The organism is Streptomyces flavochromogenes (assembly GCF_000717595.1).
GTDB lineage: Bacteria > Actinomycetota > Actinomycetes > Streptomycetales > Streptomycetaceae > Streptomyces > Streptomyces flavochromogenes.
Genome location: NZ_JNZO01000032.1, coordinates 1 through 81585, shown reverse-complemented (window position 1 = coordinate 81585; position 81585 = coordinate 1). Strand labels below are relative to the sequence as shown.

Below are 81585 nucleotides of genomic sequence, written 5' to 3'. Positions count from 1 at the left end.
GGCGGGGGGCGGGGCCTGGGTGTGGCTGGGGTCTCGGGACGGCAAGGACGACGGCAAGGCGGGTCCCACCGCGGGCCCCACCGCCATCCCCGCCAGCACCGCCTCGGACGGCGCACCCGCCGCGCTGTGGCGGGGGGACGCCCTGGACCGCGAGGAGAGCGTCATGCCGCTGATCGCCGGGGGTGTCGTGGGGCTCGCGGAGACGGCGTCGTTCCGTGCGCTGGACCCGCAGACCGGGTCGGTGCTGTGGGAGGAGACGATGGCGTCGGATCCGAAGCAGGTCACCACGGACGGGACGAGCTTCTACACGTCCTCCTACCCCGTCGCCGGGAAGTCCGCCCTGCAGATCCGCACGCTCGCCGCGCGCACCGGCAAGGAAGCCGCCCGGATGATCGTGCTCAACGGTTTCGAAGGCTCCCAGTTCGGAACGGAACTCCTCACCGCCGCGGACGGTGTCCTCTACGCCTCGTCCCGTCGGGGCAGCCGGGACGACGAGAACGACGACACCGGCTGGCACCTGATCGCCGTCAACCTGCGTACGGGCATGGAGATGTGGCGGCATCCGCACACGGACACCAACGCCCGCCGCTGGCTGTCCCGGATCGTCGGCGACCGGCTGGTGCTCGGCAAGAACAGCAGTGACCTGGAGTCCTTCATCGTGCAGGCGCGAGACCGCCGCACCGGCCGTCAGCTGTGGCGGCGCAGCATCCCGCTCAAGGAGTCCCAGTCCTACCTCCCGGGCCAACTGGCGACCGACGACCGGCACCTCTACCTCGGTGGTGACCGTCTCCGGGCGCTGCGCCTCACCGACGGCGGTGTCGCCTGGGAGTACGGCAAGGGATCCTTCTTCGGGGTCCCCACCGTCTCGGGGGGCCTCGTCCACGCGAACGAGGCAGGCCGCGGGCTCATCGTCGTGAGCGCCGACACGGGCGCCAAGCGCTGGGCCGAGGAGCTCTCGGGCCGCAGCCTGACCCCGGATCCTTACTCGGTCCCGGTGATCGGGAAGACGTACGTGTACGCACCCGTCCGGGGTGGTCTGAGCGCGATCGACCGGGTGACCCGTCGCTCGGCGTGGGTGTTCCCGACGGAAGCCACCCGGTACGTCGTCGACCCGCAGCGGAAGCGGATCGTCGGAGCGGGAGCGTCGTCCGTCGTGGCTCTTCCCTTCGCCTGAGCCTCGGAACGGACCCGCGTTCCCCGCCGCCCGCTTTCGTTCCCGCCGCCCGCCCCCTGTCCCGACCGACGTCGCTCCCACCGCCCCGGAGACCACCCGTGACCACGCTGCCCCTCGCCGCCGGCGACCCGCTCCGGCTCGGCCCGTACCGTCTCCTCGGCGTCCTCGGCGAGGGCGGCATGGGCAAGGTGTACGTCGGCCGGGACGGCGACGGTGCCCCCGCGGCCGTCAAGGTCCTGCGGCCCGAACTCGCCCACGACCGGCACCTCGCCCAGCGCTTCGTCCGCGAGGCCGACATGGCGCGGGCCGTCACCAGCACGGGCGTGGCCCGGGTCCTCGGGGCGCAGACCGAGGGCGGACGGCCGTGGATCGCCGCCGAGTTCCTCGCCGGTCCGACGCTCGACGAGGCGGTCCGGGCGTACGGACCGATGGAGGTGCCGGCGGTCCGCGCACTCGCGGCCCGGCTCGCTCGGACGCTGCACGACATTCACACGGCCGGTCTGATCCACCGCGACCTCAAACCCGCGAACATCGTGCTCACCTCCACCGGCCCCCGGATCATCGACTTCGGCATCGCCCGCCCCGAGCACGGCCTCACCCTGACGACGACGGGCCAGATCCCGGTCACCCCGGGATACGGGGCTCCCGAGCAGGTCCTCGGGCAGCGGGTCGGCCCGGCGTCGGACGTCTTCTCGCTCGGCGCGGTCCTCGCGTACGCGGCGAGCGGGCGGCGCGCCTTCGACGGCGCGCACGTGCCGGCCGTCCAGTACGAGGTCGTGCACGGGACACCGGACCTGAGCCTGGTCCCGCCGGAGCTGCGGGAGTTGATCGGGCCGTGCCTGGCGAAGGACCCGGCGTACCGTCCGCGGCCTCCGCAGGTCGCGGAGGCCTTCGCCCCGCCGAAGGGCGCGGAGCGGGCGTGGCGCAAGGGCCCGCTCGCCGACGACATCAAGCGGCGTGAGACGGCCACGAAGCGCCTGACCGCGCCCGCGGAGACCGCCGTTCCGTCCGGCTCGCCGTCCCGGCGTCGTTTCCTCACGACGGCGGCGGTGGGCGTCGCCGTCCTGGGCGCGGGCGGCGGGGCGGGGGCCTGGTGGCTGAGCCGGGAGGGTGAGAAGTCCCCGACGGCCGACGTGCCGGCTGCGGTGGCGGCCCCGGAGGCCGCCTACCTGTCTGTCATCGACAGCCAGGTGGGTGAGCCTCCGAAGCCGCTGTGGGGGCCCCTTGACGTCTGCGCCCCCGAGGGACTAGCGCCGCTCCCCGTAAGGGACGTGGTGCTGGCGCAGGCGAAGTCGGGCGAACTCCTCGCCCTGTCCGTCACGGACGGCAAGGAGCGGTGGCGGGGCAAGGAAGTCGAGGCCTCGGCCGGTTTCGTCTCCGTCGCCGACCGTCTCGTCGTCGGCGCCGACAAGGACGGCGCACTGCACGCCTACGTCGCTGCCACCGGCCGTCATGTCTGGCGGACGGAGGCCGGCGCCGAAACGGTCCTGGCCGCCGACGACACGAACGTCTACCTCGCGACGCCCGACAACATGCTGCGCGCCGTCAACGCCTGGACCCTCGCCACCCTGTGGACGCGCCCGATGATCTCCCCGCGCTCCGCGGAGGGGCCCGCACGTGCGGCGGCGGCCAGGAACCGTCTCGTGGTTCACGGCAGGGACGGGCAGGTCGTCGTCGTCGACGCCACGAACGGCGAGATCGTATGGAAGATCAAGGGGCAGGGCACCCGCGGCCAGGACCCTTCGATCGGCGGCACGACCGTGTACCTCGGCGGCCTCAGCCTGATGGCCCGGCGCCTCGAACAGGGGGACTTCCTCTGGGAGGAGGAGACGCTCGCATCCGGCGACAGCACGGTGGGGTGGGGCAGCCCGGCCGCCGACGGCGACTCCGTCGTCGCCGTCGACGGCTACGAGGCCCACCGGTTCAGCACCCTGGCCAAGTCCCGTCACCCGAGCACGGAGTGGATGGAGCCTCTGGACAACCGGGGCACCGGCATCTCCGCTCCTGCCGTCGCAGGCTCCACGGTCTGGGTTCCGGAAAGCGACAACGGCCTCATCCGGGTGGTACACAAGGCCACCGGCAGGCGGCTGTTCCCCGTGAAGATGCAGCGCGAGGGCACCTATCGGCTGGCGAGCAACGCCCATCGCGTCTTCGTCACTCGCGGCGGCCGGATCATGGCGATGCCGGTGTTCGGGGAGTAGCGCGGGTTCGCAGCCCCCCTCGCTCACTCGGAACGGTGCCCCGTTCGGGACAAACCTTCGTTCAGGACCGTGCTTCGGCGGGCGCGCCGTCGACGAGCCCCGTGTCCGCGCAGCCGAGCTCGCCCGCGACGCTCCGGGCGGCGGCGTTGGCCACGGTGATGAGCCTGGTCCGCTGCCTCAGGTCCGCGTCCGGAACGCCCCCGGGACCCGATACGGCCACTTCGACGACGAAGCCGTGGGCGGGTTCCTCGAGACCGCAGGAGAAGTAGAGCCTGCCGAGACCGGCGGAGGCGTAGGCCAGCCGGCCGGAGGTGTAGAGAGTCGCCTTCGAGAGCAGCCCCGGATGCATCCCCGGCGCCTTCCCGATCGGGTTCACGTTCACGGTGAGGCTGTCGCCGCCGCCCGATACGGGCAGAAGCGTGCAGTACGACTTCGGCTGCGGCCGGTAGGTGTCGGCGAGCGGTGCGGCCGTCGCGTCGCGCAGCAGGGCGAGGGCCTTCTCCGGCTCGGAGAGGCCGTCGGTGAAACGGTCGCTTCCCATGGCGGCCACGAGCGCGGCACCGGCGGGGGTGCCCTTCGCGAAGCCGCCGCAGACCTCGGCCGGCGGCAGGCCCTCCGGTCGCTTGGGGGCGTCGGCACCGGAACAGCCCGTGAGGACCGCGACGGCGGCGGCCGCTCCAAGTCTCGTCAGCGCAAACCGCATTCCCGTCCTCAGCTCCGGCGGGAGCGCAGGACGGACACGGCGACGGCGGCACCGATCAGTGCGGCGGCACCGATGCCGAGCCCGATCCACAGGCCCGTGTCGCCGCCCTCGTCGCTCTTCTCCTGCGCGGCTGGAGCCGGCGCGGGAGCCGCGGAGGAGGGCGCGGCCGAGGTGGCACCCGCCGACGGGGCTGCCGAGGGGGACGCGGACACGGTCTCGTCGAGGTCCTCGATGGGCCGGACGTCGGCGGGGCCGGGGTCGCCGGGCGTCTTCAACGCGCGAAGAGGGCGGATGGCGCCGAAGCCGATGTAGTCGTTGCGCTTGTCGCCCTCGGTGGGCGCGGCGATGGTGTTGAGCATGACCTTCAGGACCTGGTTGTTGGTCCAGTCGGGGTGCTTCGACCAGATGAGCGCGGCGGCCGCGGAGGCGAGGGCGGTGGCGTTACTGGTACCGCTGGAGGTGCAGACCTGGCCACCGCTGCAGGCGGCGACCGTGTCCTTGCCGGGGGCGACGATGTCGACCTGCGGACCGTACTGGGAGAGGGGAAGACGCGTCAGCTTCTGGTCGATGGCACCGACGCCGACGACACCGGGGGTCGCTCCCGGGTACTCCAGTCTGTTGGCCTTGTCGCCGCTGTTGCCGACGGAGGCGAAGACCAGGGCTCCCTTGTCCAGGGCGTACTTCACAGCGTCCGTGAGCTGCGTCGACCCGGCCGTGGAGCCCTGCGAGATGTTCAGGACCTTGGCACCGGAGTCGACCGCGAAGCGGATGGCTTCGGGCATGAACCTGTTGAACTCACGGTCCGCCGCGGCCTGGCTCCCCTTGCCGCCTTCCGATCCGGGCACGCGCACGGGAAGGATCTTGGCACCGGGGGCGAGGCCGAAGGCACCCTGGCCTCCGTTGGCCTTGCCCGTGCCCGCGATGAGACCGGCCATGTTCGTGCCGTGTCCGGTGTAGTCGGTGAACTCGTCGCCGGCCTCTCCCGGGGCGAGGTTCTTGCCCTTGAGCACCTGGCCCGGAAGGTCCGGGTTTCCCTTCTCCACACCGGAGTCGATGACCGCGACGGTGACACCCTTGCCGGTGCTGAGCTGCCAGATCTTCTCAGCGCCCATGGTGTCGAGGTGCCACTGCCGGTCTCGGACACCCGCTGCCTGGGCAGGGACGGAAGCGATGCCCACCAGCAGCATCCCCAAGGCGGCCGAGGCGGTGACTCGGGCACGGCTCCGACGAATACTGCTGGTACGCATCTGCTTCCTCGCGCTGATCAGTCGATGACGGGCGGCGCCACGCGGCGCCCCTGCTGCCAGGTCTCCTCGTCCTCGACCAGGTAGTCGGGACGCTCTCCGTTCGTCTCCTCGCGGTCACCGGGCCGCTGCGTGGAGCCTCCGCGCACGAGGCCGGAGCCGCCGGGCGTGAAGGGACGCGCGCCGCCGCCGGTGGCGCTGGCGCGCTGCGCCTTGCCGCCGACGATTCCGCCGGTCTCGCCGGCGAGACGGCGCCCGCCGGTGATGCCGTTCTGGCCGGCGCCCGCGCCGCCCATCGGGCCTCCCATGCCGCCGCCCATGGGCGCGCGTCCCATGCCCGTGCCGTTACGGGCGCCGGGCTCGGTGCCGATGACGGTGCTGCGCGGGAGGCCGGTCTGGGGGCGCCCCTGCGCGTTGGGCACGGCCTTGCCGCCGCTGATGCCCTCGCGGGTACCGCCGAGAGGGCCGGGTCCGGTCGGCAGGCCGCGCGGGCCGGTGGTGTTCATCGGGTTGCGCGTGCCGCCGGTGACGGGACCGGTGGGAGGCAGTGTGCCCGGGCCGCCCTTCGCGGGGAGCGGGGGCAGGCCGGTCGTCGTCACGAACGGAGGCGCGCTGCCGTCCGGCTTGGTGATCGGCGGAGGGGTGCCCGGGGTCTGCGTCGTGGGTCCGGGCGGCGTGGTCGGCGGCGTCTTGGTGTCGACGCTGTCGATGCCGAGGTCCACGGGCACGTCGGGTCGGACGTCCGGGCGGACGACGTGGGTCGGTCCCGTCGTGTCCTTGCTCGACGGCGGGAGGGGGATCGACGTGTCGGGCGTCGTCCGGCTGTCCGGCTGGGAGCGGGGGGTGGGCGTCACCGTAGTCCGCTCGGTACCCACCGCCGACCTCTCACCCTGCGAGGTGTAGCCGCCGGAGGTGGAGCCCGATCCGCGCTCGCCCGCGCTCGCCGGCACGAAGTCCCCCGGCGGCGGCGGAAACGTCGGCGGCTTGAGGCTCGTCATGTTGAAGCTCGACCACTGGTACGAGGAGGAGAGCTTCTCCATCTCGGCCGCCGCGGCCTGCTGGTTCGCCTTCTCCTTGGCCTCGATGGCCTGGAGCTCCTCGCTGGCGGCCATCTGGCTCTTGGCGTTGCGCGCGATGGTCTGCGAGTCGGGGTCGTTGCGGTACTTCTGCGCGGCCGCCAGGTTCGCCTTGGCCGACTCGTGGGAGGTGTAGCGAGGAATGGCGCTCTGCGCGGTGGCGATGGCCTCGGCGGCGTTGTCCATCCAGGTGGACGCGCCCGTGCTGTAGTCGCCGAGCGCGTGGGTCGAGCTCACGACGCTGTCGGCCCACTCGTTGAACGCCTTCTCCGCCTCGCCCTCCCATTCCACGCGGCCGGAGCGGTTCTTGAGCTGCGCGGCGATGCGGTGCATCTCCTCCGCAGCCGACTTCAACCGCCCCGCCGCGTTGCTGACGTAGAACGAACTGGCTTCGTCCAGCCATTGCAGCATCTGCTGGTGGGACATCGAGCGGAAGTCCGTTCCGCCGCCTCCGCCGCCCTCTGCTGGCCTCATCCTTCGCCTCTTCCCCGTGTCCCCGACATCTCGTCCGCACTCGCCTACTGGAGGGAGCTGTCGCCCCCGGCCGTCTGACCGGCCCCGTCGTCCGGGGCGACGCGGCCCGCTTCGCGGTCCGCCTTCGCCTTCGCTTCATCAGTCCGCTGATGAATGTTGATCATCTTCTGCTTGACGTCGTCGTCCATCTGCTCGAAGCCGTCCTTGGACGCCACGACCGCGATGCCGAGGCCCTCCAGGCAGTCCCGCAGCAGGCCGGAGAGATCCGTCAGCTGGCTGAGGACGGTGTTGTACGAGTCATAGACGCCGGACGCCTCGGCCCAGGCTCCGCCACCGCCGCCGAACTGGCCGCGTACGACCGGGTCCGACTTCATCTTGCCCTTGTCGGCCTCGGAAGAGGTGAGCATCTCGATCAGACCGTCGATGCTCGTCTTGAACTCCGACATGGACTCCGTGTTGTAGCGCACCGCCTCGGCGCTCATCGGCCGCATTCCGTACCCGCCCCCGTCCACGTAGGCTTCCATGCCCGCGCTCCTCCCCCGTCGAACAACCGTCCGCCGTACTGCCAAGTCCAGAAGTCCACTGTAGTCAGGAACGACGACAGTGCGCACCTCCGGGTTGCACAAGCAACGGACATCACAGGGTTACGAATTGGGCACGGCCACCGCTGCCTGGGGGCGGATCGGGAGGCGGTTGACCGGGCGGCCCGTCGCCGCGCGTACCGCTGAGGCCACTGCGGCGGGTGAGGTGACGACCGGGATCGCGCTCGCCGCCTTCGCGCCGAACGGCGCGACGACGTCCCGCTCTTCGACGAGTTTCACGATGCGAATGTCCGGGGCGTCCAGGGATGTCGGGAGTGCGTAGCCGGTGAAGTCAGGGTGCCGGACCAGCCCTCGGGCCGTGCGGAGGTTCTCGGTGAGGGCCGCGCCGACGCCCTGGGTGACGCCCGCCTCGATGCGGGTGGCGAGCTGGGCCGGGTTGAGGACGCGGCCGACGTCCTGGGCGACGGCCATCTCCACGACGCGTACGGCGCCGAGTTCGATGTCCACGTCGACCACCGCGCGGATCGCGCAGAACGCGAGGCCGACGAATGCGTCGCCCTGTCCCGCCTCGTCCAGCGGCTCCGTCGGGTGCGGGCGGCACTGGGCGGTGGCCCAGAGTTCCTTGCCGTCCATCGCCTCCGTGACGGTCGTCGACAGCACCCCGTCGTACGAGGTGATCTTGCCGTCGGTGATCTGGAGGAGCTCCGTCGACATGCCGAACTGGTGGGCCAGCGGCTGGAGAAGCTGCGTACGGACCATCTTCGCGGCCCGCTCCACCGCCCCGCCGGAGACCCAGGTGTGGCGGCCGTGCGCCGCGGGTCCCGCCGGCGGCTGGTCCGTGTCGACCGGAGCCACGTGGACCTCGTCGATGCCGAGCGTGTCCTGCACGATCTGGCGGGCGAGCGTCGAGAAGCCCGAACCGGTGTCCACGGCCGAGCAGATGACGGTCGCCACGCCGTCCTGGACCCGCACCGTCGCCGTCGAGACCTCGTCCGTGCCCTCGGCGCCCAGCATGTGCACCATGCCCAGCGCGTAGCCCACACCCCGTCGCACCGCGCCCGGTTCGCCCGCGCCCTCGGGGCCGCCGGGCAGCAGCCACTCACCCTCGGGGGTGTCCTTGGGCAGGGCGGGGAGCGGGAAGTCGCGTACGGCGGCCAGGAGTTCGGCCACCGGGGCCGGGCAGGTCACCGTCTGGCCCGTCGGCAGGATGTCGCCGGTCGACATCACGTTCCGCATGCGCAGCTCCGCCGGGTCCACGCCCAGCTTCGCCGCCAGCTTGTCCATCTGCGCCTCGTACGCCGCGCACACCTGCATCGCGCCCTCGCCCCGCACATGGCCGGACGGCGGGTTGTTCGTACGGACCGCCCAGCCCTCGACGAAGGCGTGCGGGACGACGTACGGGCCGCAGGCGAAGGCCACGGCCGCCGCGAGCGACTCGGACGAGGAGTCGGCGTACGCACCCGCGTCGAGCAGGATCTGCGCCTCCACCTTCACCAGGCGTCCCTCCGCGTCCGCGTGGTGCCGGTAACGCAGCAGGGTGGGGTGCCGGTGGGCGTGGCCGAGGAAGGACTCCTCGCGCGTGGCGGTGAGCTTGACCGGGCAGCCGGTACGCAGCGCCAGCAGGCCCAGCGGGATCTGGAAGCCGGGGTCCTCGCGGTCGCCGGTGGCGCCGGGCACGCCGGTCACCACCAGCTTGACCTGCTCCGGCGGAAGGCCGAAGCAGGCGGCGGCCAGGTCCCGGTCGGTGTGCGGGTCGGTCGAGGCGGTGTAGAGCTCCACCCCGCCGTCCGGGCGCGGTACGGCCAGGCCCGCCTCGGCGCCGATCGGCGCCGGGTCCTGGCGCCCGATCCGGTACAGGCCCTCGACGACGATCTCGCCCGTCACGTCCGGGTCGCCGAAGCGCAGCGGGATGTGCCGGATCAGGTTCCCGTCGGGGTGCAGCGCCTCGGCCGCGAACGCCTTCTCCGGGTCCGTCACCGGGTCGAGCACCTCGTACTCGACGGCGATCGCGGCGGCCGCGAGCCGGGCCGTGTCGGGGTGGTCGGCGGCGACGGCGGCGATCGCCTCGCCGTGGTGCCGGACGAGGTCGGCGGCGAACACCGGCCGGTCGGCGACCCGCCGGCCGTACGTCGCCGCGCCCGGCACGTCCGCGGCCGTCACAACGGCGCGTACGCCCGCCATGGCGGTGGCGGCGCTCGTGTCGACGGAGACGATGCGCGCGTGCGGGTGCGGGGAGCGCAGGATCGCGGCCCAGAGCAGCCCTTCGGCCCACAGGTCGGAGGCGTACGGGAAGGTGCCCTCGGTCTTCGCCCTCGCCTCGGCCTGCGGAAGCGAGGTGCCGAGGCCGTGGGCGGCCGGCTCCTGGCCCGGGGTCCCGGGGGTGTCGAGGACCGGGATCGTGGGAACGGCGGTGATCGCGTCGCTCACGCCATGCCTCCGTCGTGCGGGTGGGAAATCTGGTGCGGGACCCGGGGCTCTTCGGCGGCCTCGGACGCGGTGGCCGCGGCGCTCGCCTCGCGCTCGGACACGACGTCCCGTACGGCTTCGAGGACTCCCCGGTAGCCGGAACAGCGGCACAGGTTGCCCGCGAGCGCCTGGCGGGTCTCGAGTTCGGTGGGGGCGTGGTTGCCCTCCAGGAGGTCGTGCACGGTCATGCACATGCCGGGGATGCAGAAGCCGCACTGGACGGTTCCGCACGTGGCCATGGCCCGCTGCACGTCCGACGGCTCCCCGTCGACCGCGAGGCCCTCGACCGTCCGCACCTCGCTCCCGGCGGCGGTCGCCGCGGGGACCAGGCAGGAGGCGACGAGCCGGCCGTCGACCTGCACGTTGCACGCGCCGCACTCGCCCTGCGAGCAGCCGTCCTTCGCCCCTGCGAGGCCGAGGCGCTCGCGCAGGACGTAGAGCAGCGACTCGCCGATCCAGGAGCCGGTGACGGGCCGGTCGGCGCCGTTGACCCGGAGGGTGTACGAGGTGTGGGGGTGCTCGTCGCTGTCGGTGGAGGCGGCGAGGCTCGCGCCGGGCGTCGCAGGTGCGGCGGGGATCGCCGCAGCGGGCTCGGGTGCGGTGTCCGTCTCCGGCGCCCGGTCGGACGGGTCGGACGCGTTCGTCGGGTCGGCCGGGTCCGGCTCGCCGTCCGGGTCCCGCGGCTCCGTCTCGGACACCTCGACCCGCGCGGCCGTCCCGCTGTCCGGGCTCGCGCCCGGCTCCTCGGCTTCCGCGGCGGCGTCGGCGTCCGCCGCGGCCTCCATGACCGGTTCGGCGACCGGTTCGGCCGCCGGTTCCTCCTGCAGCGCCCACGGGGCCGGGGCGCCGCCCGGCAGGGTCGCCGGGGCCTCCGCGTACGGCCGGACGGCCGAGGCGGCGAAGTCGCCCGACTCCTCGGCGGAGCCCGCTTCTTCGGTCGCCTCGGGCATGCCCGGTACGACCGGAATCTCCCACTGGCCCGTGGTGCCGGACGCGGCGGGCGCCGACGCCTCCGTCGCCTCCGTGAAACGCCACTCGGACGTGGCGTGCGGGTCCTGCTCGAAGTGCTCGGCGTACTCCGTGTGACCGGCGTTCCCCGCCTGGCCGCCGGCGTACCCGGCCGGCCCCTCGGCGTACTCCGTGTGACCGGCGTGCCCGGCCTGGCCGCCGGCGTACCCGGCCGGTCCCTCGGCGTACCCGCCCTGCCCCGCCTGTTCGCCGTACCCGCCCTGCTCCGCGTACTCGGTCCCGTCGAAGTACTGCGTCTGCTCCGCCTGCGTGGGCAGGTGGACGTTCCACGTGCCCGTCGCCGACGGGTCCGTCACGGCCGGGGTGAGCGGCTGCAGCGGGGTGATCATCGGCGGTACGTAGCCGTGGCCGGGTGCTTCCAGGGGGACGCCGTCCAGCATGAAGTCGGGCGGCAGCTGGACGAACGCCGTGGCGTCCCCGTCGTACCCCTCGCTCTGCGGAATCGGCTCCCAGCCGCCGGAATCCTGCTGCTGACGCTGCTGGTCGTTGCTCACGACAGTGCCCTCCCCAGTGCCCGTCGGGCGAGTGCGGCGACGGTGCGCCGCAGGTGCAGTACGGCCGGGGGCAACACTTCGTCGCCCGGCGGGTCCGGGATGCATGCGGCGGCGACGTACTCGCCGAACGCCGCGAGCGCCTCGGGGGCGAGCCCCCGGTCGTTGTCCCAGTCGACCAGCGAGGCGATCCAGCGCTCGGCCTCCAGCGGGCGCAGCGGCATCGGCGCGACGGCGCCGACCGCGCAGCGCACCCCGCGGCGGGCCGGGTCGAGGACGACGGCGACGGATGCCGTGGCACGGGCCGGGCCGGTCCGGCCGGTGGCCTTGACGAAGACCTGGGGAGCGTGGAGCAGGGGGACGCGGACGAAGGCGACGAGTTCGCCGGGGGCCAGCAGGTCGCGGCCGGCGAGCAGGTGGGACACGGGGATCTCGCGGCTGCCGAGCGGCCCGAGGACGACCAGGTCGGCTTCGAGGGCGGCGAGGACGGGCAGCGAGTCACCGGTCGGCGCGGCGGTGACGACGTTGCCGCCGAGGGTGCCCGCGTTGCGGATCTGGGGCGGTCCGGCGGCGCGGGAGGCGGCGGCGAGGGCGGGGATGAGGGCGGCGAAGTCGGGGCGGCCCATGCGCGCGTGGGTGAGGCCCGCTCCGAGCAGTGCGTGGCCGTCCTGGTACTGCCAGCCGCGGATCTCGTTGATGCGGCTCAGGCCGACCAGTCCGGCGGGGCGGAGCTGCCCCTTGTTGACGGCTGCCATCAGGTCGGTGCCACCGGCCACGGGGACGGCTGCCGGCATGGCCGTGAGCGCTGCCACGGCCTCGTCGAGCGAGGCGGGCAGCGTCACGGACTGCGCCGTCTGTGGTGCGTGCGTGGTCAACCCGCTGCCCCTTCCCGGTGTCCCGGTGGTCCCCGAATGCGCCCGGCGGTCGCGCCTGCGTGTGGGCGTACCGTACGTGCTCACAGGCCGGACGTGGCAACTCTGGCACATCTTCCGAGCGGTCCGACGCGAGGGCCCGCGAAGGACTGTTCCGTCCGGGACGCCCCGACGAGTGACGGTAACTTCCGTTTCGCCGCTCTTGGGTGAAGGGGGATGTCGGGTCCCTCACACGATCGGGGGCGTGCCCTCCAGGGGGCGTCCCAGGACCCCGGGCCGCTGCTGCCGGGGGTGAGGTCCGGCGGGCGGGCGGTAGTCCACGCCGAGGGCGTCCAGGCGCGCGTAGTGGGTGTGCATCCGGCGCGCGAAGGCCGGGTAGTCGCGCGCCTCCGGCGCGGGAAGCGCGGACCAGGCGACCTCGGCGAAGGCGGCGAGGCGCGGGAAGACCTGGTAGTCGACGCGGGACCGGTTCTCCATCACCTCGGTCCAGACGTTGGCCTGGGTTCCCAGGATGCGGGCGGCGGCCTCCGGCGAGAGGCCCGGCGGAACGGGCTCGAAGCGGTAGACGTCCTCCAGGGTGCGGACGTACCCGATGGGCATCGGTTCGTCCTCGCCCGGCGCCTGACGGTGGTCCAGGTACACCTGCTGCTCGGGGCACATGACGACGTCGTGGCCGGCCTCGGCGGCGGCGATCCCGCCCCCGTATCCCCGCCAGGACGACACGGCCGCGCCTTCGGCGAGGCCGCCCTCCAGGATCTCGTCCCAGCCGATGAGCCGCCGGCCGCGGGCGGCGAGCCAGCGGTCGAAGTGGCGGATGAACCAGGACTGGAGCTCGTCCTCGTCCGCGAGCCCGAGTTCCTTGATGCGGGCCTGGGCGGCCGGGGAGGCCTTCCACTGGTCCTTGGGGCACTCGTCGCCGCCGACGTGGACGAAGGGTGAGGTGGCCGCCGGGAAGAGGTCGAGGACCTCCTCGAAGACGCCCTCGTAGAAGCGCAGGACGGTCTCGGTGGGTGCGAGGACGTTGGGATTGACGCCCCAGGTGTCCCAGACGGTGAGGGCGGCGGTGTCGACGACGTCGGTGTTGCCGAGCTCGGGGTAGGCGGAGATGGCGGCCTGCGAGTGTCCGGGGAGGTCGATCTCGGGGACGACGGTGATGTGCCGGTCGGCGGCGTAGGCGACGATCTCGCGGATGTCGTCCTGGGTGTAGAAACCGCCGTGCGGAGTGTCGTCCCAGAGTGGCGAGGCGCGGTGGCCCCACTTGCTGCGGGCGCGCCAGGAGCCGACCTCGGTGAGCCGGGGGTGGCGCTTGATCTCGATGCGCCAGCCCTGGTCGTCGGTGAGGTGGAAGTGGAAGACGTTGAGCTTGTGGGCGGCGAGCAGGTCGAGGTAGCGCAGGACGTCGTCCTTGGGCAGGAAGTGCCGGGAGACGTCGAGCATGAGGCCGCGCCAGCCGAAGCGGGGCCGGTCCTCGACGGTGATGTACGGGAGGTCCCGGTCGCCGCCGCTCACGGGCGCCCTGCGGTACGCCTCGGGGCCGAGCAGCTGACGGAGGCTCTGGGCGCCCCAGAACACCCCGGCCGGGCCGCCGCCCTCGATGACGACGGCGGCGTCGGGGTCCTCCGTGGTGAGGCGGTAGCCCTCGGGGCCGTACGTCCGCTCCACGTCCGCGCTGACGCGCAGCCGGATCGCGTGCGGGCCGGTGCCGTCGGCGAACGGCATGCCGGTGGCGGCGCCGAGGACGGTGCGGAGCCAGCGGGCGGTGGACTCGGTGCCGGGTCCGGCGTCGAGGGTGGTCCGCTCGTCGAGCGGGAAGTGGCCCGGGGAGTCTCCGCGTACCTCCTGGAGGAGCGGTGCAGGGATCAGGTCCGTGCCGGGGTACGGGTCGGTGGTCATCGCGTCAGTCCTTCACCGCCCCGCCCAGTCCCGAGACCAGGCGGCGCTGTACGAGTACGAAGAAGACGAGCACCGGGACGGTCATCACGGTCGAGCCGGCCATGATGCCTCCCCAGTCGTTCTCGTCGGGCTTGAAGAAGACGAGCAGGGCCATGGGGAGGGTCGACTGCGAGGTGTCGCTGATGATGAACGACTTCGCGAAGAGGAAGTCGTTCCAGGTGGAGATGAACGAGAAGACGCTGGTGGCGACGAGGCCGGGGAAGACCAGCGGAAAGAGGATCTGCCACAGGAACCGGGTCCTGCTCGCCCCGTCGATCTGGGCCTGCTCCTCCAGGGCCTCCGGGACCGCCTTGACGAAGCCGCGCAGCATCCAGATCGCGAACGGCAGCGAGAAGGCGATGTGCGGCAGGATCAGCGAGCCGAGGGTGTTGAGCTGGCCGGCGTCCCGCATGAGGAAGAACAGCGGGATGGTGAGGGCCTCGACCGGCACCATCTGGGCGACCAGGAACATGATGAGGAGGGTCGTCCGGAACCTGAAGCGGAACCGGGTGACGGCCGTCGCCGCGAGGAAGGCGATGAGCGCGGAGGCGAGGACGACCGTACCCGCCACGATCAGCGAGTTCAGGAAGTAGCGGCCGAACTCCTGCTGTTCGAAGACGCGCCGGAACGAGTCGAGGGACGGGGAGAGCGTCCACGGCCGCGGCTCGGTGGACTGGATCTCGCCGGCCGGTTTGAAGGCCGAGAGGACCATCCAGTAGAGCGGGAAGGCGACGGCGGCCGCGACGAGCAGGGTGACGGTCTCGGCGGCGAGGCGTCCGGGGCGGCGGATGCGGAAGGCGGTCGGGGCGCTCACAGTTCTTCTCCCTGACGTCGCAGCAGGCGCAGGTAGACGAGCGTCACGGCCAGCAGGATCAGCAGCATGACGACGCCGATCGCCGAGCCCAGGCTGTACTGGGACGAGGCGAAGGCCTTCTGGTAGGCGTACACGTTGAGGACGAGGTTCTGGCCGGCGATGCCGCCGCCGTTCGTCATCACGTAGATCTGGGTGAAGACCTTGAAGTCCCAGATGATCGACTGGATGGTGACGACGACCAGGATCGGCCGGAGCACCGGCGCCATGACCGAGCGCCAGATCCGCCACTGCGAGGCACCGTCGAGGGCGGCGGCCTCCAGGACCTCGGACGGGATGGCCTTGATGCCCGCGTAGACGGTGACCATCACGAAGGGGAAGGAGCACCAGACCACTTCGAGGAGGACGAGGGCGAAGGCGCTGTACCGCCCGTACGTCCAGGAGAAGTCGCCGAGCCCGAGCAGCTTGTTGACGGGGCCGAAGTCGGGGTCGAAGAGGAAGACCCAGACCGTGGAGCCGGTGATCGCGGGCGTGGCCCAGGCGCCGAGCGCGGCCATCATCAGGACGAACCGCGGCAGGGCACGCACGCGCGTGAGGAGTACGGCGAGGGCGCAGCCGACGGCGAGGGTGGTGACGACGCAGGCGGCGGCGAAGAGGACGGTGGCGAGGAGGACCTGCCAGAACTGGGGGTCGGCGAAGAGGGTCGTGTAGTTGCCGAAGCCCTTGAAGGAGGTGGGTTCGCCGCCACTGACCTGGGCCTGGGTGTACTCCAGGAAGGAGATCAGGCCGAGCTGGTAGACGGGGTAGACGAGGAGTCCGCCGAGGACGGCGAGGGCGGGCAGCAGGTACAGCCAGGGGGCCCAGGGGCGGTGGCCCCTGGGGCCGCCGCGCCGGGCCGGCCGGGGGGCCGGGGGCGTGGTCGCGGCCGGCCGCTTCCCGGTGACGGTGAGCTGGGTCGTCATGCGGCTCAGCCCGCCGGCGCGAAGGCCGCGTCCATCTTCTCCGCGGCGTCGTCGGCCGCCGCCTTGACGTCCTTACGGCCGCTGACGACCTCCTGGAACATCGTGGGCAGCACGAGGGAGGCGTCGATCCGGCCCCAGCCGGGGGACGCCGGAACGAACCGGGTGCCGGCGGCGAGGGTGTCGATGAAGGGCTTCACGAAGGGCTGCCGCTGGGCGGCGGCGGTCCGGACGTCGGTGTACGTGGGGAGGAATCCCATCGCGTCGAAGAGCTTGCCCTGGGTCTCCTTGCCGGTGAGGGACTTGAGGAGGTCGACGGCGAGGCTGCGGTGGGAGGTGCTCTTGAGGACGCCGATGTTGTTGCCGCCGGCGAACGCCGGGGCGATGGAGCCGGGGGTGGTGCCGGGCAGCGGGACGACGGCGTACTTGCCCTTCACGGTGCCCGCCTCGACGGCGGCGTGGCTGAAGTCGCCGCCGATGGCCATGGCGGCCTTGCCGGAGGCGAAGGCGGTGACGGTGGCGTTGCCGCCCATCTGGGCGCACTTGGCGGCGGGGCAGTTGTCGTCGCCGAAGAGCGAGGTGTAGGTGCCGATGCCCTTGAGGGCGGCCTCGCTGTTGACGGCGGCCTTGTACGCGTCGCCGTTCGCGGTGGCGAGTTCGCCGCCGGCCGCCCAGACGAAGGGCATGGCCCCGTAGGTGTACGCGCCGCCGACGGCGATGCCGTACAGCTCGGGCCTGGCCTTGCGGATCTTCTTGGCGGTGGAGACGAGTTCGGCCTGGCTCTTGGGGGCGGTGAGGCCGAGTTCCCCGAAGACGTCGGTGCGGTAGTAGAGGGCTCGGACGCCGACGAACAGCGGGGCGCCGTAGACCTTTCCGCCGACGGTGACGGACTGCTTGGCGGTGGGGTCGGTGTCCTTGGCCTCGTCCCAGGCGCCGAACTCGGTGCTGATGTCGGCGAGTCCGCCGTCCTTGACGTATCCGGCGGTGTCGGTGTTGCCGTACTCGATGAGGTCGGGGGCCGACCTGGGGTCGTTGAAGGCGGCCTTGACGCGCTGGGCGCGGGTCTCGACGGGTATGTACTCGACCTCGACCTTCGCGCCCTGGTGCTGCTTCTCGAAGGCGGCGACGGCCTGTGCGACGACCTGCTCCTTGGGCTTGTTGCTCACCTCCTGGAAGAGCCAGACCCGCAGGGTGCCGGTCTTCTCGTCCGTCGTGGCCTTGCCGTCGGACGTCTGGGGGGCGCAGGCCGTGGCGGTCAGGCCGGCCAGCAGCAGTGCGGCCGCGGTGGCGGTGATGGGGGTCCCCCCTGCTCGAGCGAAGCCGAGAGCTCGGGGGAGGGCAGGAAGCTTCATGACGGATCCCCTCCGGATGCGTGCGTTGCAACATACGCAATGCGCGTTTCGTTCTGCACAACACGCGTGAGGTTAGGCGCGCCTCCGGTGGCCCGACAAGAGGTCTCGACCACCTCAACCACTCCGTGACCGTCGGATGCACCCTGCGCAACGGCTCCGCGTGCCGGAAAACGAAACGGCCCCCGTCACACGTACCGAAGTACGCGTGACGGGGGCCGCCCCCGACAGTCCCGGACGTCAGGACACGACTACTTGTCCTTGCCGCCCTTGTCCTTGTCGCCACCGCCGGCGCCCATGGAGTCGTAGATCTCCTTGCACATCGGACAGACCGGGTACTTCTTGGGGTCGCGCCCCGGCACCCAGACCTTTCCGCACAGCGCCACGACGGGCGTGCCGTCGAGGGCGCTCGCCATGATCTTGTCCTTCTGGACGTAATGGGCGTAGCGCTCGTGGTCGCCGTCACCGTGGGACACCTGCGGCGTCGGCTCGACGAGGGTTCCCGTACCTGCCCCGCGCTCGGGCTCGAGAGTGCTCATGGGACCCAAGGGTACCCACGCCCGCGGCGGGACAGAGCCCTCCCCGACGGCCTTCACCGGGCGTCCGGGGCCACCGGAGCGGTGCGCCGCCAGCGGGCGGGGATCCGGCGCACGAGCCAGCGGTTGGCCGGCTCCTCGACGAAGCGGTAGAGAGCCCAGGACATCGCGAGGATGACGAGGCCCATGCCGAGCATGGTGAAGAGCGCCGAGTCCCGGTCGGGGATCCGGCCCCACTCGTAGGTGGCGAAGCGGCTGACCGAGTGGTGCAGCAGGTAGAAGCTGTACGACCAGACGCCGAGCAGGATGAGCGGCTTCTTGTTGAGGACGCCCTTGTGGCCCGCGAGCTCACGCTGCACGAACGCGATGATGATCAGCGCGGCGAGCACGGCCAGGGTGGGCCGCAGCGTGTACTCCAGCTGCGCGTCGTAGGCCGGGGACAGACGCTCCCGCAGCTCGAAGTAGGCGTAGACGTACACGCCGAGCAGGGCCAGCGGCACGATCGGGCGCAACGGCACCCGCAGGCCCCGGCGGATCAGCAGGGCGACCGTCATGCCGAGGAGGAACTGCGGCAGGTAGACGGCGGGGTGCCGCATGACCCAGCGGGCCGTCTCGGGGGTGAGGTTGTCGAAGGACCACCAGGCGACGGCCCACATCGCCAGGAGACCGGCGATGGTCACTCCGACGAGGAGCGGGGTGCGCATCCGGACGACGAAGCGGGCGAGCAGCGGGAAGAGCGCGTAGAAGAGGATCTCGACGCTGAGCGTCCAGGTGACCGGGTTGCCGGGCAGCGTCGGCGTGGCGTCCGGCAGCCAGTTCTGGACGAGGAAGAGGGAGGCGATGAACGACTTCCACTCGACGGCCTCGTGGGCACGCACGTAGAAGACGTAGTAGGCCAGCACCGCGGCGACCAGGGTCGCCGGCCAGATGCGCGCGACCCTGCGGATGTAGAAGGCGATCGGGTGCTCGTACGGCTTGTACACCCAGGTCAGCAGGAAGCCCGAGAGGACGAAGAAGAAGGTGACGCCGTGGGCGCCCATCTCCGAGAACGGGAAGATGGACGGCGCCCGCCCATAGCCCGTCTTGCCGCCGACTCCGGTGAAGTGGTGCGCGAACACCGCGAACGCCGCGAAGAACCTCAGACTCGTGAGCGAGTCGAGGCGGGCGGGAAGCGCGGATCCGACCGACTCGGCGGCCTGCTTCGGGACCCGGCCGACCCGGGCAGCGGTTATGACAGGCACTTGTCATCTCTTGATCGTCTGGGCGCGGCTGATGCGCACAATGGCTCAGGAAAGTCGGCTCATCGTACGCATCGTGTCCGCCGTCGGACACATGTGCGTCCCCGGGAGTTCACTCCCCGGCGCGCCGGACGGGACCCGCCGGGGCGGTCGCCTCAGTTCAGAGAGGGATCGTCCGGGTACGTCGCGATCATCGCGAGCTCGCCGCGCTGCCGCCTGAGCACCTGCCGCCAGAGCGTCTCGGGCTGTGGCGAGGAGACGTCACCGGGCTCCGACTCGACCACGTACCAGGCTCCGTCGCCGAGCTCGGTCTCCAGCTGGCCGGGACCCCAGCCCGCGTACCCGGCGAAGATCCGCAGCGAGCCGAGGGCCGGTCCGAGCAGCTCGGGCGGGGTCTCCAGGTCGACCAGGCCGATCGCCCCGTACACCCGCCGCCAGCCGAGCGGTCCCTCGTCGCCGGGGATCACGGCGACGCCGAGCGCGGCGTCGAGGGAGACGGGGCCGCCCTGGAAGACCACTCCGGGTTCGCCGGCGAGACCGGCCCAGGGGGCGAGGATGTCGCCGACGGTCACCGGCGTCGGCCGGTTGAGGACCACGCCGAGCGAGCCCTCGTCGTCGTGGTCGAGCAACAGCACCACCGCGCGGTCGAAATTCGGGTCCGCGAGGGCGGGGGTGGCGACGAGCAGCCGTCCTGTGAGCGAGGACACCTCGGTCATGCGACACATGATCCCGCATCTTCGGCCTTCGCGGGGGGTCTCGGACGGTACGGAGGGACCCGATGTCCGGAACTCGCCGACCGTCGCAGTTCAGAGAGGACGGGGCGGGCCCGCGACGGCTCCCGGGCGACACAAGCGGACGGTAACGCTCCGCAAGATCACGGGAACAGAGGGTGTTGTGCCGAATTCATTACATCTGACAGGCCCCCCGAGGCACCCAAGAGAGGTCTCATGGACCTTTACCCTTTTCACTGGCCACCCGACCGACCCTCCCCCTAGCTGCGCAGGGGGGACCCCCACCGGAACGCGAGATCCATGACCGGCACAGACAGCCATGATGTACTGCTCGTCCATGGCGGAACCCCGCTGGAGGGCGAGATCCGCGTCCGCGGCGCGAAGAACCTCGTGCCCAAGGCGATGGTCGCCGCCCTGCTCGGCAGCGGCCCCAGCCGCCTGCGCAATGTTCCCGACATCCGTGACGTCCGGGTGGTCCGCGGGCTGCTCCAGCTGCACGGCGTGACGGTCCGTCCGGGCGAGGAGCCCGGCGAGCTCGTCCTCGACCCGACGCACGTCGAGTCGGCGAACGTCGCAGACATCGATGCCCACGCCGGCTCGTCCCGTATCCCGATCCTCTTCTGCGGCCCGCTGCTGCACCGCCTCGGGCACGCCTTCATCCCGGGCCTGGGCGGCTGCGACATCGGCGGCCGGCCCATCGACTTCCACTTCGACGTGCTGCGCCAGTTCGGTGCCACCATCGAGAAGCGGGCGGACGGGCAGTACCTGGAGGCCCCGCAGCGTCTTCGCGGTTGCAAGATCCGGCTGCCGTACCCCTCGGTCGGTTCGACCGAGCAGGTGCTGCTGACGGCGGTGCTCGCCGAGGGCGTCACCGAGCTGTCCAACGCCGCCGTGGAGCCCGAGATCGAGGACCTCATCTGCGTGCTGCAGAAGATGGGCGCGATCATCTCCATGGACACCGACCGGACCATCCGGATCACCGGTGTCGACCGCCTCGACGGCTACACCCACCGGGCGCTCCCGGACCGCCTGGAGGCGGCCTCCTGGGCGTCGGCGGCGCTCGCGACCGAGGGCAACATCTACGTGCGCGGCGCCCAGCAGCGCTCGATGATGACCTTCCTCAACACCTACCGGAAGGTGGGTGGCGCCTTCGAGATCGACGACGAGGGCATCCGCTTCTGGCACCCGGGCGGCTCGCTCAACGCGATCCACCTGGAGACGGACGTGCACCCCGGCTTCCAGACGGACTGGCAGCAGCCGCTGGTCGTGGCCCTGACGCAGGCCTCCGGCCTCTCCATCGTCCACGAGACGGTGTACGAGTCCCGGCTCGGCTTCACCTCCGCGCTCAACCAGATGGGCGCTCACATCCAGCTGTACCGCGAGTGCCTCGGCGGCTCCGACTGCCGCTTCGGCCAGCGCAACTTCCTGCACTCGGCGGTCGTGTCCGGCCCGACGAGGCTCCAGGGCGCCGATCTGGTCATCCCCGACCTGCGCGGCGGCTTCTCGTACCTGATCGCGGCGCTCGCGGCGCAGGGCACCTCCCGGGTGCACGGCATCGAGCTGATCAACCGCGGCTACGAGAACTTCATGGAGAAGCTCGTCGAGCTCGGCGCCAAGGTCGAGCTCCCGGGCAGCGCGCTGGTCTGACCGGCCGTGCGCGCGCGGGGACCGGGTCCCCGCGCGCGCACCCGGCGTCCGACCGCGTCAACGGGCCTCTGACGGACAAACGAAAGGGCGGCCACCCTGACAGGGTGGCCGCCCTTTCTGTGCCTCCAGGCTGCCTTACGCGGCCTTGTCGGCCTTACTTGCCCTTGGCGGCTTCCTTGAGCTTCGAGCCCGCGGAGACCTTCACGCTGTAGCCGGCCGGGATGTTGATCGGGTCGCCGGTCTGCGGGTTACGAGCGGTGCGAGCGGCACGGTGGGTGCGCTCGAAGGTCAGGAAGCCGGGGATGGTGACCTTCTCGTCGCCCTTGGCGACGACCTCACCGACGGTCTCGGCGAGAGCGGCCAGCACGGCGTCGGCGTCCTTGCGGGTCACCTCGGCGCGGTCGGCCAGGGCGGCCACCAGCTCACTGCGGTTCATGTTGTTACTCCCGTGTTCTTCTTGCCTGTGAGGCGTGCCACGCGGCGGAAGCCGCGTGATTGGGTACAGCGAAGCCGATGCTGCCAGGGCCTTCGGACAGTCCCCGGACCCGGGTCTAATGACAGACCCTCGCGCCCAAACACGCATCCTGCCCCCACCAGCGGCGGGAACGCCAATCCGGCACCCCCTGGGGTCACACGAAAAGCGCCAGAGCCCCGTGGTGGTGACGTTCTGTCGACTCCGTGAAAACCATGCGGAGCCGAAAAGCCACCCTAAAGGCGGGTTTACGCCTCCGCGAATCGCGACGCGCCGTCAGCGCCCGGTCGCCGCAGGGCCGCCGGCCGCCGCCTTGGCCGCGTTGCGCACGGCTCCCGCGACCGCACCCGCGACCTTGTCGTTGAAGACCGACGGGATGATGTAGTTCGGGTTCAGCTCGTCCTCGGTGACGACATCGGCCAGGGCCGTGGCGGCCGCCAGCATCATCTCCGTGTTGACGGTACGGGACTGGGCGTCGAGGAGACCGCGGAAGACACCCGGGAACACCAGCACGTTGTTGATCTGGTTCGGGAAGTCCGAGCGGCCGGTGGCGACGACGGCGGCCGTCTGGCGCGCGGCGGCCGGGTCGACCTCCGGGTCGGGGTTCGCGAGCGCGAAGACGATCGCGCCCTCGGCCATCGCGGCGACGTCGTCCGCGCCCAGCAGGTTCGGGGCCGAGACGCCGATGAAGACGTCCGCGCCGACCACGGCCTGCTTGAGGGTGCCGGTGACGCCCTCGGGGTTGGTGTTGTCGGCGATCCAGCGCAGCGGAGTGCCGGGCGCGGCGTCGACGAGGTCCTCGCGGCCCGCGTGCACGACACCGTGGATGTCGGCGACGACGGCGTGCTTGACGCCCGCGGCGATGAGCAGTTTGAGGATGGCCGTACCGGCCGCGCCGGCACCGGACATGACGACCCGTACGTCGCCGATGCCCTTGTTGACCACGCGCAGTGCGTTGGTGAGGGCGGCGAGGACGACGATGGCGGTGCCGTGCTGGTCGTCGTGGAAGACGGGGATGTCGAGGGCCTCGCGCAGCCGGGCCTCGATCTCGAAGCAGCGGGGCGCGGAGATGTCCTCGAGGTTGATGCCCGCGAAGCCGGGGGCGATGGCCTTGACGATGGCCACGATCTCGTCGGTGTCCTGCGTGTCGAGGCAGATCGGCCAGGCGTCGATGCCGGCGAAGCGCTTGAAGAGGGCTGCCTTGCCCTCCATGACGGGCAGGGAGGCCATCGGGCCGATGTTGCCGAGGCCGAGGACGGCCGAGCCGTCGGTGACGACCGCGACGGAGTTGCGCTTGATGGTGAGGCGGCGGGCGTCCTCGGGGTTCTCGGCGATCGCCATGCACACGCGGGCCACGCCCGGGGTGTAGATCATGGAGAGATCGTCACGGTTGCGGATGGGGTGCTTGGACGCCATCTCGATCTTGCCGCCGAGGTGCATCAGGAACGTACGGTCGGAGACCTTGCCCAGGACGACGCCCTCGATGGTGCGCAGCTGCTCGACGATCTCGTCGGCGTGCGCCGTGGAGGTCGCGGCGATGGTGACGTCGATACGGAGCTTCTCGTGGCCGGAGGCGGTCACGTCGAGGCCGGTGACGGATCCGCCGTGGGACTCCACCGCCGTGGTGAGCTGGGAGACCGCGGTTCCGCTCGCGGGAACCTCCAGCCGGACCGTCATCGAGTACGAGACGCTGGGCGCCGTTGCCATGGCCGAGTTCCTCTGCTTTCCCTGAGCTTCGTTGCTACGCCGCCCCGGCTGGTTGCCCGGCGGCGCCCTCCGATGGTCGCACCTACCTGCCGGTAGCAGGTAATGCGGTCATTTTGTTTTCGGAAAGTAGTTTCCACCATACGAGAAGTTCTGGGGAAACAGAAGAGGCCCCCATCACCAGGGGTGACGAGGGCCTCGACTTCGTACGTACGTCTAAGTGGCACCGACCCGCCATGCTCGCCTCGCGGCAAGTGGTCCCTCTGAGGGACGAAGGTTGGGCCCGGGGGCTTGGATCGAGCCGGTGCCACGACAAGGCTAACAAACCACCCTGGTTGGTGATTCCAGCGCCACAGGTTGACCTGAAATCGGCGTCACCCGCTCCGTGGGATCAGTCCCTGAGCAGGTCCGGGACCCCCGCCTCGTCCGGCATGTCCGCCGCCGCCGCGACCACCGTGAGCTGCTGCGTCGCCCGGGTCAGGGCCACGTAGAGGACCCGCAGGCCGGCCGGTGACTCGTCCGCGATCTCCGCGGGCGAGACGACGACCGTGGCGTCGTACTCCAGTCCCTTCGCCTCCAGGGAGCCGAGTGCCACCACCCGGTCGCCCAGCTCGGCCAGCCAGCGGGCCGCCTCCTGGCGCCGGTTCATGGCGACGACGACACCGACGGTGCCCTCGACCCGCTCCAGGAGCAGCCGCGCCTCGGACCGAACAGTTTCAGCCAGATCGGGCTTCCCTGCCGTCTCCGCGACCCGTACGAAACGGGGCTCGACGCCCGTCGAGCGGACCGCGCGCGGCGACTCCTTGCCGGGCATGGCGAGGGCGAGCACCTTGGCCGCGAGCTCGGCGATCTCGGCCGGGTTCCGGTAGTTCACGGTCAACTCGAAACGGCGCCGCGGACGGGACCCGAGAGCCTCGTCGCGGGCCGCCGCGGCCTCGTCCGGGTCCGACCAGGAGGACTGCGCCGGGTCGCCGACGACCGTCCAGGTGGCGTGCCGGCCGCGCCGCCCGACCATCCGCCACTGCATGGGCGTGAGGTCCTGCGCCTCGTCGACGATCACGTGCGCGTACTCGGTGCGCTCCGCGGCGAGCCGCTCGGCCCGCTCGCGCTGGGTCTCCTCCCGGACGGGCATGAGCTCCTCCAGGCCCGTGAGCTGGTCGAGCGGGTCGTACTCGCGCTTCTTCCGGGGCCTGGCCGGGGCCCCGACCAGGGTGTGCAGCTCGTCGAGGAGCGCCACGTCGTGGACGGACAGCTCCGTGCGGCGCAGCGAGCGGGCGAGCCGCCGCACCTCGCCCGGGTTGAGGATGCGGCGGGCCCAGCGGCCGAGCCGGCGCTCGTCGGCCATCGCGTCGAGGACCCGGCGCGGGGTGAGTTCGGGCCACCAGGCGTCGAGGAACCCGAGGAAGGAGTCCTCCGTCGACACGTCCTCGTCGAAGGAGGAACGCAGTTCGGCGGCGAGCTCGGGGTCGCTGTGCCGGCCGACCGCGCCCGACTTGGCGTACAGCGCGTCCAGGAGCAGCCGGCGGGCGCGCGGGCGCAGCAGGTTGACGGGGGCGGTGCCGCCGAGGACGTTGTGCCGGATGCGCCGCAGCTCGTCGGCCTCCAGCTCCAGACGGCGGCCGAAGGCGACGACACGCAGCCGCGTCGGCGTGCCCGCCGGGACGGGGACGTCCTCCTCGCCCAGCTCGGGCTGGTTCCGGGGCGGCGGAGTCTCCAGGGCGCCGCGGGCGGCCTTGCGGAGCACGTGGAGCATCCGGGAGGAGCCCTTGATCCGGGCGACGGCCGGGTCGTCGTAGGCGGTGGCCTCGGCGCCGTCGACGAGACTGCCGACCGCGCGGATGGCGACCTGCCCCTCCTCGCCCAGGGAGGGCAGAACGCCCTCGGTGTAGGAGACGAGGAGCGGGGTCGGCGAGACGATCAGGATGCCGCCCGCGTACCGCCGCCGGTCCTGGTAGAGCAGGTACGCGGCCCGGTGCAGGGCCACGGCGGTCTTGCCGGTCCCCGGCCCGCCCTCGACGTACGTGACGGAGGCGGCGGGCGCGCGGATGACGAGGTCCTGCTCGGCCTGGATGGAGGACACGATGTCCCGCATGGTGTGACTGCGGGCCTGTCCGAGGGCGGCCATCAGGGCGCCGTCGCCGATGACGGGCAGCTCGCGCCCGTCCAGGGTGGCCCGGAGCTCGGGACGCATGAGGTCGTCCTCGACCCCGAGGACCTGGCGGCCCTTGGAGCGGATGACCCGGCGCCGTACGACCCGGCCCGGATCGACCGGCGTGGACCGGTAGAAGGGCGCGGCGGCCGGTGCGCGCCAGTCGATGACCAGCGGCGCGTAGTCGGAGTCGAGGACGCCGATCCGGCCGATGTGGAGGGTCTCGCCGATCTCGGCGGTGTTGTCGGGCCGTACGGCGTCCTCGGCGGGCTCGACGGAGGTGTAGGCCCCGTCCGGGCCCTTCTTCCCGTCCTTGCCGTACAGCAGATCGATCCGGCCGAAGAGGAAGTCCTCGAACTCGTTGTTGAGCCGGTTGAGGTGGATGCCGGCCCGGAAGACCTGGGCGTCGCGCTCGGCGAGCGCGCCGGGCGTGCCGACCTGGCCCCGCTGGGCGGCGTCGTTCATCAGGAACTCCGCCTCGTGGATCTTCTCCTCCAGTCGGCGGTAGACGTGATCCAGATGTTCCTGCTCGACACCGATCTCACGGTCTCTGACCGTGTCCACGGCTTCCTGCGCGGCCACCTAAGGCCCCCTTCTGACGTGCACTGGGCAGCCGTCGAGCGTACGCCACCGGAAGGCACTGTGTCAGGCGAGATCACCGTACGCCCCCGCACCCCGTGCCCGCCGGGCCACGAGTGCGGGCGCCCCCCCGGGGGCGGAGGCGCCGCCGAGGGCGCCGTCCCGTGTGCCGGCGCGGCGGGGGTGGCGGGCCGAGCCCGGCGCGGCGCGGCCCGCGCGGGAGCGAGGGCGGCACCCCCTAGTCGTCGTACTTCGCGTCCGCCGCCGCGTCCAGCGCCAGCCGATACCCCCGCTTCACCACCGTCTGGATCAGCTTCGGAGCGCCGAGGGACGTGCGGAGGCGGGCCATCGCGGTCTCGACGGCGTGTTCGTCACGCCCCGCGCCGGGCAGCGCCCGCAGCAGGTCGGCGCGGGAGACCACCCAGCCGGGACGGCGGGCGAGGAGCCCGAGGAGGGCCATCCCGGCGGGCGGTACGGGCCGCAGGGCGCCGTCGACGAGGACGGCGTGCCCTCGGACCTCCAGGCGGCGGCCCGCGACCGGCAGGACCTGTGAACGGGCGGGCAGTTCCCTGCAGAGCAGCTGGACGAGCGGGCCGAGCCGGAAGCGCTCGGGCTGGTACGTGTCGATGCCCTCCGCCTGGAGCGGGAGCGCCGTCACGGGGCCGACGCAGACCGCGAGCACCTCGTGCCGCAGCGCCTCGACGAGCCGGTCCCGTACGCCCCTCTCCCCGGCCCGGGAGAAGAGGGAGGCGGCGGCGGGGGCACTGGTGAAGGTGACGGCGTCCACGGTGCCGGCGAGGGTCGCGTCGAGGAGCCGGTCGAGCGGCCCGATGTCCTCCGGAGGCATCCACCGGTAGACGGGGACGCCGACGACCTCCGCGCCGGCGGCCGTGAGCGCCTCCACGAAGCCGGGCAGCGGTTCCCCGTGCAGCTGGAGGGCGATCCGCCGGCCCGCCACGCCCTCGGCGAGAAGCCGGTCGAGGACCTCGGCCATGGACTCCGAGCCGGGCGACCAGGACTCGGTGAGTCCGGCGGCCCGTACGGCTCCCTTGACCTTGGGTCCACGGGCGAGGAGCTCGACGTCCCGCAGGACCGCGAGGAGCTCCTCCCCGCATCCCCAGCCCTCCGCCGCCTCGACCCAGCCCCGGAAGCCGATCGCCGTCGTGGCGACGACGACGTCCGGGGCGTGGCCGATGAGTTCCTTGGTGGCGGCGAGGAGTTCGGTGTCGTCCGCGAGGGGCACGATCCGCAGGGCGGGCCCGTGGACGACGGCGGCACCGCGCCGGCGCAGCAGCGCGATGAGTTCGTCCGCGCGCCGCGCCGCGGTGACGCCGACCGTGAAGCCGGCGAGGGGGCCGGCGGGGCCGTGTTCTTGCTGCTCGTCCATGGGGTCAGAGCCTGACGGGGACGCGTGACGGTCTCGGTTCGCCCGTATTTCCTGATCGTTACGGTCCGCGCCGGGCACCGGACATCACACCTTCGCGTAGCCGGACCGGGACTCCGGCTCGGTGACGTCCCCGGCGTCCTCCGGGACCGTCGAGGGAACCGCGACCGGAGCGCGAAGGTATACCGCCCAGGTGACGACCATGCAGGCCGCGTAGAAGGCCAGGAAGGCGACGAAGGCCGCCGTGCCGGTGCCGGAGGTCTGGAAGGACTGGCGGAAGGCGAGGTTGATGCCGAGACCGCCGAGCGCGCCGACCGCTCCGATGAGGCCCATCGCGGCGCCGGAGAGCCGCCGCCCGTAGGCCTCGGCGGCCTCCCCGGCGAGGCCCTTGCGGTGCCCCTGGGCGAGGAAGATCGCCGGGATCATCTTGTACGTGGAGCCGTTGCCGAGGCCGCTGAGGACGAAGAGCCCGATGAAGCCGACGAGGAAGACGGTGAGGGACTCGATCACGGAGGCGTAGATGACGACACCGGTCGCGAGGGCCATCGCGGCGAAGGTCCCCAGGGTGATGCGGGCGCCGCCGTGACGGTCGGCGAGGGAGCCGCCGACGGGCCGGATGAGGGAGCCGAGCAGCGGGCCGATGAAGGTGAGCGAGGCGGCCTGGAGCGGGGTACGGCCGAACTGGGTCTGGAGCACGAGGCCGAAGGCGAAGCTGTAGCCGATGAAGGAGCCGAAGGTGCCGATGTACAGGAAGGCCATGATCCAGGTGTGGCGGGCCCGGACGGCCTCCTTCGCGGCGCCGGTGTCGTTCTTCACGGGGGCGAGGTTGTCCATGAAGAGCGCCGCGCACACGGCGGCGACGACGACCAGCGGCAGATAGACGCCGAGCACGATCCTCGGGTGCACGGCGCCCGCCGTACCGATGACGAGGAGGCCGACGAGCTGGACGACGGGGACGCCGATGTTGCCGCCGCCCGCGTTGAGCCCGAGCGCCCAGCCCTTCTTCCGCAGCGGGAAGAAGGCGTTGATGTTCGTCATCGAGGAGGCGAAGTTGCCGCCGCCGACGCCGGTGAGGGCCGCCACCAGGACGAAGGTGGTGTACGAGGTCCCGGGCTCCATCACCGCGAAGGCGAAGCCGGTGGGCAGCAGGAGCAGCAGGGCGCTGAAGACCGTCCAGTTACGGCCGCCGAAGCGGGCGACGGCGAAGGTGTACGGGATGCGGATCAGCGCGCCGACGAAGGTCGCGGTCCCGATCAGGAAGAACTTGCCGGCCGGGTCGATGCCGTACTGCGGGCCCATGAAGAGCACCATGACCGACCACAGGCTCCAGATCGAGAAGCCGATGTGCTCGGAGAGGACGGAGTAGAGCAGGTTCCGCCGCGCGATCCGCTCGCCCTTCTCGCGCCAGAAGGCCTCGTCCTCCGGCTCCCACTGCTCGATCCACCGGCCGCCCATGTCGTACCTCCGCGGGTGTCGGGTCCTGGGGCGTCCACAGCCCCGGTCCACCTGCCCCCGACGCTAGGGAGGCCGCGTTTCGGCCCGGTGCCGCGAGGTGACGGCGACGGAACCTTGCTCTCACCCGGGGTGCGAAGCCTCTGTGAGCGCCGGTACGCGCCCCGCCCGCGCCCGGCCCTCCTCGGGCGCCCCCTCAGGCGCCCGGCAGCCCCGGCTCGCCCTCGGGCAGCCAGGACCCGGCCGGGCGGGCGTGCCAGCCCTCCCTGGCCCCGATCTCGGCGGCCGCGGTCCGCAGCGCGTCCAGACCGGTGTGGCGCAGCCCTTTGCGCCACACCAGGCTCACGGGCGACAGGGGTACGGGGTCGACGAGCGGCCGCAGCACACATCCCGGCATGGGCGGGAAGTCGACGACGGCGAGCACCGGGTTGCGGTGCTTGGCCATGATGCGGTGGAACTCCTCCTTGCCGACGGCGAGCGGCGCGGGCGGGGCGATCTCGATGCCGCGCCCGGCGAAGAGCCGGGCGGCGAGGTCGGTCCACTCGGGTGTGCGGTCGTTCCCCGCGCCCGCGTAGATCCGTTCCCCGGCGAGAGCGGAGAGCGGCACCTCGGTCAGGCCGGCGAGCGGATGGTCGTCGGGGAGGACCACGGCCATGCGCTCGTACCGCACGAACTGGGAGTCGAGCCGCGCCCGCAGTCCGGCGTCGAGCCCGCCGTACCGGCCGAAGGAGGTGTCGAGCCGCCCGGCGAGCATCTCCCTTACGGCGCCGGTGAGTCCGCTCTCGTAGCGGGCCATCAGCTCCTGGTCCGGGGCGAGTTCACGGGCCCGGCGCAGCACGTTCTCGGGGGCGAGACCGGGGCTGTTGAGGTCGACGAGGAGCGGCCGGGGCGCGGCACGGAAGGCCTCGGTCAGCTCGTCGTGCGCGGCCAACACCCGGAGCGCGTACGGGAGGAGACGCTCGCCCTCAGGAGTGAGGGAGACCTGCCGGGTGGTCCGTACGAAGAGCTCGGCGCCCACGTCGCGCTCCAGGCGCCGGATATCGCGGCTGAGGGCCTGCTGGGCGACGTAGCGGCGGGCGGCGGCGCGGGTGAAGTGCAGCTCCTCGGCGACGGCGGTGAAGGCGCGCAGGAGACGGGGGTCGATGTCGCGCGGCACGACGGACGCCGGCCCGGGGGGCGTCGGCGCGGCGGACGCCGGCATGGGGGAAGGTACCGGGGAGGACATCGCCGCATTTAACAACACAGCCGCGTGAATGGCCACCGAACAGGTGTTGGACCCACCCCGCCCCCAACGGCGAGCCTTGGTCCATGCCGCAACCGGACCTCACCCTCACCCCGGCGGGCCCGGCCCTCGCCCCCCGCTACCGCGACCGGCGCACCGCCGTCCCCAGCCACCCCGTCCGCACCTCCCGCAACTCCTACCTCCGCCTCTTCGGCGTCCCCGGCGCCCGCGCCTTCATCGTCGGCAATCTGATCGCCCGGCTGCCCATGGGCATGTTCGGCGTCAGCGCCGTGATCATGATCGCGGCGGCCTACGACTCGTACGCCCTCGCGGGCGGCGTGACCGCCACCGGCATGGCCGCCGGGGCCCTCACCGCCCCCTGGATCGCCCGGCTCGTCGACCGGTACGGCCAGGCGCGGATCGCCGTCCCCGCCACCGTCTACGCCGTCCTCGGCCATCTGGTGCTGCTGCTCTGCGTCCACGAGAAGGCGCCCGTCTGGGCCCTGTTCGCCACCACCGCGCTCACCGCCACCTCGCCCAACACGGGGGGCATGTCCCGGGCCCGCTGGGCCCATCTCCTCAAGGACGACCGCGACGCCCTGCACACCGCCAACGCCTTCGAACAGGCCACCGACGAGCTCTGCTTCATGCTCGGCCCGGTCGTCGCCGCGCTGCTCTGCTCCACGCTCTTCCCCGAGGCGGGCACCCTCGTCGGCGCCGCGCTGTTCCTCACCGGCGTCCTGATCTTCGCCGCCCAGCGCTCCACCGAGCCGCCGGTCTCCCCCCGTGCCGCCACGGGCTCCCCGCTGCGGGTCCCCGGCATGGCCCCGCTCCTGGCGGTCTTCCTCGCCACCGGCGCGGTCTTCGGTTCCATGGAGGTGGTGACCGTGGCGTACGTGGACGGCCCCGTCGCCGGTCCGGTGCTGGCCCTCCAGGCCGCGGGCTCCTGCGCGGCGGGCCTCCTCTACGGCCGCGCCCGCCGCACCGTCCGGCTCCGCACCTGCCTGGCCGCGATGGCCGTCCTGATGACGGTGCCCCTGCTCGCCGCCTCGACCGGCTCGCTGCTCGCCCTCGCCGGCGGACTCCTCCTGGCGGGCATGGCGACGGCTCCGACGATGGTGACGGGCATGGGCCTGGTGCAGCGCCTGACGCCGGCGTCCCAGCTCAACGAGGGCATGACGCTGGCCGTGACCGCCCTCCTCGGCGGCATCGCGGCCGGCTCCGCCACCGGCGGCTGGGCCGCCGACCACGCCCCGTTCGCATCCTTCGGCTTCCTGGTCCCGGCCGTCGCGGCCGCCGTGGCACTGACGCTCCGCGCGGCGACCGAAGAGGGCGGCCGGGCATGACGAAGGCCCGGCAGTCGGATGACTGCCGGGCCTTCGCCCACATGGGATGAGGTGTCCGAGAGGGCGAGCCTCCCGGACGCTCGGTGGAGATGGCGGGAATCGAACCCGCGTCCAACGGTACGGAAACAGGGCTTCTCCGTGCGCAGTCCGCTACGAGTTTCTCAGCCCCGGAGATCACACGGACAAGTCTCCGACGGGCTCAGTCACTGTTTGATTTCCCTCCAGCCCCCGTGACCGGGGCTAGAGGTTTAGATCCCTAAATGACGCCAGGATCCGGGTCGGGACCACCCCCGGGCTGACGCTCCTCACAGAGGCTTCTTGTCGTTACCTAAAATTAGGCAGCGAGGGCGAAGCGGGAGTTATCGCTCTTGGAGTTGGCGATTATTGGTTGCGACATATGGTTAACGAGATCATTGCCGCTTCCTCGACACGCTTCCCCTGCATCGGTATCCGCTGTCGAAACCGATCATCCCCATGTTGTTTTTTCAAAGGTCGCACCCGCTGTGAGGTGCGTGACCCATCGTACGTGACCGACGGGCGCTGTCGCCAGCGTATTACCCGCGGCCGCGCCGCTAGCCGGCCTGGGCCGCCCGCTGCTTGCGCTTGGCCGCCGCGATGGCCCGGTTCGTCTCGCGGGTGTCCTGCTTCTCACGCAGGGTCTGGCGCTTGTCGAACTCCTTCTTGCCCTTGGCGAGCGCGATCTCGACCTTGACCCGGCCGTTCAGGAAGTACAGCGCAAGGGGCACGATCGTGTGACCCGTCTCCTGCGACTTCGCCTCCAGCTTGTCGATCTCCTCGCGGTGCAGCAGCAGCTTGCGCTTCCGCTTCGCCGAGTGGTTGGTCCAGCTGCCCTGCATGTACTCGGGCACATGGATGTTGTGCAGCCACGCCTCGTGCCTGTCGATCTGCACGAAGCCGTCGACCAGCGAGGCGCGGCCCATCCGCAGCGACTTCACCTCGGTGCCCATGAGCACCAGACCGCACTCGTAGGTGTCGACGATGTGGTAGTCGTGGCGCGCCTTCTTGTTCTGCGCGATGATCTTGCGCTCGGGCGCCTTGTCCTGGTTCTTCTTCGCAGGCTTGCCCTGCACGTTCACGAGTCCCTTTGCCATAGTGCGGTCATTTTCGCACTACGAGCCCCCTCCGAGGCCACTCAATACCGTCTTCGCCTGTTCTTCCGCCCGTTCCCCTGCGGTCAGGTCGGGGGTGATGCCCCGGCCGTCGACGGCGTGACCGGCCGGGGTGCGGTAGTGGCCGACGGTCAGCTCGGCGACGGAGCCGTCCGGCAGGGCGCTGGGCATCTGGACCGAACCCTTGCCGAAGGTGCGCGAGCCGACCGTGACGGCCCGGCCCCGGTCCTGGAGGGCCCCGGTGAGCAGCTCGGCCGCGCTCATCGTGCCCCCGTCGATCAGCGCCACCAACGGCCTGCCGGTGTCACCGCCGCCCTCCGCGTACACGGCGCGCTGCTCGCCCTCCACGTCGTACGTGGCGACCAGACCGCCGTCGAGGAAGGCGGAGGCGGCCACGGCGGCCTCGGCGACCAGGCCTCCGGCGTTGCCCCGCAGGTCCAGGAGGACGCCGGCACCGGCCGGCGCGGCCCGTACCGCGTCCCGCACACGCGCGCCCGCGCCCTTGGTGAAGGCGGCGACCCGGATCAGCAGGGTCCCGTCGTCGAGACGGCGGACGGTGACCGGGTCCGTGGCGAGCCTGGCCCGGTGCAGTGTCTGCGTCCAGGCCGCGCGGCCCCGCTCGACCCGGAGGGCGACGCTGGAGCCCGGTACGCCGTCGCCGCGCAGGAGGGCGACGACCTCGGAGACCGAGAGCCCGTCGACCGGGCGGCCGTCGACGGAGACCAGCCGGTCGTCGGCCCGGAGTCCGGCCCGCTCGGCGGGGCCGCCGCTCTGCACCCGGGTCACCCGGACCCTGCCCCCGGCGGCCCGGCCGGCGGAGAGCCCCACGCCGGTGTAGGCGCCGTCGAGGGCCTGCTCGAACTCGGCGTACTCCCTCTTGTCGTACACCGCGCCCCAGCGGTCCCCGCTGCGGCTGACGAACTCCTCGGCCGCCTGCTTGCCCGACTTGCCGTCCGCCATGGCGTCGGCGGCGGCCCGGTTCAGGGCTGCGCTGTCGACCGTCGCGGAGTCCCGGGACCCCTCCCCCGCGCGCAGGGTCGCCGTCGTGCGCCCGGCGGCGGACTCCTGCCGGGGCAGCGAGCCGGTGGCGGCGGCGGTGGCCAGGACCCCGGTGAAGACCAACGTCAGAACGGCCCCACGGAGCACTCCGCGGGGCCGGATACAGAGATGGTCGGTGCCGGCCGGCATGGCGCCCACTCTAGGACAAGGCAAGGGCGCCGCACGGGCTTTGCCCGTACGACGCCCTCCGCCGTCAGTGGTGTCTTCTCACACCTTCAGGTACTTGCGCAGCGCGATGAAAGCCGCCACCGCGGGCATCAGCAGCCCGATGGCGATCACCAGAGGCAGCTTGGCGAAGACGGCGTCCCAGCCGATGAAGTTGACGAGCTGCATCTTCTCCGCGAGCGCGATGCCGTGGTCGATGAGGAAGTACCGGCCGACGAGCAGCAGCACACAGGCGACCGCGCCACCGAGGAGTCCGGCGAACGCCGCCTCCATGATGAACGGCATCTGGATGTAGAAGCTGGACGCGCCGACGAGCCGCATGATCCCGGTCTCGCGGCGGCGGCTGAAGGCCGAGACGCGGACCGTGTTGACGATCAGCATCAGCGCGATGACCAGCATCAGCCCCATGACGCCGAGGGCGGCGATGTTCATGCCGTTCATCAGGTCGAAGAGGTTCTGCAGGATGCCCCGCTGGTCCGCGACCGACTCGACGCCGTCACGGCCGGCGAAGGCCGTGGCGACCACCTTGTACTTCTCCGGGTCCTTGAGCTTGACCCGGAACGACTCCTGCATCTGGTCCGGCGTCACGACGGAGGCGATGGCGGTGTCGCCGTACTGCTCCTTGTACCGCTTGAACGCCTCGTCGGCCGTCTCGTGCAGGACGGTGTCGACGATCTCCATCTTCTTCAGATCGGCCTCGATCTGCTCCTTCTGCTGCGCCGTGACCGCGCCCTTGGCGCACTTGGCCGCGGAAGCCGCGTCGGCCTTGTTGCAGAGGAAGATGGAGACGTTGACCTTGTCGTACCAGTAGTCCTTCATCGTGCTGACCTGCTCGCGCATGAGCAGCGCACCGCCGAACAGGGCGAGTGAGAGGGCCACGGAGACGATGACGGCGAACGTCATCGTGAGATTGCGCCGGAGACCGACGCCGATCTCGGAGAGCACGAACTGAGCGCGCATGGTGTGTTGAGTCCCCTACCTGCTCAGTGCTGGTAACCGTAGACGCCGCGGGCCTGGTCGCGGACGAGGCGGCCCTTCTCCAGCTCGATGACGCGCTTGCGCATCTGGTCGACGATGTTCTGGTCGTGGGTCGCCATGACGACGGTGGTCCCTGTCCTGTTGATGCGGTCGAGCAGCTTCATGATGCCGACCGAGGTCTGCGGGTCGAGGTTGCCGGTGGGCTCGTCGGCGATCAGCAGCATCGGGCGGTTGACGAAGGCCCGGGCGATGGCGACGCGCTGCTGCTCACCACCGGAGAGCTCGCCCGGCATCCGGTCCTCCTTGCCGCCGAGCCCGACCAGGTCGAGCACCTGCGGCACGGCCTTGCGGATCTCGCCGCGCGGCTTGCCGATGACCTCCTGGGCGAAGGCCACGTTCTCGGCGACGGTCTTGTTGGGAAGGAGGCGGAAGTCCTGGAAGACGGTGCCGAGCTGACGCCGCATGTGCGGCACCTTCCAGTTGGAGAGCCGGGCCAGGTCCTTGCCGAGGACGTGCACCTGGCCTTGGCTGGCGCGCTCCTCACGGAGGAGCAGCCGCAGGAAAGTCGACTTTCCGGAGCCGGACGAACCGACGAGGAAGACGAACTCCCCCTTCTCGATCTCCAGGGATACATCCCGGAGCGCGGGGCGGTTCTGCTTCGGATAGGACTTGGAGACGTTGTCGAATCGGATCACGGATGCACCACGGTCGGCCGGGAGTAGGTGTGCGTGACCTTACGCGACCGGGGAAGACCCGCGCAGTCGCGGTTCCGGCTTGCGACGTTTATCCTTTTCGCCCTTGCGGACGGGGCGGTCGCGATCCGGTGGGGCGCGCCGAAACGCCGTCGAGCTGGCAGAGTGGTAGGGGGAACGTCCGGACACCCTCGGACGTTGTCCTGGTGTGAAACCCAGTGCGGGAGGAGGAGAGCGCATGACCTACGACCGACTGGTGTGCGCCAACTGCGCGGCCCCGGTCGCCGAGGGCCGCTGCCCCGTCTGCCGCGCGAACCGGGAGCGACTGACCCCGCAGGGTGGTCTCTCGCCCGCGATGCTGCTGACGCTGGCGATCGCCCTGCTGGCTGCGATCGCCCTGCTCGCGGCGGTCCGTACGGTCTAGCGGACCGCACGGCGTCCACACGAGCCGGAACCATGGAGAAGGGCCGGGGAGCATCTCCCCGGCCCTTCCTCATGCTCTGTACGTCATGCGCCGTACGGATCCATCCTCGCGGCCGGATCAGACGGCGGCGCGGCCACCGCCGACGAGACGCGGCAGCATGCGGAAGCCGATGCCACCGGCGATCATGGTCGCGGCACCGATGATCAGGAACGAGGTCTCGGCCGCACCGGTCTCGGCGAGCTCCTCCTTCGCCTGACCCTGCTGCACGGGCTGCGAGCCGGCGTTGTTGGTGTCGGTGTTGCTGTTGCCGCTGTCCACGCACTCGGCGCCGTCGAGGTCGACGGTGCAGGTGCCGGCGTCACCGTTGTCGGTGCCGCCGTCAGCCGGGCCGGTCGTCTCGACCGGGCCGGGCTCCGTGGTCTCGCCCGGACCCGGCTCCGTGGTCTCGCCCGTGCCCGGCTCCGTGGTCTCGACCGGCGGGGTGGTCACCGGCGGAGTCGTCTCCGGCGGGGTGGTCACCGGCGGCGTGGTCACCGGCGGGGTCGTCTCCGGCGGCGTCGTCACCGGCGGAGTGGTCACCGGCGGCGTCGTCACCGGCGGAGTGGTCACCGGCGGCGTCGTCTCCGGCGGAGTGGTCACCGGCGGAGTGGTCTCCGGCGGCGTGGTCTCCTGGCACCCGGCGGTTCCCGGGATGCAGGTGGGCGTCGGCGTCGGGTCGTTCTCACCGAAGGCGCCCACGGCCTGCGCCGCACCCGCCGCCGTCAGCGACGCACCGGCCGCGATCACCGCACCCGCGGCGATGCGCGCGATACGGATTCGCATCTGCTTGGTCATCTGGCTGCTACCCCCAGTAGCTCATCTCGTCATGGGGCAGCGCTCGGGGCACGCGACAGAGGCGGCTCACTGCTGGGCCCGCCCCCGTTCGCACGCGCCCCAGAAATGCGCATGCCAGTACGCCACCCTTCCGAGTTTCCGATGAAGCGTCAAGGTCGTTGCGCGTGCGATGCCCGAAAGATCACGACGTGTCCCACATACGACGATGCAACTGTGACGTAAACCCAGAACTCCGGGTCCCGCACCGCCAGTTCCCTTGTCGACAAAGCTCCCCAGCGGCCTCGTTTCCGCTTGCGTCAGCGAATCCGCTGAGCGGACGGATGCCGCCGCGCAGAACGACGACGGGCCCCGCACCATGACGGTGCGGGGCCCGAACGTGCCGTGTTCCCGGGTTACTTCTCCTGCTGCTTGCGCCAGCGGATGCCCGCCTCAAGGAAGCCGTCGATCTCGCCGTCCAGGACGGACTGCGGGTTGCCGACCTCGAACTCCGTACGGAGGTCCTTGACCATCTGGTACGGGTGCAGGACGTACGAGCGCATCTGGTTGCCCCAGGAGCTGCCGCTGTCCTTCAGGGCGTCCATCTTGGCCCGCTCCTCCTGGCGCTGGCGCTCGAGGAGCTTGGCCTGGAGGACGTTCATGGCGCTCGCCTTGTTCTGGATCTGCGAGCGCTCGTTCTGGCAGGAGACCACGATGCCGGTCGGGAGGTGCGTGATGCGCACGGCCGAGTCGGTCGTGTTGACGCCCTGGCCACCGGGGCCCGAGGCGCGGTAGACGTCGACGCGCAGCTCGGACTCGTCGATCTCGACGTGGTCGGAGGACTCGACGACCGGCAGGATCTCGACACCGGCGAAGGAGGTCTGGCGACGCCCCTGGTTGTCGAAGGGCGAGATACGGACCAGGCGGTGGGTGCCCTGCTCGACGGAGAGCGTGCCGTAGGCGTACGGCGCCTTCACCACGAAGGTGGTCGACTTGATGCCGGCCTCCTCCGCGTACGAGGTCTCGTAGATCTCGGTCGAGTAGCCGTGGCGCTCCGCCCAGCGCAGGTACATGCGCTGGAGCCGCTCGGCGAAGTCGGAGGCGTCGACGCCACCGGCCTCGGCGCGGATGTTGACCAGGGCCTCGCGCTCGTCGTACTCGCCGGAGAGGAGGGTGCGGACCTCCATCTCGTCGAGGGCCTTGCGGACGGAGGTGAGCTCCGTCTCGGCCTCGGCGAGGGTGTCCGGGTCGTCCATCTCCTCCGCGAGCTCGAAGAGCACCGCGAGGTCGTCGATGCGCCCGCGCAGGGTCTCGGCCTTGCGGACCTCGGCCTGCAGGTGCGAAAGCTTGCTCGTGATCTTCTGCGCCGCCTCCGGGTCGTCCCACAGGGACGGGGCCGCGGCCTGCTCTTCGAGCACGGCGATGTCGGCCCTCAGCTTCTCGAGGTCCAGGACGGCCTCGATCGACCCCATGGTCGAGGAGAGGGACTTCAGCTCTTCGGATACATCGACGACTGCCACGCGTCCAGCGTAACGGCTCGCCGCCGCTGTTACGGCAGGGAGGACTGCTTGGAGTCCTGCGGCGGGGTGTCGGCGTCCCCGGAGGACGCCAGGTAGCCGCCCGCGCCGAGGGCGCCCGCGACCACCACCGCGGCGATGGTGAGGGTGATCCGGCGCTTGCGGACCGCCTCGGCCTTGTGGCGGGCCGAGCCGGGTCTGCGGGCCCCCGCGGGGCGCGGGGCGCGGGCCGTGCCCAGCGGGCCGCCGGAGAGCTCGTCGGGGGCCGGGACGCGCATCGAGGTGTGGGTGTCCCGGTTGGAGTCGGCGGAGGCGCCGGGGACGAGCGGGACGGCCGCCCGGCGCGGACCGGGCTCCCCCGCACCCGCACCGGTCGCGTACGCCTCCTCCTCGTACGTCTCCGGCGCAGGCTCCGCGTCCGGCTCGTCCACGTCGAGCGGCGGGATGCCCTTGAGCAGCGGCAGGACGTCCTTGAGGCGGGCGGCGAGCTCGGAGGCGCGCAGCCGGGAGGCCGGGGCCTTCGCCAGGCACTGCACGATCAGCTGCCACAGCTCCTCGGGGATGCCGGGCAGCGGGACGACGGTCTCGGTGACGTGGCGGCGCAGCACGGCGCCGGGGTGGCCGCCACCGAAGGGGGTGAAGCCGGCGAGCAGCTCGTACAGGACCGTCGCGAGGGCGTAGATGTCGACGGCCGCGCGCGGCGGGAGGCCCTCGACGATCTCGGGGGCGAGGTAGTCGGGGGTGCCGATGATCCGGGTGGCCTTGGTGCGGCCCGGCGTGTCGATCAGCTTGGCGACGCCGAAGTCGGTGAGCAGGGCGGGATGCGCGCCGCCGGGCCCGAGCGGCCCTTCCATGTCGAGCAGGATGTTCTCCGGCTTGACGTCCCGGTGGACGATCCCGGCTGCGTGCGCGGCCGCGAGTGCGTCGGCGACGTCGGCGACGATCGCGACGGCGGCCTCGGGGGCGAGCCGGCGTTCCCGGTCGAGGCGGGTGCGCAGGTCGGTGCCGCGCACGAGGTCCATGACGAGGGCCAGGTCGTTGCCGTCGACGACGAGGTCGCGGACCTTGACCACGCGGGGGTGGTCGAGACCGAGCAGGGCGGTCCGCTCCTGGACGAAGCGGCCGACGAGCTCCTGGTCGGAGGCCAGGTCCTCGCGCAGCAGTTTGACGGCGACGGGACCCTCGGGCCCCTCGCCGAGCCACACCGTTCCTGCACTGCCCCGCCCCAGGATCTGGTGGGTGGTGTAGCGGCTGCCGATGTTCCGTGCCAAGACTGCTCCCTCAGCGGCTGCGGTTCGCGTGCAAAGTTACGCGTCCGCAGCCGCCGGACGTCACTTCCGAGGGGAAATCACCCCTCGGAAGTCGATAAATCGGCAGTATTGCGTCGTCCTACGGGGTCACTGCCCGGTCGTACCGCCGGTAGCACCGGTGGAGTCGGTGGCCTCGCCGATCTTGGAGAACCAGTCGGTCACCTTCGAGATGCCGTCGCCGATGGCCTCCCAGTAGCTCTTGCCCTCGGCGATCCAGTCCTGGAGCGGGGTCAGCTCCCAGACCAGCCAGCCCGCGACCACGAACAGCACGATCATGACCAGGCAGCCCTTGAGGCAGCCGAGGCCGGGGATCCGCACCGGGTTGGCGCTGCGCTGACGCGGCGGACGCGGCTCGCGCGGGGCCGGCGCCTGGGGCGGCGGCTGCGGCGGGGTGTACTGCTGCTGGGGCTGCGCGTACTGCTGCGGGGCGGGCGGCGGCGCGTACTGCTGCGGCTGGTGCTGCTGCTGGTGCTGCGGCGGGTACGGCTGCTGCGGCCGCTGCTGCGCGGGACGCTGCTGCTGGTACGGCTGAGGCGGCTGCTGTCCGTACTGGCCCTGCTGGCCCTGCTGGCCGTACTGGCCGGGCCGCTGGTCCTGCGGAGGCTGCTGCCGCTGCGGACGGCGGCGCAGCGGGTCCTGGCTCGGGTCCAGGTACTGCACCTGCGTCTGCTCGTTGCGGTCGCGGGCCGCGCGGAGCTGGCTCTGCCAGGGGTGCGGCTCCTCGGACTGCGCGCCCTGCGGCGGCCGCGGCGGTACGGGGGGCATGACGGCGGTCGGGTCGGCGGCGCCCGCCGGGCCGCTGGTCGGCATGACGCTGGTCGCGCCGGCGGGGTCGTACTGCGGCGCCGTCCCGGCGCCGCTGGGCAGCACCTGGGTGGGGTCGGCGGCCCCGGCCTCGGGGGTCTGCGGGACGGGCGCGGGCGCCGGGTCCGGGGCGAGGAGCGCGCCGACGCCCTCGGCCGCCTCGATCTGGGCGGGCGTGGAGTGCACGCCGATGCCGGCGGCGACCGCGCGCAGACCTCGCGCGAGGTTCACCGCGCTCGGCCGCCGGTCCGGGTCCTTGCTGAGGCAGCGCTCTATGACCGTCCACAGGGGCCCGGGCACGGTCGACGGCCTGCGGGGCTCCTCGCTGAGGTGCCGGTGGAGGACCTCCAGGGCGGTGCCGCCCGCGAACGGAGGCCGGCCGGTGACCAGCTCGTAGAGCAGGATGCCGGCGCCGTAGATGTCGACGGCGGAGGTCTGCGGGCGGCCTTCGGCGGACTCCGGCGCCACGTACGCGGGCGTGCCGACGAATTCGTGGGTGCGGGTGAGGCCCGGGGAGTCCGCGAGGCGCGCGATGCCGAAGTCGGTGAGCATCGGGTGCATCTGGCCGCCCTGCTCGGCGAGCAGGACGTTGGCCGGCTTCAGGTCGCGGTGGACGACGCCGTCGGCGTGGCTGGCGGCGAGCGCGTCGGCGATCTGGGCGGTCAGGAGGGCTGCGGCGACCGGGGTCAGCGGGCCGCTGTCCCGGATGTACCGGTGCAGGTCGGGGCCCTCGACCAGGTCCATGACGAGCGCGAGGACATCGCCCTCGACGACCAGGTCGCGGGTGCGCACGATGTTGGGGTGAGTGAGCCGGAGCAGCACGGACCGCTCGCGCAGGAAGCGCATCACGATGTCCGCGTCGTTGGCCAGCTCCTCCTTGAGGACCTTGATCGCGACGGTCTCGCCGGGCTGGCCGGGCACGGCCGCCTCGGCGCCCGCCGTCTCCCGCTGGCGGGCTCGCCAGACGGTGCCCGTGGCGCCGCGGCCGAGCGGCTCCTCGAGCAGGTACTTGCTGCCGATAGGCCGCACGTCACGCGCTCCCTGCTGATCGTGGTCCTGGGGTGCTCCGGTGATGTTCCCGGGGTCCCTGTCCTCTGTTGTGACCCGTCCGGGTGTCCGACCCACTTTAGTGCCGCCGAACGGGGTACAGGCCGGTCGTCCACAGGCCGATTCCGATTCCGCCGGCCTGCCCGGGGCGGGCCGGCGCCGCGCCGACGTCGGTGCCGGCGTGTGCCTTCGCCGGACCGGCCCGGATGGGGCCGGGTGGGTCCGGTCTGTCCGAAAGAAGACGCTTCCGGAAGCGAGACGGTTGCCGGGCATGTTCCGAAGGCAAGCCCAACCAGGCACTTTTGCGTCCACAGCCGACCATTCAAGATCACTTCCGGCCGACCCGGGGGCGGGTTGTCGGTGGCAGGTGCGAGGATGCCTCCAGCACGTCGCATCGGTGGGGTCGGGAGCCCCCGCGCCGTGCCGACCTGTACCGGGCGACGCGTCCGTGCCGGGTGGGGGGAGTCACAGGGCGGTCCCCCTGCCGGGCATCACGCAGAAGGGACCGCTGACGGCGATGCAGATCCGGCTGACCGTCCTCGCGCCGTACGCCGGCCATGGCGCCGGACGTACCTGCGACGTGCTCGTCACGGCCCCCGCCGGGACGGCCCTGGCCGCCGTGGCCTCGAACCTCGCCGCCGCCGTCACCGGCCCCGACACCTCCGCCTCGGGCACCACCGTGCTCTACGCGGGCGCGGAGCGGCTCGACGGCCGCCGGTGCGTGCTCGGCGAGCCCCCGCTGGTCGACGGCGCGGTCCTCTCCCTCCAGGTCCCCGGCCCCGACGACCGCGTCGGCGAGGCCGCCGCGGCCCGGCTGCACGTGGTGGCGGGCCCGGACGCGGGCGGAGTGCACCTGCTGCACGGCGGAGCGATCAGAATCGGCCGTTCCGTGGACGCCGACGTACCGCTCGACGACCCGGACGTCTCCCGCGCGCACTGCACGGTGACCGTCGGCGAGGACGGCCGGGTCACGGTCGCCGACCGGGGCTCGACGAACGGCACGACCCTCGACGGCACACCGGTCGGCGACCGCCCGGTCGCCTTCCGGCCGGGCGCGCTGCTGCGCCTCGGCGAGTCCGCCCTCCGGCTGACCGGCCCCGGCGACGACCTCGGCACGGAGACGAGGGCGACCGCCCCGGACGGCGAGGGCCACCTGCGCGTGGCACCGCCCGGAGCCGACGGACGGGCTCCGGCGGACGACCGGCCCGCCCACACGGGCGTGCCCCGCACGGCGGTCGGCGGCCGGGTGGACGACACCACCCACGGCGGGGCGCGCGGCGTCCCGCTCGGCGGGGCCCCCGGGGACGCGTACGACGACCCGTACGGTCCGGGCGGCGCCCGCGATCGCGGTACGGGTTCCCCCGGCGCGGGCCACGCCCGCGCGGGCGACCACCCCGACGGTCACGACGGGCCCGACGACGACGGCGGCGAGGCTCACAGCAGGACCCACCCGTACCGCGGCGACACTCCCCCGGCCCCGGCCGGTTCCCCGCGCGCGGGGAGCGGTGGCAAGCGGGGCCTCGGCGCCTGGGCCCGGCGGCTGGCCGGCGGACGCGAGGAACTCCCGGCGCCCGCCACCGGCCCCCGTACGGCTCCGGACACCCACGCGGGCGCCCGCCTCGGCGCCGGGGCCCGGGACGGCTCCCCCGCGCCCGTGCCGATGGCCGACACCTGGCCCGACCCGGCCACCGTCCTGCTCACCGCCCTCGGTCCCGGCCCCCGGCTCTGGGAGCGCGGCCAGGACCACCCCGAATCGCTCGTGGTCCGGCTCGGCACCACGGACCGCGCCGACCTCTCCGGCGTCCCGGTCACCGTGGGCCTGCGGGAGGCCGGTTCGCTGGGCCTCGCCGGCCCCGCCGACCGGCTCGCCGGTCTCGCCCGCTCGGTCGTCGCCCAGCTCGCCGCCCTGCACTCCCCCTCCGACCTGGAGATCGTGCTGATCAGCGCCGACCGGAACCGCTCCCTCGAGGAGCGGCGCCGGTCCTGGGGCTGGCTCGGCTGGCTCCCGCACGTCCGGCCGGCCCACGGCCAGGACTGCCGGCTGCTCCTGGCGTACGACCGTGAGCAGGCCCAGGCCCGTACGGCGGAGCTGACCCGGCGGCTCGACGACGGTCCCCTCGGCCCCGGCTGGCCCAGCGCCGACCGCGCGTCCGTCGCGGAGGCGGCGGCCCGGCACGAGGGTCCGACGACGGTCGTGGTCGTCGACGGCGACCCCGGTTCGGCGGCCCTGCGCGAGACCGTCGCACGGCTGGCCGGCGCCGGAGCGGCAGCGGGGATCCATCTCCTGTGCCTCGCCGAGGCGCCCTCGGCCTCCCCGGTCTCCCCGGTGGCCGCCACCTACGAGACGGCGTGCGCCGCGTCCCTCGCGTTCCGCGAGTGCGGGGCCGCCGCGCTCCTCAGCGGTGATGTGGCGACGGCGCTGCGGCTGCTCAGGACCTCCGGCGGACGCGTCGCCGGCCACGGCACCGTCGGCGTGGTCGACGCGGTCTCCGTCGCCTGGGCCGAGCGCTTCGGCCGCGCGCTCGCCCCCTTGCGTACGGACACGACGGCGACGCCCGGCGCGCGTGCCGCCGCGCTGCCCCCGTCGGCCCGCCTCCTCGACGAGCTCGGGCTCGCCCGCGCCACCCCCGCCTCCCTGATGGCCCGCTGGGCCTCCGCCGCGGACGGCACCGCCGTCCTGGGCGCCGGACCGCGCGGCCCGCTGGCCGTGGACCTCACCCGCGAGGGCCCCCACCTGCTGATCGAGGGACCCGCGGGCAGCGGGCGGACGGAGCTGCTCCGTTCGATCGCCGCCTCGCTCGCGGCCGGCGGCCGCCCCGACCGGCTCGGCCTGCTCCTGGTGGACGGAGCGGGTGGCGACCGCGGCGAAGGACTCGCGGTCTGCACGGAGCTTCCGCACGTCACGGAGCACCTGGTCGCCTCGGACCCGGTGCGGATGCGGGAGTTCGCGCAGGCTCTGGGCGCGGAGCTGAAGCGCCGGGCGGAGCTGCTCGGCGACAGCCACTTCGCCGACCGCCGGGGGACGCGCGCGGCGCCCGCGGCGACCGCCGCCGACCGGCTGATCGGCCAGCGTTCGCCGAGCGCGGCGGAGTCCGTGCCCCAGGGCGCCCGCGCCACCGTCCGCCTCCAGGACTCCGGCGACCTCACGGACCGCCCGAGCGGCCGTACTCTGCGCACGGGCGACGGCACCATCGGCGCCCTCCCGAGCACCCGAAGCGGCCGCACGGACGGCCCGTACCCCACGCCGGAGGACCTCGGCGGCCGCCCGAGCGGCCGGATCACGTACACGGGCGACCTCGACAGCCGGCCGAGCGGCCGGAGCGCGTACCCCGGAGACCTGGACAGCCGGCCGAGCGGCCGGAGCGCGTACCCCGGTGCCGATGACCTCGGCGGCCGGGTCACGTACCCCGGGTCCGAGGACCCCACCGGGCGTCCCAGCAGCCGCACCCTGCGCACGGGCGACGACGACCTCGCCGACCACCCGAGCGGCCGCGTGGCCCGCACGGGTGCGGAGGACCTGGGCGGCCACGGCAGTGGGCGCGTGTCGCGCCGCGGGGCCGAGGACCTGGGCGGCCACGGCAGCGGACGAGTACCCCGTCCCGGGGCCGAGGACCGCGGCGGACCCGGCGGCGGGCGCGTGCCCAGGCCCGGCGACGGTTCGTTCGACGAGCGGTCCGGTTCCCGCACCCGGGCGGGTTCCGACGCCTTCCTGACCGATACGCCCAGCGGGCGGCTGCCGCGCCGGGACGGCGACGACCGTTTCGGCGGCCGCACTCTCCGCACCGGCGACGGCGACCTCACGGACCGCCCGAGCGGGCGGGTGCCCCGCACCGGGGCGGAGGACGTCGTCGGCCACGGCAGCGGGCGCGTGTCCCGGCCCGGGGACGGTGACCTCGGCGGCTACCCGAGCGGCCGCGTGCCCCGCCCCGGCGACGGCGACCTCGCCGACCGCCGCGCGCCCCGGCCCTCCGGCGAGGAGGCGGCCGGGCGGATTCCCCGGCCAGCCGACGGCGAGCAGGGGCCCGGACGGCCCTGGGGCGGACCCGCCCACCTCCCCCGGCTCATCGTTCTCGTCGACGACTTCGACGCCCTCGTCGCCCCCGCGCTCGGCGCCTCCGGGCGCCCCGCCGCCGGATCCGTCGTGCGGGCCCTGGAGGCCGTCGCGCGGAACGGCGAGCGGCTCGGTGTGCACCTCGTCGCGACCTCCGCGCGTCCCGACCGGACCGCCGACACGGAGCTGGCCCACGGGGCCCGGCTGCGGATCGTGCTCGACGCGCCCCCGGTGACCGCGGGACCGGACGTACCGGCCGCCGGGCGCGGTCGCCTCGGCCATCCGGACGGCCGGGTGACGCCCTTCCAGGCGGGTCGCGTCACCGGCCGGATCCCCCGGACGGCGACGCTCCGCCCCACCGTGGTGCCTCTGGAGTGGGAGCGGATGGGCGATCCGCCGACCCGCCGCCCGGTCCGCGAGCTGGGCAACGGGCCGACCGATCTGGCCCTCCTCGCGAGCGCCCTCGACCGTGCCGCCCGCTCGGTCGAGGCGACACCCGTGCCCCCGCTGACCCCCGCGACCCACAGCTGACATCACGTCACGAGGGCGTCACGATCGCCCACTTGACACGGAAGGCGGTATTGCGGGGCCCCGTCACCGGGCGTAGACCTGTCGGCACGGGACAGCGAAGCGCACGGGAGAGACGGGGCAGCGATGCGTACAACTCTTCGTCCACGCAAGACCGCGGTGGCCATCACGGCGTTCACCGCCATCACCGCACTCACCCTCGCGGCCTGCGGTGGCGGCGGATCCGACAAGGACCCGGGGGAAGCCGGGCCCAGCGGCGGCGCCCTTCCCCTCAAGGGCGAGAAGATCGAGGTCGCCGCCGTCTGGACGGGGCCCGAGCAGGAGAACTTCACCAAGGTCCTGAAGGAGTTCGAGAAGCGCACGGGCGCAACGGTCACCTTCGTGCCCGCCCAGGACCCGATCGTGAACTTCCTCGGCACGAAGATCGCGGGCGGCTCACCCCCGGACGTGGCGATGCTCCCCCAGGTCGGCGCGATCCAGCAGGCCGCGACGCAGAAGTGGCTGAAGCCGGTCGGCCCGGAGGGCAAGGCCCAGCTGGCCGCCAACTACTCGCGCGGCTGGCAGGAGCTCGGCGCGGTCGACGGCACCCAGTACGGGGTCTACTTCAAGGCCGCCAACAAGTCCCTGGTCTGGTACAACTCCGCGGTCTTCGAGAGCGCCGGCGCGACCGAGCCGAAGACCTGGAAGGAGTTCCTCACGACCGCCGAGACGATCTCGGCGTACGGCGTCACCCCGGTGTCGGTCGGCGGCGCGGACGGCTGGACGCTCACCGACTGGTTCGAGAACATCTACCTCTCCCAGGCGGGCCCGGCCAAGTACGACCAGCTGGCGAAGCACACGATCAAGTGGACCGACCCGTCCGTCACGGCGGCCCTGACCACGCTCGGCGAACTCTTCGGCAAACCCGCACTGCTCGCGGGCGGCACGAGCGGCGCGCTGCAGACGGAGTACCCGGTGTCGGTCACCCAGACCTTCACGGGCGGCGACACACCCAAGGGCGCGATGGTCTTCGAGGGCGACTTCGCGGCCGTCAACATCGCCCAGACGAAGGCCAGGATCGGGACGGACGCGAAGGTCTTCCCGTTCCCCACCGTCGGCACGGGCACCACCCCCGTGGTGACGGCCGGCGACGCGGCCGTGGCCCTCAAGGACACCAAGGGCGCACAGGCGCTGCTCGCCTTCCTCGCCTCCCCGGACGCGGCGAAGATCTGGGCGGCCGAGGGCGGCTTCGTCTCCCCCAACAAGAACCTGGACCCGTCGGCGTACCCGAACGACGTCCAGCGTGAGATCGCCAAGGCGCTGATCGGCGCCGGTGACGACTTCCGCTTCGACATGTCGGACCAGATGCCGCAGTCCTTCGGCGGGACGCCGGGCAAGGGCGAGTGGAAGGCGCTCCAGGACTTCCTGAAGAACCCGAAGGACATCGCGGGGACCCAGGCGCGCCTGGAGAAGGACGCGGAGAAGGCGTACCGGGCCGCGGCGAAGAGCTGAGGCCCCGGCATGCCGAGGCACAACACGCTCCGGAACACCGGAAACAGGAACAGGACGGTCGCGGCGGGGTTCCTGCTCCCGGCCCTGATCCTGCTGGGAGCGCTCGTCGTCTACCCCATCGGGTACTCCGTCCAGCGCTCGTTCTTCGACAGCTCCGGCTCCTCCTTCGTCGGCCTGGACAACTACCTCGCCCTGGTCACCGACGACTCGCTCCGCACCGCCGCCCGCAACAACGTGATCTGGCTGGTCGTCGCCCCGGTGGTCGCGACCGCCCTCGGCCTGATCTTCGCCGTGCTCACCGAACGGGTGCGCTGGGGCACGGCGTTCAAGCTGATCGTCTTCATGCCGATGGCGATCTCGATGCTCGCCGCCGGGATCATCTTCCGGCTGGTCTACGAGCAGGACCCGGACCGCGGGGTCGCCAACGCCGTCTGGGTCGGGGTCCACGACACCTTCGCCGAGTCGTCCGGGTTCCCACGGGCCCGGCCGCTGCCCGTCCATCCGCTGGAGGCGGCCGGCGGCGGCGCGTTCGTCACGAAGGAGCCGGTGCGCGCCGGGGAGCCCGTACGGCTTCCGCTGATCGGGGTGGCGCCGGGTCAGATGCCGGAGGAGGCCCGCCCGGCGCGGGCACCGGGCGCGGCGCCGGGGACGCCGGACACGATCACGGGCACCGCCTGGCTGGACTTCACCCGGGGCGGCGGCGGCCGGCAGAACGCCGTCGACCCGGCCGAACTGGGCCTCGCGGGGCTGCGGATCGAGGCCGTACGGGACGGCAAGGTGGTCGCCCGGGCCACGGCGGCGGCCGACGGCACCTTCACGCTGCCCGCCGACCGCGCCGACGGAGCCGTGCTGCGGCTGCCCGCGAGCAACTTCCGGGAGCAGTACAACGGCGTGGAGTGGCTCGGCCCCCGGCTCGTCACCCCGGCCGTGATCGGCGCCTACGTGTGGATGTGGGCCGGGTTCGCCATGGTGCTGATCGGCGCCGGGCTCGCCGCCGTCCCCCGCGAGCTGCTGGAGGCCGCGCGGGTGGACGGGGCGAACGAATGGCAGGTGTTCCGCCGGATCACGGTGCCGCTGCTCGCCCCGGTCCTCGCGGTCGTCCTCGTCACCCTGATGATCAATGTGCTCAAGGTCTTCGACCTGGTCTTCGTCATCGCGCCGGGCTCGGCCCAGGACGACGCGAACGTGCTCGCGCTCCAGCTGTACCGCTCGTCGTTCGGTACGGACGCCGATCTCGGGGTCGGCTCGGCCATCGCCGTCCTGCTGCTGCTCCTGGTGGTCCCCGTGATGGTCGTCAACATCCGCCGCATGCGCCGGGAGGCCCGCCGATGAGTTCCTCCGCCACCCGCACGCGCGCGCGTACCGACGTCTCCGCACCGCTCGCGGGTTCCCCCGCGCCCCGGAGCTTCGCGGCGCGGGCCGGCGCCCGTGCCGCCGGGGGCGCGGTCCGGGTGTTCCTCGTCCTGGCGGGCCTGTTCTGGCTGCTGCCGACGATCGGACTGCTGCTGTCCTCGCTCCGCTCCCCCTCCGACATCGCGGCGAGCGGCTGGTGGCAGGTGTTCACGGCCCCGGCCCAGCTGACCACCGAGAACTACAGCCGTCTCCTCGCCAACGACACGATCACCGACTCCCTGCTCTCCACGGTCCTGATCACCGTCCCGTCCACGCTCCTCGTCCTCCTCCTCGGCTCGTTCGCCGGGTACGCGTTCGCGTGGCTGGAGTTCCCGGGCAGGGACTGGTGGTTCCTCGGGGTGGTCGCGCTGCTCGTGGTCCCGGTGCAGGTGGCACTCGTCCCGGTGTCGAAGCTCTTCGGCGCGGTCGGTCTCTTCGAGACGACGCTCGGGGTGGTCCTCTTCCACACGGCCTTCGGCCTGCCGTTCGCGATCTTCCTGCTGCGGAACTTCTTCGCGGAGATCCCGCGCGAGCTCCTGGAGGCGGCGCGGCTCGACGGGGCGGGCGAGGTGCGGCTGTTCACCCGGGTGGTGCTGCCGCTCGGCGGTCCCGCGATCGCCTCGCTGGGGATCTTCCAGTTCCTGTGGGTGTGGAACGACATGCTGATCGCGCTGATCTTCGCGGACTCGCAGTCGCCGCCGATCACGGTGGCGCTGCAGCAGCAGGTACGGCAGTTCGGCAACAACGTCGACGTGCTGGCGCCGGGGGCGTTCGTGTCGATGGTGGTACCCCTGGTGGTCTTCTTCGCGTTCCAGCGCCAGTTCGCCACGGGGGTGATGGCGGGCGCGGTGAAGTAGCCGGTCGTACGCGGGCGGGGGCGCGGGGAGCGGTCGTACGCGGGCGGGGGCGCGGGGAGCGGTCGTACGCGGGCGGGGGCGCGGGGTTCGTGATCGCGACCCGCGACTTCCTAGGCCTTGAGCGCCGCCACCGCCGACCGCGCCAGGTCGTCCACGTACCCCTGGGGCAGCGGCGTACGGACCACGACGAGCCGCCAGTAGAGGGGCCCGACGACCAGGTCGAGGGCGCGGCCCGGGTCGGTGCCCTCGGGGAGTTCGCCGCGGGCGACGGCCTCGCGGACGACCTGGCTCATGACGCCGCGCTGGCCGTCGAGCAGCGCGGCCGTGACGGCCTCGGCGATCTCGGGCTGCCGGGCCGCCTCGACGAGCAGGTCCGGGATGACCTGCGAGGCGACGGGGTGGCGCAGCGCGTGCGAGGCCACCTGGAGGAGCGCGCGCACGTCCCCGTGCAGGGAGCCGGTGGCGGGCGCGGGCAGGCCCTGGGCTGCGAAGGCCCCGACGAGGTCGAGGACGAGGGCGAGTTTGGACTTCCAGCGCCGGTAGACGGCGGTCTTGCCGACTCCCGCGCGGCGCGCGATGCCCTCGATGGACATCCGGGCGAAGCCGACGGCCGCGAGTTCCTCGAAGACGGCGGCACGGATGGCCTCGGTCACGTCCTCGCGGAGTACGGCCGCTCCGGCGGGGGCGCGGCGGGGGGTCGGATCGGTCATGAACGGCATCCTAACCAACGGCGACGCCCCGAGCACGTCACGACGATACGGTTGCGTTCCGACGCAGGAGCGCTTTAGTCTCCCCGTAGCGACGATACGGACCCGTTCCATCGCCGAGGCTGCCCGCACCCTTCGTCGAAAGCGCCCACCCGTGACCACCCAGACGCTTCCCCCGCCCCTGCGGAAACCCCCTCCCGGGGCCATGCCTCCCCACGAGGCCCCTCTCCGGGAGGCCTCCACCGAGGACCTGCGCGAACTCGCCCTGCGCCATGGCCTCACCGTCAGCGGCGCCCGCCCCTCGCTGCCCGCCTACGCCCGGCAGATCTGGTCCCGCCGCGACTTCATCACCGCCTTCGCGACCGCCCGGCTGACCGCCCAGTACAGCCAGGCGCGGCTCGGCCAGGTCTGGCAGGTGATGACCCCGCTGCTCAACGCCGCCGTCTACTACCTGATCTTCGGCGTCCTCATGGACGCCAAGGAGGGCGTCGCCGACTACGTGCCCTTCCTGATCACCGGCATCTTCGTGTGGACGTTCACCTCGAACACGATCCTGGCCGGCACCCGCGCGATCAGCGGCAACCTGGGTCTCGTCCGCGCGCTGCACTTCCCCCGCGCCAGCCTGCCGATCTCCCTGTCGCTCCAGCAGCTCCAGCAGCTGCTGCTCTCACTCGCCGCACTGGTCATGATCCTGCTCGGGCTCGGCGAGTTCCCCGCCTGGAGCTGGTTCCTCGCCGTTCCCGCGCTGCTCTGCCAGGCCCTGTTCAACACGGGCGTGGCGCTCGTCCTCGCCCGGCTCGCGGCCCGCACCCCGGACATCTCCCAGCTCATGCCGTTCGTGCTCCGCACCTGGATGTACGCCTCGGGCGCGATGTGGTCGATCCAGCACCTGGCGGCGAGCGGACGCTTCCCCGACGGCGTGGTGCTCGCCCTCCAGTGCAACCCGGCGGCGGTCTACATCGACCTGATGCGCTTCGCACTCATCGGGAGCTACACCTCGGCGCAGTTGCCGCCGCACGTCTGGGCACTCGCCGCCGGCTGGGCCCTGCTGGCCTTCGGGGGCGGTTTCATCTGGTTCTGGAAGGCGGAGGAGACGTACGGCCGTGGCTGACCCGCAGAGCACCCCCGCACCCGCCCACCCGCCCACGCCCACCCCGACCGTCGTGGTCGACGAAGTCCACGTCACCTACACGGTCGGCGGCGGCAGCGCCGGCGGCCGAGGTGCCGCGACGGCCGCACTGAGCCGCATGCTCCGACGCGGCGAGAAGCGGCCGACCGGCCGCCGGGTCCACGCCGTGAAGGGCGTCAGCTTCGTCGCGTACCGGGGCGAGGCAATTGGCCTGATCGGTTCGAACGGATCTGGGAAATCCACCCTCCTGAAGGCCATCGCGGGGCTTCAGCCCGTCGAGCGGGGCCAGGTGTACACCGACGGGCAGCCCTCGCTCCTCGGCGTCAACGCGGCCCTCATGAACGACCTCACCGGCGAGCGGAACGTGATCCTGGGCGGTCTCGCGATGGGCATGAGCCGCACGGAGGTCCGCGAGCGCTACGACGAGATCGTGGACTTCTCCGGCATCAACGAGAAGGACGACGCGATCTCCCGCCCCATGGGGACGTACTCCTCCGGCATGGGGGCGCGACTGCGCTTCTCCATCGCCGCCGCGAAGAGCCATGACGTCCTGCTCATCGACGAGGCCCTGTCCACCGGCGACGCGCGTTTCCGCCGCCGGAGCCAGCAGCGGATCGACGAACTGCGGGCGGCGGCGGGGACGGTCTTCCTGGTCAGCCACTCGAACTCGACGATCACGGAGACCTGCGAGCGGGCCCTGTGGCTGGAGGCGGGCACGCTGCGGAGGGACGGCCCGGCGAAGGAGGTGGTGGCGGCGTACGAGGAGTTCACCGCGACAGGAGCCACAACAGGGGCCAAGTAAAGGGGCAAATAAGACATTAAGGACTACAGTGCGGAGGGATGACGAACGATCACCCCCAGTCGCCACCAGGGACCCGCGCCGAGCCTCCCCACCTCACCGGGTCCCCCTTCGACTCGGACACCTTCACCTCCGCCACCTTCGTCACGGTCGGCCGCGGCCCCTACCTCGCCGTCGCCTCCGTCTGGCTGATCACCCGCGTCGGCATGGTGCTGCTGCTCCTCCGCGACACCCTCGGCATCGGCGGCGTCCGCCGCGAGGTGGACCTCTACCGGTACTGGTACGAGCAGTTCGCCCAGGGCACCTTCCCGCCCGGCGACGTCACCTGGCAGTACCCGCCCGGCGCGGGACTCGTGATCATGTCGCCGGGCATCCTCCCCTGGCTGACGTACGTCCAGGCGTTCGTCGCCCTCACCCTCCTGGCCGACGCCGTCGTCACCGCCGCACTCGCCCGCGCCGACAGCGTCCGGCTCACCCACGGCACCTGGATCTGGGTCTGCGGACTGCCGCTGCTCCTGCATCTGCCGCTCGCGCGGTACGACGTCCAGACCACCGCCCTCGCCGTCCTCGCGCTGCTCGCGCTCACCGCCCGCTCGACCGCCGCCCACCAGCTCGGCGGGGCGCTCGCGGGCATCGGCGCGATGGTCAAGGTCTGGCCGGCGCTCGCCCTGATCGGCACTCCCCGGGGCCGCACCACCCGCGAGGCCTGGACCGCCGCGGTCGTCGCGGCCCTCGCCCTCCTCGCCACTCTCGCGCTGTTCTTCTCCGACTCCCTCGGCTTCCTGCGCCAGCAGGGCAGCCGCGGCATCCAGATCGAGTCGCTCGGCGGCACCGCCCTCGCGCTGGCCAAGGCCGGCGGCAGCTGGCCGGGCAGGGTCGAATTCCGCTACGGGGCCTTCGAGTACGTCGGCCCGTACGTCTCCAGCCTCGGCCACCTCGCCCTGCTGCTCACCGTCATCGCCTTCGGCTGGCTGCTCCTGTGGCGCGTCCGGGCCCACCGCTGGACCGCCGCCACCCCGCTCGACGCGGCCCTCACCGCCGTACTGCTGTTCACCGTCACCAGCCGGGTGATCAGCCCCCAGTACATGATCTGGCTGCTGGGTCTCGCCGCCGTCTGTCTGACCTCGCGCAGCACCGTGATGCGCCCGGTGGCGCTGCTGCTCCTCCCGGCGGCCGCCCTCAGCTCCCTCGCGTACCCCGTCCTGTACGACCACGTCGTCGCCGGCACCCCTCAGGGGCTGACCGTCATGGCCCTCCGCAACGGCCTGCTGCTCGCCGCGACCCTGCTCGCCGCCCGCCGCCTGTGGACGTCGACGGTCACCGGACCGCCCGAGGAAGCCGCGTAGAACAGACAGGGGAAGGGCCCCACCGGTCGTCCGGTGGGGCCCCTTCTCACTCCACTGCTTCAGCGGCTAGCTGTGCGTACGAAGCAGCGTGCGCATCGTCCGCATCGCCACCGACAGGTTCGCCAGGTCGAAGGTGTCCGAGCCCTGGATCTCCTCCAGGGTCGTCCGCGCGCGGCCCAGGATGGCCGCGTTCTTCTCCTCCCAGTCCTTGAACCGCTGCTCCGGGCTCGACGTGCCGTTCCCGGCCGCCAGGACGTCCGCGGTCAGCGCCGAGTGCGCCGCGAACAGGTCCTCACGGATCGACGCACGGGCCATCGACTGCCACCGGTCGTCGCGCGGCAGCTCGATGATCCGGTCCATCAGGTCGGTGATCCGCAGCCGGTCGGCCAGGTCGTAGTAGACCTCGGCCACCGCCAGCGAGTCCTTGCCCGTCCGGTCCGCGATCCCCACGATGTCGAGGATCGGGAAGGCGGAGGAGAAGCCGGCCACCCGCAGCGCGAGCTCCTCCGGCACGCCGACCTCGGTCAGCTCCTCCACGATCGACTGGTACCACTCCAGGTCCGCGCCGCGCAGCAGGTTCGGCAGCTGCGCCCAGACCTGCTCGACGCGCTCGGCGAAGAACTCGATGGTCTCGGTGAGCTGGAGCGGCTGCGGCCGGTTGTTGAGCAGCCAGCGCGTGCCGCGCTCGACGAGCCGACGGGAGTGCAGCCGCATCCGGGTCTGGACGTCGGCCGGCACCTGGTTGTCGAGGGCCTCGACGGCGTCCCAGACCTGGCCGAGGCGGAAGACGAACCGGGCCGCGGTCTGCGCCCGGACGATCTCCTCGATCGACGCGCCCGTCTCCTCGCGGAGGCGGTGCAGGAAGGTCGAGCCACCGGCGTTGACGGTGTCGTTGACCAGGACGGTGGTGATGATCTCGCGACGCAGGGGGTGGTTGTCGACGGCCTCGGTGAACTTCTCGCGCAGCAGCGTCGGGAAGTACGCGTGGAGCAGCCCCCGCAGGTACGGGTCGTCCGGCAGCTCCGTGCCGATGAGCTCGTCGGCCACCGTGATCTTGGTGTACGCGAGGAGGACGGCGAGCTCCGGCTGGCTCAGACCGCGGCCGTTGTTGAGCAGGTCGCGGATCTGCCGGTCGTTGGGCAGGAACTCCAGGGACCGGTCGAGGGCCCCGTCGCGGCCCAGACGGCGCATGAACCGCTGGTGGGCGTGGAGCAGGGACGGCGACTGGGCGACGGCGTTGGCGAGGGCCGTGTTCTGCGCGTAGTTGTTGCGCAGGACGAGCTTGCCGACCTCGTCGGTCATCTCCGCGAGGATCTTGTTGCGCTGCTTGACGGTCATGTCGCCCTCGGCGACGAGCCCGTTGAGCAGGATCTTGATGTTGACCTCGTGGTCGGAGGTGTCGACGCCGGCGCTGTTGTCGATGGCGTCGGTGTTGACCTTGCCGCCCTGGCCCTCGGGGCCGCCGGTGCGGGCGAACTCGATACGGCCCAGCTGGGTCGCGCCGAGGTTGCCGCCCTCACCGATGACCTGGGCTCGGACGTCCTGGCCGTCGACGCGGATGGCGTCGTTGGCCTTGTCGCCGACGTCGGCGTTCGACTCGGCCGAGGACTTGACGTACGTACCGATGCCGCCGTTCCACAGCAGGTCGACGGGCGCGTGGAGCACGGCCTTCATCAGCTCGGCCGGGGTCATCTTGGTGATGCCGTCCTCGATGCCGAGGGCAGCCCTGACCTGCGCGTTGACCGGGATCGACTTGGCGCTGCGGGGGTGGATGCCACCGCCCGCGGAGAGCAGCGAGGTGTCGTAGTCGGCCCACGAGGAGCGGGGCAGCTCGAAGAGCCGGCGGCGCTCGGCGTACGAGACGGCCGCGTCCGGGTTCGGGTCGATGAAGATGTGCCGGTGGTCGAACGCGGCGACGAGCCTGATGTGCTCGCTCAGCAGCATGCCGTTGCCGAAGACGTCGCCGGACATGTCGCCCACGCCGACGACCGTGAAGTCCTCGGTCTGGGTGTCGTGGCCCAGCTCGCGGAAGTGCCGCTTGACGGACTCCCAGGCGCCGCGGGCTGTGATGCCCATGCCCTTGTGGTCGTATCCGGCGGAGCCGCCGGAGGCGAACGCGTCGCCGAGCCAGAAGCCGTACGACTCGGCGACCCCGTTGGCGATGTCGGAGAAGGTCGCGGTGCCCTTGTCGGCGGCGACCACCAGGTAGGTGTCGTCCTCGTCGTGGCGGACCACGTCGAGGGGCGGCACGACCTCGCCCGCGACCAGGTTGTCGGTGATGTCGAGCAGCGCCGAGATGAAGGTCTTGTACGAGGCGATGCCCTCGGCCAGCCAGGCGTCACGGTCCACGGACGGGTCCGGGAGCTGCTTGGCGACGAAGCCGCCCTTGGCGCCGACGGGCACGATGACGGTGTTCTTCACCATCTGCGCCTTGACCAGGCCGAGGATCTCCGTACGGAAGTCCTCGCGGCGGTCGGACCAGCGCAGACCGCCTCGGGCGACCTTGCCGAAGCGCAGGTGGACACCCTCGACGCGCGGGGAGTACACCCAGATCTCGAAAGCCGGGCGGGGCGCGGGAAGGTCCGGGATGGCCTGCGGGTCGAACTTCATCGACACGTACGAGTGCGGCGTACCGTCCGCCGTCACCTGGAAGAAGTTCGTCCGCAGCGTGGCCTTGATGACGGTCAGGAAGGACCGCAGGATCCGGTCCTCGTCCAGGCTCGCGACCTGGTCGAGGGCGGCGTCCAGCTCCTCCATGAGGGCGTCGATCAGCTCGGTGCCGGCGCGCTGGCGCTCCGGGGCCATCCGGGCCTCGAAGAGGTTGACGAGCAGCCGGGTGGTGTGGACGTTGTTGCGGAGGGTGTCCTCCATGTAGTCCTGGCTGAACGTCGAACCGGCCTGGCGCAGGTACTTGGCGTAGGCGCGCAGCACCATCGCCTCGCGCCAGTTGAGGCCGGCGGAGAGGACGAGCGAGTTGAAGTTGTCGTTCTCGGCCTCGCCGGTCCAGGTGGCGGCGAAGGCCTCCTGGAAACGCTCGCGGGCGTCGTCGCCGAGGTAGTCGCCGCCGTTGCCGGTCGCGACGGGCATCCGCAGACCGAAGTCGTAGACCCAGGCGTGCGTGCGGTCGGCGCAGCGCAGCTCGTACGGCCGCTCGTCGGTCACCTCGACGCCGAGCCGGTTGAGCACCGGGAGCACGGCGGACAGGGAGATCGGGTCGCCCGTCTTGTAGATCTTGAAGCGGCGCTCGCCGGGGCCCGCGCCGACCGGCTCGTAGAGCGAGAGAGCGAAGTCCTTGCCGCCGCCGGTCCGGGCGAGGGCCTCCAGGTGCACCAGGTCGGCGACGGCCGCGCGCGGCGAGTGGTCGGCCTTGTAGCCCTCGGGGAAGGCGTTGCCGTAACGGCGGAGCAGCTCCGCGGCACGCTCCTCGCCGCACTCGGCGTTGAGCGCCTCGGCGAAGCCGTCGGACCAGGAGCGGGCGGCCTCGACGAGCCGGGCCTCGATGCGGTCGACGTCGGCGTCGGTGAGCTTCGCCAGCTCGGTGCCGGGCTGGACGCGGACGACGAAGTGCAGCCGGGACAGGATCGACTCGGTGTTCCAGGCGGTGAAGTCGACGCTGGTGCCGTCGAGCTCCTCCTTCAGGATGTCGATGATCCGCAGCCGGACACGGGTCGTGTAGCGGTCCCGCGGCAGGTAGACGAGGGCCGAGTAGTAGCGGCCGTACTCGTCCTGGCGCAGGTACAGGCGCAGCCGGCGCCGCTCCTGGAGGTACAGGACGCTGGTGACGACGGACCGGAGCTGGTCGGCCGGGGTCTGGAACAGCTCGTCGCGCGGGTACGTCTCCAGGATCTGGAGCAGGTCGCGGCCGTCGTGGCTGTTCGGCGAGAAGCCCGCGCCCGCCAGGACCTCCTGGACCTTGCGCTTGACGACGGGAACACGGCGCACGGACTCGGTGTAGGCGGCCGAGGAGAACAGGCCGAGGAAGCGGCGCTCACCGATGACGTTGCCGTCGGCGTCGAACTTCTTCACACCGACGTAGTCGAGGTACGAGGGGCGGTGCACGGTCGAGCGGCTGTTGGCCTTCGTCAGGATCAGCAGCTTGTGCTCGCGCGCCTTGGCGCGGACGTCCTCGGGCAGCCTGCTGAAGGACGGCGAGACGGGGTGGGCGTGGTGGCCCTGGTCGTCGCCCGAGTGCTGCGGGTCGGAACGCAGGATGCCGAGGCCGGTGCCGGGCACGGCGGACAGGGCGTCACCGTTGACCAGCTGGTACTCGCGGTAGCCGAGGAAGGTGAAGTGGTCGTCGGCGAGCCAGCGCAGCAGCTCGCGGGCCTCCTCCACCTCGGTCGGACGCAGGTCGGAGGCGGTGGGCTCGGCCGGGAGGCCCTCGGCGATCCGCAGGGCGGTGTCGCGCATCTTCTCCCAGTCCTCGACCGTCTCACGGACGTCGGACAGGACGCGCAGCAGATCGGCGGTGATCTGCTTGAGATCGGCGCGGTCGGTCTCCCGGTCGATCTCGACGTGGATCCACGACTCGGTGAGCGCGTCGTGCGGCAGCTCGCCCTGGATCTGCGCCGACAGGACCTCGATGAGCTTGCCCGTGAGGTCGCGGCGGACGAGGACCTGCGGGTGGATCACGACATGGATGCCGCGGCCCTGGCGCGAGAGCTCGTTGGTGACCGAGTCCACCAGGAACGGCATGTCGTCGGTGACGACCTCGACGACGGAGTGGCTGCTCGTCCAGCCGTTCTCCTCGACCGTCGGAGTGTGGACGCGCACGTTCGCCGTGCCCTGCGGACGGTTCTCCGCGAGGCGGTAGTGAGAGAGCGCCGCGCCGAACACGTCGACCGGGTCCCGGTCGCCGAGGTCCTCCGGCGCGGTGTGCAGGTAGTAGCGCTGGAGGTACTCGAGCACGGTGTCCCGGTCCGGGTGCTTCCCGGCACCCTCAGGGCCCGTCGGAAGTCGCCCCCCGACCGGGCTGTGCTCAGCTACCCGAGCGGCCCTTTCGAGCAGCTCGGCCTTGGCTTCGTCCAGCTTGGTCTGCATGTCCTCTGACTCCTGTCGCGCGCCGTTGCGTGACGTCGGTGGAAGAAAGGACAGAACGACGCCTCGACGCGGTGATTCCGGTCGAAGACGACGTTATGCCCGAATGAGAGATGCCCGGGTCGTTATCGGCCACGGAGAGCGGCGCGCCCGGACGGAGAGGATCGGCGAACGCACTGTCGGCCCGGCCGCTGTCGCGGACCGGGCGGCAGCCGGGGGCTTCACTGCCCCCTCGGCGTATCGCGCTGATCACGGCAAAAGCCTATCGCCCTCGCCCCCCGAACCGTCATGGTCCGTATGTGTACAAAAGCGGGGGTGGAAGTTTGACGTTCTGGACAGCGACACATGTCCTCTTGGCAAAGCACCCCGCCGCGGGCAGCGTGTACGCGAGCATGGGCGCAGCACGGCAGACCGACCATCTGTGATCTGGGAGAGCCATGGCGAAGATCCTGATCGTGACCGGGGACGCGGCGGAATCGCTGGAGGTGATGTACCCCTACCAGCGGCTACTGGAAGAGGGCTACGAGGTCGACATCGCCGCCCCCGCCCGCAAGCAGCTCCGCTTCGTCGTCCACGACTTCGAGCCGGGCTTCGACACGTACACCGAGAAGCCCGGCTACACCTGGCCCGCCGACCTGGCCTTCTCCGAGGTCGACCCGGGCGCGTACGCGGCGGTGGTGATCCCGGGCGGCCGGGCGCCGGAGTACCTGCGCAACGACCCGGAGCTGCGCAAGATCCTGAAGGCCTTCTTCGACGCGGACAAGCCGGTGGCCCAGATCTGCCACGGCCCGCTCCTGACGGCGGCGGTCGGCGGCCTGGAGGGCCGCAGGGTCACGGCGTACCCGGCCCTGGAACTGGACATGCAGGCGGCCGGCGCGACCTTCCAGGACAGCGCGGCGGTGGTGGACGGTCTCCTGGTCTCCTCAAGGGCCTGGCCGGACCACCCCACCTGGATGCGTGAATTCCTGAAGGTCCTCCGCGCCAAGGCCTGACGCCGGGCTGACGCCGGCCCGGTGGTGGGCGGCACCCGGCCCTCAGGCCCCGCCCCCGGGCGGAACCCGGCCCTCAGGCCCCCTCCCCGCCACCGGGCGGAACCCGTCAGACCAGCTCCTCCGCGACAGCCACGGCCTCCTCCAGGGTGTCGACCACCGGCACCCCGACCCGTGAGAGCGAGGCCCGGCTGTGCGACCCCCCGGTGTACAGCACCGCCCGAGCCCCGACATGCCGCGCCGCGATCGCGTCGTCCGCCGCGTCACCGATGACGACGACCCGCTCGGCGAGCACCCCTTCGAGCGCGGCCAGGTGCCGGACCATGTGCCCCGACTTCCCGTCCGTGGACGCGTCGACCCGCCCGTCCATCCGTACGAACCGCTCCGCGATCCCGTGCCTCCGCACCAGCGGCACCAACTCCGCGTGCGGCGCGAGCGACAGCAGTGACTGGGTGAAGCCGGACGCCTGCCGCGCCGCGAGCAGCTCCGCGGCCCCGGCGGTCAGCCCGCAGGCTTCGGCCCGCTCCCAGTAGTGCCGATGGAAGGCGCCGTCCATGACGGACCACTCGGCGTCGGTGGGCAACCGTCCCATGAGCCGCTCGTAGAACTTGGGCACGGGCACCGTGTAGAGCTCCCGGTACCGCTCAAGAGTGATCGATTCGAGCCCCAGCTCGGCGAACGCCGCGTTGGTCGCCCCGATGACCGCACTGATGTCGTCGAGCAGTGTGCCGTTCCAGTCCCAGACCAGATGCTTGCCGCGCAAGCCGTCGCGCTTCCCCATGGGGAGACGGTACCCGGCCCCACCGACAGCCATCCGACCGGCGGCCGCCATGAGCGGCCAGGACCGCCGGCCACGCCCCGGGACCCGACGACGTCAGCCCAGCAGCCCGGGGATCTCCTGCACCCCGAACCACAGCAGCTCGTGGTCCTCGGCCCCGTCGACGACGAACTGCGCGTCGTCGTCCCCCTGGTCCGCCGCGCCCAGCGCCTCCGCCGCCGCCGTCACGTCCGCCTCCGCGTCGTCCGCGTCGGCGTGCACGGCCGCCGCCTTGGCGAGGCGTACGGGCCCGGCGATCCGGACCTCGCCGATGGAGCTCACGGTCAGCGCCCCGTCGGGGTCCGTGGCCGCGTCCTTGTCGGCGACGTCGACGGCGACGACGATCCGGCGCCGGGGCGCCTCGGGGTCCCCGGCGAGCAGCCGCAGGGAGGCGGACGCGGCCCGGTTGAGCGCCGCGTACTCCAGCTCCTCGATGTCGTCGGAGACGTACCACTCGCGCAGGGCGGGGGTGACGGCGTAGGCGGTCAGCGGACCGGGGCCCAGCTCGCCCGCCTTGTGCGCCTGTGCGAGACCGGGGAGGGTCAGGGGGACGTACACGCGCATGGCTGGCCGCTTTCGTAGACGGAGAGGCCCTCAGGATACGTGCGGAGTCCCCCTTCGGGGTGGACGGCCGGAGTCGGCGTACGTCCACTCCGACGGGCCCTTCTCAGGACCCCCGGGAGCCGATTTTCCTCCGCGTCACCCGGATAGGTGATTCCGTTTTCGAGCCGCCGCGCGGCGGCGGACTCCTTGCGGCCCCTCCGAGCCCACCCGTACAAGATCCCCAACGGAAAGTTACCGACCAGTACCTCTCGGTGACGCGACGACAGGGGCAGGCCCACCATGACCACCACCACCCTCACCACGACCGGCACCCCGCGCCCCCGCAGGGTGCCCGGCGGCCCCGCGGGCACCCGCCCCCGCGGCCCGGCGGGCACCCACCCCCGCGCGAGCCACCCCCGTGCCCTCCCCCCGCACACCGTCTTCGCCGAGCGCCTCCTCGCCGTACTGAGCGGCGAACGCCCGGTCCACTGGATGCTCGGCCACACCGTCGGCGAGGCCTACGAACAGCTCGTCCGGATCGCCCCCGAGACGCCCCTGCGCTCCCTCGGCCCCCGCCCGGTCCTGCGCCGCTGCTCGGTCCAGGTGGACACCGACCGGACCGCGGTCGAGGCCTTCGCGACGATCGCCACCGGCGCCCGCGTACGGGCCATGGCGTTCCGCCTCGAACGCGGCGAGGACCAGCGCTGGCGCTGCGCCGCGGTGGAACTCGACGGCCTGGGCGCGACGGCCCGCCCCGCGCCCCACCCGGCATGACGAAGGGGCCGGCCGCCCACCGGGCAACCGACCCCTCCGCGACGAACTCACCGCGCCGGCGGCACCGCCTCAGCGGCGCCGCACGAGCGGCTCCACGTCACTTCTTGCGACGACGCCCGCCGCCACCCGCGTTCTTCTGCGCCTTGCGGCGCTCCGCCCGCGTCATCCCGTCACCGGCATCGACGTCGTCCGAGGCGAAGTCGCCCTCGACGACACCGCCGTCACCGTCCACGGTCGGCGCGGAGAAGTGCAGCCGGTCCGGCCGCTGCGGGGCGTCGAGCCCCTTGGCGCGGATCTCCGGACGCCCGGCACCGGCCGGCACCGCGTCCTCCTTGGCGAGCGACGGACCGCTCGCCTGCACCGGGACCTCCTCGACCTGCTGCTCGACCTGGACCTCCAGGTTGAACAGGTAGCCGACGGACTCCTCCTTGATGCCCTCCATCATGGCGGTGAACATGTCGAAGCCCTCGCGCTGGTACTCGACCAGCGGGTCCTTCTGCGCCATGGCGCGCAGGCCGATGCCCTCCTGGAGGTAGTCCATCTCGTAGAGGTGCTCGCGCCACTTGCGGTCCAGGACGGACAGGACCACGCGGCGCTCCAGCTCACGCATGATCTCCGAGCCGAGCTGCTTCTCCCGCGAGTCGTACTGCTCGTGGATGTCGTCCTTGATGGACTCGGCGATGAACTCGGCGGTGATGCCCGCCCGGTCCCCGGCCGCGTCCTCCAGCTCGTCCACGGTCACCTTCACCGGGTAGAGCTGCTTGAAGGCGTTCCACAGACGGTCGAGGTCCCACTCCTCCGCGAAGCCCTCGGCGGTCTCCTGACGGATGTAGTCGTCGATCGTGTCGTCCATGAAGTGCTGGATCTGCTCGTGCAGGTCCTCGCCCTCCAGGACGCGGCGGCGCTCGCCGTAGATGACCTGACGCTGCCGGTTGAGGACGTCGTCGTACTTCAGGACGTTCTTACGCGTCTCGAAGTTCTGCGTCTCGACCTGCGACTGGGCGGAGGCGATCGCCCGGGTGACCATCTTGTTCTCGATCGGCACGTCGTCCGGCACGTTGGCCATGGCCATCACGCGCTCGACCATCTGCGCCTTGAACAGACGCATCAGGTCGTCGCCGAGCGAGAGGTAGAACCGGGACTCGCCCGGGTCGCCCTGACGGCCCGAACGACCGCGCAGCTGGTTGTCGATACGGCGCGACTCGTGGCGCTCGGTACCGAGGACGTACAGCCCGCCGAGGTCCTTGACCTCCTCGAACTCCGCCTTCACGGCCTTCACGGCGCGCTCCAGGGCGGCGGGAAGGGCCGCGGCCCACTCCTCGACGTGGTCGACCGGGTCGAGACCCGCCTGGCGCAGCTCGGCCTCGGCGAGGTCGTCCGGGTTGCCGCCGAGCTTGATGTCCGTACCGCGACCGGCCATGTTCGTGGCGACGGTGACGGCGCCGCGGCGACCGGCCTGGGCGACGATGCTCGCCTCGCGGTCGTGGTGCTTGGCGTTGAGGACCTCGTGCTGGACACCGCGCTTGGAGAGCTGCTGCGAGAGGTACTCGGACTTCTCGACGGAGGTCGTGCCGACGAGGATCGGCTGACCCTTCTCGTGCTTCTCCGCGATGTCGTCGACGACGGCCGCGAACTTGGCGACCTCGGTCCGGTAGATCAGGTCGGACTGGTCCTTGCGGATCATCGGCCTGTTCGTCGGGATCGGGACGACGCCCAGCTTGTAGATCTGGTGGAACTCGGCGGCCTCGGTCATGGCCGTACCGGTCATGCCGGAGAGCTTCGAGTACAGGAGGAAGAAGTTCTGCAGGGTGATCGTGGCGAGGGTCTGGTTCTCGTCCTTGATCGCCACCCCTTCCTTCGCCTCGATCGCCTGGTGCATGCCCTCGTTGTAGCGGCGGCCGGCGAGGATACGGCCGGTGTGCTCGTCGACGATCATGACTTCGCCGTCCATGACGACGTAGTCCTTGTCCTTCTTGAACAGTTCCTTCGCCTTGATGGCGTTGTTCAAGTAGCCCACGAGCGGGGTGTTCACCGACTCGTAGAGGTTGTCGATGCCAAGCCAGTCCTCGACCTTGGCGACACCGGCCTCGTGGATGGCGACGGTGCGCTTCTTCTCGTCGACCTCGTAGTCGCCGGTCTCCTCGATGCCCTTGAGCTGGTTGCCGGGCTCGCCCTTGGACAGGCGGGTGACGAGCTTGGCGAAGTCGCCGTACCACTTCGTCGCCTGGTCGGCCGGGCCGGAGATGATCAGCGGCGTACGGGCCTCGTCGACGAGGATGGAGTCGACCTCGTCGACACAGGCGAAGTTGTGGCCGCGCTGGACGAGCTCGTCCTGGGACCACGCCATGTTGTCGCGGAGGTAGTCGAAGCCGAACTCGTTGTTCGTGCCGTACGTGATGTCGCAGTTGTACTGCTCACGGCGCTGGGCCGGCGTCATGTTGGCGAGGATGCAGCCGATGGACAGACCCAGGAAGCGGTGGACCCGGCCCATGAGCTCGGAGTCCCGCTCGGCCAGGTAGTCGTTGACCGTGATCAGGTGCACGCCCTTGCCGGAGAGCGCGTTGAGGTACGCCGGGAGGGTACCCACGAGGGTCTTGCCCTCACCGGTCTTCATCTCGGCGACATAGCCGAGGTGGAGCGCGGCACCACCCATCAGCTGGACGTCGTAGTGGCGCTGACCGAGGACACGCTTGGCGGCCTCGCGGACCGTCGCGAACGCTTCGGGCATCAGGTCGTCGAGGCTCTCGCCGTCGGCGTACCGCTGCTTGTACTCATCGGTGAGCGCCCGCAACTCGGCGTCGGAGAGGTTGACGAAGTCCTCTTCGATGGAGTTGACCTGGTCCGCGATGCGGTGCAGTTTGCGCAGGATCTTTCCTTCGCCTGCACGCATGAGCTTGTTGAAGACGGACACTGAGGCTGGTCTCCTTGCCGGTCGGGCCTGGCACTGGGTCTTGTCATGGACGCGAGCGCGGGCACGGCAGGTGGTCCCCACCGCAACGGCCATCGTAAGCGAGACCGCCCTCGCGAAGGGAGGCCCACAGTGCCGGAGCCGTACGTCCGCCCGGAAAGAGAACGCACGAGGTGGGCGGAAGGTGCCGCCCCACCCGAAAAGTGTTCGCTTCCGGTCCGGCGGCTCACCACAATCCCGGCATGGATCCGATCACCCTCACCACCGACCGCCTGCGCCTGCGGAACTTCGTCCCCGAGGACGTCGACGCGGTGTACGCCATCTGTCAGGACCCGGACATCCGACGCTGGACCGTCGTCCCCGACCCCTATACGCGGCAGGACGCCGAGCTCTTCCTGAACCGGCTCGTGCCCGACGGCTGGCGCGAGGACACCGAGTACGCCTTCGCCGTCGAGCCACTGGCCGGCGGCCCGCTGCTCGCCGCCGTCTCCCTGACCAGTCGCGGCATGGGCGTCTGGGAGGTCGGCTACTGGCTGGCCGGCGAACACCGCGGCAGCGGCTACATGACGGAGACCGTCCGGGCCGTCGCCCACTGGGCCTTCACCGGGCTCGGCTGCACCCGCCTGGTCTGGCGCGCCGAGGTGGGCAACACCGGCTCGCGCGCGGTGGCCGAGCGGGTCGGCTTCGTCGTCGAGGGCGCTCAGCGCGCCGGACTCACCAACAAGGGCACGCTCCGGGACAGCTGGATCGCCGCCCTGCTCCCCTCCGACTTCGGCCTCCCGAGCCCCCTGCCGTACCTCCCCGCCCGCGACCTGCCGGCCGACGACCTGCCGAGCCCGCTCTGACCGCCGGACCCGGCAGGTCCGCCGAGGGGAACTGTCAGTGCCGGGGCCTAGGGTGCGGTCCATGACGACTGTGCCGCGCCCCGCCGCCGAACTGTCCGCCGACGACGCCCGCCGGATCGCGCTGCGCGCCCAGGGCTTCCTGGGTGCGCCCGACCGCCGCGCCGGGGTGCGCGGCGTGCTGCGCGGGCTCGGCCAGGTCCAGCTCGACACGATCTCCGTCCTCGCCCGCTCGCACGAGCTCATTCCGTACGCGCGCCTGGGCGCCGTCGGCCGTACGACGGTCGAGGACGCCTACTGGACCGGCTCGCACGCCTTCGAGTACTGGTCGCACGCGGCCTGCGTGCTGCCCGTCGAGGAGTGGCCGCACTTCGCCTTCCGCAGGCGCGCCTACCGCGGACGCCCGCACTGGGGCCACGAGCTGTCGGCGGAGGCGTACGACAAGGTGATCGCCCAGCTGCGGGCCGAGGGGCCGCGGACGGCGACCGAGCTGGGCGGCGCGAAGAACAAGGGCGAGTGGTGGGACTGGTCGGACGCCAAGATCGCCGTCGAGCGGGCGCTGATGTACGGCGAGGTGGTCGTGGTCGAGCGGCGCGGCTGGAAGCGGGTGTACGACCTGGCGGAGCGGGCGATCCCGCAGACGCTGCTCCACGACGACCTGGACGACACCGAGTGCGTGCGGCGGCTCGTCCGGCAGGCGGGCGAGGCGCTGGGCGTGGGCACGCGCGCGGACATCGCCGACTACCACCGGCTCAAGGGGGAGCAGTTCGACGCGGTGGTCGAGGCGGCGGGCCTGGTGCCGGTCACGGTGGCCGGCTGGGGGAAGCCCGCCTGGGCGGACCCGGCCGCGCTGGCCTCGGAGCCGCGCGGTCGGCACCGTACGACCCTGCTGTCGCCGTTCGACTCGCTGATCTGGGAGCGGGCCCGCACGGAGCGGATCTTCGGCTTCACGCACCGCCTGGAGGCGTACGTGCCGAAGCAGAAGCGGATCCACGGCTACTTCGCGATGCCGGTCCTGGCCGGCGGCCGTCTGGTCGGCCGGGTGGACCCCGCGCGGGAGGGCGGGACGCTCGTCGCCCGCCAGGTGACGCTCGACGGCCCGAAGGCCGTTCCCGCGGTGGCGCGGGCGCTGCGCGAGGCGGCCGAATGGGTCGGCTGCGACGCGGTGAGGGTGGAGCGGGTGGACACCCCGGGACTGGCGAAGGACCTGGTGGCTGCGCTGGGCTAGCCGCGGCCGTCTACCGGATCTCGAGGATCTTCTCCCGCATCGCGTAGACCACGGCCTCCATCCGGGAGTGCAGCTGAAGCTTCTCCAGGATGTTGCGGACGTGGTTCTTCACCGTGTTCTCGGAGATGAACAACTCCTTGGCGATGTCACGGTTGTTCATCCCGGTCGCCACGAGCTTGAGGACCTCGAGCTCACGGTCGGTCAGCCGGGGCGCGGGCACGAGCCTGCGCTCGTCGGTGCGCTGGATCATCGACTTGAACTCGGTGAGGAGCTTCGAGGCCATCGAGGGGCTGATCTGCGACTGGCCGTCGGCGACCGCGCGGATCGCCGTCGCGACCTCGTCGGTGGAGATCTCCTTGAGGAGGTAGCCGGTGGCCCCCGCCTTGATCGCGTCGTAGAGGTCGGCCTCCTCGTCGCTGATCGTCAGCATGATGATCTTCGCGCTGGGGGCCACCTCCTTGATGGAGGTGCACGCCTCGATGCCGCCGCGCCGGGGCATCCGTACGTCCATCAGGACGATGTCCGGCAGCAGATCGGCCGCCTTGTCGACAGCCTCCGCCCCGTCGCCGGCCTCGCCGACGACCTGGATGTCCTCCTCCTGCGCGAGGACGATCTCGAGTCCGCGGCGGAAGAGAGCATGGTCGTCCACGACTAGGACTCGGATCGGCTCCTTGCGGAATGCGTCGCTGTCCGATTCCGATCCGTCCGGGACCGGACCACTGTGCTCGCGCCCGCTGAGCACCGGCCCGAAGCTGTCCGCCATCGTTCCTCCCCCTGAAGGCCGTGGCCTGAATTCGTTTCCGGTCCTCCAACCGCTACTCAGGGAGCAGCGGTTGGCGTGCACGCCATGCTTTCATGCTCCGGCGGCAACGGGGTGATCCGCGGGCGCACGGGGGTGCCCCTGGGGGCGCGAAGGGCGCTCCAGGGGCACCGTGAGGGGCACTTGGGGTGTGGGGGCGCGAGACGGCGGTCAGCCGCCGAGCGCACCACCGGCGCCGCCACCCTCGGCGAGCGGGTCGCTCTCCACATGGATGACGCCGTAGTCGTACGCGTGCCGGCGGTAGACGACGCTCGGCTGCTTCGTGTCGGAGTCGACGAAGAGATAGAAGTCGTGTCCGACCAGCTCCATCTCGTAGAGAGCCTGGTCGAGCGTCATCGGTGCGGCACGGTGGGTCTTCTCGCGGACCACCAGCGGGCCTTCGCCTTGGACTTCGATCGAGCCCATCATCGTGGTGGGCACCTTGTCGGTCTCGTCGGCGACGAGCTGGCCGTCTCCGTTGAGCTGGGCGGCGCCGGGCACCACGTCCCCGACCTCCGCCGCCGAAAGCCTGCCGTTTCCACGGCGGGTGTACCGCTTGTCGTGCTGCTTGCGCAGTCGTGCCTCGAGCTTGTCGCTAGCGAGGTCGAGGGCCGCGTACGGGTCCGCCGCCGCGGCTTCCGCCCGGATCACCGGGCCTCGGGAGTGGAGGGTGATCTCCACGCGGTCGGACCTGTCGGCCTGCCGCGGGTTGTGTTCCTTGGACACCTCGACGTCGAGGCTGATCACCTTGCCGTCGAGCTTCTGGATCTTCTCCAGCTTCAGCTTCTCGGCCACGTGCTTGCGGAACCGCTCGGGCACCTCGGTCTTGCGGCCCTTGACGACGATGTCCACGCAGAACTCCGTTCCCGGATCGCCCTGGTCGGCTCTCTCGGCCGCCGGGCATCTCCCTTTGCACCACACTCCGGTGGATTACCGGAGCTCGGACTTGGCGACTTCACCTCTCCTCCCCAGTCGACAAGATCCCCACCCCATCGACAAGAGGTTAATTCGCCCTGAACTCCTGTCCCTAGGCGCAACCATGTATTCGGCTAGGCGATGGCTTTCACCATTCCTCACAACCGAACATAGCCCCTTCGGACGGGTGTCGGCACCCGCTACCGCGACATACCTCCGTTCGGATGCCTTCACCTCTCACCACCTGCAACGTTCCAAGTTCCTTGCGAGTTCCGGTTTATTTCGAACGAAGCGGGAGAGGATGCGATCACAGCCGCCGCCCGCTGTTCGAATCCGCGCTGCGCCGAACCGACCGGTAAGCCGTGCGGTATTCCATGAATGAACGGAAGGTTTCCACCTCCGAGGGCGCGCGCCGCCTCCGCCAGTGAGGCGCCCGTGGTCATCAGATCGTCGACGAGCACCACCTTTCCCGCCCGGAGCAGCCGCCCGCCGCCGGGCACGACCTCCAGCGCACCGGAGAGGTTCGCGAGCCGTCCGCGCGCCCCGAGACCCGCCTGGTCCGCCACGTACCGCCGCTGCCGCAGCACCGGCACGACCCGCGCCTGTCGCCCGGCGCCCCGCAGCCGGGCCGCCGCCGCCAGCGCGATCCGGCGGGTCGGATCGTGGCCACGCGCCCGCACGGAGCGCCGCGAGGAGGGCACCGGTACAAGGAGCAGCGGTCGCGCCGCGAGGCCCTCGGTGCCCCCGGCAGCGGCCTCCACGGCGACGGCGAGCGCGCCGCCCAGGGGGCGGGCGAGGGGGAGCGCCCCGCGTTCCTTGTGGGCGATGAGCAGTTCGCGTACGGCATCGGCGTACGGCGCGACGGCATGGACGACGGGCAGCCCGGCCGGCTCGGGCGAGGGCCGCACCCTGCGCGGCCCCTCCCCCGCCCCGGTCAACGCCGCCTCGCACGACGGGCACAGCTCGGTGCGCGGCCTGCCGCAGCCTCCGCAGGCGACCGGCAGCACCAGCCCGGCGATCTCGCGCCACCACCCCCGCATGGCTCCACTGTGCGCCTTCCCGGGCGCCTCGGCCACCCCTGTGGAAAACCCCCACGGGTGCCCCCGGAGTACGTCAGGTACCCGGAGACGGGCGACGGCGGCCGCTACCCCGGATAGACGGGCGAGGTACCGGTCTTGACCACGGGCTGCCAGTTCGTGCCCGGCACGAGCCGCACGATGCCGTCGTTGCCGGAGTCGGCGATCAGCGGCACGGAGCCCTTGTACGGCGCGGCCACCGAGGTCACCCCGTTCAGGCCGGGGAGCACCGAGGTCGCCGAGGTCGAGCCGTCGGTCTGCAGGTAGCGGATCTGCTGGACGCCGCCCGCCTCCTTGCCGACCACGACGAGCCGGCTCGGCCCGGCCCAGGAGACGGCCGTGACCGACTCCATCCGGGGCGCGGCGGGCTTGAGGTCGAGCACGGAGACGACCGGCTCGTCGCCCGACGTCTGCCGCTGGACCCGGCCGATCTGCAGAGTGGTGTCCCCGCCCCGGCTGACCACGAGCGCGATCCGGACCCCGTCGGCGGAGACCCGCAGCGACTCGATCCTCGCGTCGTCCGTCAGCCACGGCGCACGCACCCTGACGGGGTCACCGGTGCCGTCCGGCACCATCCACAGCTGGGGGGCGGCGGGGTCGCGGTCGGCGATCCACAGGTTGCCCCGGCCGTCCCAGCTGGGCGCGGACAGCCGGTCGGTGGGCTTGACCGCCTTGCTGCGCAGGATCGCCGGCGCCGGCTCCTCCTCGGTGGTGATGGAGGAGACGAACAGATCGCGGCCGCTCTCCCCGACCCCGGCGGCCCGGGTCTCGCCCCGGTCGACGGCGACCGAACCGAGCCGCAGGGTGCCCTTGCCGAGCGGTCCGGGCACCTGCTCGACGGGCGCCCTGGCCTCCTTGCCCGCGCCGACCAGCATCATCAGCTTGTGGTGCTCGTCCACGAAGTACGGGTTCTCGTCCCGCTCCGCGTTCCGCACGGGGGCGAACTCGTCGGTCGCCTGTCCCTTGCCGAGACGGCACAGCGACTGGCCCTTCGACCCCTGGAGCTCCACCTGCTCGGCGTTCACCGAGGTCAGGTCGCGCAGCGTGAACAGCAGCTGCGCCGCCATCCGCCGGCACGGCTCCGCGCCCACCAGGTCCGCCTTTCCGTTCAGCGGCACCTTGAGCGTGGACTGGTCGTCGGGCGTGAGGGTGGTGACGCCCTTCCGCAGCTCCGCACCGGAGGGGAAGCTGGAGTCGACGGCCGGCTTCAGCCAGTCCGTGGGGCCTTCGAGGAGCGCCCTGACCGTCTGCGTCACCGGGTCCATCCGGGTGACGGGGTCCTGGCGCTGCCGGATGTAGACCGGGTCGGCGACGACCCAGTCCTGCCCGGAGGCGAAGTAGTACTTGTTGACCGACCGGTAGTTGCGCAGGAAATCGGCCTCGCCGAGCACCAGGCCGGGCGGCAGGCTGTCGATGCGCCACTCCTTGCCCTTGCCGTTGCCCGAGGGCTGCTGCACGACGTGGATCGACTGGAGGTACGCGGCCGGGCTGAACGGCTGGTACGCGTGCCGGGCGTCCACGGTCGCGATCTTGCGGCCGGAGAGCGGATAGGAACGGCCCTGGTTGTCGGGGTCGGCGTTGCGGTCGGCCAGATCGCGGTTCGGCGCGGTGGTGAGCACGGTGATGCTCTGCTCCGGCTTCCAGGTCCGCGCGGCCTCGTTCGTCAGGTACTTGCGGGCGGTGGCGAAGCCGGGGTCGTCACTCGTCATGGCCTCGAGGAAGCCGTCGACGATCTCGTCCGGGTCCGCGTTCTCCCGGGGCGCAACCGCGTAGACCCGCACCTGCGAGTCGCCCTGGTTGGCCCCCCGGACCGCCTGGACGTCGCCGCTGTCGGGCATGGTCGCGCACCCGGTCACCAGGAGCCCGCCGCACGCGGCGAGCACCACCGCGCGCGCACTCCGGCCCTGCCCCGGGCCCTGCCCCGGAGGAAGGTCCGGATCGGCGTTCCCCACGCGGAAGCCTGGGAAGCGCCACACCACGTGCCCCTTTCGGAAGCCCCGCCCCGCGTGCCCCTCTGAGGAGTCAGCGCCCACGTGTCCCGTCCCCCCGCTCCGCGTTCCCGTGTGCGTCGGCCGTGGCCGAACCCGCCCCACCACCGTCGTTCTCCGCCGCCGCGCGCGCCACGACCCGGGCGCCGCTGCCGGGCAGGGCCGTCGGGTCGACGGTCGCCCGCGACGGCGCGGGCAGCCTCGGCGGTACGGCGAGCTGCGGCCGGTCGCCGACGGGCTGCGCCGGGACCGCCGTGAGGCGGGCGCTCTCCTGGGCTCGTCCGGCGGCCGCCTGCTCGCGGTTGCGCCGTGAGTCCTCGGGCTCCAGGGGGATCGGCGAGCCCCGCAGCGGCTCGTCCGCGGTCCGCGGCAGGGTGAGCCGGAACTGCGAACCTCCACCGGGCTCGCCCCAGGCCTGGAGCCAGCCGCCGTGCAGCCGGGCGTCCTCCACCGCGATCGACAGGCCGAGGCCGGTGCCGCCGGTGGTCCGCGCGCGGGCCGGGTCGGCGCGCCAGAAGCGGTTGAAGACCCGGGTCGCCTCGCCCGGCTTGAGTCCGACGCCGTAGTCGCGTACCGCGACGGCGACGGCCCCGCCGGCGGCGGCCAGCTTCACCACCACGTCCCGGCCCTCGCCGTGCTCGACGGCGTTGACGACGAGGTTGCGCAGCACCCGCTCGACCCGGCGGGCGTCCGCCTCGGCCACCACGGGCTGCTTGTCGCCCACGACCACGATCCGGGTGCCCTTGCGCTCGGCGAGGGGTTCGGCGCCGCCGATGACCCGGCGCACGACCTGCCGCAGGTCTATCGGCTCGGCCTCCAGGGCGGCCGCTCCCGCGTCGAAGCGGCTGATCTCCAGAAGGTCGGAGAGCAGCGACTCGAAGCGGTCGAGCTGGTCGCCGAGGAGTTCGGCGGAGCGGGCGGTGATCGGGTCGAAGTCCACCCGGGCCTCGTGGATGACGTCGGCGGCCATCCGGACCGTGGTGAGCGGGGTGCGCAGCTCGTGCGAGACGTCGGAGACGAACCGCCGCTGCATCCGCGACAGCTCCTCCAGCTGCTGGATCTTGAGCTGGAGGTTCTGGGCCATCTTGTTGAAGGCCTCGCCCAGCCGGGCGATGTCGTCCTCGCCGGTGACCTTCATGCGTTCCTGGAGGCGGCCCGCCGAGAGCCGCTCGGCGATCCCGGCGGCCATCCGTACGGGGGTGACCACCTGGCGCACCATGAGCCAGGCGATGGCGCCGAGCAGCACCATGACGAAGAGCCCGGCGGTCGCGAGGGTGCCCTTGACCAGGGTGAGGGAGTCCTCCTCCTGGGTCAGCGGGAAGAGGTAGTACAGCTCGTACTGGGTGCCCTCGGCGTCGTTCAGCCGCTTGCCGATCACCAGACCGGCCTCGGACGCCTTGCCGTTGGTGTAGTGGATGCGGGTGAATTTCTGGAGGGTGTCCGTGCCCTGGGCCACCGAGTGCCGCAGTTCCGCGGGGATGCTGGTGGTCGGGTCGACCTCCCCTGAGGCACGGGCGCCGCGGCTCGCGGCATCACCGGTGTCGAGGGAGAGCGCGACCACGTTGTAGGCGCTCTGGCCACCGCTGGCGAGCTGCTCGACCAGCGTGGAGCGCCAGTTCACGGAGGCACCGGCCCGCGCACCGTCCTGCTGACCGGGAGCGGAGGGCGTCGTCGCCGCCCGGTCCTGGGCGGCGGAGAACCCGCCGGCGGCCTGGCTCTGGGCGGCCTTCTCCTTCGCGTCGAGCAGTCCGTTGCGGACCTGGCCGATCACGACCAGGCCGAGCAGCAGCACCACTCCGAGCGACATCAGCAGGGTGCCCGCGACGATCCGCAGCTGGATGTTGCGCCGCCACAGCCGCACGGCGGGCAGCAACGGCCGTCGCACCCAGCGTACGAAGAGCCGGAGGACAGGTCCGCCCGGCGTCCCTTCCCGGAACAGCCGTCCACCCCGCGGCGGACGGCCGGAACGCGAGCCCCCCCGCCTCGGTCCGGCAGCCCGCCCCGTACGGTCTCCCGGGTCCCCGGGCTTGGGAGCAGTACTGCCTGTACTCATGTCAGCTCGGTCCCGCCTTGTATCCGACGCCACGGACGGTCACTACGATCTCCGGCCGCTCGGGGTCCTTCTCGACCTTCGAGCGCAGCCGCTGTACGTGCACGTTCACCAGCCGGGTGTCGGCCGCGTGTCGGTAGCCCCAGACCTGCTCCAGGAGCACCTCACGGGTGAACACCTGCCACGGCTTGCGCGCCAGCGCGACGAGCAGGTCGAACTCCAGCGGGGTCAGGGCGATGGACTGCCCGTCCCGCTTCACGGAGTGCCCTGCCACGTCGATGACGAGGTCACCGATGGTGAGCTGTTCGGGTGCCGGCTCCTCGGACCTCCGCAGCCGCGCCCGGATACGGGCCACGAGCTCCTTCGGCTTGAACGGCTTGACGATGTAGTCGTCGGCCCCGGACTCCAGACCCACGACCACGTCGACCGTGTCGCTCTTCGCGGTGAGCATGACGATCGGCACACCCGACTCGGCCCTGATCAGGCGGCACACCTCGATGCCGTCCCTTCCGGGCAGCATCAGGTCGAGCAGCACCAGGTCAGGCTTGGCCTCCCGGAATGCGGCAAGCGCCTTGTCACCGTCCGCGACGAACGACGGCTCGAACCCTTCACCCCGCAGCACGATGCCGAGCATCTCGGCCAGTGCGGTGTCGTCGTCGACGACAAGAACGCGTCCCTTCATATCGACATCATCCCATTTCCGTATCAGTCTCAAGGCGGCTGGTGAGATACCTCACTGACCTGCGGCATCGTCCCGGATCGATACTGATGACCGTCCGTGTCCGTGGGTGTTGATGTCAGTCATGGATGTCACCCCCGTGGCCCCCGTGGCCGCCCAGAACCGTACCCCGCGCCACTGGCTTCGGCCTACGGTCGAGAGCGCCCACATCGGCCCGCCGAGAACCACGGCGCCGAAGCGTCTGCGAGCACTCCACTCGCCCCGGCGCGTCGCTCGACAACAGGGCCTCGCTGAAGCACCCATCGAGTGGCTGGGACGCTCGTCTATTCGGGGCTCGACCCACACGTGCGTGAAGGGGGGCGGCGCCGGGCGTCCAGGTGGAGAGCGCCATTCGTCGGCCGCGAGCCCTTCGACCGCGCCCCGCTCGGTCCGACACCGCACGGTTCGCACGTGATGAGCGGGTATCCGCGCGGCGCACCGTCTGCCGCTCGCACACTGAAGGTCCGGACAAAGGTACGAAGGTCGCGGCCGCTCCCGCCCACGGGCGGGTCCCGCGTGGCACGATGGCACCCGGCCCGCCGCCGTGTCAGGTGTCGGCCGCCGTGACCGAGCCGGTTCGCCGATCCGGCACCGCGACCATTCCTCCGAGGTGGACGACCGTGAACGACACTCCGGGCTGGACCTCGCCCGGATCCGCCCCCTCCGACGACCCGAACGGCTCCGGGGTCCCCCGGCCCGCCGATCCGGCCGACGCGAACGGCTCCACCCCTCAGTGGTCCAAGGACCAGCCGCCCGCCGGCCAGTGGTCCCCGCCGACCGGCCAGACCCCGCCCCCGGCCCCCGGCCAGGGCCAGGGCTGGGGAGCGCCTCCCCCGAACGCCCACTGGGGCCGCCCGCCGGCCGCGAAGCCCGGAGTGATCCCGCTGCGCCCGCTGGGCATGGGCGAGATCCTCGACGGCGCGGTGAAGACCCTCCGGACCTACTGGCGCACCGTGCTGGCCATCACGGTCACGGTCGCGGTGATCTCCCAGATCGCCAACATCCTGGCCCAGCAGTACCTCGCCCCCGACGTTCCGTCCCCGAGCCCGGACGCCACCCCGGCCGAAGCGCTCGAGCAGTCCCTCGACGCGGCCCAGTCGTCCCTGATCGGCCTGGGCCCCGCCCTCCTCGTGACGCTGATGGCATCCCTGGTCAGCGCCGCCCTGCTGACCGTCGTCATCAGCCGCGCGGTCCTCGGCCGCCCGGTCTCGCTCGGCGCCGCATGGCAGGAGGCCCGCCCGCGGCTCCTCCAGCTCATCGGCCTGACCCTGCTGCTCGCCGCGATGAGCTCCGCCATCGTCATGGTCGGCCTGCTCCCCGGTCTTCTGATCGGCGGCGCCGCAGGCGTGGCCCTGACCCTCCTCGGCGGTCTCGGCGCACTGGTGGCGGCCGTCTGGCTGATGATCCGCTTCAGCCTCGCCTCCCCCGCCCTGATGCTGGAACGCGGCGGCGTGATCACGTCGCTGAAGCGCTCGGCGAAGCTGGTTCAGGGCACGTGGTGGCGCATCTTCGGCATCACGATCCTCACCCAGCTGCTGATCTTCATCTTCTCCATGATCATCGCGATCCCGTTCACCATCATCGGCATCGCGGTCGACGGAGACGGCTTCTCCGACATGCTCTCCGGCACGTCCACCACCTTCGGCTGGCCGTTCCTGATCATCACGGGCATCGGCGGTGTGATCACCAGCGCGATCACCTACCCGATCTCGGCCGGTGTCACAGTCCTCCTCTACGTGGACCAGCGCATCCGCCGCGAAGCCCTGGACCTCGAACTGGGACGGGCCGCGGGCGTCCCCGGCTACGGCCCCGCCCCGGACACCCAGACCGTCGGAGGCTGATGCCGTGACGGTCACGGGGGGAACGACCACGGCACTGGCGCGGCTCCGCGCCGACGACGACATCCCGGTGGACATCTCCCGCGTCCCCGCCCAGGAGGCGGCGGAACGGGAGCTGTCCAAGCCGATGTACCACGAGAACGATCCGAACCTCCTCCAGCGCGGCCTCGACCGCTTCTGGGAGTGGGTCGGCGACCTCTTCGACGCCGCGTCGAGTGCCACACCCGGCGGGGTGATCGGCCTCGTCGTGGTCGTCCTGTTCGTGATCGCCGCGGTCGCCGCCCTCTGGTGGCGCCTCGGCACCCCCCGCCGCGCACCGGGCACCACCGGCGACTCCCTCTTCGCGGACGGCCCCCGAACCGCCCGCGACCACCGGGCGGCCGCCGCCCGCCACGCCTCCGCCGGCCGCTGGAACCAAGCCGTCCAGGAACGCACCCGGGCCATCGTCCGCTCCCTCGAGGAACGCGCCCTGCTCGACCCCCGCCCCGGCCGCACCGCCGACGAGGCCGCCGCCGAAGCGAGCCGCTCCCTCCCCGCCCACGCGGACGACCTGCGCCTCGCCGTCCGCGTCTTCGACGACGTCACATACGGCGGCCGCACCGCCGACGAGCCCGCGTACCGCCGCATCGAGGAACTGGACACCGCCCTGGAGCGCACCCGTCCCACCCTCGACACCGCCTCCACGGGGACGCCCGCATGAGCCGCCCGGCCACCAGCACCACGTCGACCGCCCCCTCCGCCCGCCGGCTCTGGACCCGAGCCCGCGGCGCGGCCCTCGTCCTCGCCCTGATCCTCATCGGCGGCCTGGCCCTCGCAACGCTGCGGTCCTCCGACGCCCACGGCACCCTCGACCCCCGCTCCGCCGACCCGAACGGCAGCCGGGCCATCGCCGAACTCCTCACGTCCCGCGGCATCGAACTCACCCTCGTCACCACCCTCGACGAGGCCACCGCCGCGACCGACCACGACGCGACACTCCTGGTCACCACACCCGACCTGCTGACACCGTCTCAGCAGTCCACGCTCCACCGCACCATGACGAGCTCCACCGGCCGCACGGTCCTCGTAGGCCCGGGCCTGCCCTCGCTCGACACCCTCGCCCCGGGAGTCACCAGCTCCACCAGCACCCCCGTGGAGAACCGCGCCCCCTCCTGCACTCTGGCGGAGGCCAGCCGCGCCGGCAGCGCCGACCTCGGCGGCGAGCGCTACCTCACCGCTCCCGGCACCACCGCGGACTCCTGCTACCTCTCCGACGGCCTGCCGACCCTGCTCCGCCTCCCCGGGCAGGCCTCCACCGACACCGTCCTCCTCGGCTCGCCCGACATCCTCTACAACGAGCGACTCGACCAGCAGGGCAACGCCTCGCTCGCCCTGCAACTCCTCGGCTCCCGGCCCCATCTCGTCTGGTACCTCCCCTCCCTGACCGATGCCTCCGCCACCGCCGACGCACCCGACGACGGCACCACGGGCGACTTCCTCTCCCTCATCCCCTCCGGCTGGCTGTGGGGCACTCTCCAGCTCGCGATCGCGGCCCTGTTCGCCGCCGTCTGGCGCGCCCGCCGCCTCGGCCCCCTGGTGACCGAACGCCTCCCCGTCGCCCTCCGCGCCTCCGAGGCCACCGAGGGCCGCGCCCGCCTCTACCGCAAGGCGAACGCCCGCGACCGCGCCGCCTCGGTGCTGCGCACCGCGACCCGCACCCGGATCGCCCCGCTGCTCGGCGTCCCCGTCCAGGACGCCCACTCCGCCGATCGTCTCCTCCCCGCTCTCTCCGCCCGTCTCCCCGAGACCACCGCGGACCCCCGGCACCTCCTCTTCGGCCCGGCTCCCGCCGACGACGCCACTCTCATCCGCCTCGCGGACCAACTCGACGCCCTCGAAAGAGAGGTACGCACCTCATGAGCGCCCCGACCCCCGAGACCGTTACGACCTCGGACAGCGCCCGCGCCTCCCTGGAGGCCCTGCGCACCGAGATCGGAAAGGCCGTGGTCGGCCAGGACCCCGCCGTCACCGGTCTCGTCGTCGCCTTGCTCTGCCGCGGGCACGTCCTCCTCGAAGGCGTACCCGGCGTCGCGAAGACCCTGCTGGTCCGCTCGCTCGCCGCCGCACTCGAACTCGACACCAAGCGCGTCCAGTTCACCCCCGACCTGATGCCGAGCGACGTGACCGGCTCCCTGGTCTACGACACCCGGACCTCCGAGTTCTCCTTCCAGCCCGGCCCGGTCTTCACGAATCTCCTGCTCGCCGACGAGATCAACCGCACGCCCCCGAAGACCCAGGCCTCCCTCCTGGAGGCGATGGAGGAGCGTCAGGTCACGGTCGACGGCACTCCGCGCGCCCTGCCCGACCCCTTCCTGGTGGCCGCGACTCAGAACCCCGTCGAGTACGAGGGCACCTACCCTCTGCCCGAGGCCCAACTGGACCGCTTCCTGCTGAAGCTGACGGTTCCTCTACCCTCCCGCGCGGACGAGATCCAGGTCCTCACCCGTCACGCAGAGGGCTTCGACCCCCGCGACCTCAAGGCCGCCGGTGTCCGTCCCGTCGCGGGCCCCGCCGAGCTCGAAGCCGCCCGGGCCGCCGTCGCCAAGGTCTCGGTCTCCGCCGAGATCGCCGGCTATGTCGTCGATATCTGTCGTGCCACGCGTGAATCCCCCTCACTCACTCTCGGGGTCTCCCCCCGAGGCGCCACCTCCCTGCTCTCCACCGCTCGCGCCTGGGCCTGGCTCACCGGCCGGGACTACGTCACCCCGGACGATGTGAAGGCCCTCGCTCTCCCCACCCTGCGTCATCGCATCCACCTGCGGCCCGAGGCCGAGATGGAAGGAGTCACCCCCGACTCCGTCATCAACTCGATCCTCGCCCACGTCCCCGTCCCCCGCTGAGAACGGCGCCCCATGGCCCTCACCGGACGAACAGCGCTGCTCGCCGCCCTCGGATCGATCCCCGTCGGCATCCTCGCCCCCAGCTGGGCGGGGATGCTCGCGGTGAACGCGCCCCTCTGCTTCGCAATTCTGTGCGACTACGCCCTGGCAGCGCCAGTACGAACGCTCCAATTCACCCGAAGTGGTGATACATCCGTTCGACTCGGTGACGCGGCAGACGTCCAGCTCACCGTCACCAACCGGTCCCACCGCCCCCTCCGCGCCCAGCTCCGCGACGCCTGGCCACCCAGCAGCTGGCTGCCCGGCACCGAACAGGCCTCCTCGCGCCACCGCCTGACAGTCCCCGCCGGCGAACGCCGCCGCCTCACCACGAGCCTGCGCCCCACCCGCCGCGGCGACCGCCGGGCCGAGCGGGTCACGGTCCGCTCGTACGGCCCCCTGGGCCTGGCAGCCCGTCAGGGCAACCACGAGGTTCCCTGGGCCGTCCGCGTCCTGCCCCCGTTCGCCAGCCGCAAGCACCTGCCGTCCCGCCTGACCCGCCTCCGTGAACTCGACGGCCGCACCAGCGTCCTGACACGCGGTGAGGGCACGGAGTTCGACAGCCTCCGCGAGTACGTCCCCGGCGACGACACCCGCTCGATCGACTGGCGGGCCACCGCCCGCCAGTCGGCGGTCGCCGTCCGCACCTGGCGCCCCGAGCGCGACCGCCACATCCTGATCGTCCTCGACACCGGCCGCACCTCGGCCGGCCGCGTCGGCGACATCCCCCGCCTGGACGCCTCCATGGACGCGGCACTCCTGCTCACCGCGCTCGCGTCGCGTGCCGGTGACCGCGTGGACCTCCTCGCCTACGACCGGCGCCTCCGCGCCCAGGTCCAGGGCCGCTCCGCCGGCGACGTCCTCCCCGCCGTGGTCAACGCCCTCGCCCCGCTCGAACCCGAGCTGGTGGAGACCGACGCCCGCGGCCTGGCGTCGACGGCCCTCGCGCGGGCTCCCCGCCGCTCACTGATCGTGCTCCTGACGAGCCTCGACGCCGCTCCGATCAAGGAGGGCCTGCTCCCGGTTCTACCGCAGCTCGCCCAGCGCCACACGGTCCTGCTGGCCTCGGTCTCCGATCCGCACATCGCCCGCATGGCGACGACCCGCGGCACGATCGAGGGCGTCTACGAGGCCGCGGCGGCCACTCAGACCCAGTCCCAGCGCTCCCGCACCGCGGACCAGCTCCGTCGCCACGGCGTCACGGTCGTCGACGCCTCCCCCGATACGCTCGCCCCCGCCCTGGCCGACGCGTACCTCACCCTGAAGGCAGCCGGCCGCCTCTAGAGCCTCACGCACCGACGGCCGGCACGGCGAACAACGCCGCACCGGCCATCGATCACATGGCGCCCCGCATCAGCGGAACACGACGGAGGCCTCCCCGGCCGCGGCGCTGAAGGACCCCGGGCACAGGAAGGAGCCCGAGACCTTGGTGGCCGTGAAGGGGGTGTTCACGTACTTCCTGGTGGCCCCGTCGCGATTCCAGACGATGTTCGTCACCTTGTAGCGGCAGGAGACGAACGACTGCTTGCCCGTGAGGTCGATGACGTCCGTCGTCGCCGTACCGGCGGCGTCGTCGAAGGTGAAGGCCGGGTTGTTGTTGAGCGAGGCGGTGATTCCTCCGCCGCAGGTCAGATTCCCGCCCGGCTTGTTGATCGTGGACCGGTCGACGGTGAGAGCGCTCGGCGGAGTGGCACTGGCGTCGGCGCCGGTCCAGCTACAGGTGTTCCCGGAGACGACGATCACGCCGTCGACCTCCGCGCCGGCAACGGTGCCGCTCGCATAGGCAGTCGCAGGAACACCGATGCCGACCGCCATCACCAGCGCGGCCAAGCCAGTCAGGGTGGGGGTGAACTTCATGTCGCTCTCCTTGCCACAGCTTGTGGGTGGGGGGAACCCAAGCCGCTCGGCGGAGCCGCCCGGGTTCGGAGTGCGCACGGAGCGTGTCACAACCGGCATGAGATGTCATGCGCGCATCAATCTTTGGCTGAAAGTAGCCGGACGCAAAAATGCCTCAACCCCCGGACATAGTCCGGGGGTTGAGGCTAAAAATTGTTCGGCGGCGTCCTACTCTCCCACAGGGTCCCCCCTGCAGTACCATCGGCGCTGAAAGGCTTAGCTTCCGGGTT

At 71.9% G+C, this 81585-nt stretch carries 61 protein-coding genes, 1 rRNA gene and 1 other RNA gene; 21 read left to right on the top strand and 42 right to left on the bottom strand.

All coding sequences use genetic code 11. The annotated features are described in order from the left end of the window. Positions 1 to 1174 (top strand): outer membrane protein assembly factor BamB family protein (locus tag IF00_RS0133105; protein WP_158710540.1); only part of this gene is annotated, 1174 nt, incomplete at its 5' end. A gap of 98 nt (positions 1175 to 1272) precedes the next feature. Next, positions 1273 to 3375 carry a serine/threonine-protein kinase gene (locus tag IF00_RS0133100; protein ID WP_030324495.1) on the top strand — a complete coding sequence of 701 codons (2103 nt, stop codon included), beginning with the start codon at positions 1273 to 1275 and terminating at the stop codon, positions 3373 to 3375. Positions 3376 to 3436: 61 nt separating this feature from the next. Here the strand turns inward: IF00_RS0133100 and IF00_RS0133095 are convergent, their stop codons facing one another. The 14 genes from IF00_RS0133095 to IF00_RS0133030 all read right to left on the bottom strand — a co-directional run bounded on the left by IF00_RS0133095 (position 3437) and on the right by IF00_RS0133030 (position 19813). Beyond that, on the bottom strand, positions 3437 to 4078 hold the full coding sequence (locus tag IF00_RS0133095) for a hypothetical protein (RefSeq protein ID WP_030324493.1): 642 nt from the start codon (positions 4076 to 4078) through the stop codon (positions 3437 to 3439). A gap of 8 nt (positions 4079 to 4086) precedes the next feature. Further along, positions 4087 to 5265, bottom strand: a complete 1179-nt coding sequence (mycP, locus tag IF00_RS0133090; RefSeq protein ID WP_245234698.1) for a type VII secretion-associated serine protease mycosin — start codon at positions 5263 to 5265, stop codon at positions 4087 to 4089. Between the two features lie 77 nt (positions 5266 to 5342). Beyond that, a complete protein-coding gene (locus IF00_RS0133085) occupies positions 5343 to 6872 on the bottom strand; it encodes a WXG100 family type VII secretion target (RefSeq protein ID WP_030324490.1) in 1530 nt (509 codons plus the stop codon). 44 nt (positions 6873 to 6916) lie between these two features. Then, entirely contained in the window at positions 6917 to 7396 is a 480-nt protein-coding gene (locus IF00_RS0133080) for a hypothetical protein (protein WP_051820743.1), read from the bottom strand. Positions 7397 to 7516: 120 nt separating this feature from the next. After that, positions 7517 to 9841, bottom strand: a complete 2325-nt coding sequence (locus IF00_RS0133075) for a xanthine dehydrogenase family protein molybdopterin-binding subunit (protein WP_030324487.1) — start codon at positions 9839 to 9841, stop codon at positions 7517 to 7519. Further along, positions 9838 to 11403, bottom strand: a complete 1566-nt coding sequence (locus IF00_RS0133070; protein ID WP_030324485.1) for a 2Fe-2S iron-sulfur cluster-binding protein — start codon at positions 11401 to 11403, stop codon at positions 9838 to 9840. The genes IF00_RS0133075 and IF00_RS0133070 overlap by 4 nt, the downstream gene beginning before the upstream one ends. Continuing rightward, positions 11400 to 12275 (bottom strand): FAD binding domain-containing protein, encoded by an 876-nt coding sequence (locus IF00_RS0133065; RefSeq protein WP_030324484.1) that lies wholly within the window; start codon positions 12273 to 12275, stop codon positions 11400 to 11402. Before IF00_RS0133065 ends, IF00_RS0133070 begins: the two co-directional genes overlap by 4 nt. 225 nt (positions 12276 to 12500) lie before the next feature. Further along, positions 12501 to 14165, bottom strand: coding sequence for a beta-N-acetylhexosaminidase (locus IF00_RS0133060; RefSeq protein ID WP_030324482.1), 1665 nt, complete (start codon positions 14163 to 14165; stop codon positions 12501 to 12503). Positions 14166 to 14169: 4 nt separating this feature from the next. After that, complete coding sequence (locus IF00_RS0133055; RefSeq protein ID WP_030324481.1) at positions 14170 to 15018, bottom strand: carbohydrate ABC transporter permease; 849 nt, start codon at positions 15016 to 15018, stop codon at positions 14170 to 14172. Continuing rightward, positions 15015 to 15977 (bottom strand): carbohydrate ABC transporter permease, encoded by a 963-nt coding sequence (locus tag IF00_RS0133050; protein ID WP_030324480.1) that lies wholly within the window; start codon positions 15975 to 15977, stop codon positions 15015 to 15017. Before IF00_RS0133050 ends, IF00_RS0133055 begins: the two co-directional genes overlap by 4 nt. A 5-nt stretch (positions 15978 to 15982) precedes the next feature. Beyond that, entirely contained in the window at positions 15983 to 17326 is a 1344-nt protein-coding gene (locus IF00_RS0133045) for an extracellular solute-binding protein (RefSeq protein ID WP_051820742.1), read from the bottom strand. 248 nt (positions 17327 to 17574) lie between these two features. Then, positions 17575 to 17862, bottom strand: a complete 288-nt coding sequence (locus IF00_RS0133040) for a DUF3039 domain-containing protein (protein ID WP_015033918.1) — start codon at positions 17860 to 17862, stop codon at positions 17575 to 17577. Between the two features lie 53 nt (positions 17863 to 17915). After that, the gene (locus IF00_RS0133035) at positions 17916 to 19100 is read right to left on the bottom strand and encodes an acyltransferase family protein (RefSeq protein ID WP_051820741.1); all 1185 of its coding nucleotides are present in this window, start codon (positions 19098 to 19100) and stop codon (positions 17916 to 17918) included. A gap of 152 nt (positions 19101 to 19252) precedes the next feature. Further along, a complete protein-coding gene (locus IF00_RS0133030) occupies positions 19253 to 19813 on the bottom strand; it encodes a YqgE/AlgH family protein (protein WP_030324470.1) in 561 nt (186 codons plus the stop codon). 315 nt (positions 19814 to 20128) lie between these two features. Between IF00_RS0133030 and murA the strand changes: the two genes are divergently transcribed. Continuing rightward, entirely contained in the window at positions 20129 to 21475 is a 1347-nt protein-coding gene (gene murA, locus IF00_RS0133025) for a UDP-N-acetylglucosamine 1-carboxyvinyltransferase (protein WP_030324469.1), read from the top strand. A gap of 154 nt (positions 21476 to 21629) precedes the next feature. Here the strand turns inward: murA and IF00_RS0133020 are convergent, their stop codons facing one another. The 6 genes from IF00_RS0133020 to IF00_RS0132995 form a co-directional block, all read right to left on the bottom strand. Then, a complete protein-coding gene (locus IF00_RS0133020; protein WP_017237029.1) occupies positions 21630 to 21911 on the bottom strand; it encodes an HU family DNA-binding protein in 282 nt (93 codons plus the stop codon). Positions 21912 to 22223: 312 nt separating this feature from the next. Then, a complete protein-coding gene (locus IF00_RS0133015; protein ID WP_030324467.1) occupies positions 22224 to 23654 on the bottom strand; it encodes an NAD-dependent malic enzyme in 1431 nt (476 codons plus the stop codon). A 388-nt stretch (positions 23655 to 24042) separates the two neighbouring features. Further along, the gene (locus tag IF00_RS0133010; RefSeq protein ID WP_030324466.1) at positions 24043 to 26382 is read right to left on the bottom strand and encodes a HelD family protein; all 2340 of its coding nucleotides are present in this window, start codon (positions 26380 to 26382) and stop codon (positions 24043 to 24045) included. Positions 26383 to 26617: 235 nt separating this feature from the next. Next, positions 26618 to 27766 carry a uroporphyrinogen-III synthase gene (locus tag IF00_RS0133005; RefSeq protein ID WP_030324464.1) on the bottom strand — a complete coding sequence of 383 codons (1149 nt, stop codon included), beginning with the start codon at positions 27764 to 27766 and terminating at the stop codon, positions 26618 to 26620. An 84-nt stretch (positions 27767 to 27850) separates the two neighbouring features. Continuing rightward, positions 27851 to 29218: a nitrate/nitrite transporter gene (locus IF00_RS0133000; RefSeq protein ID WP_030324462.1), complete on the bottom strand. Its 1368-nt coding sequence runs from the start codon at positions 29216 to 29218 to the stop codon at positions 27851 to 27853. Between the two features lie 193 nt (positions 29219 to 29411). After that, on the bottom strand, positions 29412 to 30416 hold the full coding sequence (locus tag IF00_RS0132995) for a LysR family transcriptional regulator (RefSeq protein WP_051820740.1): 1005 nt from the start codon (positions 30414 to 30416) through the stop codon (positions 29412 to 29414). 107 nt (positions 30417 to 30523) lie between these two features. Between IF00_RS0132995 and IF00_RS0132990 the strand changes: the two genes are divergently transcribed. Beyond that, positions 30524 to 31783 (top strand): MFS transporter, encoded by a 1260-nt coding sequence (locus IF00_RS0132990; protein ID WP_078944941.1) that lies wholly within the window; start codon positions 30524 to 30526, stop codon positions 31781 to 31783. An 81-nt stretch (positions 31784 to 31864) separates the two neighbouring features. On the opposite strand, the gene ssrA is transcribed toward IF00_RS0132990, so the two are convergent. The 5 genes from ssrA to ftsE all read right to left on the bottom strand — a co-directional run bounded on the left by ssrA (position 31865) and on the right by ftsE (position 35810). Further along, positions 31865 to 32257: a transfer-messenger RNA gene (gene ssrA / locus IF00_RS43250) on the bottom strand. A 98-nt stretch (positions 32258 to 32355) separates the two neighbouring features. Then, positions 32356 to 32895, bottom strand: a complete 540-nt coding sequence (gene smpB, locus IF00_RS0132985; protein WP_051820739.1) for an SsrA-binding protein SmpB — start codon at positions 32893 to 32895, stop codon at positions 32356 to 32358. A gap of 18 nt (positions 32896 to 32913) precedes the next feature. Further along, positions 32914 to 34101: a S41 family peptidase gene (locus tag IF00_RS0132980; protein ID WP_030324456.1), complete on the bottom strand. Its 1188-nt coding sequence runs from the start codon at positions 34099 to 34101 to the stop codon at positions 32914 to 32916. 78 nt (positions 34102 to 34179) lie between these two features. Continuing rightward, positions 34180 to 35097: a permease-like cell division protein FtsX gene (gene ftsX / locus IF00_RS0132975; RefSeq protein ID WP_030324455.1), complete on the bottom strand. Its 918-nt coding sequence runs from the start codon at positions 35095 to 35097 to the stop codon at positions 34180 to 34182. 23 nt (positions 35098 to 35120) lie between these two features. Then, positions 35121 to 35810 (bottom strand): cell division ATP-binding protein FtsE, encoded by a 690-nt coding sequence (gene ftsE, locus IF00_RS0132970; protein ID WP_030223113.1) that lies wholly within the window; start codon positions 35808 to 35810, stop codon positions 35121 to 35123. Between the two features lie 235 nt (positions 35811 to 36045). On the opposite strand from ftsE, the gene IF00_RS0132965 reads away from it, so the two are divergent. Further along, positions 36046 to 36231 carry a hypothetical protein gene (locus IF00_RS0132965; protein ID WP_030324454.1) on the top strand — a complete coding sequence of 62 codons (186 nt, stop codon included), beginning with the start codon at positions 36046 to 36048 and terminating at the stop codon, positions 36229 to 36231. Between the two features lie 117 nt (positions 36232 to 36348). On the opposite strand, the gene IF00_RS0132960 is transcribed toward IF00_RS0132965, so the two are convergent. From IF00_RS0132960 to IF00_RS0132945, 4 genes are all read right to left on the bottom strand, one after another. Further along, positions 36349 to 37065: an LPXTG cell wall anchor domain-containing protein gene (locus tag IF00_RS0132960; protein ID WP_030324453.1), complete on the bottom strand. Its 717-nt coding sequence runs from the start codon at positions 37063 to 37065 to the stop codon at positions 36349 to 36351. Between the two features lie 392 nt (positions 37066 to 37457). Then, entirely contained in the window at positions 37458 to 38561 is a 1104-nt protein-coding gene (prfB, locus tag IF00_RS0132955; protein WP_030324452.1) for a peptide chain release factor 2, read from the bottom strand. A gap of 29 nt (positions 38562 to 38590) precedes the next feature. Further along, complete coding sequence (locus tag IF00_RS0132950) at positions 38591 to 39829, bottom strand: serine/threonine-protein kinase (RefSeq protein WP_030324451.1); 1239 nt, start codon at positions 39827 to 39829, stop codon at positions 38591 to 38593. Between the two features lie 126 nt (positions 39830 to 39955). Further along, entirely contained in the window at positions 39956 to 41701 is a 1746-nt protein-coding gene (locus IF00_RS0132945) for a serine/threonine-protein kinase (protein ID WP_030324450.1), read from the bottom strand. A 535-nt stretch (positions 41702 to 42236) separates the two neighbouring features. Between IF00_RS0132945 and IF00_RS47240 the strand changes: the two genes are divergently transcribed. The 4 genes from IF00_RS47240 (at position 42237) to IF00_RS0132925 (ending at position 50038) form a co-directional block, all read left to right on the top strand. Further along, a complete protein-coding gene (locus tag IF00_RS47240; RefSeq protein ID WP_030324445.1) occupies positions 42237 to 46301 on the top strand; it encodes an FtsK/SpoIIIE domain-containing protein in 4065 nt (1354 codons plus the stop codon). A gap of 123 nt (positions 46302 to 46424) precedes the next feature. Next, positions 46425 to 47789: an ABC transporter substrate-binding protein gene (locus tag IF00_RS0132935; protein ID WP_051820738.1), complete on the top strand. Its 1365-nt coding sequence runs from the start codon at positions 46425 to 46427 to the stop codon at positions 47787 to 47789. A gap of 9 nt (positions 47790 to 47798) precedes the next feature. Beyond that, positions 47799 to 49121 (top strand): carbohydrate ABC transporter permease, encoded by a 1323-nt coding sequence (locus IF00_RS0132930; protein ID WP_030324442.1) that lies wholly within the window; start codon positions 47799 to 47801, stop codon positions 49119 to 49121. After that, entirely contained in the window at positions 49118 to 50038 is a 921-nt protein-coding gene (locus IF00_RS0132925) for a carbohydrate ABC transporter permease (protein WP_030324440.1), read from the top strand. Before IF00_RS0132930 ends, IF00_RS0132925 begins: the two co-directional genes overlap by 4 nt. A 110-nt stretch (positions 50039 to 50148) precedes the next feature. Here IF00_RS0132925 and IF00_RS0132920 read toward each other — a convergent pair whose 3' ends face one another. Continuing rightward, positions 50149 to 50748: a TetR/AcrR family transcriptional regulator gene (locus tag IF00_RS0132920; protein ID WP_030324438.1), complete on the bottom strand. Its 600-nt coding sequence runs from the start codon at positions 50746 to 50748 to the stop codon at positions 50149 to 50151. Positions 50749 to 50950: 202 nt separating this feature from the next. Here IF00_RS0132920 and IF00_RS0132915 point away from each other — a divergent pair, with 202 nt between their 5' ends. From IF00_RS0132915 to IF00_RS0132905, 3 genes are read left to right on the top strand one after another with little or no spacing between them, the layout of a single operon-like run. Beyond that, positions 50951 to 51856 (top strand): ABC transporter permease, encoded by a 906-nt coding sequence (locus IF00_RS0132915; RefSeq protein ID WP_030324437.1) that lies wholly within the window; start codon positions 50951 to 50953, stop codon positions 51854 to 51856. Then, positions 51849 to 52676: an ABC transporter ATP-binding protein gene (locus tag IF00_RS0132910; protein WP_030324436.1), complete on the top strand. Its 828-nt coding sequence runs from the start codon at positions 51849 to 51851 to the stop codon at positions 52674 to 52676. The genes IF00_RS0132915 and IF00_RS0132910 overlap by 8 nt, the downstream gene beginning before the upstream one ends. Before the next feature lie 38 nt (positions 52677 to 52714). Next, on the top strand, positions 52715 to 54019 hold the full coding sequence (locus IF00_RS0132905; RefSeq protein WP_037639601.1) for a glycosyltransferase 87 family protein: 1305 nt from the start codon (positions 52715 to 52717) through the stop codon (positions 54017 to 54019). Between the two features lie 66 nt (positions 54020 to 54085). Here IF00_RS0132905 and IF00_RS0132900 read toward each other — a convergent pair whose 3' ends face one another. Continuing rightward, entirely contained in the window at positions 54086 to 59059 is a 4974-nt protein-coding gene (locus IF00_RS0132900) for an NAD-glutamate dehydrogenase (RefSeq protein ID WP_030324432.1), read from the bottom strand. Between the two features lie 434 nt (positions 59060 to 59493). Between IF00_RS0132900 and IF00_RS0132895 the strand changes: the two genes are divergently transcribed. After that, complete coding sequence (locus tag IF00_RS0132895) at positions 59494 to 60048, top strand: DJ-1/PfpI family protein (RefSeq protein ID WP_030324431.1); 555 nt, start codon at positions 59494 to 59496, stop codon at positions 60046 to 60048. Between the two features lie 106 nt (positions 60049 to 60154). On the opposite strand, the gene IF00_RS0132890 is transcribed toward IF00_RS0132895, so the two are convergent. Next, entirely contained in the window at positions 60155 to 60826 is a 672-nt protein-coding gene (locus IF00_RS0132890; RefSeq protein WP_030324429.1) for an HAD family hydrolase, read from the bottom strand. A gap of 93 nt (positions 60827 to 60919) precedes the next feature. After that, on the bottom strand, positions 60920 to 61426 hold the full coding sequence (locus tag IF00_RS0132885; RefSeq protein WP_030324427.1) for a DUF6912 family protein: 507 nt from the start codon (positions 61424 to 61426) through the stop codon (positions 60920 to 60922). Between the two features lie 279 nt (positions 61427 to 61705). Between IF00_RS0132885 and IF00_RS47235 the strand changes: the two genes are divergently transcribed. Beyond that, positions 61706 to 62179, top strand: a complete 474-nt coding sequence (locus tag IF00_RS47235) for an Rv3235 family protein (RefSeq protein WP_051820737.1) — start codon at positions 61706 to 61708, stop codon at positions 62177 to 62179. A gap of 97 nt (positions 62180 to 62276) precedes the next feature. On the opposite strand, the gene secA is transcribed toward IF00_RS47235, so the two are convergent. Further along, positions 62277 to 65090: a preprotein translocase subunit SecA gene (secA, locus tag IF00_RS0132875; RefSeq protein ID WP_030324424.1), complete on the bottom strand. Its 2814-nt coding sequence runs from the start codon at positions 65088 to 65090 to the stop codon at positions 62277 to 62279. A gap of 239 nt (positions 65091 to 65329) precedes the next feature. On the opposite strand from secA, the gene IF00_RS0132870 reads away from it, so the two are divergent. Both IF00_RS0132870 and IF00_RS0132865 read left to right on the top strand, forming a co-directional pair. Continuing rightward, positions 65330 to 65932 (top strand): GNAT family N-acetyltransferase, encoded by a 603-nt coding sequence (locus IF00_RS0132870; RefSeq protein WP_030324422.1) that lies wholly within the window; start codon positions 65330 to 65332, stop codon positions 65930 to 65932. 61 nt (positions 65933 to 65993) lie between these two features. Continuing rightward, positions 65994 to 67157, top strand: coding sequence for a winged helix-turn-helix domain-containing protein (locus IF00_RS0132865; RefSeq protein ID WP_030324420.1), 1164 nt, complete (start codon positions 65994 to 65996; stop codon positions 67155 to 67157). Between the two features lie 10 nt (positions 67158 to 67167). On the opposite strand, the gene IF00_RS0132860 is transcribed toward IF00_RS0132865, so the two are convergent. The 6 genes from IF00_RS0132860 to mtrA form a co-directional block, all read right to left on the bottom strand. Then, positions 67168 to 67920 (bottom strand): response regulator, encoded by a 753-nt coding sequence (locus tag IF00_RS0132860; RefSeq protein ID WP_030324418.1) that lies wholly within the window; start codon positions 67918 to 67920, stop codon positions 67168 to 67170. Between the two features lie 207 nt (positions 67921 to 68127). Then, positions 68128 to 68808, bottom strand: coding sequence for a ribosome hibernation-promoting factor, HPF/YfiA family (gene hpf / locus IF00_RS0132855; protein ID WP_030324416.1), 681 nt, complete (start codon positions 68806 to 68808; stop codon positions 68128 to 68130). Positions 68809 to 69101: 293 nt separating this feature from the next. Further along, positions 69102 to 69911, bottom strand: coding sequence for a ComF family protein (locus IF00_RS0132850; RefSeq protein WP_030324414.1), 810 nt, complete (start codon positions 69909 to 69911; stop codon positions 69102 to 69104). 104 nt (positions 69912 to 70015) lie between these two features. Further along, positions 70016 to 71785 carry an LpqB family beta-propeller domain-containing protein gene (locus tag IF00_RS0132845; protein WP_106975912.1) on the bottom strand — a complete coding sequence of 590 codons (1770 nt, stop codon included), beginning with the start codon at positions 71783 to 71785 and terminating at the stop codon, positions 70016 to 70018. Positions 71786 to 71969: 184 nt separating this feature from the next. Further along, positions 71970 to 73988, bottom strand: coding sequence for an MtrAB system histidine kinase MtrB (mtrB, locus tag IF00_RS0132840; protein WP_078944937.1), 2019 nt, complete (start codon positions 73986 to 73988; stop codon positions 71970 to 71972). A 1-nt stretch (position 73989) separates the two neighbouring features. Next, the gene (mtrA, locus tag IF00_RS0132835) at positions 73990 to 74667 is read right to left on the bottom strand and encodes a two-component system response regulator MtrA (protein WP_010356958.1); all 678 of its coding nucleotides are present in this window, start codon (positions 74665 to 74667) and stop codon (positions 73990 to 73992) included. A gap of 656 nt (positions 74668 to 75323) precedes the next feature. Here mtrA and IF00_RS0132830 point away from each other — a divergent pair. The 5 genes from IF00_RS0132830 to IF00_RS0132810 are packed head-to-tail and all read left to right on the top strand — an operon-like array spanning position 75324 to position 80743. Then, on the top strand, positions 75324 to 76544 hold the full coding sequence (locus IF00_RS0132830) for a proline-rich domain-containing protein (RefSeq protein WP_030324411.1): 1221 nt from the start codon (positions 75324 to 75326) through the stop codon (positions 76542 to 76544). A gap of 4 nt (positions 76545 to 76548) precedes the next feature. Next, on the top strand, positions 76549 to 77241 hold the full coding sequence (locus IF00_RS0132825; protein ID WP_030324409.1) for a DUF4129 domain-containing protein: 693 nt from the start codon (positions 76549 to 76551) through the stop codon (positions 77239 to 77241). Further along, on the top strand, positions 77238 to 78440 hold the full coding sequence (locus IF00_RS0132820; protein ID WP_030324408.1) for a DUF4350 domain-containing protein: 1203 nt from the start codon (positions 77238 to 77240) through the stop codon (positions 78438 to 78440). The genes IF00_RS0132825 and IF00_RS0132820 overlap by 4 nt, the downstream gene beginning before the upstream one ends. Then, complete coding sequence (locus tag IF00_RS0132815) at positions 78437 to 79420, top strand: AAA family ATPase (protein WP_030324406.1); 984 nt, start codon at positions 78437 to 78439, stop codon at positions 79418 to 79420. The genes IF00_RS0132820 and IF00_RS0132815 overlap by 4 nt, the downstream gene beginning before the upstream one ends. 12 nt (positions 79421 to 79432) lie before the next feature. Continuing rightward, a complete protein-coding gene (locus tag IF00_RS0132810) occupies positions 79433 to 80743 on the top strand; it encodes a DUF58 domain-containing protein (protein ID WP_030324405.1) in 1311 nt (436 codons plus the stop codon). Between the two features lie 69 nt (positions 80744 to 80812). Here IF00_RS0132810 and IF00_RS0132805 read toward each other — a convergent pair whose 3' ends face one another. Both IF00_RS0132805 and rrf read right to left on the bottom strand, forming a co-directional pair. After that, on the bottom strand, positions 80813 to 81316 hold the full coding sequence (locus IF00_RS0132805; protein WP_030324403.1) for a hypothetical protein: 504 nt from the start codon (positions 81314 to 81316) through the stop codon (positions 80813 to 80815). 194 nt (positions 81317 to 81510) lie between these two features. Next, a 5S ribosomal RNA gene (rrf, locus tag IF00_RS0132800) occupies positions 81511 to 81585 on the bottom strand; the annotation flags it as partial.

What these genes read in the sequence shown, in the direction of transcription:
- IF00_RS0133095 (WP_030324493.1), bottom strand. Translation starts at nt 4,078, where the DNA reads ATGCGGTTTGCGCTGACGAGACTTGGAGCGGCCGCCGCCGTCGCGGTC.
- mycP (WP_245234698.1), bottom strand. Translation starts at nt 5,265, where the DNA reads ATGCTGCTGGTGGGCATCGCTTCCGTCCCTGCCCAGGCAGCGGGTGTC.
- IF00_RS0133085 (WP_030324490.1), bottom strand. Translation starts at nt 6,872, where the DNA reads ATGAGGCCAGCAGAGGGCGGCGGAGGCGGCGGAACGGACTTCCGCTCG.
- IF00_RS0133080 (WP_051820743.1), bottom strand. Translation starts at nt 7,396, where the DNA reads ATGGAAGCCTACGTGGACGGGGGCGGGTACGGAATGCGGCCGATGAGC.
- IF00_RS0133060 (WP_030324482.1), bottom strand. Translation starts at nt 14,165, where the DNA reads ATGACCACCGACCCGTACCCCGGCACGGACCTGATCCCTGCACCGCTC.
- IF00_RS0133050 (WP_030324480.1), bottom strand. Translation starts at nt 15,977, where the DNA reads ATGACGACCCAGCTCACCGTCACCGGGAAGCGGCCGGCCGCGACCACG.
- IF00_RS0133045 (WP_051820742.1), bottom strand. Translation starts at nt 17,326, where the DNA reads ATGAAGCTTCCTGCCCTCCCCCGAGCTCTCGGCTTCGCTCGAGCAGGG.
- IF00_RS0133040 (WP_015033918.1), bottom strand. Translation starts at nt 17,862, where the DNA reads ATGAGCACTCTCGAGCCCGAGCGCGGGGCAGGTACGGGAACCCTCGTC.
- IF00_RS0133030 (WP_030324470.1), bottom strand. Translation starts at nt 19,813, where the DNA reads ATGACCGAGGTGTCCTCGCTCACAGGACGGCTGCTCGTCGCCACCCCC.
- murA (WP_030324469.1), top strand. Translation starts at nt 20,129, where the DNA reads ATGACCGGCACAGACAGCCATGATGTACTGCTCGTCCATGGCGGAACC.
- IF00_RS0133020 (WP_017237029.1), bottom strand. Translation starts at nt 21,911, where the DNA reads ATGAACCGCAGTGAGCTGGTGGCCGCCCTGGCCGACCGCGCCGAGGTG.
- IF00_RS0133015 (WP_030324467.1), bottom strand. Translation starts at nt 23,654, where the DNA reads ATGGCAACGGCGCCCAGCGTCTCGTACTCGATGACGGTCCGGCTGGAG.
- IF00_RS0133005 (WP_030324464.1), bottom strand. Translation starts at nt 27,766, where the DNA reads ATGGACGAGCAGCAAGAACACGGCCCCGCCGGCCCCCTCGCCGGCTTC.
- IF00_RS0133000 (WP_030324462.1), bottom strand. Translation starts at nt 29,218, where the DNA reads ATGGGCGGCCGGTGGATCGAGCAGTGGGAGCCGGAGGACGAGGCCTTC.
- IF00_RS0132995 (WP_051820740.1), bottom strand. Translation starts at nt 30,416, where the DNA reads ATGCCGGCGTCCGCCGCGCCGACGCCCCCCGGGCCGGCGTCCGTCGTG.
- IF00_RS0132990 (WP_078944941.1), top strand. Translation starts at nt 30,524, where the DNA reads ATGCCGCAACCGGACCTCACCCTCACCCCGGCGGGCCCGGCCCTCGCC.
- smpB (WP_051820739.1), bottom strand. Translation starts at nt 32,895, where the DNA reads ATGGCAAAGGGACTCGTGAACGTGCAGGGCAAGCCTGCGAAGAAGAAC.
- IF00_RS0132980 (WP_030324456.1), bottom strand. Translation starts at nt 34,101, where the DNA reads ATGCCGGCCGGCACCGACCATCTCTGTATCCGGCCCCGCGGAGTGCTC.
- ftsX (WP_030324455.1), bottom strand. Translation starts at nt 35,097, where the DNA reads ATGCGCGCTCAGTTCGTGCTCTCCGAGATCGGCGTCGGTCTCCGGCGC.
- IF00_RS0132965 (WP_030324454.1), top strand. Translation starts at nt 36,046, where the DNA reads ATGACCTACGACCGACTGGTGTGCGCCAACTGCGCGGCCCCGGTCGCC.
- IF00_RS0132960 (WP_030324453.1), bottom strand. Translation starts at nt 37,065, where the DNA reads ATGACCAAGCAGATGCGAATCCGTATCGCGCGCATCGCCGCGGGTGCG.
- IF00_RS47240 (WP_030324445.1), top strand. Translation starts at nt 42,237, where the DNA reads ATGCAGATCCGGCTGACCGTCCTCGCGCCGTACGCCGGCCATGGCGCC.
- IF00_RS0132935 (WP_051820738.1), top strand. Translation starts at nt 46,425, where the DNA reads ATGCGTACAACTCTTCGTCCACGCAAGACCGCGGTGGCCATCACGGCG.
- IF00_RS0132930 (WP_030324442.1), top strand. Translation starts at nt 47,799, where the DNA reads ATGCCGAGGCACAACACGCTCCGGAACACCGGAAACAGGAACAGGACG.
- IF00_RS0132925 (WP_030324440.1), top strand. Translation starts at nt 49,118, where the DNA reads ATGAGTTCCTCCGCCACCCGCACGCGCGCGCGTACCGACGTCTCCGCA.
- IF00_RS0132920 (WP_030324438.1), bottom strand. Translation starts at nt 50,748, where the DNA reads ATGACCGATCCGACCCCCCGCCGCGCCCCCGCCGGAGCGGCCGTACTC.
- IF00_RS0132915 (WP_030324437.1), top strand. Translation starts at nt 50,951, where the DNA reads ATGCCTCCCCACGAGGCCCCTCTCCGGGAGGCCTCCACCGAGGACCTG.
- IF00_RS0132905 (WP_037639601.1), top strand. Translation starts at nt 52,715, where the DNA reads ATGACGAACGATCACCCCCAGTCGCCACCAGGGACCCGCGCCGAGCCT.
- IF00_RS0132900 (WP_030324432.1), bottom strand. Translation starts at nt 59,059, where the DNA reads ATGCAGACCAAGCTGGACGAAGCCAAGGCCGAGCTGCTCGAAAGGGCC.
- IF00_RS0132895 (WP_030324431.1), top strand. Translation starts at nt 59,494, where the DNA reads ATGGCGAAGATCCTGATCGTGACCGGGGACGCGGCGGAATCGCTGGAG.
- IF00_RS0132890 (WP_030324429.1), bottom strand. Translation starts at nt 60,826, where the DNA reads ATGGGGAAGCGCGACGGCTTGCGCGGCAAGCATCTGGTCTGGGACTGG.
- IF00_RS0132885 (WP_030324427.1), bottom strand. Translation starts at nt 61,426, where the DNA reads ATGCGCGTGTACGTCCCCCTGACCCTCCCCGGTCTCGCACAGGCGCAC.
- IF00_RS47235 (WP_051820737.1), top strand. Translation starts at nt 61,706, where the DNA reads ATGACCACCACCACCCTCACCACGACCGGCACCCCGCGCCCCCGCAGG.
- IF00_RS0132870 (WP_030324422.1), top strand. Translation starts at nt 65,330, where the DNA reads ATGGATCCGATCACCCTCACCACCGACCGCCTGCGCCTGCGGAACTTC.
- IF00_RS0132865 (WP_030324420.1), top strand. Translation starts at nt 65,994, where the DNA reads ATGACGACTGTGCCGCGCCCCGCCGCCGAACTGTCCGCCGACGACGCC.
- IF00_RS0132860 (WP_030324418.1), bottom strand. Translation starts at nt 67,920, where the DNA reads ATGGCGGACAGCTTCGGGCCGGTGCTCAGCGGGCGCGAGCACAGTGGT.
- IF00_RS0132850 (WP_030324414.1), bottom strand. Translation starts at nt 69,911, where the DNA reads ATGCGGGGGTGGTGGCGCGAGATCGCCGGGCTGGTGCTGCCGGTCGCC.
- IF00_RS0132845 (WP_106975912.1), bottom strand. Translation starts at nt 71,785, where the DNA reads ATGCCCGACAGCGGCGACGTCCAGGCGGTCCGGGGGGCCAACCAGGGC.
- mtrB (WP_078944937.1), bottom strand. Translation starts at nt 73,988, where the DNA reads ATGAGTACAGGCAGTACTGCTCCCAAGCCCGGGGACCCGGGAGACCGT.
- mtrA (WP_010356958.1), bottom strand. Translation starts at nt 74,667, where the DNA reads ATGAAGGGACGCGTTCTTGTCGTCGACGACGACACCGCACTGGCCGAG.
- IF00_RS0132820 (WP_030324408.1), top strand. Translation starts at nt 77,238, where the DNA reads ATGAGCCGCCCGGCCACCAGCACCACGTCGACCGCCCCCTCCGCCCGC.
- IF00_RS0132815 (WP_030324406.1), top strand. Translation starts at nt 78,437, where the DNA reads ATGAGCGCCCCGACCCCCGAGACCGTTACGACCTCGGACAGCGCCCGC.
- IF00_RS0132810 (WP_030324405.1), top strand. Translation starts at nt 79,433, where the DNA reads ATGGCCCTCACCGGACGAACAGCGCTGCTCGCCGCCCTCGGATCGATC.
- IF00_RS0132805 (WP_030324403.1), bottom strand. Translation starts at nt 81,316, where the DNA reads ATGAAGTTCACCCCCACCCTGACTGGCTTGGCCGCGCTGGTGATGGCG.